At 33.4% G+C, this 115343-nt stretch carries 109 protein-coding genes, 1 other RNA gene, 2 pseudogenes and 2 riboswitches (2 of these 114 running past the window's edge); of the genes and pseudogenes, 49 read left to right on the top strand and 63 right to left on the bottom strand.

Features of this window, described 5'->3' with window-relative positions; all coding sequences use genetic code 11:
* From ACVBED_RS02050 to dnaJ, 5 genes are all read left to right on the top strand, one after another.
* A protein-coding gene (locus ACVBED_RS02050) for an Nramp family divalent metal transporter (RefSeq protein WP_447120915.1) crosses the window boundary here: on the top strand, positions 1-416 show its end. It extends 913 nt beyond the left edge of the window; the window shows 416 of its 1329 coding nt (coding positions 914-1329); the start codon falls outside the window, past its left edge; its stop codon occupies positions 414-416.
* A 53-nt stretch (positions 417-469) separates the two neighbouring features.
* Positions 470-1810 carry a carbohydrate porin gene (locus ACVBED_RS02045; protein ID WP_473094410.1) on the top strand — a complete coding sequence of 447 codons (1341 nt, stop codon included), beginning with the start codon at positions 470-472 and terminating at the stop codon, positions 1808-1810.
* Between the two features lie 978 nt (positions 1811-2788).
* Positions 2789-3478, top strand: a complete 690-nt coding sequence (locus ACVBED_RS02040) for a transporter (RefSeq protein WP_447120912.1) — start codon at positions 2789-2791, stop codon at positions 3476-3478.
* A 179-nt stretch (positions 3479-3657) separates the two neighbouring features.
* Complete coding sequence (locus ACVBED_RS02035; RefSeq protein ID WP_447120911.1) at positions 3658-4206, top strand: nucleotide exchange factor GrpE; 549 nt, start codon at positions 3658-3660, stop codon at positions 4204-4206.
* 47 nt (positions 4207-4253) lie between these two features.
* The gene (gene dnaJ / locus ACVBED_RS02030; protein WP_447121151.1) at positions 4254-5372 is read left to right on the top strand and encodes a molecular chaperone DnaJ; all 1119 of its coding nucleotides are present in this window, start codon (positions 4254-4256) and stop codon (positions 5370-5372) included.
* 46 nt (positions 5373-5418) lie between these two features.
* Here the strand turns inward: dnaJ and ACVBED_RS02025 are convergent, their stop codons facing one another.
* Entirely contained in the window at positions 5419-5748 is a 330-nt protein-coding gene (locus ACVBED_RS02025) for a hypothetical protein (RefSeq protein ID WP_447120910.1), read from the bottom strand.
* A 35-nt stretch (positions 5749-5783) separates the two neighbouring features.
* Between ACVBED_RS02025 and ACVBED_RS02020 the strand changes: the two genes are divergently transcribed.
* Complete coding sequence (locus ACVBED_RS02020; protein ID WP_447120909.1) at positions 5784-5966, top strand: DUF5522 domain-containing protein; 183 nt, start codon at positions 5784-5786, stop codon at positions 5964-5966.
* A gap of 33 nt (positions 5967-5999) precedes the next feature.
* On the top strand, positions 6000-6530 hold the full coding sequence (locus ACVBED_RS02015) for a DUF4136 domain-containing protein (RefSeq protein ID WP_447120908.1): 531 nt from the start codon (positions 6000-6002) through the stop codon (positions 6528-6530).
* Between the two features lie 66 nt (positions 6531-6596).
* On the opposite strand, the gene pafA is transcribed toward ACVBED_RS02015, so the two are convergent.
* Entirely contained in the window at positions 6597-8240 is a 1644-nt protein-coding gene (gene pafA, locus ACVBED_RS02010) for an alkaline phosphatase PafA (RefSeq protein WP_447120907.1), read from the bottom strand.
* 140 nt (positions 8241-8380) lie between these two features.
* Between pafA and ACVBED_RS02005 the strand changes: the two genes are divergently transcribed.
* Positions 8381-9244 (top strand): GIY-YIG nuclease family protein, encoded by an 864-nt coding sequence (locus ACVBED_RS02005; RefSeq protein ID WP_447120906.1) that lies wholly within the window; start codon positions 8381-8383, stop codon positions 9242-9244.
* 127 nt (positions 9245-9371) lie between these two features.
* Positions 9372-11594 carry a M28 family metallopeptidase gene (locus ACVBED_RS02000; protein WP_447120904.1) on the top strand — a complete coding sequence of 741 codons (2223 nt, stop codon included), beginning with the start codon at positions 9372-9374 and terminating at the stop codon, positions 11592-11594.
* An 87-nt stretch (positions 11595-11681) separates the two neighbouring features.
* On the opposite strand, the gene ACVBED_RS01995 is transcribed toward ACVBED_RS02000, so the two are convergent.
* Positions 11682-12608: a malate dehydrogenase gene (locus ACVBED_RS01995; RefSeq protein ID WP_447120903.1), complete on the bottom strand. Its 927-nt coding sequence runs from the start codon at positions 12606-12608 to the stop codon at positions 11682-11684.
* A gap of 281 nt (positions 12609-12889) precedes the next feature.
* On the opposite strand from ACVBED_RS01995, the gene epsC reads away from it, so the two are divergent.
* A complete protein-coding gene (epsC, locus tag ACVBED_RS01990) occupies positions 12890-13705 on the top strand; it encodes a serine O-acetyltransferase EpsC (protein ID WP_447120902.1) in 816 nt (271 codons plus the stop codon).
* A gap of 113 nt (positions 13706-13818) precedes the next feature.
* On the top strand, positions 13819-14757 hold the full coding sequence (cysK, locus tag ACVBED_RS01985) for a cysteine synthase A (protein ID WP_447120901.1): 939 nt from the start codon (positions 13819-13821) through the stop codon (positions 14755-14757).
* 45 nt (positions 14758-14802) lie between these two features.
* Here cysK and ACVBED_RS01980 read toward each other — a convergent pair whose 3' ends face one another.
* The 4 genes from ACVBED_RS01980 to ACVBED_RS01965 are packed head-to-tail and all read right to left on the bottom strand — an operon-like array spanning position 14803 to position 19389.
* Positions 14803-15537: a DNA-formamidopyrimidine glycosylase family protein gene (locus ACVBED_RS01980; protein WP_447120900.1), complete on the bottom strand. Its 735-nt coding sequence runs from the start codon at positions 15535-15537 to the stop codon at positions 14803-14805.
* Positions 15538-15581: 44 nt separating this feature from the next.
* Positions 15582-16130: a biliverdin-producing heme oxygenase gene (locus tag ACVBED_RS01975; RefSeq protein WP_447120899.1), complete on the bottom strand. Its 549-nt coding sequence runs from the start codon at positions 16128-16130 to the stop codon at positions 15582-15584.
* A gap of 7 nt (positions 16131-16137) precedes the next feature.
* Entirely contained in the window at positions 16138-18321 is a 2184-nt protein-coding gene (locus ACVBED_RS01970; RefSeq protein ID WP_447120898.1) for an ATP-binding protein, read from the bottom strand.
* Positions 18322-18372: 51 nt separating this feature from the next.
* Positions 18373-19389, bottom strand: a complete 1017-nt coding sequence (locus tag ACVBED_RS01965; RefSeq protein WP_447120897.1) for a nucleoid-associated protein — start codon at positions 19387-19389, stop codon at positions 18373-18375.
* A 173-nt stretch (positions 19390-19562) separates the two neighbouring features.
* Here ACVBED_RS01965 and ACVBED_RS01960 point away from each other — a divergent pair, with 173 nt between their 5' ends.
* Entirely contained in the window at positions 19563-20048 is a 486-nt protein-coding gene (locus ACVBED_RS01960) for a hypothetical protein (RefSeq protein ID WP_447120896.1), read from the top strand.
* 196 nt (positions 20049-20244) lie between these two features.
* On the opposite strand, the gene ACVBED_RS01955 is transcribed toward ACVBED_RS01960, so the two are convergent.
* On the bottom strand, positions 20245-20691 hold the full coding sequence (locus ACVBED_RS01955; protein ID WP_447120895.1) for a hypothetical protein: 447 nt from the start codon (positions 20689-20691) through the stop codon (positions 20245-20247).
* Between the two features lie 187 nt (positions 20692-20878).
* Positions 20879-22774 (bottom strand): molecular chaperone DnaK, encoded by a 1896-nt coding sequence (dnaK, locus tag ACVBED_RS01950; protein WP_447120894.1) that lies wholly within the window; start codon positions 22772-22774, stop codon positions 20879-20881.
* Positions 22775-23065: 291 nt separating this feature from the next.
* On the opposite strand from dnaK, the gene ACVBED_RS01945 reads away from it, so the two are divergent.
* The 4 genes from ACVBED_RS01945 (at position 23066) to ACVBED_RS01930 (ending at position 27568) form a co-directional block, all read left to right on the top strand.
* Positions 23066-23545 carry a c-type cytochrome gene (locus ACVBED_RS01945; RefSeq protein ID WP_447120893.1) on the top strand — a complete coding sequence of 160 codons (480 nt, stop codon included), beginning with the start codon at positions 23066-23068 and terminating at the stop codon, positions 23543-23545.
* 225 nt (positions 23546-23770) lie between these two features.
* Entirely contained in the window at positions 23771-25831 is a 2061-nt protein-coding gene (gene ppk1 / locus ACVBED_RS01940) for a polyphosphate kinase 1 (protein WP_447120892.1), read from the top strand.
* Positions 25828-26715, top strand: coding sequence for a Ppx/GppA phosphatase family protein (locus tag ACVBED_RS01935; protein WP_473094409.1), 888 nt, complete (start codon positions 25828-25830; stop codon positions 26713-26715). Before ppk1 ends, ACVBED_RS01935 begins: the two co-directional genes overlap by 4 nt.
* A 79-nt stretch (positions 26716-26794) precedes the next feature.
* Positions 26795-27568, top strand: a complete 774-nt coding sequence (locus ACVBED_RS01930) for an SGNH/GDSL hydrolase family protein (RefSeq protein ID WP_447120891.1) — start codon at positions 26795-26797, stop codon at positions 27566-27568.
* A gap of 3 nt (positions 27569-27571) precedes the next feature.
* Here ACVBED_RS01930 and ACVBED_RS01925 read toward each other — a convergent pair whose 3' ends face one another.
* Both ACVBED_RS01925 and ACVBED_RS01920 read right to left on the bottom strand, forming a co-directional pair.
* Positions 27572-27820, bottom strand: a complete 249-nt coding sequence (locus tag ACVBED_RS01925; RefSeq protein WP_447120890.1) for a NifU family protein — start codon at positions 27818-27820, stop codon at positions 27572-27574.
* 3 nt (positions 27821-27823) lie between these two features.
* Positions 27824-28927 (bottom strand): Mrp/NBP35 family ATP-binding protein, encoded by a 1104-nt coding sequence (locus ACVBED_RS01920; protein ID WP_447120889.1) that lies wholly within the window; start codon positions 28925-28927, stop codon positions 27824-27826.
* A 115-nt stretch (positions 28928-29042) separates the two neighbouring features.
* Here ACVBED_RS01920 and ACVBED_RS01915 point away from each other — a divergent pair, with 115 nt between their 5' ends.
* Positions 29043-31835 (top strand): GH92 family glycosyl hydrolase, encoded by a 2793-nt coding sequence (locus ACVBED_RS01915; RefSeq protein WP_447120888.1) that lies wholly within the window; start codon positions 29043-29045, stop codon positions 31833-31835.
* A gap of 13 nt (positions 31836-31848) precedes the next feature.
* On the opposite strand, the gene ACVBED_RS01910 is transcribed toward ACVBED_RS01915, so the two are convergent.
* The 4 genes from ACVBED_RS01910 to ACVBED_RS01895 form a co-directional block, all read right to left on the bottom strand.
* Positions 31849-32700, bottom strand: coding sequence for a GLPGLI family protein (locus tag ACVBED_RS01910; protein WP_447120887.1), 852 nt, complete (start codon positions 32698-32700; stop codon positions 31849-31851).
* Positions 32701-32776: 76 nt separating this feature from the next.
* Positions 32777-33637, bottom strand: coding sequence for a GLPGLI family protein (locus ACVBED_RS01905; protein WP_447120886.1), 861 nt, complete (start codon positions 33635-33637; stop codon positions 32777-32779).
* A gap of 32 nt (positions 33638-33669) precedes the next feature.
* Positions 33670-35601 carry a M56 family metallopeptidase gene (locus ACVBED_RS01900; protein WP_447120885.1) on the bottom strand — a complete coding sequence of 644 codons (1932 nt, stop codon included), beginning with the start codon at positions 35599-35601 and terminating at the stop codon, positions 33670-33672.
* Positions 35601-35966: a BlaI/MecI/CopY family transcriptional regulator gene (locus tag ACVBED_RS01895; RefSeq protein ID WP_473094408.1), complete on the bottom strand. Its 366-nt coding sequence runs from the start codon at positions 35964-35966 to the stop codon at positions 35601-35603. The genes ACVBED_RS01900 and ACVBED_RS01895 overlap by 1 nt, the downstream gene beginning before the upstream one ends.
* Before the next feature lie 302 nt (positions 35967-36268).
* Between ACVBED_RS01895 and ACVBED_RS01890 the strand changes: the two genes are divergently transcribed.
* Positions 36269-36877 carry a DUF4142 domain-containing protein gene (locus ACVBED_RS01890; protein WP_447120884.1) on the top strand — a complete coding sequence of 203 codons (609 nt, stop codon included), beginning with the start codon at positions 36269-36271 and terminating at the stop codon, positions 36875-36877.
* Between the two features lie 89 nt (positions 36878-36966).
* Here ACVBED_RS01890 and ACVBED_RS01885 read toward each other — a convergent pair whose 3' ends face one another.
* Positions 36967-38217: a dicarboxylate/amino acid:cation symporter gene (locus ACVBED_RS01885; RefSeq protein WP_447120883.1), complete on the bottom strand. Its 1251-nt coding sequence runs from the start codon at positions 38215-38217 to the stop codon at positions 36967-36969.
* Positions 38218-38407: 190 nt separating this feature from the next.
* Between ACVBED_RS01885 and ACVBED_RS01880 the strand changes: the two genes are divergently transcribed.
* Positions 38408-38887, top strand: a complete 480-nt coding sequence (locus tag ACVBED_RS01880) for a BON domain-containing protein (RefSeq protein WP_447120882.1) — start codon at positions 38408-38410, stop codon at positions 38885-38887.
* A 6-nt stretch (positions 38888-38893) separates the two neighbouring features.
* A pseudogene (locus ACVBED_RS01875) lies at positions 38894-39312 on the top strand (SH3 domain-containing protein).
* A 255-nt stretch (positions 39313-39567) separates the two neighbouring features.
* Here the strand turns inward: ACVBED_RS01875 and speB are convergent.
* A complete protein-coding gene (gene speB / locus ACVBED_RS01870) occupies positions 39568-40422 on the bottom strand; it encodes an agmatinase (protein ID WP_447120881.1) in 855 nt (284 codons plus the stop codon).
* Between the two features lie 76 nt (positions 40423-40498).
* Between speB and ACVBED_RS01865 the strand changes: the two genes are divergently transcribed.
* Complete coding sequence (locus ACVBED_RS01865) at positions 40499-40699, top strand: DUF5808 domain-containing protein (protein WP_447120880.1); 201 nt, start codon at positions 40499-40501, stop codon at positions 40697-40699.
* 193 nt (positions 40700-40892) lie between these two features.
* On the top strand, positions 40893-41552 hold the full coding sequence (locus tag ACVBED_RS01860; protein ID WP_447120879.1) for an HAD family hydrolase: 660 nt from the start codon (positions 40893-40895) through the stop codon (positions 41550-41552).
* 99 nt (positions 41553-41651) lie between these two features.
* Here ACVBED_RS01860 and ACVBED_RS01855 read toward each other — a convergent pair whose 3' ends face one another.
* The 4 genes from ACVBED_RS01855 to lptB all read right to left on the bottom strand — a co-directional run bounded on the left by ACVBED_RS01855 (position 41652) and on the right by lptB (position 45108).
* Entirely contained in the window at positions 41652-43043 is a 1392-nt protein-coding gene (locus tag ACVBED_RS01855) for a type III PLP-dependent enzyme domain-containing protein (RefSeq protein WP_473094407.1), read from the bottom strand.
* A 96-nt stretch (positions 43044-43139) separates the two neighbouring features.
* Positions 43140-43760 (bottom strand): thiamine diphosphokinase, encoded by a 621-nt coding sequence (locus ACVBED_RS01850; protein ID WP_447120878.1) that lies wholly within the window; start codon positions 43758-43760, stop codon positions 43140-43142.
* The gene (locus ACVBED_RS01845) at positions 43750-44319 is read right to left on the bottom strand and encodes a cob(I)yrinic acid a,c-diamide adenosyltransferase (protein ID WP_447120877.1); all 570 of its coding nucleotides are present in this window, start codon (positions 44317-44319) and stop codon (positions 43750-43752) included. Before ACVBED_RS01845 ends, ACVBED_RS01850 begins: the two co-directional genes overlap by 11 nt.
* Before the next feature lie 60 nt (positions 44320-44379).
* Positions 44380-45108 carry an LPS export ABC transporter ATP-binding protein gene (gene lptB / locus ACVBED_RS01840; protein ID WP_447120876.1) on the bottom strand — a complete coding sequence of 243 codons (729 nt, stop codon included), beginning with the start codon at positions 45106-45108 and terminating at the stop codon, positions 44380-44382.
* 271 nt (positions 45109-45379) lie between these two features.
* Here lptB and ACVBED_RS01835 point away from each other — a divergent pair, with 271 nt between their 5' ends.
* On the top strand, positions 45380-46330 hold the full coding sequence (locus ACVBED_RS01835) for an isopenicillin N synthase family dioxygenase (RefSeq protein ID WP_473094406.1): 951 nt from the start codon (positions 45380-45382) through the stop codon (positions 46328-46330).
* Positions 46331-46397: 67 nt separating this feature from the next.
* On the opposite strand, the gene hemB is transcribed toward ACVBED_RS01835, so the two are convergent.
* Positions 46398-47390: a porphobilinogen synthase gene (hemB, locus tag ACVBED_RS01830; RefSeq protein ID WP_447120875.1), complete on the bottom strand. Its 993-nt coding sequence runs from the start codon at positions 47388-47390 to the stop codon at positions 46398-46400.
* A gap of 115 nt (positions 47391-47505) precedes the next feature.
* Here hemB and ACVBED_RS01825 point away from each other — a divergent pair, with 115 nt between their 5' ends.
* Positions 47506-47859, top strand: a complete 354-nt coding sequence (locus tag ACVBED_RS01825) for a T9SS type A sorting domain-containing protein (RefSeq protein WP_473094405.1) — start codon at positions 47506-47508, stop codon at positions 47857-47859.
* A gap of 48 nt (positions 47860-47907) precedes the next feature.
* Here the strand turns inward: ACVBED_RS01825 and deoC are convergent, their stop codons facing one another.
* The 11 genes from deoC to ACVBED_RS01770 all read right to left on the bottom strand — a co-directional run bounded on the left by deoC (position 47908) and on the right by ACVBED_RS01770 (position 61321).
* Positions 47908-48651, bottom strand: coding sequence for a deoxyribose-phosphate aldolase (deoC, locus tag ACVBED_RS01820; protein ID WP_447120873.1), 744 nt, complete (start codon positions 48649-48651; stop codon positions 47908-47910).
* A gap of 2 nt (positions 48652-48653) precedes the next feature.
* Entirely contained in the window at positions 48654-49610 is a 957-nt protein-coding gene (locus ACVBED_RS01815; protein ID WP_447120872.1) for an endonuclease/exonuclease/phosphatase family protein, read from the bottom strand.
* 79 nt (positions 49611-49689) lie between these two features.
* Positions 49690-50364 (bottom strand): tRNA (guanosine(37)-N1)-methyltransferase TrmD, encoded by a 675-nt coding sequence (gene trmD, locus ACVBED_RS01810; RefSeq protein ID WP_447120871.1) that lies wholly within the window; start codon positions 50362-50364, stop codon positions 49690-49692.
* Positions 50361-51620 carry an NAD(P)/FAD-dependent oxidoreductase gene (locus ACVBED_RS01805; RefSeq protein ID WP_447121150.1) on the bottom strand — a complete coding sequence of 420 codons (1260 nt, stop codon included), beginning with the start codon at positions 51618-51620 and terminating at the stop codon, positions 50361-50363. The genes trmD and ACVBED_RS01805 overlap by 4 nt, the downstream gene beginning before the upstream one ends.
* 240 nt (positions 51621-51860) lie before the next feature.
* On the bottom strand, positions 51861-53036 hold the full coding sequence (locus tag ACVBED_RS01800; RefSeq protein ID WP_447120870.1) for an aspartate aminotransferase family protein: 1176 nt from the start codon (positions 53034-53036) through the stop codon (positions 51861-51863).
* Positions 53037-53104: 68 nt separating this feature from the next.
* Positions 53105-54844, bottom strand: a complete 1740-nt coding sequence (locus ACVBED_RS01795) for an OstA-like protein (RefSeq protein WP_473094404.1) — start codon at positions 54842-54844, stop codon at positions 53105-53107.
* A 229-nt stretch (positions 54845-55073) separates the two neighbouring features.
* A complete protein-coding gene (locus ACVBED_RS01790) occupies positions 55074-55553 on the bottom strand; it encodes a Fur family transcriptional regulator (RefSeq protein ID WP_447120869.1) in 480 nt (159 codons plus the stop codon).
* 47 nt (positions 55554-55600) lie between these two features.
* Positions 55601-57589: a KUP/HAK/KT family potassium transporter gene (locus ACVBED_RS01785; protein WP_473094403.1), complete on the bottom strand. Its 1989-nt coding sequence runs from the start codon at positions 57587-57589 to the stop codon at positions 55601-55603.
* Positions 57590-57669: 80 nt separating this feature from the next.
* Positions 57670-58653 carry a pyruvate dehydrogenase complex E1 component subunit beta gene (locus tag ACVBED_RS01780; protein ID WP_473094402.1) on the bottom strand — a complete coding sequence of 328 codons (984 nt, stop codon included), beginning with the start codon at positions 58651-58653 and terminating at the stop codon, positions 57670-57672.
* A gap of 185 nt (positions 58654-58838) precedes the next feature.
* Positions 58839-59258, bottom strand: a complete 420-nt coding sequence (locus ACVBED_RS01775) for a DUF2147 domain-containing protein (RefSeq protein ID WP_447120867.1) — start codon at positions 59256-59258, stop codon at positions 58839-58841.
* Positions 59259-59395: 137 nt separating this feature from the next.
* Entirely contained in the window at positions 59396-61321 is a 1926-nt protein-coding gene (locus ACVBED_RS01770; protein ID WP_447120866.1) for an LTA synthase family protein, read from the bottom strand.
* Between the two features lie 112 nt (positions 61322-61433).
* On the opposite strand from ACVBED_RS01770, the gene ACVBED_RS01765 reads away from it, so the two are divergent.
* Genes ACVBED_RS01765 through ACVBED_RS01745 form a run of 5 tightly spaced genes read left to right on the top strand, consistent with a single transcriptional unit; the run spans position 61434 to position 64497 of the window.
* Complete coding sequence (locus ACVBED_RS01765) at positions 61434-62150, top strand: CDP-alcohol phosphatidyltransferase family protein (protein WP_447120865.1); 717 nt, start codon at positions 61434-61436, stop codon at positions 62148-62150.
* 6 nt (positions 62151-62156) lie between these two features.
* A complete protein-coding gene (locus ACVBED_RS01760) occupies positions 62157-62921 on the top strand; it encodes an exonuclease domain-containing protein (protein ID WP_473094401.1) in 765 nt (254 codons plus the stop codon).
* A gap of 22 nt (positions 62922-62943) precedes the next feature.
* Positions 62944-63375 carry a putative signal transducing protein gene (locus ACVBED_RS01755; protein WP_447120863.1) on the top strand — a complete coding sequence of 144 codons (432 nt, stop codon included), beginning with the start codon at positions 62944-62946 and terminating at the stop codon, positions 63373-63375.
* Between the two features lie 27 nt (positions 63376-63402).
* Positions 63403-64008, top strand: coding sequence for a fumarylacetoacetate hydrolase family protein (locus ACVBED_RS01750; RefSeq protein WP_447120862.1), 606 nt, complete (start codon positions 63403-63405; stop codon positions 64006-64008).
* Positions 64009-64059: 51 nt separating this feature from the next.
* Positions 64060-64497, top strand: a complete 438-nt coding sequence (locus tag ACVBED_RS01745; protein WP_447120861.1) for a universal stress protein — start codon at positions 64060-64062, stop codon at positions 64495-64497.
* A gap of 72 nt (positions 64498-64569) precedes the next feature.
* Here ACVBED_RS01745 and ACVBED_RS01740 read toward each other — a convergent pair whose 3' ends face one another.
* Positions 64570-64803 carry a hypothetical protein gene (locus ACVBED_RS01740; protein ID WP_447120860.1) on the bottom strand — a complete coding sequence of 78 codons (234 nt, stop codon included), beginning with the start codon at positions 64801-64803 and terminating at the stop codon, positions 64570-64572.
* 42 nt (positions 64804-64845) lie between these two features.
* Here ACVBED_RS01740 and ACVBED_RS01735 point away from each other — a divergent pair, with 42 nt between their 5' ends.
* Entirely contained in the window at positions 64846-65751 is a 906-nt protein-coding gene (locus ACVBED_RS01735; protein ID WP_473094400.1) for a DUF6427 family protein, read from the top strand.
* A 12-nt stretch (positions 65752-65763) separates the two neighbouring features.
* Entirely contained in the window at positions 65764-66348 is a 585-nt protein-coding gene (locus ACVBED_RS01730; protein WP_473094399.1) for a DUF3109 family protein, read from the top strand.
* 62 nt (positions 66349-66410) lie between these two features.
* Here the strand turns inward: ACVBED_RS01730 and ACVBED_RS01725 are convergent, their stop codons facing one another.
* Positions 66411-67745 carry a trigger factor gene (locus ACVBED_RS01725; protein ID WP_447120859.1) on the bottom strand — a complete coding sequence of 445 codons (1335 nt, stop codon included), beginning with the start codon at positions 67743-67745 and terminating at the stop codon, positions 66411-66413.
* A 475-nt stretch (positions 67746-68220) separates the two neighbouring features.
* On the opposite strand from ACVBED_RS01725, the gene ssrA reads away from it, so the two are divergent.
* Positions 68221-68618: a transfer-messenger RNA gene (ssrA, locus tag ACVBED_RS01720) on the top strand.
* Positions 68619-68846: 228 nt separating this feature from the next.
* A complete protein-coding gene (locus ACVBED_RS01715) occupies positions 68847-69395 on the top strand; it encodes a hypothetical protein (RefSeq protein WP_447120858.1) in 549 nt (182 codons plus the stop codon).
* A 126-nt stretch (positions 69396-69521) separates the two neighbouring features.
* Here the strand turns inward: ACVBED_RS01715 and ACVBED_RS01710 are convergent, their stop codons facing one another.
* From ACVBED_RS01710 to ACVBED_RS01635, 16 genes are all read right to left on the bottom strand, one after another.
* Positions 69522-70082, bottom strand: coding sequence for a hypothetical protein (locus tag ACVBED_RS01710; RefSeq protein WP_473094398.1), 561 nt, complete (start codon positions 70080-70082; stop codon positions 69522-69524).
* 887 nt (positions 70083-70969) lie between these two features.
* Entirely contained in the window at positions 70970-71206 is a 237-nt protein-coding gene (locus ACVBED_RS01705) for a hypothetical protein (protein ID WP_447120856.1), read from the bottom strand.
* A 77-nt stretch (positions 71207-71283) separates the two neighbouring features.
* Positions 71284-72303 (bottom strand): LLM class flavin-dependent oxidoreductase, encoded by a 1020-nt coding sequence (locus ACVBED_RS01700; RefSeq protein WP_447120855.1) that lies wholly within the window; start codon positions 72301-72303, stop codon positions 71284-71286.
* Positions 72300-73280 carry an ATP-grasp domain-containing protein gene (locus tag ACVBED_RS01695; RefSeq protein WP_473094397.1) on the bottom strand — a complete coding sequence of 327 codons (981 nt, stop codon included), beginning with the start codon at positions 73278-73280 and terminating at the stop codon, positions 72300-72302. The genes ACVBED_RS01700 and ACVBED_RS01695 overlap by 4 nt, the downstream gene beginning before the upstream one ends.
* A 418-nt stretch (positions 73281-73698) precedes the next feature.
* A riboswitch (SAM riboswitch) is annotated at positions 73699-73798 on the bottom strand.
* 399 nt (positions 73799-74197) lie between these two features.
* Complete coding sequence (locus ACVBED_RS01690; protein WP_447120853.1) at positions 74198-74680, bottom strand: DUF305 domain-containing protein; 483 nt, start codon at positions 74678-74680, stop codon at positions 74198-74200.
* Between the two features lie 35 nt (positions 74681-74715).
* A complete protein-coding gene (locus tag ACVBED_RS01685) occupies positions 74716-76008 on the bottom strand; it encodes an efflux RND transporter periplasmic adaptor subunit (protein ID WP_447120852.1) in 1293 nt (430 codons plus the stop codon).
* 6 nt (positions 76009-76014) lie between these two features.
* Positions 76015-77259, bottom strand: coding sequence for a heavy metal-binding domain-containing protein (locus ACVBED_RS01680; RefSeq protein WP_447120851.1), 1245 nt, complete (start codon positions 77257-77259; stop codon positions 76015-76017).
* A gap of 5 nt (positions 77260-77264) precedes the next feature.
* Complete coding sequence (locus tag ACVBED_RS01675) at positions 77265-78530, bottom strand: TolC family protein (protein WP_447120850.1); 1266 nt, start codon at positions 78528-78530, stop codon at positions 77265-77267.
* A gap of 12 nt (positions 78531-78542) precedes the next feature.
* Positions 78543-80492 (bottom strand): efflux RND transporter permease subunit, encoded by a 1950-nt coding sequence (locus ACVBED_RS01670; RefSeq protein ID WP_447120849.1) that lies wholly within the window; start codon positions 80490-80492, stop codon positions 78543-78545.
* Complete coding sequence (locus ACVBED_RS01665; RefSeq protein WP_447120848.1) at positions 80485-81774, bottom strand: efflux RND transporter permease subunit; 1290 nt, start codon at positions 81772-81774, stop codon at positions 80485-80487. Before ACVBED_RS01665 ends, ACVBED_RS01670 begins: the two co-directional genes overlap by 8 nt.
* Positions 81775-81872: 98 nt before the next feature.
* Positions 81873-82325 (bottom strand): heme-binding domain-containing protein, encoded by a 453-nt coding sequence (locus tag ACVBED_RS01660; RefSeq protein ID WP_447120847.1) that lies wholly within the window; start codon positions 82323-82325, stop codon positions 81873-81875.
* Positions 82326-82898, bottom strand: a complete 573-nt coding sequence (locus ACVBED_RS01655; protein ID WP_447120846.1) for a DUF3347 domain-containing protein — start codon at positions 82896-82898, stop codon at positions 82326-82328.
* Between the two features lie 227 nt (positions 82899-83125).
* Complete coding sequence (locus tag ACVBED_RS01650) at positions 83126-83509, bottom strand: DUF3347 domain-containing protein (protein ID WP_447120845.1); 384 nt, start codon at positions 83507-83509, stop codon at positions 83126-83128.
* A gap of 96 nt (positions 83510-83605) precedes the next feature.
* Positions 83606-83983 (bottom strand): HYC_CC_PP family protein, encoded by a 378-nt coding sequence (locus ACVBED_RS01645; RefSeq protein ID WP_473094396.1) that lies wholly within the window; start codon positions 83981-83983, stop codon positions 83606-83608.
* Between the two features lie 81 nt (positions 83984-84064).
* Complete coding sequence (locus ACVBED_RS01640; RefSeq protein WP_447120843.1) at positions 84065-84370, bottom strand: MGMT family protein; 306 nt, start codon at positions 84368-84370, stop codon at positions 84065-84067.
* 338 nt (positions 84371-84708) lie between these two features.
* Complete coding sequence (locus ACVBED_RS01635) at positions 84709-85290, bottom strand: hypothetical protein (protein ID WP_447120842.1); 582 nt, start codon at positions 85288-85290, stop codon at positions 84709-84711.
* Between the two features lie 346 nt (positions 85291-85636).
* Here ACVBED_RS01635 and ACVBED_RS01630 point away from each other — a divergent pair, with 346 nt between their 5' ends.
* From ACVBED_RS01630 to ACVBED_RS01615, 4 genes are all read left to right on the top strand, one after another.
* Positions 85637-86611 (top strand): deoxyhypusine synthase family protein, encoded by a 975-nt coding sequence (locus ACVBED_RS01630; RefSeq protein ID WP_447120841.1) that lies wholly within the window; start codon positions 85637-85639, stop codon positions 86609-86611.
* A 323-nt stretch (positions 86612-86934) separates the two neighbouring features.
* Entirely contained in the window at positions 86935-87174 is a 240-nt protein-coding gene (locus ACVBED_RS01625) for a hypothetical protein (RefSeq protein ID WP_473094395.1), read from the top strand.
* Between the two features lie 70 nt (positions 87175-87244).
* The gene (locus ACVBED_RS01620; RefSeq protein ID WP_447120839.1) at positions 87245-87511 is read left to right on the top strand and encodes a YHS domain-containing protein; all 267 of its coding nucleotides are present in this window, start codon (positions 87245-87247) and stop codon (positions 87509-87511) included.
* Entirely contained in the window at positions 87508-88194 is a 687-nt protein-coding gene (locus tag ACVBED_RS01615) for an SCO family protein (RefSeq protein ID WP_447120838.1), read from the top strand. The genes ACVBED_RS01620 and ACVBED_RS01615 overlap by 4 nt, the downstream gene beginning before the upstream one ends.
* Before the next feature lie 54 nt (positions 88195-88248).
* On the opposite strand, the gene ACVBED_RS01610 is transcribed toward ACVBED_RS01615, so the two are convergent.
* Entirely contained in the window at positions 88249-89004 is a 756-nt protein-coding gene (locus ACVBED_RS01610; RefSeq protein WP_447120837.1) for an RDD family protein, read from the bottom strand.
* 22 nt (positions 89005-89026) lie between these two features.
* Between ACVBED_RS01610 and ACVBED_RS01605 the strand changes: the two genes are divergently transcribed.
* The 7 genes from ACVBED_RS01605 to ACVBED_RS01575 all read left to right on the top strand — a co-directional run bounded on the left by ACVBED_RS01605 (position 89027) and on the right by ACVBED_RS01575 (position 95547).
* Positions 89027-90007, top strand: a complete 981-nt coding sequence (locus tag ACVBED_RS01605; protein ID WP_447120836.1) for a stage II sporulation protein M — start codon at positions 89027-89029, stop codon at positions 90005-90007.
* A complete protein-coding gene (locus tag ACVBED_RS01600; protein WP_447120835.1) occupies positions 89985-90959 on the top strand; it encodes a DUF4013 domain-containing protein in 975 nt (324 codons plus the stop codon). The genes ACVBED_RS01605 and ACVBED_RS01600 overlap by 23 nt, the downstream gene beginning before the upstream one ends.
* Positions 90949-91740, top strand: coding sequence for a DUF4129 domain-containing protein (locus ACVBED_RS01595; protein ID WP_447120834.1), 792 nt, complete (start codon positions 90949-90951; stop codon positions 91738-91740). Before ACVBED_RS01600 ends, ACVBED_RS01595 begins: the two co-directional genes overlap by 11 nt.
* Complete coding sequence (locus ACVBED_RS01590; protein WP_447120833.1) at positions 91740-92912, top strand: DUF4350 domain-containing protein; 1173 nt, start codon at positions 91740-91742, stop codon at positions 92910-92912. Before ACVBED_RS01595 ends, ACVBED_RS01590 begins: the two co-directional genes overlap by 1 nt.
* Before the next feature lie 33 nt (positions 92913-92945).
* Positions 92946-93950, top strand: a complete 1005-nt coding sequence (locus tag ACVBED_RS01585; RefSeq protein ID WP_447120832.1) for an AAA family ATPase — start codon at positions 92946-92948, stop codon at positions 93948-93950.
* Positions 93951-93987: 37 nt separating this feature from the next.
* Positions 93988-94098 (top strand): four helix bundle protein, encoded by a 111-nt coding sequence (locus ACVBED_RS01580; RefSeq protein WP_447120831.1) that lies wholly within the window; start codon positions 93988-93990, stop codon positions 94096-94098.
* A gap of 126 nt (positions 94099-94224) precedes the next feature.
* Entirely contained in the window at positions 94225-95547 is a 1323-nt protein-coding gene (locus ACVBED_RS01575) for a DUF58 domain-containing protein (RefSeq protein ID WP_447120830.1), read from the top strand.
* Between the two features lie 34 nt (positions 95548-95581).
* Here ACVBED_RS01575 and ACVBED_RS01570 read toward each other — a convergent pair whose 3' ends face one another.
* Both ACVBED_RS01570 and ACVBED_RS01565 read right to left on the bottom strand, forming a co-directional pair.
* Complete coding sequence (locus ACVBED_RS01570) at positions 95582-95767, bottom strand: hypothetical protein (protein WP_447120829.1); 186 nt, start codon at positions 95765-95767, stop codon at positions 95582-95584.
* Positions 95768-95882: 115 nt separating this feature from the next.
* Complete coding sequence (locus ACVBED_RS01565; protein WP_447120828.1) at positions 95883-98540, bottom strand: MGH1-like glycoside hydrolase domain-containing protein; 2658 nt, start codon at positions 98538-98540, stop codon at positions 95883-95885.
* Positions 98541-98995: 455 nt separating this feature from the next.
* Positions 98996-99102, top strand: a riboswitch (SAM riboswitch).
* A 62-nt stretch (positions 99103-99164) separates the two neighbouring features.
* Between ACVBED_RS01565 and ACVBED_RS01560 the strand changes: the two genes are divergently transcribed.
* From ACVBED_RS01560 to metF, 3 genes are all read left to right on the top strand, one after another.
* Positions 99165-100175, top strand: a complete 1011-nt coding sequence (locus tag ACVBED_RS01560; RefSeq protein ID WP_447120827.1) for a homocysteine S-methyltransferase family protein — start codon at positions 99165-99167, stop codon at positions 100173-100175.
* A gap of 78 nt (positions 100176-100253) precedes the next feature.
* A complete protein-coding gene (metH, locus tag ACVBED_RS01555; RefSeq protein ID WP_447120826.1) occupies positions 100254-102911 on the top strand; it encodes a methionine synthase in 2658 nt (885 codons plus the stop codon).
* A gap of 58 nt (positions 102912-102969) precedes the next feature.
* A complete protein-coding gene (gene metF, locus ACVBED_RS01550) occupies positions 102970-103926 on the top strand; it encodes a methylenetetrahydrofolate reductase [NAD(P)H] (protein ID WP_447120825.1) in 957 nt (318 codons plus the stop codon).
* A 4-nt stretch (positions 103927-103930) separates the two neighbouring features.
* On the opposite strand, the gene ACVBED_RS01545 is transcribed toward metF, so the two are convergent.
* The 6 genes from ACVBED_RS01545 to ACVBED_RS01520 all read right to left on the bottom strand — a co-directional run bounded on the left by ACVBED_RS01545 (position 103931) and on the right by ACVBED_RS01520 (position 110497).
* Complete coding sequence (locus tag ACVBED_RS01545; protein ID WP_473094394.1) at positions 103931-104419, bottom strand: hypothetical protein; 489 nt, start codon at positions 104417-104419, stop codon at positions 103931-103933.
* Between the two features lie 317 nt (positions 104420-104736).
* Positions 104737-107685, bottom strand: a complete 2949-nt coding sequence (locus ACVBED_RS01540) for a DUF5686 family protein (protein WP_473094393.1) — start codon at positions 107683-107685, stop codon at positions 104737-104739.
* 244 nt (positions 107686-107929) lie between these two features.
* Entirely contained in the window at positions 107930-108370 is a 441-nt protein-coding gene (locus ACVBED_RS01535) for a DUF2147 domain-containing protein (protein ID WP_447120820.1), read from the bottom strand.
* Positions 108371-108378: 8 nt separating this feature from the next.
* On the bottom strand, positions 108379-109137 hold the full coding sequence (locus tag ACVBED_RS01530) for a phosphatase PAP2 family protein (protein WP_473094392.1): 759 nt from the start codon (positions 109135-109137) through the stop codon (positions 108379-108381).
* Positions 109138-109200: 63 nt separating this feature from the next.
* The gene (locus ACVBED_RS01525; RefSeq protein ID WP_447120818.1) at positions 109201-109644 is read right to left on the bottom strand and encodes a PepSY-like domain-containing protein; all 444 of its coding nucleotides are present in this window, start codon (positions 109642-109644) and stop codon (positions 109201-109203) included.
* A 157-nt stretch (positions 109645-109801) separates the two neighbouring features.
* Positions 109802-110497, bottom strand: coding sequence for a VIT1/CCC1 transporter family protein (locus tag ACVBED_RS01520; protein ID WP_447120817.1), 696 nt, complete (start codon positions 110495-110497; stop codon positions 109802-109804).
* A 254-nt stretch (positions 110498-110751) separates the two neighbouring features.
* On the opposite strand from ACVBED_RS01520, the gene ACVBED_RS01515 reads away from it, so the two are divergent.
* Together ACVBED_RS01515 and ACVBED_RS01510 are read left to right on the top strand one after the other, a co-directional pair.
* Positions 110752-110892 (top strand): hypothetical protein, encoded by a 141-nt coding sequence (locus ACVBED_RS01515; protein ID WP_447120816.1) that lies wholly within the window; start codon positions 110752-110754, stop codon positions 110890-110892.
* Between the two features lie 6 nt (positions 110893-110898).
* Positions 110899-111324: pseudogene (locus ACVBED_RS01510) on the top strand (DUF1989 domain-containing protein).
* Between the two features lie 106 nt (positions 111325-111430).
* On the opposite strand, the gene ACVBED_RS01505 reads toward ACVBED_RS01510, so the two are convergent.
* The 3 genes from ACVBED_RS01505 to ACVBED_RS01495 form a co-directional block, all read right to left on the bottom strand.
* Positions 111431-112435 (bottom strand): YncE family protein, encoded by a 1005-nt coding sequence (locus ACVBED_RS01505; protein ID WP_447120815.1) that lies wholly within the window; start codon positions 112433-112435, stop codon positions 111431-111433.
* Between the two features lie 86 nt (positions 112436-112521).
* On the bottom strand, positions 112522-112947 hold the full coding sequence (locus ACVBED_RS01500; RefSeq protein WP_447120814.1) for a YkvA family protein: 426 nt from the start codon (positions 112945-112947) through the stop codon (positions 112522-112524).
* Between the two features lie 58 nt (positions 112948-113005).
* A protein-coding gene (locus ACVBED_RS01495; protein ID WP_473094391.1) for an efflux RND transporter permease subunit crosses the window boundary here: on the bottom strand, positions 113006-115343 show its 3' portion. 719 nt of this gene lie beyond the right edge of the window; the window shows 2338 of its 3057 coding nt (coding positions 720-3057); the start codon falls outside the window, past its right edge; the stop codon is at positions 113006-113008.

Below are 115343 nucleotides of genomic sequence, written 5' to 3'. Positions count from 1 at the left end.
TGGGGACAAGCGTGGCAAGTGTTTTCTTTGCAATTGCACTTTTGGCTTCCGGACAAAATTCAACTTTAACGGGAACCTTAGCCGGACAAATTGTAATGGAAGGTTTCCTAAATATTAAATTAAAACCTTATCTTCGGCGATTAATTACCAGATTAATTGCCATTGTTCCTGCTTTAATAATTGCAATACTTTATGGTGAAAAAGGAACCACAGATTTATTAGTTTTGAGCCAAGTAATCCTCTCTATGCAACTTAGTTTTGCCGTAATCCCTTTAGTAATGTTTACCAATTCTAAAGCTAAAATGGGGGAATTTGCCAATAAAACTTTTCTGAAAATCATTGTTTGGTTTGTAACCGTCGTGATTTTAGTATTAAATCTTTACCTTTTATATACCACGATTTTCCCAACGTCATAAAGAACATTCTTTAAGTATTTAATCATAATTGTAACAATTAAATCTAAAAATAAATGAAAAATCATTTTGCATTTTGCATCTTATATGGATTATTCAGCCAAAATAGTTTTGCACAAACAAAAGACAGTTTAAAACAGGACAATTGGACAAACCATTTTCAATTAACGTTTATTTCGCAAAAACATGCCGGCTTTAAAGCAGCCTACAGTGGTGAAAAAAGTTTGGCTAATAATGTAGAACCAAGTGCCTCAAGCCTTACAGCGACGTTGTTTTTAGGTAGAAAGTTGTGGAAAGGCGCGACGTTTTACTTTAATCCCGAAATTTCAGGGGGGAAAGGTTTAAGTTTTGCAAGCGGCGTAGCAGGTGCGTTAAATGGCGAAACCTATCGCGTAGGCGCAGTAGAGCCCGCTGTATTTATTGCCCGCGCATATTTTCAACAAAATATTGAGCTGGGAAATACGACTTATGAGGAAGTGGCAGACGACGCAAACCAAGTAAAAGATAGAGTACCCACAAGCCGCATTACCATTAGCGCAGGTAAATTCTCAATCGCTGATTTTTACGATAATAACGCATACTGCAAAGACCCCCGCAGTCAATTTTTCAATTGGGCGCTCTGGGCAGACGGCGCATGGGACTATCCAGCCAATACAAGGGGTTATACGGAAGGGATCGTTGTTGAATTATTCAAACCCAAATGGTCAATCCGTTTGTCAACCGTGGCGGAGCCTAGTGTAGCCAATTTTAATACGTTGGAATACAGCACCAAAGCCCATTCCGAAACGTTTGAATACGAACATAAAATTTCAATCAACAAGCGGCCGGGGACTATCCACTTTTTGGTGAGCAGCACCCACAACAGAGCACCTTCTTATGCCGATGGCTTGGAAGCCCTTTCAAATAATGACCACTTTACGCTTGATGTAATTCGAGGTAATGTAAAAAACAACCAATTTGGTGGCAGCAAGTACGCACTTGGTTTAAATGTAGAACAGGAACTCAGTAATGACATTGGCCTTTTTAGCAGGATCGGTTGGAACGATGGCAAATACGTATCTTGGGCTTTTACTGAAATTGACCGCACACTTAGCATTGGCTTCTCCATAAAAGGCAACAAATGGAATCGGTCTAAAGACGTTTTCGGCATTGCAACTGTCATCAACGGAATCTCACCAGGTCACCAAGCCTTTTTAAAAGCAGGGGGCTACGGATTTATCATTGGAGATGGCAACCTCAACTATGGGTATGAAAATATAATAGAGACCTATTACAACGCCCATCTTTCAAAACACTTGTGGCTCACCGCCGACTATCAGTTCGTAGGCAACCCCGGCTATAATAAAGACAGGGGACCAGTAAATGTATTTGGCGTCAGGGGGCATATTGAATTGTAGGCGTTATCACCCCACTGGACAAACCCCGTTGCGCAAAGTCTCGCAGCCCTCGCTGCCGCACGAATCCTTTCGTGTGGTCATCCCTAAAAAGAAAAAAAATAATTATACTTTTACTATAAAAAAAATTAATTAACGGATTACGAGACGAAGAAAATCTTATTTTATCTCTTTTAAATATAGAAAACCTACTAAAAAATGACCTATAATCTACCGATTTCTAAGTTGCTGTTCTTTCAAAAACCAGCGGAAATAAGTAGAAAGAATTTTTAAAAAGAGGCTTTCTTCTATTCTCTATCCTTTTTTTCACGCCCACATCAATTTTAAAGCACAAACGAAAACTGAGGTCAGTCATCTAAATAAATTGTACAGCGGAACGTGGGTCAATAAAAAAAATAACCGGTATTTAAGATTTTTTTACGATGACGGCGTTAAATATATTGCCGTTAATGATTGGACAGGAGGCAAAGATCCTAACAAAAATGAAAGTCTTGACACACAAGGCCTTTATAATAAGGTGATAAACTGATACTGCATGCCGATAATTCTAATCTTCGCGCACCTTATTGCGAAATAGAAATCCTTAATAAAAATTGATTTATAAATGTAATAGTTCTGTAATCTTCCCCAAAAAACCGGATGATTTAAAAACATAGTTTTTAAATTTGGGATAGATATGAAAAACGGCAGATTTACAGAAGTTAAGATCATTAAGATTTTGTCTGAACAGCAACAAGGAAAAACGGTGAATGAGATTTGCAAATAAAACATTTTTAAAAGTGATCGTATTGTTTGTTACTGTCATCATTTTAGTCCTAAATCTTTACCTTTTATACACTACCATTTTCCCGAAGGAATAAAATAACTTTTCTCTACTTATTAACTTTAAACACAACAAAATGATTAAAAAAAAATTATTTTTCACTATTACTATGTCAAATTTTCACCTCCGTAAAAGCGCAGGAAGAATCCACTATTCAGATGGATAGGCCTGACCAAACTGAAACCCCTTACACTGTTCCCCATCATTATTTACAATTTGAAAGCGGTTTTACTTATGAACGTTTAAATTTTAGTGGAAGCTCTTTTCAACTTCCAACTCTTTTAACGAAATATGGAATTAGTGAAAATACAGAATTACGATTAATTACAGAACTTAATTTTAATCAAAGTACTGACGCCAAACGTTTTAGATTTCAACCTATTACCATAGGTTTTAAAAAAGCATTGATAGCGGAAAAAGGACTTATTCCCAAAATTTCATTTATCGGTCACATATTTTTGTTTTCTAAAAACGATGAGTCGCAAGGAGGCGTTGTTCCTTCATTTAAATTTGAATTAGAAAATAAACTCTCAGAAAATTTCACGTTGGGATATAATCTTGGAATGGAATGGGATAATAATCTTAAGGAAAATTATATTTATACTGTTACTTTTGCCAAATCTATTACATCAAAAATTGATATCTATATTGAGGCTTACGGCACCATAAGTCCAGTTTTCACCGCTGATAATAGGATTGATGGTGGCATCGGATATTTAATTACAAACGATTCTGCGGCACATATTTCTACGGGAAAAGGCCTATCTAAATTATCATCAGATTGGTATATTTCGCTTGGATATTCTATTAGACTAAATTTAAAGAAAATGAAACATGCAGATATGTAAACTAATCTTGATCGTAATTATATTTTTAATGTTCGTAACCCGCCGGAGCAATTTCAATGGGATATTTTTTGTTTAATTAACAGCAAAATTTTATTTAGTTAAAAACATACTTCTGCCTAAATGTCCAATTCTGTCTTTTGGCAAAAATTTTGCGAAAGATGCTTTATAAAATTATGAAAATGGGAGAACACAAAGATATAACCGAAGAAAACATTAATCCGGAAGAAAATTTAAAAGATCAAACTGAAGATCAACCCACGGAAAATGTTGAAAATCTGACAATAGAAAAATCTGCAGAAGAATTATTGGCAGAAGAAAAAGACCGTTATATCCGTCTTTTTGCAGAGTTTGAAAATTACAAGAAAAGAACAGTAAAAGAGCGCAATGAATTTTTTCAGTATGCACATCAGGAAATGATGATATCAATGCTTTCGATCTTGGATGATTTCGAAAGAGCCTTGAAAGAAATTTCTAAAAATGGCAATGAGGCAGATTTAAAAGGTGTTGAATTAATTTATCAAAAACTTAAAAGCAGATTAACTGAGAAAGGTTTAAAACCAATAGAAGTAAATGCAGGTGATATTTTTAATGTTGATCTGCACGAAGCTATCACCAGTATTCCATCGCCGACGCCCGAATTAAAAGGAAAAATTGTAGATGTTATAGAAACTGGTTATCAATTGCATGACAAAGTGATCAGATTTGCAAAAGTAGTAACCGGACAATAAAAAATTTTAAATAAAATTAGAATTTTTTAAAAATAAGATTTATGACAATGACCAAAAGAGATTATTACGAAATTTTAGAGATCACAAAATCCGCATCTCCAGAAGAAATTAAAAAAGCCTACCGAAAAATGGCAATAAAATTTCACCCAGATAAAAATCCGGGAGATGCCACATCAGAGGAAAAATTTAAAGAAGCTGCGGAGGCTTATGAAGTCTTAAGTGACGGAAATAAAAAAGCGCGGTACGATCAATACGGTCACGCAGGAATGAGTGGCAACGCTGGTTACGGCGGAGGCGGTTTCGGCGGAGGTATGAATATGGATGATATTTTCAGTCAGTTTGGAGATATTTTTGGTGGTCATTTTGGCGGTGGCGGACAAGGAAGACAGCAACAACAACAAGTGCGCGGATCTAATTTACGTGTCAGAATAAAATTGAATTTAGAAGAAATTCTAAACGGTACGCAAAAAACGATCAAGGTTAAGAAAATGAAGTTTGCTAAAGGCGCAACTTCCAAAACCTGTCCAACTTGCAATGGCGCGGGAGCGCAAATAAAGGTAATGAATACGATGTTTGGGCAAATGCAAACGCAGCAAACATGTAGCACTTGCCAAGGAATTGGTAAAGTTGCCGATAAAATTCCAACTGGCGCAAATGCACAAGGTTTAATAAAAGAAGATGAAGAAGTTACAATCAATATTCCTGCAGGTGCAAGAGAAGGCGTTCAGCTAAGTGTTCGTGGGAAAGGAAACGACGCGCCTTTTGGCGGAATGGCAGGAGATTTATTAGTTGTTGTAGAAGAAGAAATAGACAAATCTATCAAACGCGAAGGTGATAATCTTCACCAGGAATTATATATTTCCTTTGCGGAAGCGGCTTTAGGAACTTCACAAGAAGTGAATACAGTTGGAAGTAAAGTGAAAATTAAAATAGATGCGGGAACGCAATCAGGAAAAATTTTAAGGTTGGCTGGTAAAGGTCTACCAAGCATCGAAGGCTACGGAAAAGGAGATATGTTTATTCACATTAATGTTTGGACGCCTCAAAATTTAAATCCTTCTCAAAAGGAATTTTTTGAACTTCAAATCGAAAATGGTGAAATGATGGCAGAACCTTCCGGAAAAGAAAAAACCTTTTTTGACAAAGTAAGAGATCTATTTAATTAAGTTTAAATCATCTTCAAAATATCAGAGACTTTTTTAAGTCTCTTTTTTATTTTAGATATTTAGTAAAATTCCAAAGTTTTCTGGATTTTAGATAATTTAAATTGTGCTCGTTGCTATAAGCTTCCCTTTCAAAACTAATATTTTGATAGGCCAAATAGGGACTTCTAAACTTGATAAGCAAATAATAATATTCTAAAACGTACCAAAAATAAAAGAAAATAATGATCATTTCTGCCTGCTGACGCAAATGTATTTTTTCGTGATTTAGCAATACTTTATTGTTTTTATCGTGAGTATTTTTTAAAACGATAAATGGAAACAGTGCGATGCCGTTTATTTTCGTATTTTTGAGTAAGAAATTACAAACTAAAATCATATCGCAAATATAAAAATGATTTCAGGATTTAACTTATGATACAAAAAGAAATCAAAGAGAACGAGGACTATTACTATAATGAAGACGGCTACAAGGTTTTTACGGAAAAACACCATCTAAAACGGGGTTATTGCTGCAAAAACGGTTGTAAACACTGCCCTTTTGGTTATAATAAGAAAACGGATTCTTTTAAAAAAGCAGAAGTCAAAAAAATTTAAAATAATTTATTCTAATATAAAAATATTCTAATCATGCAAAAAAAATATTATATCTGGTTGTTAGCAATCAGTTTGGGATTAACATCATGCAGCCCATTTCAAGTAAAGTCCGATTATTCTGCAACTACTAATTTTAGTAATTACAAAACTTACAAATTAAGAATTGATGATCTTAATCTAAATGACATTGACAAAGACCGCGTTCTAAATGAAGTTTCAAAGCAATTACAAATGAAAGGTTTTAAAGTTTCAGAAAGCCCTGATTTAATTGTAAATTTAAAAGCAAACCACAAACAAATCAATGATATCCAAGGCGGCAGTCCTTATGGAATGTATGGTGGTTTTGGTTACGGAGGTTTTGGTTTTGGTATGAGCCGTACTTTCAGCAGCAATTACAATCAAGGCTCTTTGGTTATTGATTTAATTGATGCAAAATCTCAAAAATTAGTTTGGCAAGGAATCGGAAAAGGCATTTCTGTTGATTCACCGAGAGTTAAACAAAAACAAATTCCAGAAATTGTAGCCGAAATAATGGCAAATTATCCGCCGAATATGAAAAAATAATTTCTTCAATATATTTAAAAAGACCGATTTCGCAATCGGTCTTTTTTTGTTGTTAACTTTTAGAAATTATTTCCCTAAAACCTCAATAATCGGATTTCCAATATTTCCACTTGGGAATTGAATATGTAAAAGTGAACAAATCGTCGGCGCAATATCCGTCATATTATAGTCCTTATTGCTTTCACCTTTTTGTATTCCCCAACCCATAAATAAAAGTGGAATGTGAGAATCATAGGAATTCCACGCACCGTGCGTTGTTCCTAATTTTGAATAACTTGGCAACCAAGAATCGTGGTAAATGATTTGAATATCACCACTTCTTTGCCAGTTATAACCATTCACTATTCTTGTTTTGATAGGTTCTGGAATTGAAGACTGCGCTACTTTTTTCATATCAACGGCAAACAAAATACTTTTGTCTTTATTTAAAGAATTAATTAAAAAATCTTTCACTTGGTTTTCCTCTAACTTATTGTCTACCATTAATTTATCATCTAAATAAATTTGACTATTAGTTACTGAAATGATTAATTTTTCGACGCCAAATTTATCTTTTAAAATTTTATTGTAATCTTTTTTAGCCGTTTCGCCATAGAAACCTGTCGGCATTTTATGTTCTTCCATAAAACCTTCAGAATGAGCACCGCCATGATCTGCTGTTAAGAAAACAGTATAATTCCCAACGCCAACAGTTTTATCTAAATAGTTGAAAAACTCACCTAAATCCCGGTCTAATCTGAGATAAACATCCTCAACTTCTACCGCATTTGGACCAAATTTATGTCCCACGTAATCTGTAGAAGCGAGATTAACCGCTAAAAAATCCGTAATCGCGTCGGCACCTAAACTTTCACCTTTTATGGCGGCTTCGGCGACTTTTAAAGTTAAAGTATTACCAAATGGTGAATTTCTGATTTCATCTTTTTTAAGTTGATAATCTTTTGCAAAATTACTGTATGGAAATGTCGGCGTTTTTGCACTTCCTAAAAGTCCTTCCCAAGGCGAATTATCTGGAGAACTTTCAGTGTATTCTGAAATCGGCAATAATGTATTCCAGCCATTTTTCACTAAATTATCTGGTACTTTTTCCGCATTAAAATCATTCATCCATTTTGGCAATGCATCCATATAATAAGAACTCGTCACAAAATTTCCCGTAGAATCATCAAACCAATAAGCGCCTGTTGGGTTGTGACCAGCAGGCAATATCGACGCGCGGTCTTTTAAAGAAACACCGATTACTTTCCCCTGAAAATTAGTAGCTAGCCTCAACTGATCCGTCATTGTGGTAGACCAAAGATTTTTCGGAGATTGGCTGCCGACTTCTATATTTGCAGTTCCCACTGGTTTTACAGAATCATCGGAGGTACAATAAACACTTTTCCCAAGCGATTTGTCATACCAGTCATTTCCGGGAATTCCATTGATCGCGGGAACTGAACCCGTGTAAATGGAACTGTGACCAACCGCCGTGTAAGTAGGAATATAATTAATATGTAAATTATTTACTACAAAACCTTGATTCAGCAATCTTTTAAACCCATCATTTTGATATTTTTCATAATACCGGTAGAGATAATCCCACCGCATTTGGTCCACAACCAAACCAATCACCAGTTTCGGTCTTTGTAAGGTGGAAGAATTATTTTTTTGCGCAAATAAACCGGTTGAACAAATTGCAAGCGCAATGAGAGTGAATTTTTTAAACATTTTACGTAAGTTAAAGTTTCTGGTAAATTTAAGGGAAATGATTGAGAGAAATAATGCAACTTGTATTAATTAATAAAAAAATTTTGTTAATCATTTTTTAATACTTTGGTAGTTCAAAGATTTTAAATAACAAACTAAAAATGAGACCTCAAACTATTCAAATTTTCCTGCCTGATGGAAATCCTTCAAGTATTAAAATCGCAGACTTAACAAATAGACTGATCTTTGCAACGCTAATTCCACGAAAAAAATTAATTGAAAGTGGCGAAAGAAATGAAATTAGAAAGTATGGAATGTATTTTCTTTTTGGGATTAATGAAGAAAAATCAAAACCTATCGCATATATTGGCGAGACAGATGATTGTTTTGAAAGAATCAAAACCCATAACAGAAACAAAGAATTTTGGAATTATGCTATTGCAATCACTTCAAAATCAGATGTTTTTACCAAATCTCACGTAAAATTTTTAGAATATATTTCAGTAAAAACGGCAAAAGAAATTAATCGCTACGATTTAGAGAATCAAACTGTTCCAACGAAAGAATATATTTCTGAAAGTATGGAGGCTGATCTTTTAGATAATTTTGATACAGTAAAAGTTCTTTTGTCCACATTAGGATTTCCAATTTTTGAAGAAATACGTGATGTAAACAAGCAACAGAAAGAAATTCTTTATTGTAAAGGGAAAAATGCAAATGCCCAAGGCGAATTAATTGATGATGGTTTTGTAGTATTTAAAGATTCCATCGCAAATCCCCAGGAAACAAATACGGCGGGAGATTGGGTAAAAAGTCTTAGAAAAAAGTTAATTGGTGATAAAATTATGATTCAAGAAAACGAAACTTTTTATTTTACCGAAGATTTTGTTTTCAACTCGCCGAGCGCGGCGGCGGCTGTAGTTTTGGGCAGAAGCGCAAACGGATGGCACGAATGGAAAAATGCTGATAAAAAAACTATTGACCAAATTTATAGAATAGAAAATATTGATGAAATTCAGAAATGAAAAATAACTCATATTTCAATACCTGAAAAAAAGTAATTAAAACTACCTTCCAACTATTGCGAATATTTTTAGTAATTTTATTAAATATTTCTAAATCAATATTTTAAAAAACCTAATAACTCCCAAAATGATTAAAAAACTCTCTCCGATTTTAATTGTCTTTTTATTTCAAATTTCATTTTCGCAAACCAAAAAAATAATTGGCTTTAGTGACAATAATACTACAAAGCAATTATCTTTAGAATCTTCATTTGATAAAAATCTGAGCGCAGAGAATATTGGCGCTACCATAAAAAAACTTTCTGATAAACCACATCACATTGGTTCCCCCGGAAGTAAAGAAAATGCTGAATATATTCTGGCACTATACAAAAAATGGGGATGGGACGCGCAGATCGAAACCTTTCATGTGTTATTTCCAACACCAAAAACAAGGGTTTTAGAAATGACCTCCCCCACTTCTTATACCGCACTTCTGAAAGAACCCGCTTTAAACGAAGATCCTTCAAGCGGACAATCCGGACAATTGCCAACCTATAATGCGTTTAGCGCAGATGGAGATGTCACCGCAGAATTGGTTTTTGTAAATTACGGTTTGCCAGATGATTATAAAATTTTGGATGAGATGGGAATCTCTGTAAAAGGAAAAATTGTCATTGCGAAATATGGCCACAGTTGGCGCGGAACCAAACCAAAAGTAGCACAGGAACACGGCGCAATCGGCTGCATCATTTACAGTGATCCTATGGACGATGGTTATTTTGCTGGCGATGTTTATCCAAAAGGGCCTTTCAGAAATGAATATGGTGTACAAAGAGGTTCTATTATGGATATGGTAATCTATCCCGGTGATCCTTTAACGCCCGGAGTTGGCGCCACAGAAGATGCCAAAAGAATAGACCGATTAGACGCACCAAATATTTTAAAAATACCCGTTTTACCTATAAGTTATCACGATGCAAAACCATTGTTAGAAGCGCTTGACGGACCGAACGTTCCAAATAATTGGCAAGGTGGACTTCCATTTGCTTATCACATTGGTGCAGGAAAAACAAAAGTGCATTTGAAATTGGCTTTTAACTGGGATATTGTTCCTTGTTACGATGTCATCGCAAAAATAAAAGGCACAAAATATCCGGATGAATGGATTATAAGAGGAAATCACCAAGATGCATGGGTTAACGGTGCAAACGACCCCATAAGTGGACAAGCAGCACTTTTGGAAGAAGCAAAATCAATAGGTGAAATGCTAAAAACGGGCTGGAGACCAGATCGGACGATAGTTTATTGTGCTTGGGATGGAGAGGAACCAGGTTTAATGGGTTCTACTGAATGGGTGGAAACGCATCAAAAAGAATTGCAGCAAAAAGCGGTCGTTTATATTAATTCTGATGGCAACGGACGTGGATTCTTAGGCGCCGAAGGCTCCCATGCTTTAGAACCATTAATTGATGAAATCGCAAAACAAGTGATTGATCCGCAAACTAAAGTTAGTGTTTTTGCCAGACAAAAAGCGCATCGTGTATTAAATGCTAACGGAGCAGAAGCAAAGAAAAAAATATTGGACGAAAATGAACTAAAATTAGACGCCCTAGGTTCCGGTTCAGATTATTCTTCCTTTATACAGCACGCGGGAGTACCTTCATTAAATATTGGTTATGGCGGTGAAGATTCTGGCGGCGAATACCATTCAATTTATGATTCGTACAGTCTCTACGAAAAATTTAAAGATCCTGGTTTTCAATATGGGGTCGCACTTTCGCAAACTGCCGGAAGAGCAGTATTAAGAATGGCGCAAGCAGATGTACTTCCGTTTGATTTCACGCATTTATATAAGACAATCGACGGATATTCCGAAGAATTACAAAGTCTTCTGAAAAGCTCGAGAGAAAGTACAAAGGTTGAAAATCAAATAATTCAATCAAATACCTTTGCGGTAGGACAAGATCCAACAAAAAAATTAGTGCTTCCAACTGCAAAACCAGAAGTGCCTTATCTGGATTTTTCGCCTTTACAAAATGCCTTAGAAGATTTAAAAACAAGTACAGATAATTTGAAAGTTGCTTTTCAAAATAAAATAAATACTAACAGTTCCGATGCCGCTTTTAACCAATCACTTTATCAGGCAGAACAACAATTACTTTCTGATACCGGTTTGCCAAGACGTCCTTGGTATAAACACACCATTTATGCACCCGGATTTTATACTGGTTATGGAGTAAAAACAATGCCTGGAATTCGTGAAGCGATTGAGCAGAGAAGATGGAGTGAAGCCCAAGAACAGGTTATGGTTGACGCAAAATCCATTAAAAAACTAGCGGATTATTTAAAAGCGACAGAATTAAAATAGATTTGCTTTAAAGTAATTTTTATAAAAAAAACGTCCCAACTTTATGTCGGGACGTTTTTGTATTTAAGGTAATTTTAGATTATTTTCTTAAAATCCTAAATCACCATTTACTTCTCTAACTGCTTTTGCAGCGGTTGCAAATTTTTCTTTTTCAGAATCTGTAAGCGAAATAGTTACGATTTTTTCAATGCCATCTTTTCCGATAATACATGGAACGCCCAAACAAATATCGCTTTCACCATACTCACCGTTCAACATTACAGAACATGGGATCATTTTTTTCTGATCACAAACAATAGATTGTACCAAAACTGAAACTGCCGCACCCGGAGCGTACCAAGCGGATGTCCCTAGTAATTTTGTTAAAGTTGCACCACCTACTTTAGTGGCTTCCGCTAAATTATTTTGAGTTTCTTCATCTAAAAATTCTGAAATAGAAACGCCGTTTCTAGTTGCTTTCGATAGAAGTGGTAACATTCCTGAATCACTGTGAGCGGCGATAACCATTCCATCAACATCAGAAATTGGACAATTTAAAGCTTCAGCTAACCTGTATTTGAAACGTGCCGAATCTAATGCACCGCCCATACCAATAATGTGATTTTTTGGTAAGCCCGAAGATTTATGTACTAAATACGCCATTGTATCCATCGGGTTAGAAACCACAATAATGATCACATCTGGTGAATGTTTAACCAAATTTTGTGTCACTTCTTTTACAATTCCAGCATTAATTCCTATCAATTCTTCACGTGTCATTCCTGGCTTACGTGGAATTCCTGAAGTGATCACCGCAACTTTGGAACCCGCCGTTTTAGAATAATCACCAGTTGTACCAGTAATTTTGGTATCAAAACCATTTAGAGACGCCGTTTGCATCAGATCCATTGCTTTTCCTTCGGCAAATCCTTCTTTAATATCGACAAGAACAACTTCCGAACAGAAATTTTTCATTGCGATATATTCTGCACAACTTGCGCCTACTGCTCCAGCGCCAACTACGGTAACTTTCATATTATAATATTTATTGTTTTTAATGAAAATATAGAAACTTGCGATTTCATATCTATTTTTTTTATCAGGAAAATGAAAACTAGTTCTTCACGTAATTTTTATTCTAATAATTATGATAAAATCCAAATCTACGAAATGTTAAAGTTTTGCGCAATTTTGTACTTATTAAAGTTTTATTAAATATCATAAATTAAATCAATCATGGTCATTTTAATTTGTTAACTCAGGTCAATGAATTTAGCAAAAATCAATACTATCTTTGTTGTAAATTTAAATAAAAGATGGGCTTCGCAAAACATTTGCACCAAGGATATTCTACTAGAAAATATGACATCGACAAAAAGAAAATAGAAGATTTTATCGATCGATTTTTCCGATTTATATTTTTCTTAGAGTACCAAAGATGCTCTGATCTCAGTACTATTGAGTCAAGATTAAATGAGTTTAAAAATGAGTTTAATGGCCTTTTATTTTCAGTCACAGAAGTAGAAGACCTTCTCAAAACCGACCGATTTTTTGAAAGTTTTCCAAAGATTTATCAAACTTTAGAAAATGATGCGCAAGCCATCGCAGATCACGATCCTGCCGCAAAAAGTAAGGAAGAAGTAATGTTTTCTTACCCGGGATTTTTTGCCATTGCGATTTATAGATTTTCGCACGAGCTGTATAAAAGTGGAATTCCTTTAATTCCAAGAATCTGGACAGAATTTGCTCACAGCAAGACTGGAATCGACATTAATCCTGGCGCAGAGATTGGGGAACATTTCTTTATAGATCACGGCACAGGAATTGTCATTGGAGAAACGACGATTATTGGAAATAACGTTAAGATTTATCAGGGTGTGACTTTAGGTGCCCATTCTGTTGCCAAAAATTTACAAAATGTAAAACGGCATCCAACAATCGAAGACGGCGTCGTCATTTATGCAAATGCAACTATTTTAGGTGGTGACACAGTAATTGGTAAAAACGCCTTGATTGGCGGAAATGTTTGGATCACGGAAAGCGTCGCTGCAAATTCAGTCGTGTTTCACAAAGGTCAAGTCACGGTAAAAAATAAATTTCCTACGCACGAGCCTATCGTTTTTAGTATTTAAAAAAAACTATCAAATAAGAACTATATTTTATGAAATCGCCAGTAATAAATTTTGCACAATAACAGATGCAAATAGACGATTCCGTATAGTAATAAAAATAAAAAAATTTACATATGAAATTAAATAATATATTAGAAGCCATCGGAAATACACCAGTTGTAAAACTGAATAAAATTTTCCCCAAAAACATAGAAGTTTGGATGAAACTAGAAAAACAAAATCCAGGTGGAAGTTTAAAAGACAGAATCGCTTTAGCGATGATTGAAAAAGCAGAAAAAGAAGGCAAAATAAATAAAGACACTTTAATTATTGAACCCACTTCGGGAAATACTGGTGTCGGTTTAGCCATGGTTTGTGCAGTAAAAGGTTACAAATTAGTACTGGTAATGCCAGAAAGCATGAGCGTTGAACGCCGAAAATTAATGAGTTCCTATGGCGCCCAATTCGTATTGACACCGAAAGAAGCCGGAACCTCTGGCGCGATAAAAAAAGCGATTGAAATGGGAAATGAGATTCAAAACTCTTGGATTCCACAACAATTTGAAAATCCCGCAAATTTTGAAATTCATGCAAAAACAACCGCTCTTGAAATTCTTAATGATTTTCCTGACGGCATTGATTATTACATTACAGGCGTTGGCACCGGCGGACACATCACAGGCGTAGCCGAAGTTTTGAAAAAGAAATTTCCGAATATGCAAACTTTTGCTGTAGAACCAGCAGACTCACCCGTAATTTCTGGCGGTGCGCCTGGACATCATCCCTTGCAAGGAATTGGCGCAGGTTTCGTCCCAAAAAATTTACACACCAATATTCTTGATGGAACAATTTTAGTAGAAAAAACTGAAGCGTTTGCTTTTACTAAAAGATTAGCAGCTGAGGAAGGAATTTTAGCTGGGATCTCTACTGGCGCATCTCTTGCAGCAATTAACAAGAAATTAGCTGATATTCCTGAAGGTTCAACAGTTTTGACTTTCAACTATGATACGGGCGAAAGATACTGGTCTGTGGATGGACTTTTCGGAGAAAACGTTTATCACGAGAACAAATAGAACTTCTATTAAACATTTAAAATCCCGCTTATAAACGGGATTTTTTTATTCGTATAATTTCTGACATTTTTTGCACCAGTAAGTCTTGCGTTTTACTTTTCCCATCACTTCGATTTCTAAATCGATATCGTGAACTGGACAAACTTTTTTACCATAAATCAAAGTACCAGTTTTAACCGCATTTGTAGTCATTTGATTTAAAAATTCTTCGCCGTAAAGCGCCGAAATCTCTACTAAATCCTTTAATTTTTTAGTTGGAATTTTTTCGATAATACTATTTGGATGAATTTTCGACCGGTACAAAACCTCGACCCGAATGATATTTCCGACACCCGTGAAAATACTTTGATCCATTAAAACATCCCCGATCATTTTATCAGAGAAGTTTTTTTCTAAAGTTTTAAGAACAAAATTTTTATCAAATTCTGGTTTTAAAATATCAGTTTTAAAATTAAAAAAATCTTTCGGTTTTCCCTCGTATAATTTAGTTCGCGTGACGTAGAAATTCACTTCATCACCATTAAAATGCAATGCAAAACTGGCATTCACTTTTTTTCGTTCGTCAATGAGCATACTTCCAAAAAGTCCAAAATGTGCCGTAACAAAGAAATCTTTAAAAACAAAAATCAGATTTTTACCAAATGTTTCAATATTTTCTAATTTAATATTCTCAATTTTCGATTTATCCATTTCGCCATAACCAGATGCTTCCGTGACTTGTTTACCCACAAATTTCTGCAATTTTGTGCTTAGGAATTTTATGGTTGGCCCTTCTGGCATTTGCTGAATTTTTTAAAATTAAGTGATGAAATTTATTTTAAATTTTAATGATCTAATAAAAATTGATAGGCAATTTTTGCACCTTTTATAAAACCTTCATGTTCGGAATCTATTGCCTTTTCTTCTAAAACTTCTTTAAACAATTTCCACAAAAAGCCCGTTTCATCGCCGTAGCAACCAAAGTAATTAAAGGTCATTTTACTAAAATTTGAATTTTTCGAGAGATTTTTCGCAATTATGTTTCCACCTAAAGTTGCGCCTTCCATTACGTATAATATTCCGAAAGCTTCTGCCTCTTTTTTTATTAAAATTGGAAACTGCTTAACCGAGATTTTTATTTCTAAAAGAGAAATATCTTTTTCAATAAAATCCAATTTTCTTCTTTTATTTAACTGAAGTTTTTTAGCAGTTTCGGTGGAAAATTGAGCGAAAACTTCTTCTTCAAAATGATTCAAAAAATTATAATTTTGATTAATAATATAGCGGTAGTCATTTAAATCAAAACTACGGTCCATTATTTTTTTAGACAATAATTTTTCTTCTACAAGATCGTGTAATTTTTTTGTGTGTTCTTTTAAAAGAGTAGAAATCATTAATTTGTTACGGTTTTTTAAATTTTAAGATAAAAGTTGTGCCTTTATCTGGAACACTTTCGTATGAAATATCACCGCCGATACGTTGCATTATTCGATTAACAATCGACAGACCTACTCCGTTTCCTTTATAGGATTTTGCATTATCAAGCCGGCTAAAAACTTTGAACATCTTTCCTTTTTCATCGTTTTGAATACCAATTCCATTATCTGAAATTTTATATATGACATCATCACCGATAATCTCACCACTAATTTCTACAAAAGGATTTTCCTGTTTTGCAGAATATTTTACAGCATTGGTAATTACATTTAAAAAAATCTGGTAAAGCATCGTCTTATCTGCAAAAACTGCGGGGCAATCCTTCAATAAAATTTGCGTTTTATCCGCTCCAAAGGTGATTTTAGCATCGCTGCTTATTTTTTGAATTAAAGTTTTTGTAGGTATTTCTTTTAGCTCAATTTCCTGCGTTTTCGACTTGCTCAGCTGAAGAACATTTCTCATCATCTCAGCCATACCGTCTATTTCGGAGATAATTCCATTTACTCTTAAATGAAGATTTTCATTATCTCTATTTTTCACTAAGATCATTTGTGCATTAAGTTTCATCACAGTGAGTGGCGTTCCTAAATCGTGAGAAACTGTGTAAGAAAAACTATCCAGTTCTTCATTAACAATTTTTAGCTCGTCAACCAATTCTTTAACTTTAGCAAACTGATTATGCGAAGCTTCTAAAATAATTTCCACTACTTTCCTCATAGCAAGTTTATCATTTACTTGCCAGGGCGCGGATTTACCTTTAACGCTTTGTGTGTAAGCCGCAAAAGATTTTCTCGGAGAAATCACCATTTTCTCTATACCATTTTCTTCTATTGGTTCAAACTTTTTTTCGGGATTTCCAGCCCAAAGAATTTCTTTATCGAGCTCCTTTCGAAACCACAATATCAATTCTTTTTTTGATTTGTCTAAATACACCGCCCCCATTCCAGCCGCATGCTGTATATTTGGAAAATACACATTTCTAAATTCATTACTTGAAAAGAAATTTTCATCCAATTCATTTTGCACCCAATTTCCTATCTTTAAAATATCTTCATCGCAAGGCGTGTCTCCAAAAGTTTTAATCTTGTTTCGGATGACAATTGCAATTCCATCCGCGTTCGGATACTTGCAGATTTCTTCAATATTATCGTAAAGCGCTAAATCTAAATTCTCAAATTTCAGAAATTTTTGCATAAGCAAGGCATTCTTTTTATCAAGTTCTAAGCTAAGTTGTAAGTTTTGTTTTGCCTGAAATGCTGTATAAGTATTTGCAGCGATTATGGTGAAAACTTCGGCTCTGATCCTGCTTTCAAAATCAATATGTTTTGGTAAAATATTTTGACATGTAACTAATCCCCAAAGTTGTTCATTAATAATAATAGATGTACTGAAACTTGATGTACATCCAGAATTTTTCAAATATTGAGTGTGGACCGGCGACATTGCACGCAGACTGCAATATGTTAGATCTATTTTTTCCTCAGAATTACTCAAAATGGCAACATTTTTTGCGTCTGCGTTGCTTAAAATTCTTTTTCGCTTTTTAAGATATAATTCTCTGGCTTGTCTTGGGATATCTGTCTCAGGATAGTGCAAATGAAGATAACTTTCGATATCTGCCTTTTTATTTTCAGCAACCACTATTCCACTGCCGTCTTCTAAAAATTGATAAACCATCATTCGGTCGTAATTTACAGAATCCCTGCAAGCACTTAGTAAATTAATCCAAATATCATTTTCATGTTTTGCATTATTAATATTTTCATACTTGCGGGTAAGATATTTTTTTTCACCTGCACTTTTAATTTCTTTCTCAAATTGCAGGAAAATAGTATCACCTGAACGAAAGGTGGTAAAATGATAGATACCATTTTCTAAAGTAATTTTGTCAATAGAAATTTCTGCTTCCAACTGCATATTCTTATCTAAATTTATAAAACTTTCAGCCGAAATAAGTTCTGAAAAAACACTAGGAAAATCCGTTATCTTCTTTCCAAAAATTGCAGTATCAAACTGAAAAATTTCGGAGATATTTTCACTCAGAAATTTAATTTTTTTAGTTACAGAGTCTAATCCCAGCAAAAATCCAAAACTTTGAATATATCCGGGAATATGAATCTGCTCATCATGACAGGCGACAAAATCCATAGAAAATTATAATGGTAAGATACTCAAAGGTAATATTTTATTTGTAAAAAATTATTTTTCTTCTTCAAAATAAAGCATATAAAATTTTCCATTCTCATCTTGTCCTTGCTGAATCATTTTTCGATCACCATGAACATAAATGCTGAAATTTTTATCGAGTTTAATAATACTTTTAAAATAACGCTGGTTTTTCTTTACCGCAGTTTGATTAATGGGAAATTCTTCCGAAATGGAAACCTGCATCTCCTGTTCATAATCACTTTTAAAATTAGAAAAACTTTCAATTACGTTTTCATCTTTAAGAACCTCTTTGGTAAATTCTTCATAATCAAAGGTTTCTTTTTCCTTAAAAAAATTGATTGATTTTGTTAAAAAATCGGCTTGATCAGGTTTATTGACATCAAATTCCTGCGGCAATTGTTTGATCACAAAATCTTTGAAAACCGACAAAGTTTCCTGCGTATGAAAATATTCATCGTCCCGTTGTTTTACTTTAAGAAAATCTTCAAACCAGTAATATTGATCACCGTTTTTGTTATTATCAACCACAGAAATCGCAAAACCAGATTCTTTATCAGTATTATAAATTAAGCAGCCTTTATCTAATTTGGCTAAAGAAATTCCATAATCTTTTTCGATTTCGTAATTTTCATCTTTCGGTAATATTTTAAGAAAAGGATTTTTATTTTCGGTCTTAAAAATCCCGATGGAATCAATTTGATTTCCTTCTTCCGTCACGCCACCTTCAAAGTAAACCACAAATAATTCACCGCCCTGAACGCGCGGATTATCACTGATCTCGTACAAATGTTTGGCGATATTTTCAGTTTCAAACCTGAACTTGTCTTTGTCTTCAAAAATCTCTGCAACCGAAGAATAAACCGGATTTAAAGATAAATACGAATCGCTGTAAAACTGAAACTGTTCTTCAGATTTAAAAGCATTCAGGAAATAATCGGTCAACAATTCCTTCATATCTTCATCGATCTGAAGTTCTTCTTCCGAAAGAAAAAGGTTTTCCTGATTGATTTTATTCCCGACTTTATGAACTATAATTTTTGAGAGCATTTTGAAAATTTATTGTAGGCAAAGATATTTTTAAATGGTTGAAGCAGGAAATTTTTAAAGAAAAATAAAAAATTGTATTTAAATTTTAATGCCAACTATTATTTTAAGAGATTGAAACTGACCATTAATATTCTGTGGCACTTCCTTTGGTTAGTATACAGAAAATCAGTATTATGAAAAAATATTTTAAAATAGTATTAGGAGCATCGTTTGCTTTTCTGTTAGCCTCATGTGCAGCAACAGACCCATACGCAGGAAATAATTATCCAAATTCAGGTAACAATTATCCAAATTCAGGAGTTTACAGAACTGGCGACGGAACTATTTATAGACAAGGCGATATTTACAGAGATGGAAATGGTAATGTTTATCAAAACGGTAGAGTAATTCGCACCGGTGATATTTACGGTAGCCCAGGAGTTTTACAGAGAAGCGGTAATTCTACGGCTCAGCAAAGGAATCTTCCGCCTGGACAAGCCAAAAAAATGTATGGCGGCAGAGCGACAGATTATGCAAGAGGTCAGCAGAAAAAAAGAAATCGTTGGAATAACGGCGATAATAATGACGGAAACTATAATCAAGGAGATAACAATGATGGTGAAAATAATGGCAAACGTCATAAAAACAAAAACCAGCACGAGAATGACGATAATGATTAATCGTTAAGAAGGTTTTTAGAATAATTAAAGTGGAATTTCCGATTTGGAGTTCCGCTTTTTTTATTGAATTAGTTATAGTCTCCGATTTTTAAATTTTAAAAACAAAATTATAAATTCCCCAAGTTTTCGCTCGGTGAATTTTTCGACACGGATTGCAAACTTCTGCTCTATATCTTTTGATGTCATGGTAATTTTTCTAGTAGAAGTAGTTTTTCTGATTGGCTAATTTATTTAGAATTTTAAGAAGTTTCTTAAATTCTTTTGTGTAATCATCCGCAGATTCCACAATAAATTCATTATTTATTTTTGTAAGTTTTGGACAGGCATTACTTCCAAAAGATACTTTGCTGGTTTTTCTCTTATTGTATCTAATTTCTAATTCCCATACGGTTCCATCGCAAATACCAGCGTTGTAATATCTCTTATCCCACTTCGAAATTTGAATTTCATTTAATACATCAATAAGTTCATATTTCAAGTCCTCAAAAATAGTATCATTGGGATCAGGCAAAATATTAAGATGATCTACTTGTGACTTTGATATTTCAAATGAATTATCTTTAATTCTTATCTGATTATAGCCGTCAAAATGGCCACCAATATTGAAAAGAAAGTATTCTAATGTTTTTATTTTTACTGCCATATTATCAAAGATACAAAAAGTGTTAATTAGAAAAAAAATTGCTTTAAATCTCATTTTAGATAAGAATAAATTGTGAAATATTGAAATATTGAAATATTGAAAACATAACTTTTTTACTATTAAATTAAAACAAAAAAATTCCCCAAGCTTTCACCCAGGGAATTTTTATTTCTAAGATTTTAAAGTCTTATTTCACTTCTTCAAAATCAGCATCCTGAACATCTTCTGTTCCAGAATTTCCTTCAGGATTTCCTTTTGCTTGTTCAGCACCCGGTTGTCCTTGCCCTTGAGCATACATTTCTTCTGTCGCCGCCATCCACGCTGCATCTAATGCTTCGGTTTTGGTTTTGATAGATTCTACGTCTTTGGTTTCATAAGCCGCTTTTAATTCTGTATGTGCAGTTTCGATTGTTGCTTTTTTATCTGCAGAAAGTTTTTCACCAAACTCTTTCAGTTGTTTTTCTGTTTGGAAAATCAATCCGTCTGCTTTATTTAAAACTTCTACTTCTTCTTTTTTCTTAGCATCACCTGCCGCATTTTCCTGCGCTTCCTTTTTCATTCTTTCAATTTCTTCTTCGGATAAACCTGAAGAAGCTTGAATTTTAATGGTTTGCTCTTTTCCTGTTCCTTTATCTTTCGCAGAAACATTTAGAATTCCATTTGCATCAATGTCAAAAGTCACTTCAATCTGGGGAACACCTCTTTGTGCTGGTGGAATATCTGTAAGATCAAAACGTCCGATTTCTTTATTATCATTAAACATCGGTCTTTCACCTTGTCCAACTCTAATAGAAACTGCTGGTTGATTATCACTTGCAGTGGAAAAAGTTTCAGATTTTTTAGTAGGAATAGTAGTATTGGCGTCGATTAACTTAGTGAAAACTGAACCCATAGTTTCAATTCCTAAAGATAATGGTGTAACGTCTAATAATAAAACGTCTTTCACATCACCTGTTAAAACACCGCCTTGAATCGCTGCACCTAATGCAACAACCTCATCTGGATTTACGCCTTTTGAAGGTTTTTTACCAAAGAATTTTTCTACTTCTTCCTGAATAATTGGGATTCTTGTAGAACCACCAACCAAAATAACTTCATCAATATCGGTAATTTTTAATCCTGCATCAGATAATGCTTTTTTACAAGGATCCATAGAACGTTTCACTAAATCTGAAGCCAATTGCTCAAATTTTGCTTTAGTTAATGTTTTTACCATGTGTTTCGGACCTGAAGCAGTCGCAGTAATATATGGTAAATTAATTTCCGTTTGTGCAGAAGATGATAATTCAATTTTTGCTTTTTCAGCCGCCTCTTTCAATCGCTGAAGTGCGATAGGATCTTTTTTCAATTCTACACCTTCTTCTTTATGAAATTCATCAGCCATCCAGTTGATAATTACATCATCAAAATCATCACCACCCAGATGCGTATCTCCATTTGTAGATAATACTTCAAATACGCCATCACCTAAATCAAGGATAGAAATATCAAAAGTACCACCACCTAAATCGTAAACTGCAATTTTTTGATCTTTATGAGTTTTATCCAAACCATAAGCCAAAGCTGCTGCTGTAGGCTCATTAATGATTCTTTCAACAGTTAAACCTGCAATTTCACCGGCTTCTTTAGTCGCCTGTCTTTGTGCATCATTAAAATAAGCAGGAACCGTGATTACTGCTCTCGTTACTTCTTGACCTAAATAATCTTCCGCCGTTTTTTTCATTTTTTGCAAGATCATTGCAGAAATTTCTTGTGGCGAATATTCTCTTTCGTCTATTTTTACTTTTACAGTATCATTTGCACCTTTTACAACTTTATACGGCACTCTTGAAACTTCGGTTGCATCATCTGTAAAGTGCGTCCCGATAAATCTTTTAATGGAATAAACCGTTTTTGTTGGGTTGGTTACGGCTTGTCTTTTTGCAGGATCACCCACTTTTCTTTCACCATCTTCTACAAAACCAACAATAGATGGCGTTGTTCTTTTACCTTCAGCATTAGGAATTACAACAGGATCTTTTCCCTCCATTACGGCGACACAAGAGTTTGTTGTACCTAAATCAATTCCAATTATTTTACTCATATTCTTATTTTTTATATTGAATGTTCTATTATTTCGTACGATGCCCAATTCTCAATTTTTATACCACAGATAGTTTTGTGACATTTTGACATATTCAAAATGAGAAGACTTTTTAAAACAAATGAGATAAACTGCTTTATAAAAATTAAAATCCTCAGAAATCATCTACAATTTTTTACGAAATTAAAATATAATTATGGCGATTTTAAGCCTATTGTGATGATGTTATACTTGTAAATAAATCTATCTTTGAGGGAAGAAAATAATAATTATTAAATAAATTTAAAATAAATGATCAAGATTAAATCGCTGTTATTTTTAACTTTTTCAGCACTACTTCTATCATGTAGTGGCGATAAAAAGACGAACCAAACGACAGATTCAATACAAGGAAACGCTTCGACGAAAAATGCGCTAGTAGAAAATTATGATCCAAACATTGGTCTTGGAAAATATAAAAATATTGATGTTTCAAACTTTAATTCAAAAATAGCGGAAGAAGGAAAAACAGTCTTTGAAACCAATTGTAGTTCTTGTCACAATCTCACGGATGAAAAATTAGTTGGTCCAGGTTTAAAAGGTATTACAAAAAATCATACCGCTTCTTGGATTATGAATTTTATCTCTAATCCCGATGCGATGCTTGAAGTAGATCCTGAATTAAAAAAACAACTGGCATTGTACGGTATGAGAATGCCCTATCAAAATTTAGATGATTCTCAAACGCGTGCTGTTTACGAATATTTAAGAAAAAACGATGGCGCTAAATAATTTTATTTTACTCAGAAAATTGAAGAAAACCTTATAGAAGGTATCAAATCAATATTTTAATAGTGAGATAAAAATACTTCACCTTTATTTATGTACTTTCTTCACAGATCCCGATCTATAGAAAATCAAATTTACGGCGTGTTAAATATTACGAAAATATTAATACTTTGTTTTTTACCGTAAATCTCTTAATATTATTGTTAATTTTGAGTTTAATTCTTAATTATGCCCCACCAATTTAATGCCAGAGATATTACTTGGCTCGCCTTTAATGAGCGTGTTTTGCAAGAAGCGATGGACGAAAGCGTGCCGCTACATCTTCGCATTCGTTTTTTAGGAATATTTTCTAATAATTTAGACGAGTTTTTTCGGGTTAGAGTTGCTGGTTTAAAACGGGCAATGGATTTTAATGAGAAGATTATCTCTGAATCTTTTTTTCAAGCTCCTTCAAAAATTTTAGCTAAAATAAATAATATTGTTTTAGACCAACAGCAAAATTTTAGTAGAACTTGGGAGAAAATTCAAGGAGAAATGGCTTCGCAGAAGATTTTTATTAAAGATTCAAAAAACTTAACAGTACTACAAAAAGAATTTATTACCACTTATTTTGATGAAGATGTAGAGTCAAATGTGATCCCAACAATACTTTATGAAAATTCGCAAATGCCCTATTTAAGGGACAAAAGCTTGTATTTGGGAGTTGCAATGAAGAAGAATTTCCAAAAAAATTCTGAGAATTTCGCCATTATAGAAATTCCGTCCCGAGCGCTCGGAAGATTTGTAATTTTGCCAACAGAAAATGATCAGAAAAACGTCATGCTTTTAGAAGATGTTATTATTTATAATCTTCCACATATTTTTTCCTATTTCGAGTTTGATGAATTTTCTGCGCACGCTTTTAAAGTGACAAAAGACGCAGAATTTGATCTTGATAATGATATAAAAACGACACTTGCAGCAAAAATTGAAAAAGGAATTAAAAATCGGCGGAAAGGTAAACCAACGCGTTTGGTTTTCGACCGTGAAATGGATAAAGATCTACTAGAGTTTTTAATTAAAAGATTAAATTTAACCAAAAAAGACAGTATAATTCCGGGAGATAAAATTCATAATTTTAAACATTTTATGGATTTTCCTAATATATTTGAAAATGAGGAAATACCGGTAGAAAGGACTTCATTTTTACATCCAAAATTTAAGAAAAAGAGAGTAATGGATGTACTTTTAAAAGAAGATGTGCTTCTTAGTTTTCCTTACCACAGTTTTGTTCCTGTGATCGATTTGTTGCGAGAGGCGGCAATGGATCCTGATGTGAAATCAATCGCAATTACGGGTTACAGATTAGCAAGTAATTCAAAAATAATAAATGCCTTGATAAATGCTTCGCGAAATGGTAAAGAAGTGACGGCGATGATTGAACTGCGCGCAAGATTTGATGAAGAGGCCAATCTATTTTGGAAGGAAAGATTGGAGTTAGAAGGCGTAAAAGTTTTAGTGGGAATTCCAGATAAAAAAGTGCACGCAAAACTCTGCGTCATCAAAAAAAGATCTCAAAATAAAACGCTGCAATTTGGCTTTGTTTCTACAGGGAATTTTAATGAAAAAACAGCAAAAATTTATGGTGATCATTTATTAATGACTTCTAACCGGAGAATAATGGCAGACATCAACAAAGTTTTTAATTTGCTTAATAAACCAAAACAAAACCCAGAAGTTGCCTTAAGAAGTTGCCAAGAATTATTAGTTTGTCCCAACTTCATGCGAAACACTTTTTTAGAAAAAATTGATGTTGAAATAAGTGAGGCGAAAAACGGTAGAAAAGCAGAAATTATAATTAAAGTAAATTCCTTAAGTGACCGAGAATTAATTACAAAATTATACGCTGCGGCAGCAACTGGTGTCGTCTTAAAAATGATCGTTCGGGGCATTTATTGCGCAGTAAACCAGGATTATTTTAAAGAAAAAATTAATGCTGTTTCTATTGTTGATGAATATCTAGAACACGCAAGAGTTATCTATTTTTATAACAGAGGAAATGAAGATATGTATATTTCCTCCGCAGATTTTATGACGCGGAATTTAGATTATAGAATAGAAGCTGCCGTAAAAATTACGCAGAAAAATCTTAAAAAAGAATTGAAAGATATTTTGGAAATCCAACTAAAAGATAATGTAAAGGCCCGGATTTTAGATAATAAACTGAAAAATAATTATAAAAAAAACGACGAGCCTGATTTCAGATCACAGATAGAAACATACCACTATTTAAAAAGTAAAACATTATGAGAATAGCAGCGATTGATATTGGAAGTAATGCCGCAAGATTGCTGATAAATGAAGTTATTCAAGATGGAAAAAAACCTCCTGAATTTGTAAAATTAAATTTATTAAGAATTCCTTTGCGTTTAGGAATAGACGTTTTTTCCACAGGCAAAATTGGCGAAGAGCGGGAAGAAATGACCTTAAAAACTATGGTTATTTTCAGTGACTTAATGAAAATATATAAAGTTGAACATTACAGAGCATGCGCTACGAGTGCAATGCGAGATGCAAAAAATGGACAGGATATCTTAACAAAAGTAAAAAATGAAAGTGGTATTTCTATAGAAATCATCAGCGGTGACGAAGAAGCTTCATTAGTTTTTGAAAACCACAGCGCGGAAATTTTAGATCAAACCTCATCCTATTTATACATTGATGTTGGAGGCGGTTCTACAGAATTAACTTTCTTTGAAAATGGTAAAATGGTTTTTGAAAAATCATTTAATATTGGCACGATCCGTCTGCTAAACGGTTTAGTCACCAAAGAAATGTGGAAAGAAATGGAAGATTCTATTCATGATAACATTGTGAGTGAAAAATCTGTAAGTGCAATTGGCTCAGGTGGAAATATTAATAAAATTTTCTCAATGAGTAAAACCAAAGATGGAAAACCAATGGCAACTTCTTACCTCAAAAAACATTATACTGAACTAAACGATTTGAGCATGAAAGAGCGCATGAAAAAATATAATTTTCGGGAAGACCGTGCTGATGTTATTGTTCCGGCTTTAAAAATATTTAATAATGTGATGCATTGGGCAAAGATTAACAAAATATTTGTGCCACGAATTTCTGTTGCGGACGGTTTAATCAAAAGCATTTATTCTGAAATCACCGAAAAAAATTAATTTAAAATCTATTTTATACATATCAGTTTATTAAATTTATTTCTAAACATTTTTTACTTTTGATTTATATTAAGACTAAATGTTCAATCTTCAAAAAATAAAAGTTTATTTACCGATCATTCCGGAACTACCAGGACTTTATTTTGAAAGTAAAATCATCCGGAAAGCTTTACCAGAAATGAAAAATGCACCTGATCTGGAAGGTGAAATCTTAATTGGAAAAGATGAATTTTTGAATGTTCTTTTCATCGGCGAAAGCACTATTTCTGGCGTTGGTGTAAGAAGCAATTCCGAAGGTTTTAGCGGCGCACTTTCAAAAATTTTAGCAGAAAAATTAAAGAAAAATGTAAAGTGGAAAGTTTTTGCTAAAAGTGGTTTTAACGTAAAGAAAATTACAACAGAAATTATTCCCGGAATCCCTAAGCAAAATATTGATTTTATTTTCGTCGGAATTGGTGGTAACGATGCATTTGAACTCACGCATCCTGAAAATTTTAAAGAAAATACAGAAGAATTAATAAATAGTTTGAAGCAAAAATTTCCTAAAACACCCTTGGTTTTTATTAATTTTCCGGCAGTTGAAGATTTTCCTGCATTAACGCCAAAACTAAAAAAATTAATGATAAAATGGGTTAACAGTCTGCGGGAACAAATGATTAAAGTTGCTGAAAAAGAAAACTCAGTTTATTTTGACCCGGAAATAATCACTTTCAGCAGTTGGAAAAATAAATTAAATCTAAAATTAGAATTAGAAGAACTTTTTAGCGACGGCATTCATCCCTCAAAAATATCCTACCAACTTTGGGCAGAAATAGTCGCGGAATTTATTTTTAAAAAAGAAATAATTATTTAAAAATTAAGCTATGCTAACAACTTCAATGATTTCTGGTGCAAATTCTTTTATTTTTTTTTCTACACCCAATTTCATGGTAGAAAGACTCATTGAGCATTGCACACAATTTCCCAAAAGCTTTACTGTAACTACATTATTTTCCACATTCACTAACTCAATATCTCCGCCATCTTTATTTAAAAAAGGACGAATATTTTCTAAAGCACTTAAAACTTTGGTTACTAAATCTGTATAAACTTTTTCTTGGGGCATTTTCTATTTTTTTGGGGAACAACCGGCCATTGTGGTAATTTTTACCGCTTCTGTTTTTGGAAGATTTGTATTTCTTTCTACCAAACTTTCAATCATTTTTTGCGCAGTCGTTTTAAAAATGTCTGCTAAAATTGAACCCTCCTGCAAAGCCGCTGGTCTTCCAATATCACCAGATTCTCTTAGGCTTTGAACCAGTGGAATTTCGCCCAATATGGGAATATCCATATCCTGTGCTAAATATTGTGCGCCTTGTCGGCCAAAGATATAATATTTACTTTCCGGCAATTCTTCCGGTGTGAAATAGGCCATATTTTCAATCAAACCTAACACAGGAATATTGATGCTTTCCATGGTAAACATACCAATTCCCTTTTTCACATCTGCTAAAGCAACATGCTGCGGCGTACTCACAATAACGGCGCCCGTTACAGGAACTTCCTGAATGATTGACAAATGGATATCGCCAGTTCCAGGCGGAAGATCGATCAATAAAAAATCCAATTCACCCCAATCTGCATCGCGGATCATTTGATTTAAGGCTTTACTTGCCATTGGTCCGCGCCACACAACAGCTTGACCTGCTCCAGAAAAATAACCAATAGAAAGCATTTTCACTCCGTAATTTTCTATCGGTTTCATTAATTCTTTACCATTTACAGTTACTGAAGTTGGTTTTCCACCTTCTGTATCGAGCATTGTAGGTATTGAAGGTCCATAAATGTCAGCATCTAAAACGCCTACTTTAAAACCCATTTGTGCTAAAGTAACTGCTAAATTTGCAGTAACAGTGGATTTCCCAACGCCCCCTTTTCCAGAAGCAACTGCAATTATATTTTGTATCCCCGGAATCTCTTTTCCTTTAATTTGATTTTTTTGAACTTCTGAAGGTTCTGGCGAAGCAATTTTTAATTTAACTTCAATTTCCTCACCAAATTCAGTAGCAAAAGCCTGCTTCATCGCAACTTCCAACTTTTTCTTCTCGTGCATTGCAGGAGAATGTGCGGTCATATCAATGTAAACTTGGTTACCCATAATTTGAAAATTATGGACCAAATCTTCCACTTCGATTTCTTTAAAAAATGCCTGAACCCGTTCTTTAGTTAACATAAAATTGTAAATATTTTAAGGTACAAATTTACTGAATATTTATTTAAATTTAGAATGATTAAAAAGAGATAAAACTTATTAGTCTCATTTATTTATTATATTTAATGAAAAAATAATGCGTCACTTTTTACTTTTTATATTCTCTCTTTTTATAGTAAATCTTTCTGGTCAAGACTATGCTAAAAACGTCAATCCGTTTATTGGAACTGGCGGGCATGGACACACTTTTCCTGGCGCAACGGTTCCTCATGGAATGGTTCAATTGTCACCAGATACTAGAATTGATGACAGTTGGGACGGTTGCTCAGGTTATTATTACAAAGATAAAATCATTTACGGATTTTCTCACACACATCTTAACGGCACTGGCGTTTCGGATTTCGGTGATATTATGGTGATGCCGACTATGGGAATTCCTTCATTTGATAACAAAATTTATTCCTCAGAATTTTCTCACAAAATTGAAAAAGCAACGGCTGGATATTATTCTGTTAAACTTAATAAAAATAATATTGATGTCAGATTAACCGCTTCTACCAGAGTCGGTTTTCAAGAATATACTTTTAATAAAAGCGGACAAGCCAATATTATTTTAGATTTAAATCACCGAGATAAATTACTGGAAGGCGAAGTACGAATTGTTGATGATAAAACTATAGAAATTTTACGTAGAAGTGAAGCATGGGCAAGAAATCAATATGTTTACGCACGTTTGGAATTTAACGTGCCGATGAAAATTAATTTAGCAAAAGCCAATGAAATTAATACTGAAAAATTATACAGAGGAACGGAACTGGCTTTAAGTTTTTCTAAACAGGTAAAAAAAGGTGAGAAAATTTTGGTTAAAGTTTCACTTTCGCCCACAAGTTATGACGGCGCAAATCTCAATATGTCAGAAATAAAAGCTTGGGATTTTAATAAAACTAAACTTGCGGCAGAAAAACTTTGGAACTCAGAACTTTCTAAAATTGAAGTCACATCTGACGATAAAAATAAATTAGTAATTTTTTACACAGCGCTTTATCACACCATGATTCAGCCAAATATCGCACAGGATTTAGATGGGAAATATAGAGGAAGAGATAATAAAATTCACACCGCGGAAGGTTTTGATTATTATACCGTTTTCTCACTTTGGGACACTTTCCGCGCGGCGCATCCACTTTATACTTTGATTGATAAAAAACGAACTTCAGATTACATCAATACGTTCATTAAACAATATGAGCAAGGCGGAAGGTTACCGGTTTGGGAATTAGCAAGTAATGAAACCGATTGTATGATTGGATATCACTCAGTTTCTGTGATTGCAGATGCTATGAAAGACGGTATAAAAGGTTTTGATTATGAAAAAGCATTTGAAGCGAGCAAATCTTCAGCAATGCGTGATGTTTTGGGTTTAAAAGCCTACAAACAAAATGGATTTATCTCCGTAGATGACGACAGCGAAAGTGTTTCTAAAACTTTGGAATATGCTTATGACGATTGGTGTATTGCACAAATGGCTGAAATTTTAAATAAAAAAGAAGATTATGATTATTTTATGAAACGATCCCAAAACTGGAAAAATCTTTTTAATTATAAAACGGGTTTCATACAGCCAAAGAAAAATGGAGGCTGGCAAAAACCTTTTGATCCAAAAGAAGTGACAAATAATTATACAGAAGCAAATGCATGGCAATATACTTTTTTTGTGCCGCAAGATATTCCGGGAATGATAAAAGCGTTTGGCGGAAAAGAAAAATTTGAAGCAAAATTAGACGAAATGTTTAACAGCGAGAGTAAAACTACAGGTCGCGAACAAGCCGACGTGACGGGATTAATCGGTCAATATGCACACGGAAATGAACCGAGTCATCATATGGCGTATCTTTATAATTACATCGGAAAACCTAAAAAAACGGCTGAAAAAGTAAAATTTATTTTAGACAATTTTTATAAAAATTCTCCAGACGGATTAATCGGAAATGAAGATTGCGGACAAATGAGCGCGTGGTACGTTCTGAGTTCGATTGGTTTATATAAAGTTACGCCCGGAAGCAACACCTGGGAAACCACAAAACCTTACTTTAAAAATATTAAAATAAAAATTGACGGTAAAAAAGCGGAAAATATTTCGCAAGTTATTGCTACTTTAAATAATTCTACCAAAAAATCTGAAGTTAAAAATGATTATCCTTTAATTATTACGGTTCCAATTATTGAGGCAGAAAATAAATCTTTTCAAGATAAAATGAAAATTGAAATAACGTCTCAAAATCCAAATGATGAAATTTATTATCTTGAATTGTTAAAAAATCATGATTACTCAACAGAGAAGTTAAGGTATATTAAATATACTGAACCTTTGCATATTGAAGAAAGCGTCACAATTAGTGCTTACGTGGAAATAAACAAAAAGATTAGCAATATAGTTTCTGCTCAATTCTTCAAAAAACCGAATAATTACAGCATTTCAATTAAGTCAAAATTTAATTCACAATATGCTGCAGGCGGCGCAGATGGTTTAATAGATGGAATTTATGGCGATACAAACTGGAAAAAAGGCGAATGGCAAGGTTATCAATCTCAAGATTTTGAAGCCATTATTGATTTAAAAGAAACCAAAAAAATCAACCAAATTTCTGCAGATTTCCTGCAAGATTCCCGCTCTTGGATTTTAATGCCTACAAAAATTGACTATTTCGTTTCAAACAACAACAAAGATTATTTATTAATGAAAACTATTTCTAGCGACATTGATCCAAAAAATAATGACGTAATCACAAAAAAATATACCGCTGAAATCTCACCAATAGAAGCCAGATATGTAAAAATTAAAGCCTACAATTTCGGAAAATTACCAGAATGGCACCAGGGTTTTGGTGGCGATGCCTTTATTTTTATTGACGAAATTGAAGTCAAATAAATTGAATTTTATTCTATTTCAGCAAATCTAACTCTAATAAATTATTGTTTTTATGTTTTCTCTCTTCAGCGGTTTTCTCTACACTTCTAATCATTTCCAACATAGAAATATCTTTCCCGTCAGAATCTTTCATTTCTAACATAATACCATTTGAATATAATAATTTTAGGCTTTTTGCGGGATCATTCCTGTCTTCTATAAATAATTTTTTATATTGGTTTTGGTTGATTAGAATTCCTTTTTCAGTTTGCAAAAGGTCAGAATCTACCTCTATTTCTTCTTTAAATTTAGCCGTAGATCTAAGTTCAAAAACATGAGAATTTGAAATATCTGAAATTTTGACTATTAAACCAGGTAAACCAGAAAATTTATATGGTCCATCTTGAAAGGGAATTTCGGTAGAAAACCAGGCAATCCATTTTCTCCCAAACATTTCTGTGGTTGCTTTTTGCGTTTCCCAATTGCCAATTTTTTGTTTCTCTGGTAATATTTTCCAATTTATTTTTCTTTCATCCGAAACTTTATAAATATCAATACCATTTCTAGTTATTAAAAAAGTTCTATCATTTGGATATCTTTTTAAAATTTTTAAAAATACGTTTCCAGAACTATTTGCGAATAAATTTCTATTTATCGGTCTTGAATTAGCTTCTTTTATTAAGGCTGCATTTATTGAATCTGCAATATAGACTTGTCTGCTATAAAACTTCGAACCCTCTTTTGTAATATCCAAATACATCAATTCCTTATTTACATTTTCTCTGTTGGTAGAATCTGTGATGAATTTGTATTCATAAGCAAAACGCTGGTTTTGCGCAGAAAATAAAGTAATAATAAAAAGAAAAAAAAGTGAGAATTTTTTCATGGAAATGTTTTTTGTGAATATAAAAAAATTGCTAAAGGTTTTAGTCTTTGTCAAAATAATATTTAATAATTACATTTTATTTAAGCAAATCTAACTCTAATAAATTATTGTTTTTAAGATTATTTTCTTTAGCGTTTTTCTCTTTATTTCTAATCATTTCTGAGGTAGAAATTTCTTTACCTGAAGCATCTTTAAATTGTAAAGTTGCGCCATTCCCCTGCAATTGTCTTAGAAATTTCGCAGGATCATTCCGCTCACTTGTGAAGAGTTTTTGATATTTTTTTTGATTAATTTCAATCGCCTTATCACCGCCATAAAAATCTGATATATTTTCAGTTTCTTGTTTAAATTTTGTTACCGCTTTTAACTCAAAATTATGCGTATTCGATTTATCTGAAATTTTAACGATCAATCCCGGTAAACCATGGAATTTATAAGGCCCATCCTGCAATGGAATTTCTGTGGTAAACCAGGCGATCCATCGTCTACCAAACATTTCGGTGCTTGCTTTTTGCGCCATAAATTCACCAATTTTTTCTTTCTCTGGTGAAATTTTCCAAATAATTTTTCTATCATCTAAAACTTTGTAAGCGTCCATTCCGCTTCTGGTGATGAAATAGGTTTTGTATTCTGGATAAGTTTTAAAAACTTTATAGCGTATTTTTCCACCGCCAAATGACATTTTTGAATTAACATCCATCCTTCCCGTAGCTTGTATTTGCTTTTCATAATAAGCATTCATAGTAGAATCTGCAACGTAAACTTCTCTGCTATAAAACTTCGAACCCTCTTTTGTAATATCCAAATACATCAATTCCTTATTTACATTTTCTCTGTTGGTAGAATCTGTGATGAATTTGTATTCATAAGCAAAACGTTGGTTTTGTGCCAGAGCGAAATTGGCGATCAGAATTAATAGAAGTGTCAGTTTTTTCATAGTTTTTTAAGTTTCGTATTTAATAAAAGTAATTATTTTGTTCTAATACTTATTTCATTAAAAGATTTACCATTTTCGGTATTTTTATTAATATTCCGGGTTTTGATAGAATCTTTGTTTAATTTAAATAATTCATTTTGTGTTGCGGCTTTTCCATTAATGTAGATTCTATCAAACTGCGTTGGTATAAATTCAAGAGGTGAATCCTTGGTGACGATATAAATGCTTCCGCCATTTTTTTGTCCAGGATTTTTTGTCACGTTAATGGCTTTAATATCTTTTGGAAGAATTTTTTTGAAAGTTGGGGCATCTATCAATTTTCCATCAAGATAATAATTAATAGTTTTATCCTGTGAAAGAGTTTTTTGCCGCACGACTACTTTTACAACTCCAGGATTATATTGATTAAGAATTGTACTTGAATTTGGGGTTTCTGTCGCCACAGTTTTGCTCAAAACATTAGTTTCTGCTTTTACCTTATCACTTTCAGATTTATATTTATCCGGATTGATTTTCACTTCATAACTTTGTCCATCAGGAAAAGTTCTTCTAATTTTTAATTCTGTTAATTTGTCATTTTTTCCAAATTTATCTTTTAATGATGTTCTAAGTTTTTCTAATTTATCTAAATCTTTCTCAAAATCTTTATCGTTATTATTTACAGTTACCGAATTTATATTTCCCAAGTCATTTTGCGAGTTTTTTCTAAGGGCTAATATTGAATCTCTAATATGATTTTTAAACTCCGGAGAATTATAATATTCGTTTGCTTTTTTCATCTTCGGAAACTTAGAAATATTGTCAATATTAAATTCGTTTGGTAATGTTTTGGAATGTCTATCATTAAAAGAAAAGACGTTTTCTGTATTTAATTTATTAAAATTATAAAACTTCAAGAACACTGCTTTCGTTACCTTTTTCCCTTTAATTTTGAAAATATCTTTATCAGTAGAATTTTTAAGATTTTCATCGAGCGGAAAAGTAGATGTCGCTGAACCATAATCCTTTATCTCAACTAAATTTGCATTGACCTCATTCTTAATCGTATCTTTCTTTATTTCCGAAACCGCTTTTTCAATCACTTCATTAGTTTGTTTAATTTCGCGGTTTTTCGCATTTACCAAATAAGCAAAAGCCAAAAGGAAAATAACGGGAAGTGCGGAAATTTTACGTAAATAACTGAATTTTGTATGTGATTTTTTAAGCATAATGATTCTTTTTTTTAGGTTAGAACTAAGAAACGGACTTGTCGCAGGCAAAGAAGTTCCCACAAAATGGCTTGCTAAAAGCATCTGCGCAAATGCTTTTGTGTTGCTTTGTTTTACGGTTTTTTTGTCGGCGAGATATTCGTGGATGAGAATTATTTCTTTTTTAATTAAATAGAAAACGGGATTAAACCAAAATATGGAATTCACCGACGTTATAATTATTTTGTCCCAAGTGTGTTTTTGTTCGATGTGAACCATTTCGTGCTTCAAAATTTGTCGGCCCAGATCGGATTGCAATTCGATAGAATCTTTCCAGAACAGATTTCTGAAAAATGAAAACGGCGCGTCTTCTAAAGGTGTTTCGTAGAAATTAATACCTTCAAATTCTGTTTTTGGAAATTGACTTTTTAATCTTTGAATTTTTATTAAACCAAACAAAAATTTTAGAATAAAAAAAACAGAAACCAATCCAAAAGCCGTAAAAATAAATGGATAAATATTGAAATCATTTTGTACAAAATTTTGTGGTTGAACAGTTTTAAGATTTTTTAGCAATAAAAATAAATCCGGATTTACTTCAATGGTGAAATAATCAATTTTTATTAAGGGCAAAAAGATGCTCAAAAATAAAATTGAAAGTAAATAAAAGCGGTTATAATGGTGAAAAGTTTTGTCTTTTAAAAACACAAAATAATACCCGAACATCACACCGGAACACAAAATCATTTTCCCGAAATAAAGTATTAAAGTTTCCATTAGTCTTTGTTTTTAAGTTCGTTAAGTAACAATTCTAAATCTTCTACGCTCATTTCATTTTTCTCTATTAAAAATGAAACGGCATTTTTATAAGAACCTTCAAAATAATTGGTGACCAAATTTTTCATACTTTTTCCACCGTATTTTTCCAGAGAAATCAACGGAAAATATTGGTGTTGTCTCCCGAAAACTTTATAATCCACAAAATCTTTGTCTTTGAGAAGTTTCAGAATTGTTGAAACGGTATTTGTGTGCGGTTTTGGTTCCGGAAAAAGTTCAAGAATATCTTTCAGAAAGGCTTTCTGCAAATCCCAAAGGTATTGCATCACTTGTTCTTCTGCCTTTGTCAATTGTTGAATTTTCATATCACTATTTATTTAGTGATACAAATATAGAATTAATTTTTATTTTACAACTATTTTTTTAGTGATAAAACATAACTCACTTATATTGAACAACTATATTATAAAATAACTCGAAAATAAAAATATTTAGACAAATATCACTTTATATTTAGTTAAACACTTTTTTAACGTATCATATTTTGAAAAAACACTATTAAAATAAAATGATTACATACTAAATTATATTTTGGCAAAATGTTTGCAACGGTAAGTTAGTAATAATCACTATTATATAATTTTTAATAACATTTTAAATCATTATTATGAAAAATTCGATTTTAACAATCTTAGCTGTTGCCTCTTTAGTAGCGTGTAAGAAAAAAGAAAGCACCGTTGTTACGGGATCTACTGACAGCACATCTATGTCAGCACCTATGGATTCTACTATGATGCCTAAGGATTCATCAGCAATGTCTAGCAACTCTGCAAACATGAAACCTCTTAGTAGCCAAGATAAAATGTTTGTTGACGCTGCTGCAAAAGGTGGAATGATGGAAGTAATGCTGGGAAATATTGCAGAAACAAATGCGTCAAACCAGAAAGTGAAAGATTTAGGAAAAATGATGGTAACTGACCATACAAAAGCAAACGACGCATTGAAAAGCTGGGCAATGAACGCTAAATATACTTTACCAACAGCATTAGATGCCGATCAACAAAAAATGGTGGATGGTTTAAAAATGAAAAAAGGCGCTGAATTTGACAAAACGTACACAGATATAATGGTTTCTGATCATAAAAAAGATATTGCCGAATTTAAAAAAGAAGCAATGGACGGAACAGGCGATGTGAAAGCATTTGCTTCAACCACAGTTCCAACATTAGAAATGCATTTAACGAAAGCTGAAGATGCGATGAAAGCTGTAAAATAGTTTTAAAGCTTTCATAAATTTTAAATCCTGTTGAAAAGTGGGATTTTTTATTTTCAAAGTTTATAATGAATTTTTAAATTTAATGAACATTACATATCACCGCCATGACTTTCCAATTGTCCTTCCCATTTTGAAACAGCAGAAGTTGCTAAAGCATTTCCTAAAACATTAGTCATACTTCTTCCCATATCGCAGAAATGGTCTATTGGCAAAATTAAAGCTATTCCTTCCGGCGGAATTCCGAACATAGTACATGTCGCAACTATAATCACCAGACTCGCACGCGGAACACCTGCAATTCCTTTTGATGTTAACATTAAAACTAAAAGCATGGTTATTTGCTGACCGATCGTCATATCAATACCATAAATCTGCGCTATAAAAATTGACGCAAAAGTCATATACATCATACTTCCGTCTAAATTAAAGGAATAACCAAGCGGCAATATAAAAGATACAATTCTATTATTACAGCCAAATCTTTCTAATTCTTCCACTAATTTTGGGAAAACAGCTTCCGAACTGGTAGTAGAAAAGGCGATTAATAATGGTGCTTTTATCCGTCGCAATAATTCAAATAGACGATTACCTAAAATTAAATAACCTACAATGCATAACACCAACCACAAAATCGCCAAGGCGAAGAAAAAATCTCTTAGATAAATAGCATAAACTTCAAAAATCTTAAAACCATTAGTAGCGACTACTGCTGCAATTGCACCTAAGACGCCAAGTGGTGCAAACCACATAATGTACCCCACCATTTTCAAGATAGCGTGGGCACAGATATCCAGCGCTTTCACAATTGGTTTTGTATATTCCTCACCCATATTTGCCAAAGCAATCCCGAACATGACGGAGAAAACGACAATTTGCAGAACTTCGTTTTTAGAAAAAGCTTCAAATAAACTTTTAGGTATAATATGATTAACAAAATCTTCCATAGAAAAACCTTTACTTGAGTTCACAAGTTCTGCTGCGGAAGATGCATCCTGAATGGGAAGTTGCGTTACATGACCTGGCTCTAACCAATTGACCAGAATTAAACCTATAAAAAGTGAAACTAAAGATGCTGTAATAAACCACAACATTGCCTTTATCCCTACTCTACCAATCATTTTAATATCGCTCATTTTCGCAATTCCCACTACCAAAGTGGTGAAAACTAAGGGCGCTATGATCATCTGAACTAATCTTATGAAAACGGTTCCTAATAATTTTATTTTATTTGAAAATTCTGGCGCATTATCTGGATATTTTAAGTTAACGATCCCGCCCATGATTACACCTAAAATTAAGGCGATGATAATGGCAAAAAATAGTTTGTTTTGACCTCTCATAAATTAAGATTTTACTGACAATTTTCACAAAGATATTTTTTTTAATCTAATTATTATTTATAAGTGGGAACTAAGGAGTAAATAAGGTAAACATTTTTAAGAAAACATTATAATTTAGTAATCTTCAGATAATTTATTTTAACATATATTTGATTTGTATTTAAATTAATTTTAAAAAATAAATTCAATTATGAAAAAAATAATCGCAATGGCTGCCCTAGCCCTAACAGTCTCTTTTGCAAGTACATCTTGTAAGAAAAAAATAAGTGATGTAGATTTACAAACGTCTGCAACCACTATTGTTACAGCTAATCCTAGCGCAACTGTAGAAGTAAAAGACGGTGTAGCTCATTTAAGTGGAACTTTCGCAGATCAAGCCACCAAAGACCAAATGATAGCTTCTCTTAAAGCGATCCCAGGAATCAAAGATGTGATGGATATGTCAACTATTGCACCTTCCGCACCGGCTGTCGCTATTAACACAGTTGATCCTGCTAACATGCAAAAAGTAACTGACGTATTGAAAGATTTCCCAAGTGCAAAAGCAGAAGTGATAAATGGTGAACTAACAATTACCGGAACTGTATCAGCTTCACAAGCAAAAAAAATAACGGAATCAGTAGACGCTTTAAAAGTTGGAAAAGTACATTATAATTATACTGTTAAATAAAACCAGCTGCGCACATTACAAGATAAATATGCCGGCGTTATTAGTGCCGCTCAGGGGGCAGGAATTTCAGATTTAAAAGTAACTGAGCAAGACGGAATATTATATGTTGCAGGAAATGCAACAAATAGCGCTGCTAAAGATATTGTATGGAATGCGTTGGGAACAATAGATCCAAATTATTTTGCATCAGATATTAATGTGGACGTACAGGTTGCAGGTCTTGACGCAGGCGTCATACTAACAGTGAATACAGACAGTTCTAACTTAAATATACGCCAAGAAGCTTCTACAGATGCCGACATTGTTGGTAAAGCGGCAAAAGGAGAAACTGTAACTTTAGTGAACAAACCTCTTCTGAATGGTGGAAAGTAAAAACTGCCGATGGTGAAGAAGGCTATACTTACGATAGATATCTTCAAGCTTAGACATCTTCAAAATTTTTAATTAGAATCCCGGAAATTTATTTTCGGGGTTTTTATTTAGGGCCATCCCAATAAAATTATTTCCTTCGCTTACTCAGTCAATACATTTTATCGGCACCGCGCTATCCGCTCTATCTTTATCTTCATCGCGGCTTTCGCCGCCTCAGAAGAAAAAGGATGCCGCTTCAATCGCTTGTCCAGTTTATCGCTAAAATAAAATTTATGATAAAAATCTAATCGATGAATTAGACTAAAAACTTAATCTTTCGAAATATGATAATAAGCCAACATTTTATAATACAGTTTCGCAGCAAGAAAAGCGCTCGGTTTTGGCATCGCAGAATCCATGAGTTCTACAATATCAAAAGCCACCACATTGCATTTTTCAAACACTTTTTTTAATAATTCTAAAGTGGGATACCATTGCAAACCGCCTGGTTCAGGAGTTCCGGTGGAAGGACAAATAGATGGATCAAAAGCATCTAAATCAATTGTAATATAAACATTTCCAGAAACTTTTTCTAAAACATCATCGATCCAATCTGCTTTTTTTGCAATTTCGTGTGCCCAAAAACACTGTTCTTTATTCACGTATTGTATTTCTTCAACATCACAAGACCGAATCCCAACTTGCACCAAATTGTGTTTTTGACTCGCTTCAAAAACGGCACATGCATGATTAGAGGTGGAACCATGAAAATCTGGACGCAGATCCGTGTGCGCATCCAATTGCAAAATAGTTAGGTTTTCAAATTTTTCACCAACTGCTCTAATGGAACCGATTGAAACGGAATGTTCACCACCAAATAATGTAAATAGTTTGCCCTCATTTTCTAAAAGTGATTTAGTTTTTTGGTAAACTGCTTCAGTCATTGCTTCAGGTGAAGATTTTTCAGAGATTTCGCCAGCTAAAAAAACGCCTTCTAAATAAGGTTCAGTTGAAGTTTCTATGTCGTATAATTCCATATTTTCTGAGGCATCCAAAAATAATTTTGGTCCTTTATCCGCGCCTTTTCCCCAAGTGGAAGTTCCATCATACGGAACGGTAACGAGTATTACTTTTGAGTTTTCAAGGGTGGCGTTTTCTTCTGGAATTCCGGCGTAAGTTTGCATAATTGGTTTAAATTTTAGATTTTCAAAGATACTTAAATTGTAATTTTATTTCTAAATTTGATTAAACATTTACGCAATGGAAAATGGGGATGATTCAAACTGGAAATGGGGCTGTTTTTATTACAACCCGGAAGATAAACGGCTATTTCCGCCTAAAAGAGATCCTGCCTTTGGCTGGACGATAAACTTTGCAAGTATAAAATCAATCATTGCATTTGCAATTATGCTCACTTTTTTTGGATTTATTTTTTACATGATTGAAACCCATCAAAAATAAAAACAAACCCCAACATAGCCCCGATTGAAACGACATCCTTTTTTTGCGCGAGCGAAGCGAGCGCTAAAAAAGATAAAGTGGAAAGCGGGACCGACTTTAAAAGAAGCTAGAACTTTGTTGCTCTTAAAAATAAGTATTCCAGCAAAAACCTTAATCAGTAGCGGCGATTTCATAGATTTGCAAAAAAAATTGAATGCCATTAAAAGCAGTTTTATTTGATATGGACGGCGTAATTGTAGATACAGAACCACTTCACAGGAAAGCCTATTTCAAAACATTTGATGATCTCGGAATTAAAGTTTCTGAAGAATTGTACACCACATTTACGGGCGCGTCTACAGAAAAAGTTTCTAATATACTGATCAAAAAATATAAATTACAAATTACATTTGAAGATTTGGCGATCATAAAAAGAAAATATTTTAAAGATTTTTTTTATAATGATGCAGATTTCAATTTACTTCCGGGGGTAAAAAACTTGATCGAAAATTATTTTGAAAATAATGTAAAGCTTGTTCTAGCGTCTTCTTCCAGTATGACGACGATTGATATGGTTTTTGAAAAATTTAATTTAGACCGCTATTTTTTAGGAAAAATAAGTGGCGCTGAACTCAAAGAATCTAAACCTCATCCTGAAATATTTTTAAAAGCAGCGAAGTATGCAGATGAATCAAAACAAAATTGTATGGTTATCGAGGATTCCACGAATGGCATCTTAGCAGCTTTTTCAGCACAAATTTTTTGTACTGCTTATAAAAGTGAACATTCCGCAGCGCAAAATTATGAAAAAGCCAATCTGGTAATTTCTGATTTTTCGCAAATTGAGTTTGAAAAAGTATCAAGATATTTTTAAAATCACTTCGTTTTTAAAAGTAAATAAGAAATCTGTAAATAATTGATTAACTTTTTATTCTAAAGAATACTTCATTCTTGGAAATGAAAAATTAATTTTCTAATAACCCAAGATCTTTAAGACATCTTCCGCTTTTTGCTCTTCGCGGAATACTTTGTAAGTGAAATTACCTTCTTCGTCTTTATCGATTAAAATATGTTTTGGTTGTGGCATCAAACAATGGTGAACGCCGCCATAACCGCCGATAGTTTCCTGATAAGCACCCGTGTTGAAAAAGCCAATATAAAGCGGTTTCGTATCCGAAAAAACAGGTAAATAAATCGCGTTTGTATGTTGCTCAGAATTGTAATAATCATCAGAATCACAGGTCAGTCCGCCTAAGAAAACGCGTTCGTAAGTATCTTCCCAGCGATTTAAAGGTAACATAATAAATTTACGGGAAATTGCCCAAGTATCTGGCAAAGTGGTCATAAAAGAAGAATTAATCATATTCCATTTTTCACGATCATTTTGACGTTTTTGTGAAATAATTTTATACAAATGTCCGCCACTTTCACCAACGGTAAAACTGCCAAATTCCGTATAGATATTTGGTTCTTCAACCCCTTCTTCTTCACAGAATTTTTTTATTTGAGACACGATTTCATTTACCATATATTGGTAATCGTACTCAAAATTAAGCGACGTTTTTATGGGAAAACCACCACCAATATTGAGAGAGTCAACTTCTGGTGCAATTTTTTTCAAACGTGCATATACGCGTAAACATTTGTATAATTCATTCCAATAATAGGCCGTGTCTTTGATTCCGGTATTGATGAAGAAGTGTAACATTTTAAGCCTTGCATTCGGATGTTCCGCGATTTTTTGACTGTAATAAGGAATAATATCTTTATAGCCTATTCCTAATCTGGACGTATAAAATTCAAATTTTGGCTCTTCTTCTGCTGCAATTCTAATCCCGATATTAAAATTGCAATCAATGCTTTCTGTAAGTTTATCGAGTTCACGGTAATTATCTAATATCGGCGTAATGTTTTCAAAACCATTGTTGATCAAATCTGAGATTTTCGCCAAATAATCATCGGTTTTAAAACCATTGCAAATTACTTCTACGTCCTTTCCGTACTTGCCTTTATCGTAAAGTGACTTTACAATATCCATATCATAAGCGGAAGAAGTTTCGAGCGAAATATCATTTTTCAGCGCTTCTTCTACAACAAATGCAAACTGCGACGACTTTGTACAATAACAGTATTTATAATCTTTTTTATAATTATTCTTTTCAATTGCTTCTTTAAACCAGCCTTTTGCACGTTGAATATTAGTTGAAATTTTCGGTAAATAATTAAATTTCAGCGGCGTACCAAACTTTTCAACCACTTCCATTAAAGGAATATCATGAAATTTTAAACTATTTTCGTCCACATTGAATTCTTCTGTGGGAAAATATAAAGTTTGATCGATGAGTTCTGAATATTTAATTTTCATTTTTTGAGGACAGATTTTTTATTAATTAAGAGGATACAAAAATCGCGAAAAAAGTTGATTTTATATTTTAAAATATGGAAAAATTAAGAAACATGATTAATGATGTAAAAAAATAATTAATTCTCCTTCTTCAAAATTAATTTCAACTTGTTCTTCTATTGCTCGATTTCTAGTTCCAATACGGTTTTGAATATTTAAGTTTTCCTTATCTAAAGACCATTCTAAACCAATTGTAGTCACACTTTTACTTTCCGGAAATGGATATAGCGAGATCATTCTATCCTTTACATGGTCTAAAATTAAATGTTTTGGCGAAAAAAAGTAAGTTGAAAATTCATCATAAAAAGTGATTTTTAATCTTTCTTTAAATAAATACGCCACACTAAGATTTCCTAAAAAATGATCCATTTCACCGCCACTTCCACCATAAACGTGAACTTTTCCAATTCCTCTTTCTTTTAAAATTTCTAAAGCTTTCTGAAAATCGGTTTTATTCTGATCTGGCGTATAAATAAATTTTTCATCGTAAACGGTTTCATCTTTTCCAGAATGAGAATCAAAATCACCGGAAATAAAATTTAATTTTCCAGGTGGAAAATTCATTTCTTTTAAATAATGAAAAGCGCCATCAGTACAAGCAATAAAATCATAACCTGAAATGTCAGGTAATTTTTTTGGAGGAATTCCGTTGATGAAAAGAAGCGCTTTATCTGTCATTCGGATTCCAAAATTCTTCTGTTTCGTTGTTTAATTTTGAAACGAAACGCGACAAAACGAACAAATAATCTGATAATCTATTAAGGTATTTTATTAATTCTGGCCGCATCTCTTCAGACTCATTTAAAAAAACCAGACTTCTTTCAGCTCTTCTACAAACCGTTCTGGCCACATGAAAAGCTGTGGCGCCGCTTCCACCGCCAGGAAGAATGAAATATTGTAAGGGTTCCAGTTTTTCTTCCATTTTGTCCATCCAGTGTTCTAAATCTTCAATTTCATTCTCAGAAATCACTAAAGTTAATCTGGAATTTCCGTTTGCTAAAGTCAGTTTGTCGGCAGGCGTGGCTGCTTCTGAACCGACCGTAAAAAGATTAAATTGTATTTTTTTTAACTGATTTAGAATATTTTCATCTGAGATTTGCGCTTTTGCCACACCAATAAAACTATTCAGTTCATCAATGTTTCCATAGCTTTCTACTCTTGATGAAGATTTAGAAACACGTGTTCCGCCATAAAGTGCAGTTTCTCCGCTGTCGCCAGTTTTTGTATATATTTTCATAGACTGATTTTAAAAATGTAAAGTCGTTTAATTATACTATTTATAAGTTTAAGTGTGAAATTAAATTTTCTCAAATCTAAAGTTTTCACCTAAATAAGCTTGTCGCACATCTGGATCATTTGCCAAATCCTCGGGCAAACCTTCTTTTAAGATTTTACCTTCAAACATAATATAGGTTTTGTTGGTAATCGCTAAAGTCTGTTGCACATTGTGATCCGTGATAAGAATTCCAATGTTTTTCTCAACCAAAGAGCGCACAATTTTCTGAATATCTTCTACGGCAATTGGATCAACACCTGCAAAAGGTTCATCCAGTAAAATAAAATTTGGGCTTGTCGCCAAACATCTTGCAATCTCCGTTCTTCTTCTTTCACCTCCAGAAAGTAAATCCCCGCGGTTTTTTCTAACATGTTCTAAAGAAAATTCTTCAATTAATTCATCGGTTTTATGTTGTTGCTCTTTTTTGGATAAATTGGTCAGTTCTAAAACGCCCAAAATATTATCTTCTACAGATAATTTCCGAAAAATAGAAGCTTCCTGGGCTAAATAACCAATGCCATTTTGAGCGCGACGGTACATGGCATCTTTTGTAATATTTTTATTATCTAAAAAAACATTGCCCGAAGTTGGTTTTACTAAACCCACGATCATATAGAAGGAAGTTGTTTTTCCCGCACCATTCGGGCCAAGAAGTCCTACAATTTCACCTTGTTTCACTTCCACAGAAACGCCTTTCACTACTTTTTTGGAACCGTATTCTTTAATTAAATTTTCACCGCGTAAAATCATAGAGACAAAGATAATATTTTTTATAAGTCTAATTTCTACCTATAATTTCATTTAACGAAAAATTAAGAGAAATGAAAGATAAAATTCTTAGATTTGTGAGTATGACTTTTTAAAAAATAAGTTTGAAAATCATGACACTTTGCAGCCCGACTTGAGTGGAACTCCTTTTGTGAGGCGGAAGCCGAGTAAAAGAGTGAGAACGGAAGGCGGAAAATGCTGCCCAAACAGACAATAAAAACAATCAACTAAAATAACATAAAACTAAAAAATTATGGACAAGATCCCCAGCGTAGACCTTAGAGATTTTCTTTCGGAAGATCCTAAACGCAAACAGAAATTCGTAAATGAAATAGGTAAAGCCTACGAAGATATTGGTTTTGTGGCTCTGAAAGGGCATTTTCTAGATGAAAAATTAGTAGAAAATCTTTATAGTGAAGTAAAAGAATTTTTTAGTCTTCCTGTAGAAACGAAAGAAAAATATGAAATTCCCGAAATTGGTGGACAAAGAGGTTACATCAGTTTTGGAAAAGAACATGCTAAAGGCAGATCTACAGGCGATCTAAAAGAATTCTGGCATTTTGGTCAATATGTAGATAAAGATTCGAAATGGGCGGCAGAATATCCTGATAATGTAGAAGTTGCAGAATTACCAAAATTTAATGGTGTAGGAAAAGAAACTTATCAGATGCTAGAAAAAACTGGTGTTTATGTGTTAAGAGCTTTGGCTTTATATATTGGTTTGGACGAGTTTTATTTTGACAAATTCGCTAAAGAAGGCAATTCTATTTTGAGACCGATCCATTATCCGCCAATTACAAGTGAGCCAAAAGATGCGGTAAGAGCTGCGGCGCACGGCGACATCAATTTAATTACGCTTTTGATGGGCGCTCAGGGAAAAGGTCTGCAGGTGAAAAATCACAAAGATGAATGGATCGATGCTATTGCCCAACCAGATGAATTGATGATCAACGTTGGCGATATGCTTTCCAGATTAACGAATAATAAATTAAAATCGACGATTCACCAGGTTGTAAATCCGCCGCGGGAAATGTGGGGAAAATCCAGATATTCGGTGCCCTTTTTTATGCATCCAGTAAGTGATATGCCTTTAAATTGTTTGCCAGAATGCATAGACGAGGATCACCCGAAATTGTATGAAGATATTACGGCGGGGGAATATCTGAACGAGAGATTGGTAGAATTGGGTTTGAAAAAGAAATAATTGAGATATTATAAACAAAAAAAAAGACGAATTAATTTTCGTCTTTTTTTGTGATATTTTTTAAAATTTAAGATTGTAATAATATCGCTGCTTCTTTTGCGGCATAGGTAAAAATCATATCTGCGCCAGCTCTTTTTATACAAGTCAAACTTTCAATAATTGCTTTATCATTATCCAGCCACCCGTTTTGCGCGGCCGCTTTTAGCATGGCATATTCGCCACTTACATTATAAACGGCGATGGGCAAATCTATGGCTTCACGAACTTTTGCAACGATATCTAAATAAGGCATTCCCGGTTTTATCATAATAATATCGGCACCTTCTGCAACATCTTTGTAAACCTCATCCAAGGCTTCACGGGAATTGTGAAAATCCATCTGATAGGTTTTTTTATCTTTTGGAATATCTTGGTTATCAACTGGCGCACTGTTTAAAGCACTTCTGAACGGACCATAAAAGGAACTCGCATATTTTGCCGCATAACTTAAAATCCCAACATCCGTAAAATTATTTTCTTCTAAAGCAGTTCTTATCGCCAAAACTCTGCCGTCCATCATATCACTTGGCGCCAATATATCTGCACCAGCTTCTGCTAAAGATAAAGACATCTTGACTAAAGCGTCGTTTGTAGAATCGTTATCAATTTTTCCATTATTTATAATTCCGTCATGTCCAAAAATAGAAAATGGATCTAAAGCAATATCAGGCATAATTATCATTTCTGGCACAGCATCTTTTATTGCTTTAATGGTATTTTGCATTAACCCATTTGGGTTCCAAGCTTCTTTTCCAGTGTTATCCTTGAGGTTTTCGGAGACTTTCATGTAAAGATTTACGGCTTTCACGCCTAAGGAAAAAAGCGCTTTACATTCTTCAACTGTTAGATCTAAACTTCGGCGAAAAATTCCCGGCATCGTTGCAATCGCTTCCTTTTTACCATTACCTTCCATCACGAAAATGGGCATTACGAAATCATTTGTAGTAAGAACTGTTTCCTGTACCAAGCTTCTAATTGCTGCTGAAACGCGTAATCTTCTATTTCTGGAATAAATAATCATCTTTGGAATACTTTTTGAAAATAATATACAAATTTACCGATACTTTATTAAAAAACTATTGCTAAATAAGTTTTAAATTATATATTTGTCATACTATTCTATTTATAGATCGCTAATGGGAAAAACTCTACTTTTAATTATATTTTTCGGCACAATTACTTTCAGCATTCAAATGAATGCTCAACAAAGCGCAAGAGATATTTCTACATCTTCACCCAAAAGTGATGACGGGGTTCTAGAAGCTTATCCAAATCCAGCAAAAGATTTTATTATTTTAAAATCCAAAGACACCAGTTTAAAAATTAAAGCTGTTACTTTTTACAGTATCTTAGGTGTTCAAGTTGCACAGTTTAATGTCAATATGAATTCAGGTCAAATAAATTTAGATAAACTAAGACCCGGAAAATATCTTATGAAATACATTATGAGTGACGAAACACAAAAGGTTACTCAAATAATAAAACAGTAAAAAAGGCTTCATTTCGAAGCCTTTTTTTATCTGATTATTTTTATTTCTTTAATAATTTCCATCTGCTACATTCCTTTTTAATAATGATTTTGCAGCGGAAGTTCCAATTCTTTTCACGCCCACATTAATCATTTTTTCCGCATCTTCACGCGTTTTAACTCCACCTGCTGCTTTTATTGGAAGTCCGTTTGAATTGTCTATCATCAACTTTATACCTTCAAAAGTAGCGCCGTTTGGTTTTCCATTTTCTGTTTTGTAGAAACCTGTTGAAGATTTTATAAAGATATTTTGTAATTGATTTTCTTCAAAATTTTCTTTTGCCCAAGCTGATATTTTTTGACAAACGTCTTTAATTTGAGAATCATTTAGCGCTGCAATTTCAATGATCCATTTTGCGACTTTGTTATTTTTTAAAGCCAATGAAGTACAATTTATAAATTCACTTTTCACTACATCTATTTCACCTTTTTTAAAACTTTCATAATTGATTACAAAATCCAATTCGTCTGCGCCATCTGCAATAGCTTTTTCCGCTTCTACTAATTTTTCACTTTCGGAAAAAGTACCTTCCGGAAAGCCAATCACGGTTCCCAATCTTACTTTGGCGCCTTTGGAATCTAAATAGTTTCTAATATACTTCACGAAATCTGGCCGAAACATAACCGCAAAAATTTCATTTTCGATTGCTTCATCAGTTAAATTTTTAAGAATTGAAAGTGTCTCTTCAGAAGTAATATTTGCTTGTTCGGGCGTTTTTAGATAAGTAGAATCTAAATATTTTTGTAATTGCATATTTATTTTTCGTTATTTTTAAGTTTAATTAAAACCGGATAATGGTCACTATAACCTCCCAAATACCGCGTTCCTGCATAAGTTCGAAAAGGTCTTCCCTGAAATTTCCGATCCCAACTGCTGAGTTTTAAATTATTAAAGACGATCGCTTCATCGAATTTTATAGAATAATTATTTGTGAAAAATTCTCCACTTAATAGAATTTGATCAAATAATAGACCGTCGGAATTGTGAAAGGTAGAAAATTGTTTATTAATAAAAAGTTTTGAGAAGGGATTATTTAAAACCTGCTTTTCACCATTTGATATAAAATCATTTATTAAATCGTCTGTTGCATTTTCATTAAAATCTCCCAAAACAATAACTGCGTCAGAATTTTCTTTTTTTTCAGTGATAATTTTTTCCTTGATCTCATTTAAAATATACCGTCGCTTCGGCTCATTAATATCTTTTTCTCTTTGTGATGGTAAATGAACGACATAAATATCGATTATTTTATCCAGTATTTTAACCTTGCAAAACAAAACATCACGTGTTGTATCAAAACTTGAAGATCCCGGATTTTCGAATTCAAAAATAAAACTAATGGGTTCTGCGTACAAAATTTCACATTTTTCAGCATCATACAAAAGCGCCACATCAACACCGCGTTCGTCCATAGACTCATAATGGATAAATTTATATTTATTTTTAAAAACTGGTTGTGAAATGATATCTTTTAAAACAGAATCAGTGGATATTTCCGCAAGACCAATTAATGCTGGTAAAGTTTGATAATCTTCTTGCACTAATTCTAAGACCTCCGCTATTTTTTTGATTTTATCGCCATATCTTTTTTGATCCCAATTTCGCAAACCTGAATTTGTTGGGTTTAAAATATGTGTCGACGTTTCGTCTGGTGGAAAAAGATTTTCCACATTGTAAAACATCAGCAATAAATATTGGTTAGTATTATTCATTAAATATAGGATTATATTTCGTGAAGAAATTACAGTTTAATAAAGCAGATTTCCGTTTTTAAATATCTAAAAAAGATAGTTATTCAAATAAATCCGGACGTTTATTTTTGGTAATTTCTACCGCTTGATCGTGCCGCCATTCTTCTATTTTTGCTAAATTGCCACTTAATAAAATTACCGGAACTGCTAAATCTTTATAAACTTCGGGTCGGGTGAAAATCGGCGGTGATAATAAATTATCCTGAAAACTGTCTGTTAAAGCAGATTGCTCATCACCAATCACTCCCGGAATTAATCTAATGATAGAATCCGCCAAAACACAAGCTGCTAATTCGCCACCCGTTAAAACATAATCTCCAATGGAGATTTCTTTGGTAATGTGAAGCTCCCGCACACGTTGATCGATGCCTTTATAATGCCCACAAAGAAAAATTAAATTTTTTTTAATAGAAAGTGTATTTGCAGTTTTTTGATTTAAAGTTTCACCGTCAGGTGTGAGGTAAATAATTTCATCATATTCCCGTTCACTTTTCAACTTAGAAATACACTTATCAATAGGTTCAATCATCATCACCATTCCCGCGCCGCCGCCGTAAGGTGCATCATCAATTTGCTTATACTTCGTTGATGAAAAATCCCGTAATTGATGAAAATAAATTTCTACCAAACCCTTCTCTTGCGCTCTTTTTAAAATCGATGCTTGAAAAGGACTTTCCATCAACTCGGGTAAAACAGTAATTATATCAATTCTCATTGTTCGGTACCATCATGTTTTTTGGGGATTATTATTAATCTTAAAGAAGAATCTTTATTAAAATAACTCCACATCCAGTTTAAAAATATGGCGATTTTATTTTTCACACTTAAGATGAGCATCAGATGCAAAAACATCCACAAATACCACGCTAGTAATCCTTGGAAGTTGAATTTTGGTAAGTCAACTACTGCGCGATGTTTACCGACTGTTGCCATTGAACCTAAATCGTTATATTCATATTCTTTCCATTTTTCACCCTCTTTTTTCAGAAAATTTACAGCAAGATTTTTGGCTTGATGTATGGCGACATTGGCAACTTGTGGATGCCCTATTGGATATTTTGGCGTTTCCATGTAAGCAATATCTCCAATGGCATAAATATTTTCAAAACCCTCTAACCTATTAAATCGATCGACAATGTACCGGTTGTGCACCAATTTATTTTCTTGAAAACCGTCCAGAACATTTCCTGTAACACCAGCTGCCCAAATGACAGTATTCGAAGGAATTACTTTACCGCTTTTCATGTAAATTTTATCACCATCATAATCGGTCACAAATTCACCTTTCATATAATGGACGCCAAATTCCTTTAAATATTCTTCAGATTTTTGTTGCGCCTCCACACTCATACTTGCTAAAGGAAACTCAGTGGCGCTGATAAGAATGATTTTTAAATCTTCGAAATTCATGTGGGGATAATCACGTGGCAGAATTTCTTTTTTCATTTCTGAAAATGCACCTGCTAATTCTACGCCCGTCGGTCCGCTGCCAACAATTACGATATTCCAATTACCATCGTCGGTTCGTTTTTTTTCTATAATTAATTTTTCGAAAGTGAGCAAAACGTGGTTTCTAATGCTTATCGCTTGCTGCGTATCTTTCATGCCGAAAGTTAAATCTGCCATTTTATCATTTCCGAAAAAATTAGTTTTACAACCGGTTGCAATAACTAATTTATCATAATTAAATGTGGCATCTTCGCAGACAATTTTATTTTCTTCAGGAATAACTTCTAAAACTTCCGTCATTCGAAACTGAATATTTCGGGACTTTTGAAAAATTTTCCGGAAAGGAAAAGATATATTTGATGGCTCAATGCGACCACAAGCCACTTGATAAAAAAGCGGCTGAAACATGTGATGATTTACTTTATCAATCATCATCACTTTTTGACCAGTCTTATTGTTGAGTTTACGGGCAAATTGCAAACCGGCAAATCCTCCCCCTACAACTATTATTTTTTCACGCATCATCTTGCTTTTCTTTGCGCAAATTTACTATATTTTAAAGGATTTAACATTTTATATAGAATATAAACCTATAAATCTTTACCCATAAAAGTCATAAAAGTTTACCTAGAAAATAATGAAAAAGTTTTCAAAATAAAAATTTATAGATTTTTAAAAGTTTTATATTTTTTTGTTTGACTCAATTCTTGAAATTTATTTTATAACTTTTTGTAGTTAATTTTTTTTAGAATTTCAATGAAATTAAATTTCGTCCAGAACCTTTAATATAATTGAGCAACCCTCTTTTATTTCGTCTAAACTTAAATTTAATGGTGGTGAGATCCGTAAAAATTCATTGCGATAGAGTTGCCAAAAAACAATCAAACCATTTTCCATACAGCGTTTTGCCACTTCTAACGTAAATTCTGGCGTGCCGAGATTTACGGCCAGCATCAAACCTTTCCCATTAATATTTTGAATTTTTGGATGAACTAAAAGACTTCTGAAAAGCCTTTCTTTACCAGCAATTTCTGCCATTAAATTACTTTCTAAAACGCCTTTTAAGGTTGCTAAACTTGCAGCGGCAATCAAAGGGTTTCCACCAAAAGTGGTGATGTGACCAAGTTTTGGTGAGTGTGATAAACTTTCCATAATTTCCTGGCTGCTCATAAAAGCACCAACTGGAACGCCGCCCCCCATGCCTTTTCCCATCACTAAAATATCGGGAACCATGTCGTAATGTTCGAACGCAAATAATTTTCCGGTTCTACCAAAACCTGGCTGAATTTCATCTAAAATTAAAAGTGCGCCAACTTGTTCGCATCTATTTTTTAATTTTTTTAAATAATTTTCATCGGGTAAAAGAAATCCTGCTGCACCTTGAATGGTTTCTAAAATGACGCAAGCCGTTTTTTCCGTAATTTTTTCTAAATCTTTTTCTTCATTAAAATTAATAAAATCTACCAATGGTAAAAGTGGACGGAATTCTCTTTTGTGATATTCATTTCCGGAAACTGATAAAGCGCCGTGCGTGTTTCCGTGATAAGCATTGTGAAAGGATACAATTTCTTCTCTGCCAGTAAATCTTTTAGCTAATTTTAAAGCGCCGTCAATGGCTTCTGCACCAGAATTGACGAGATAAGTGACTTCTAAAGATTCCGGCGTTGATTCTGCCAAAAGTTTACAGAGTTCCACAGGATTTTCCTGTGCATATTCACCATATACCATCACATGCAAATATTTTTCCGCCTGATTTTTTATCGCAGAAACAATTGCTGGATAAGAATGCCCTAAAGTATTAGCAGAAACACCAGCAACGAAATCTAAATATTTTTTGCCGTTTTTACCATAAATATAACTTCCTTCAGCACGTTCCACTTCAAAACCTGCTGCAAATTGGGTTGTTTTTGCTTGATATTTGAAGAAATCGTTTTGCATTGAATACTATTTTAGATTTTAGAAAAAATTAAATTTTGATTATTTTTAAGAGGGTAGATAAAGAAATTTTAACGGCGTTCACGCTTTATGACTTTTGGTTTATTTTTTTCTTCAATTTTTTTACGCACTTCTTCAGCTTTCTGATATATAGAATCGTCTGAAGTGTACACTTTTTCAGGATAATTGGGCGAATCTTCAAAAATATCCTGCCATTTTAAAAGCCGATCTTTTGTATTCCAATTAAAATCGGGGAAAAATCGTTGCTTTTTGGAAATTTTACTCATAGGATATATATCTGAATTAGCGCCAATATTACAGGAAATGATCTGAATTTTCTGATCCGTAAAATCTGCTTCAATAGTTCCACAAGTGGAAAGCGCCACCCCAATTCTTTCAAGAATTCCGGTCTTTTTGTTATCGTCATCGGCATAAGTTATGGCTTGAGCGTTACCAATTACTTTTGCCAATTTCACTTGATTTTCTTTGTAATAAACATTAATTAATTTACCTTTTATTTGGTTAAATTCGTCTTTTAAATTAAGAGAATCTGCCTTGCTTATAGCAAATGCATTCCCAATTACTTTTAAAGAATCAATGTATTCTTTTTTAGTATCAAAAAAGACGTCAATTTTATCGCCTGTGACTTGCTTTGCACCACTCCAAAGAATGGGCGCACCGTTTAAATGCATGACGCCATCGGTTTCATTAAAACTTAAAGAATCTGCTCTGGCTTGTGCATTAGATTTAAAAAATCGGGCTTTTTTGTAAGCACGGAGAAAGCTTTTTTTAACCAAAGAAGAATCTGCTTTTTGATACGTCAATATTTTCTGCGCGGAAAAATAAAGGGAATCATTCTGCATAACTTTTACTGCATATGGTTTTTCCATAACCATTGCAGAATCCTTGAACTGGTAAATTTCCCCGTAACCACCTTTGATGTAGCGATTCTCTTTTGGGTCATCTAATGTTACATTTCCCTTTGAAGTGCCATAACCTGTATTTTGATTAAAGTACATTTTATCTCCCGTCAGGATTTTACCGTTATAATAAATTTTAGAGTTTTTATTCAGGTACACTTCCTTTTGAGTCATTTTATACGTTCCGTTTTCTGTATAAATTCTATTGGAAGGATTTTGCTTATTGGTAATTGTTGTTGGACCGGAAAATACGGCGGTATTTGTGTTTTGATCTTGCTTTATTTTGTTGCCTTGTACCGTATATTCTGCATTATCAATTTTAACATTTCCCACAAAATCAATGAATTTAGTATTTAAATCATAGGTTGCAGAATTAGTATACATGTTATTTTGCCCATCTGTTATGTTACCGCCCGTGTTAAAATAAGCAAGATTTGTGATCCTGTCATAATACAAAGTTTCCGTTCTAATAGTCTGTTTGGGATCGGTAAGAACTACATTTTTGCGGGCAATCCCTCGTTGCGTATTTCCATCATATTCCATTTCGCCAGAAGTAATTCTATTGCCATCGGAAGTGACTAAAACGACATTTCCAATAGCTTTTACGAAATTATCTTCTTTATAAAAAATAACTTTGTCCGCAGTTAAAATCGAACCTTGATTACTGATCTGAACATTTCCGTAGAAAAATTGATTGCCTTCATATTGTAAGGGATCTTTTTGAAAACCATCAGAATGAATTATTTTAATTTTTTCTGCGGGAGGTTCTTTCGGATCTACAGTTTTGTTGAAGAATGGATCTTTAGGCGTGGTTAGTTTCGGATTGATGAGATCTACCTGTGCAAAAACACTGATATTAATTAAAAGAAAAAGGAAAAGGAATTTTTTCATTCTGGTAGTGGAAATGTAGCTATTTTTCAGAGAATCTTTTGCAACCCGAATTGAGTGGAAAACCTTTTTTTGCATTTGAAAAAAAAGGTTGATTCAATTATTTCATTATTTTTATTTAATTCATAGAAACTCATTCTGCGTATTGCCAAAAGAAGACGAAACAACTGCCGAAAAAATTATGCTAAAAATTCAAAGTAATAAATTACTTTAATTAAAACGACATTAAAATTTAATTGGGTTTTTTGTAGCCATAAAAATAGAGGGAATGGGTGTCAATTTTTACACTGAAAACTTCTTCTATGGAATCTTTAATGCTCTGAATTCTTGGATCACAAAACTCAATTATTTCTTCTATTTCTTTATCTGACCCGTTTTTATAGACTACTAAATGATCATGCTGCTTGTCAAAATAAGATTTTTCATAGGAAGAAGACGTTAAAGTTTTTTCCCCGAACTGATGTTTCCTTACCAAACCAGCATCCAAAAAAATCTCGATAGTATTGTAAATTGTGGCTTTGCTGACATGGTATTTTTTCTGCATCATTAATAAATACAGATCATCCACATTAAAATGGTGCTCTAAATCATAAATTTCATCTAAAATAGTATAACGTTCAGGAGTGTTTCTAAAACCTTTCTCCTGCAAATACTGCTTTAAAACCTCTCTTGTAATCTTGTGATTATTTTCCTTTTGAGTGTTGTTCATCATAATAATCCTCAAATTTACTGAATTATTTAATAATAAATAGCTGAAAGCTAGGAATCAAAACGCTTAAAATCGGTCTGAATAATTTTTTTTCGGTTGTCATTGTGATCTAAAATCGGCGCGGATTCTACCACCACATTATGTGAAGAAACCCCGTAAGATTTGAAATCTGTGCTTCCAATATACTTAACAAAGTTATAGAGATTTAAAATAATTTTTTCTCTAATCGTGAGCAGATATTCATTGATATAAACGTTATCGATGATCACATATTTTAAATCTGGTGGGATATTGTGATTCCGCAACGATGGATGTGGACTGCGTGACGGAAGCGTTTCATCTGCCATTAAGTCTTTTAAAACCTGCTGGAAATAGTCATTAATTCTACGGTCTACTTTGAAGCCAAGAAGGAAATTAACTTTATAAATTGTCCCCGGTAAAATTTCGTCCACAGTGTATTTAAAAGTAAAAGGATCTTCTTGGTTTATAATATTTAATATAAAATAGTGATCAGCTCTCTTTGGTTGCGTGCGAATGATAGAATAAATAATTTTAGATTCTACTTCGTTTTCTTTTTTTGCTCTACTGAAGAACGCTAAATTAGTGGCATATTTTGGAATGGATTCATCCAACTTCATGTCCTGAATGGTAGAAACATAATTTTTGAGATTGACAAATTTTATAAATTTCGTTTTAATCATTCGTCCATTATACCATGCGTACATGCAGACTCCGATAAAGCCAGCTAAAACAACGGTAATCCAGCCACCTTCAAAAAATTTAATGACATTAGCACTGAAAAAACCCACTTCTATCAGTAAATAAACCAATCCGAAAATTAAGACTAAAAACTTGTTTATCCGCTTTTTAAGCAACCAGAAAACAAGTAAAACGGTAGTCATTAACATCGTAATTGTAATTGACAAGCCATAAGCAGCTTCCATCTTGCCTGATTCCTGAAAATGCAAAACTACGATTAAACATAAAAACAAAAGTCCCCAGTTTACCTTCGGAATATACATTTGACCTTTGACACCGGAAGGATAATCGATCTCCTGATTTGGCCACAAATTAAGCGACATTGCCTCAGAAAAAATTGTGAAAGAGCCAGTTATTAATGCCTGACTTGCAATAATTGCGGCGGCTGTTGCAATTACAATTCCCGGGATCAACATCCATTCCGGCATCACACCAAAAAAAGGATTTATTCCACCGCTGTGAACGGCATCATAGTTTTTCAGCACCCAAGCTCCCTGTCCCAGATAATTTAAAATCAACATGATCTTCACAAAGACCCAACTCACTCTAATATTTTTCGCACCACAATGTCCGAGATCCGAATAAAGAGCTTCCGCACCTGTTGTACATAAGAAGACAGCTCCCAAAATAACAATTGCACTTGGCGAATGGGCAATTAATTTATAGGCATAATATGGATTAAACGATCGTAAAATACTGAAATCATCAATTAAATGTGATAAGCCTAACCCGCCCAAAACAAGGAACCAGACGACCATTACAGGTCCAAAAAATTTACCAATAAAATTAGTTCCAAATTGCTGAAACGTAAATATGACAAATAAAATAGCGCAGGTTATTAATACGACTGGCGTGTGCGGATTGTAAATTTTCAAACCTTCAATAGCAGAAATTACTGTTAAGGAAGGAGTTATGACTCCATCAGCAATAAGAGCGGAGGCACCTATAATTGCAATGATGTAGAGCCATCCTTTTTTAAGATTTTTAACTAAGGAAAAAAGTGCCATAATTCCGCCTTCGCCCTTATTATCAGCGCGAAGTGCTATCATCACATATTTGACAGTTGTCTGAAGCGTTAAAGTCCAGATAATACAGGAAAGTGCACCTTCGATGTATTCATCAAATGGCATATTTCCACCATCTGTGCGTGCATTTACAATGGCTTTCATCACATACAGTGGTGAAGTCCCGATATCTCCGAAAACAATTCCGAGGGAAACTAAAATACCAAGTGTGGTAAGTTTTTTGGTGTCTAAATGACGTGACAAATCTTGAGACATACTTTATAAAAATATCTGCAAATGTAAAGTAAAAAATAATAAATTTTCAAAAAAAAACTCCCTAAATGGGAGTTTAAATTTTAAGCTTTTAAGTATAAAGCATTCTTAATTTCTTCTTTTACTTTTTCTAATTTTGGAAACCATTCTTCAAACAGCGCTGCCGAATAAGGAGCAGGCGCATCGGGCGTGGTTATTCTTTTAATTGGTGCATCCAAATAGTCAAATGCTTTTTGCTGTACCATATATGTAATTTCAGATGCAACAGAACCAAATGGCCATGCTTCTTCCAAAATCACCAATCTATTTGTCTTTTTTACAGATTCTAAAATGCAGTCATAATCTAAAGGACGAACGGTTCGTAAATCTATAACTTCTACAGAAATCCCTTCTTTTTCTAAATCGTTGGCTGCTTGTAAAGCCAGTTTCATAATTTTACCAAAAGAAACTAAAGTCACATCTTTTCCTTCTTTTTTAATATCTGCTTTTCCGATTGGAATATAATATTCTTCTTCTGGAATTTCCATCTTATCACCATACATCTGTTCAGATTCCATAAAAATAACTGGATCATTGTCTTGTATAGCAGATTTTAACAAACCTTTTGCATCGTAACAATTAGAAGGAACAACTACTTTTAAGCCAGGAATGTTAGCAAACCAACTTTCCAAGGCTTGAGAATGCGTTGCACCTAATTGACCAGCAGAAGCCGTCGGACCACGAAAAACGATGGGGATATTCCATTGACCACCTGTCATCTGGCGCATTTTTGCCGCATTATTTATTATTTGATCAATACCTACGATACAAAAATTGAAGGTCATATATTCTACAATTGGTCTACAACCATTCATAGCAGCTCCTATTGAAATACCGGTAAATCCAAGTTCAGCGATAGGTGTATCAATCACACGCTTTGCACCAAATTCCGTCAACATTCCTTTTGAGGCCTTGTAAGCACCATTATAATCTGCCACTTCTTCGCCCATTAGAAAAACGGATTCATCTTTGCGCATTTCCTCGCTCATCGCCTGGCAAATTACTTCCCGAAAAGTATATTCTTTCATATATAGTTATTGTTTTATGGATAGGTGGAATCGTTTAGCAGCGCTTGTATAAATAAGAAAATCCTGTTTTTGACGATTTCATTTAATCTTTATTAAGGCTACAAAATTAACGAAAATTTTAGAATTATTAAACACAAAAAAAGCATCTCTTTTGAAATGCCTTTAATGTTTTAAAATAATTGCTTTTAATCTGCTTTCGTCCAGGTTTGCGTTCTACCTATTAATGAAAAACCAATATATCCTCTTACATTCAGTTTATCACCACTTCTGGAAATGGTGCACTTGTATGTTTTGCCATTTTTAGGATCAGTAATAGTTCCACCATCAAAATCACTATCGTCTTTAGACAAACCACGAATGATTTCTAAACCCAGAATTGGTTTGTTTTTACGGTCATCCTTGCAATTGATACAATTGTTATTTTCAGGTTTCATCAATAATTGAACTACTTTTCCATAATATTTACCGTCTGATTTTTTATAAATCTCTACTATAGATTTAGCTTTTCCCGTCTCATCATCAATTGTTTTCCACTTACCTTCAATTTGGGCATACGAAATAGCACTGTACAATAAGGCAACTGTTGCAAATAATATTTTTTTCATTTTAATATATTTAAGTTTTAGTTTTGATAAAAGTAATTAAAAAAATTCAAACACCAAATTTTTAATTAATTACCACATACTTTACAAATCCAATACCAGTTTTAGCCAAATAAAACCTGTATCAAAATATAATATCCTCAATTTAATTTTCTATTAATTACCCGATTCATATAATCCTGATACCAAGCTTTTGATAAAAGTTTTCCTTTTTCAATTTCGGCATTTTCCTCGGTATTAATAACGTTTTTATCTAGTGCTTTATCTTCTAAATGGTAGATTCCTGTAAAGTTTTTACCGTCAAAAAGATAAATATAATTTCCGATCATAAATTGCTCTAATGTTCCATTAGAATTCACGATAATCGGCGCTTCATTTTTATCAGACACCAAACTTCTTCCCCAACTTCTAAATTGTTTATTATAACCCATTAAATCTACCAACGTAGGATAAATATCAATCTGCTGCGCAAGTTGCGTCATTTCACCATGTAATTTGTATTTGGGATTTGGCGAATAAAATAAAATAGGAATTGAAAAACGGTTCATTGCTTTTTGATATTCTGGATAGTAGATTTGGTTCGTATGATCCGCTACAAAAACAAAGATGGTATTGTTGTACCAAGGCATTTTTTTAGCGGTTTCAAAGAATTTTTTCAAAGAATAATCAGTATAGCCAATAGGTTCATCAATTTCTAAAGGTCCTTTTTTAAATTTTCCTTTATATTTCTGTGGTACTTTAAAAGGATCATGAGACGACACTGAAAAGAGAGTTGCCATAAAAGGTGATCTTTTAGTATTTAAAGTTTTAGCATAATATTGAAAAAATGGCTCGTCCCAAATACCCCAAATACCATCAAAATCAGCGTCATTATTATATTCAGTTTTTCCGTAATAATGTTTAAAGCCTAAAATATTTCCAAAGCCTAAAAATCCCATTGAACCATTTGCCGCACCATGAAAAAACGAAGTATCATAACCCATTTCATTAGAAACGGAAACCAAGCTTTGAATTTTTTGATTAGAATACGGCGAGCTTGTAAAAGCATCTGTCAAACTTGGAATCCCTGCTAATACTGAGCTCATTGCATGAATAGATTGTCTACCATTGGCAAAAGCATTAGTTGCAATTAAACTTTGCGTGGCCAAACTATCAAAAAATGGCGTGTACGAAATGAAATTTTTAATTTTCGTATTTCTGTTAAATCCACCAGAATATTCTTTAGCAAAACTTTCTAGAATGAAAATAACAACGTTTGGTTTGGGCTCTACAATTCCCCGATCATAGGTTTTGTACGTCTTAATATTTTCGTTTATAAATTTTTGATCAACGTAATAAACTTCTTTAAAGTTATTGGTGGCAATGGTTCTGAAAAAAGAAAAAACACTGTTCAGAACAAAATTTGCCTGCACCGGATTTGTCACATGTCTGTTAGCATCAACCAAATTAATTGGTCGGGTAGAATGTTTAAAATCGCCACGAATTCCACCAACTACTAAAGTCGCTACAATTCCTAAAGTGATAATTGACGAACCAAAATAGAGCCACTTATTTTGAGATTTTTGCTCTAAAATTCTTACTTTTTTATAAAGGAAAATCCATAAAAACATTAAACCAACAAACCAAATAAGCACAAATGGATGGTCAACAATTGAATGAAAAAAAACCTTTCCCAAATTATCTTCATGTTTTGACACATCTACTGCGGCAGAAGTTAAGCGAGATTGTGAGAATCTGTAATAAATAAAATCTCCGAAATTTAAAGAATATGCAAGTCCGTTTGTTATAAAGTAGAGGTAAAAAAGAAAAGATTGATACTGTTTTTTAGTATTAATTAAAATTGGGATTAAACTCAATAAAATAAAGAGCGCATTAACGTAGAAAATGGCCGTCGTATCAAAAGCAAAACCGTGGTAAGAAAGGTTAAAATAATCTGAAACCGAATCAATTTTAACTAAATCTTTATTAAAAAACCAAAATAAAAACCTTGCTATCTGGTAGAAAAAAAACGCTAAGAATATTCGATAAACTAGCGTAAAAATCTCTTGCAGTCTAATGTTTTTCATAGGAATATTTCAAAATATAACTGCAATATTACGATAAATTCACATTTTAATTTTGATATTTTTTGAATGAAATAAGTAAAGTGAATTTTAATAAAAACCTTACTTTTGTTTTATGAACTTTTTTAAAAATAATTTAGCCAATATTTTTACACTCGGAAATCTTTTTTCGGGCACAATTGGCGTCATTAATTTAGTTGAAGGAAATTATAAGATCACAGCACTTTGCATTCTCATCTCTTTAATTTTAGATTTTTTTGATGGTTTCATCGCACGTGCTTTAAAATCAAATTCAAATTTGGGCGCGCAACTGGATTCCTTAGCAGATATGGTCAGTTTCGGCGTTTTGCCGGGAATCGTCATGTATAAATCATTAGAACCTTTCGGAAATCAATTATTTGGAATTAATTTATTTTTTGAACTCAAATATTTTGGGCTCTTAATTACGATTTTTTCATGCTTAAGACTTGCTATTTTTAATCTAGATGAAGATCAGAAATATTACTTTAAAGGTTTAAATACGCCTGCAAATACCATTTTAATTTTCGGCTTGTATTATGCGTTTCGCGACCAGAGAACTTTTAATTTTATATTTGACAACGCTGCTATTTTAATCCTTTTAAGCGTGATTTCTGCGTGGATTTTAGTTAGTCCAATAAAGATGATCGCTATGAAATTTAAATCAATGAAATGGCAGGATAATATCCCAAAAATAACTTTGATTATCGGCAGTATTTTAATATTAATAAGCTTAAAAACTATCGGAATTCCTTTGGTAATTTTATATTATCTTTTAGTTTCACTGTTATTTAGAAAAGAATTATCAAAATAAAAAAAAATGAATTTAAAACTACATAAACCGCTTTGTATTTTCGATCTTGAAACGACGGGAACCAATATTTCTAAAGATAGAATTGTTGAGATCTGTATCTTAAAAGTGAATCCCGACGCTTCCCGAGAAAGTAAAACCTGGCGCGTAAATCCAGAAATGCCAATTCCGAAAGAAACTTCTGAAATTCATGGTATTTATAATGACGATGTAAAAGATGCGCCTATTTTCAAAGAAATAGCGCCAAAAATAATGGCAATGATTTCCGGAACAGATTTAGGTGGCTTTAATTCTAACAGATTTGATGTGCCACTTTTAGCAGAAGAATTACTGAGAGCAGAAATAGATTTTGATTTGAGCAAATTTAAATTAGTTGATGCACAGACGATTTTCCACAAAATGGAACCACGAACTTTAACTGCGGCTTATAAATTTTACTGTCAAAAACCATTGGAAAACGCACATTCAGCCGAAGCGGATGTTTTGGCAACATTTGAAGTTTTGGATGCTCAAGTTGGTCATTATGAAGGAATTCCCAGTGATGTAAATGGATTAAGTGAATTATCTTTTCATAAAAAATTTGCTGATTTAGCCGGAATGCTTCACTTTGATGAAAATGAGAACGAGATTTTTGCTTTCGGGAAATATAAAGGTCAAAAAGTGAAAGAAGTATTTCAAAAAGATTTAGGTTATTACACCTGGATTCAAAATGCAGATTTCCCACTTTACACTAAAAAAGTCTTAACAGCAATACAACTAAAGAGTAAGTTTTAAAAATTAATTTTAAATAAAAAATATGTCATCTCTCGTTAAATTTAAATATTACCAAAACAGCATTGAAGCCAACCGCGATAAGCAGATTTTAGCAGACAATGGTGTTATAAGTTTTATTGCAAACGAACAAACCATTCAGTCAGATTGGCTTTTATCAAACGCTTTGGGCGGCATTCAACTTCAGGTTTTTGATAATGACAAAGAAAAAGCAACTAAAATTTTAAAAGATTTTTTAGATAACGAACACGTAGAATTGGAAGTTGAACACACGATTTCTGATCCCGAATTTGATCTGGTTTGTCCAAAATGTGGTTCAAATCATTTATACCGAAATGATAATCCTGGTAAATTATTTGGTTTTGCAATGCCACTTTTAAATTTCGGTTCAAATAAAAATACCGAAACGTATAATTGTTACTATTGTGGAAATCAATTTGAAGTTGAAAGCAAATAAAAAAAATTAATCTCATATCTATTTTAAATGAAAATACTTTGCATCGGCAGAAATTATTCGGAACACGCAAAAGAATTGGGAAATGAAGTGCCAACAGAACCTGTTATTTTTATGAAACCCGACACAGCAGTTTTAAAGGGAAACAACTTTTATCTTCCAGAATTTTCACAAGATATTCATTATGAATTAGAAGTGGTTTTAAAAATTTCGAAGGGTGGAAAATATATTTCTGAAGAAAATGCACCAAACTATTACAGCGAAATTGGTTTAGGAATTGATTTTACTGCAAGAGACTTACAAAGTAAATTAAAGGAAAAAGGTTTGCCGTGGGAACTTTCAAAAGGTTTTGATGGTTCTGCAGTCATTTCAAACTTTTATCAAAAAGAGAATTTTGATTTAAAAAACTTAAACTTTTCTTTGCTTAAAAATAAGCAGGAAGTACAAAATGGAAACACGTCGCTGATGATTTTTAGTCCAGAAAAAATCATTGCTTTTGTCTCAAAATATTTTACCTTAAAAGTGGGTGATTTAATTTTTACAGGCACTCCAAAAGGTGTGGGAAAAGTTACCGAAAATGACGTTTTAGAAGGGTTTTTGGAAGATGAAAAATTATTTGACATTAGAATTCAGTGATTTACTGCTAAATTTTATAGTTGTAACTTTATTGGAACAAAAGAAAATAACATGATGAATATTGTATTACCTGTAGATTTTAGCGATGCTACAGAAAAACTAACAAATGGCGCCGTAAAATTTGCTAAAGAAATGAATGCTAAAATTTGCTTAATTCATGTAGCGCCTACCGACATCGGTTTTGCTATCGGTGATATGGGATTTCAATATTTCCCTGAAGTAGAAGAGAATGAAGTGAAACATGAATTGATTCAATTAGATAATCTAGAGAAAAAGATTATTGCACAAGGCGTTGAATGTGAACATTTAATGAGGCAGGGTCTTTCCGGTGATATTATTTTAGATTATGCTAAAGATAAAAATGCAGAATATATCGTGATGGGTTCTCACGGACGAAGCAACATGTACGACGTTTTTGTAGGAAGTCTTACGAAAGAACTAACACGTAAATCACAAATTCCAGTTTTGGTAATTCCAATCCACGACTAAAAATTTTACAGATGATCAAAAAAAACCGCCCTGACATAAATTTCGGGACGGTTTTTTTTATAAATCAATTATTTATTTTTTCTTATTGTATATTTCTGGATCGTAATATGGATGTTTCCCGTAAGTGGAATTGATGTATTCTTTATCCTTATTTGCACCTAGTTGTGCGAATAAAACATAGCACCAATAGCAGAAAAATCCAAATGCCACGACGAATAAAATCCAATTTACAACGTTTGACGCAAAATCAAAAAAACCAAAACTCCATTTGAAAACGCTACTTAAGAATAACCAGAAAGATGTCATTTTTTTTCTATTTTAAATTAACTTTGCACAAATTTATAAAAAATGTTTAGATTACTTTCTAAAGAAAGCAATATATTTTCTATCCCAGTTTATTTAGTATTTTTAATTTTGATACTTTCAGCATTTAATGCACTGAATATTAGCGATTTAAATATCACTTCGCTTGTCATTACATTTATAGGATTTTCGTTAGGTTATTTTGTTTTTAATCAGATTAAACTTAATTACCAAAGACATCTACCCCTTTTCCTTTATACATCTTTTATTTTTGCGTTTTATCCGGGAGATCTAGATGTTGGCATTGCAGTTTCCCTATTTACAAACTCTTTTTTATTACTTTTTCTGACGAGTACAGATGATGAAGTCCGAAAAGATTCCTACGTTTTAATAGGCGCTATTTTAACATTAAATTTCATTTTCTTACCGACTACCTGGCCCATGACTTTCTTTGTGATTTTGCACATTTTTGCCACTTCGAAAAGAATTGGTTTAGATTTATTTAAAATCTTGATGGGTGGTTTTTTGATAGTTATAAGCTATTTCGGATTAATGTATTTAATTGGATATAAGAGTTGGGACGCTAATTATTTCCCTTTTGGTGGCTTCAAATTTACAACCGATTTTTATCCACTCTACTTACTTACGCCAATTGCGTTGCTTGTTATTTTCTCGATTTTAGACCACTTTAATAATTTTAATAAAAAAAATCCTTCCAGCCGCTTTAAATATGGATTTATTCTTATTTTTACTTTAGCTCAGTTAATTACTGTATTTCTTTACATGGGGAAGAATAACGAATATTTATTATTCTTAGCCTTACCATTTAGTATAATTTTAGCCCGATATTTAAAATTTTTACCAAAGTACTGGATGCGGGAAACGGGAATTTGGGTAGTAATTTTTTCAGCTATATTATTCAAAATTGGGACTTATTTCAAATTTTCTTAAACTTCAACTTTAATGATTCAAATAGAAGATAAACTTATTTCGGAAGACCTTTTCACCGAAGAATTTGTTTGCAACCTCAGCAAATGCAAAGGCGCCTGTTGCGTAGAAGGTGATGTGGGCGCGCCGTTAGAAAAGCATGAAACAGAAATATTAGAAAAAATTCTGTCAAAAGTGAAACCCTATTTGCGACCAGAGGGTGTGAAAGCTTTGGAAGAACAAGGTGCTTGGACTTTAGACCCAAATGATAGCGATTTTGTAACGCCGATGATTGAAGGAAAAGAGTGTGCGTATGTAATTTTTGACGAAAAAGGCGTCACAAAATGTGGCATTGAGAAAGCCTACGAAGATGGGGCAGTGGATTGGCAAAAGCCTATTTCCTGCCATTTATATCCAATCCGTGCAAATCAATATTCTACTTTTGTAGCGCTAAATTACCACGAATGGGAAATTTGTAACGATGCTTGTACTTTAGGAAAAGAATTACAGGTTCCCGTTTACAGATTCTTAAAAACACCATTAATTCGAAAATATGGCGAAGCATTTTATGCCACTTTGTGTGAAGCTGCAGACGAGTGGAAAAAAGTATATGGCAAATAAATTTTCATAAAACAAAAAAGCCGCTGGAATTCAGCGGCTTTTTTAATATTTTGAAGAAGGAATTATTTTTTTAATTCTTCTAAAAATTCATCGTGAGAAATTTTACTTTCTTTTTTAGTTGCTTTTTCTAAGATGACATCTTTTAACTTCGCCATCGCCACTTCACCAGAAATCTGGCGCACTTGCTCTTCGTTTTTAAGCATTTCCACAGCGTATTTTTGAACTTCTTCATCCGGCAAACCATGCATGCCGTACATCGCTAATTGATTTCTCACCAGCTGTTCTGCCTGCATTAACAAGTCGTTGTAATCTAATTTTATATCATTATCATTCATCAGTTTACCTTCGATGATCTGATACTTCAATTGATTCTTCTCTTGCTCTAAAGCTTGCTTTGCCTGATCTTCGGTTTGGATTTGCTCGTTAGAAAATAACAACCATTTTACTAAAAATGCTTCAGGAAGTTTGACGTCTTCTTTCTCCGTAATTTGCTCTAAAACTTTATTGACGTAATGAACATCGGCATTTTGTTGAAAATATTCATCCAACTCAGTTTTCACTTTGTCTTTTAATTCTTCTTCGCTTTTAATGTTCCCTTCACCGTAAACTTTATCAAACATTTCCTGATCAAGTTCTGCTAATTTTAAATTATAAAATTCTTTAGCCGTAACTTCTACTTCATTGTGGTGTAAATGTTCTATTTCTTCTTTAGAAAAACCTAATTCTTTTGCTAAATCTTCTTTTGCAATTAAATCTTCTTTAGATACTTTTATAGAATCATCAATTTTTAAAGATTTTACCAAAGCAAATGCTCCTTTTTGGTCTTTATTGATATTGATATTTTTCGGTGCGTGGTTATGCTCGCCTTCCGCCTCACCTTCTATGACTTGTTTTATTTCAAGTGCAGCGTAAGTATCTGCACCTAATTTTTCCTGATCTTCTTTTTCAGCAAAACGCTTCTGCATATTTTCTATGCTTTGTCCGATTTCCTTTTCGCCCGCTTCTACTTTGTAATAAGGCGCTTCATATTTCGCTAAATCAATTTTGAAATTTGGCTCGTAACCAACTTCAAAAGTAACAGTTAATTGCTCCGCGTTTGGATCTAATTCATCCACTGGCTGAGGAATTGGCTGGCCAATTAACTTCAAATTATTCTCACTCACATAATTGTTCAAACCTTCAGAAACTTGTTTGTTGATTTCTTCAAACGCAATTCCCGCTTCATATTGCTTTCTAACCATGCTCAATGGCACTTTTCCTTTTCTAAAACCTGGAACTTGCGCCGTTTTCGCGTAATTCATCAGTTGTTTATCTACTTTTTCTTTATAGTCAGATTTATCTAAAGTCACTGTAAGTAAAGCACTTACATCATCATGATTGGTTGCTGTAACGTTCATTTAATTCAAATTTTTAGGTTGCAAAAGTAAGAAATTTTAATTTAATTTTCGCATTTACAAGCAATTGAAGTTAATTTTTATTACATTTTTATAATTATTTGGGCAGACATTTCCGTCTTCCGCTCTCAATCCTTTACAGTTTTGCGCGCGCCTGCGGCGCGCGCAAAACTGTAAAGGATTGAGAGCGGAAGACGGGCTGCAAAGTTTGCGTGAAATTTTCATTTAGTTTTAATAAGAAACTATCATTAAGAAAGGAATATGAACTTCCAAAAATTATCTGCGATACTTTTCTAATTAAAAATAAATCTGCAGCCCGACTTGAGTGGAAATCCTTTTTTGTGGCGCAAAGCGACGCAAAAAAGATTGGGAACGGAAGGCGGAAATGTCTGCCCAAAAAAAATAAAATAAATTTCAACAGATTGCTTCACTTTGCTCGCAATGACAAAAAAGTGTAACTTTGCCGTTCTTACAAATTGGGGTTGACTGGTTTCGACAGCAGGATCGATGGGTAAGTAAGCATGCAGAGAACCGTAGCGCGATCTCTTTAATCCCTTGCTACAAAACTTTAACTGGCAACCAAGAGTTCGCTCTTGCAGCATAATCTGAATAAAGTAGGATTTTGCGCTTTCCCGAAGATAGTACGGAAGCAAGATGTCTCGCAAATGCTCCGTTCTGCGGCGTTTGATTTTGAGGCATAGCAATGCAGAAATAGGTCTTGAGAATCTTTGGTTCAAGAATGAAAACTTCAGAAGATAAGTTAGGATTTGGGTGTCTGTGCTCTGATTTTAATCGAAAATTAATTGCAGAATAAGCATGTAGAAGTCTTATGTATTGCCTGTTTGGACGAGGGTTCGAATCCCTCCAACTCCACAGAAATCCCTGTAATCAATTGATTTACAGGGGTTTTTATTTTTGGGTGCTAAGTTAGGTGCTAATTATCAAGGTTTTTAATTTTGCTTTATTTAAAAACTTTTTTATGAAATATTTTCCTTTTATAAAATTAAAAATCGGAAAATAAGTCTAAAATATAATTATTAAAGTTCATTTTTTTTTGATCGAAAAAAGATTAATGAATGGTTGCTGAAAATCACCATACATCAAATGATAATATCCACACACTCAAAGGCATGGATACAGGAGTATCTCTGGGAGTACCAGGAGTTTTTCCAAAAAGTGATGGTTCCGGAAAAATCTATTTTTATCTTCGATGTTCCCTCGATAATCCATTGGCATAAAGAACCATCTAACTATGATACTGACGAGGGCATACACTACAGGCTTTGCACTGAGTTGCTCGAAAATTATAAAACATTGCGATCACGGGAAGAACCGATTTCCAATGAGGGAATGGGATTAATGTTGAGCGGATTCTTCTACAGGGCCTGCGTGATATTCCTCTATGCCGCCCTCCGATACCGTCCAAACCAGATCAACATCCGCATCCTCTGGAAACTTTGCCAGCACGCTGACCCCAACGTAAAGAACCTTGACTACCTTATCCAAAAACTGCCGTTCGATTTCTTCGAGTTCCTTAATCCCTCCAAAAATCTTTTTAAAAATGCATTCTACCTTGACGAAGAACTTCTTGTCGTCCTCGATGAACTGGCGCAGGGTTTCCTTGACATCGTGGATAAGCAGTTTGAAAATTAATAAAAAACCAACTCCTGAAAGTTGGCTTTTTTATTTTACTGTGGCACGAGCGGGACGCTAGCGCCAGCAGGGGTCGCGAGACGCTCGCGCCAGCAAGGGGGATCGATATCCGCGACATCGGGTTTATTAATAATCTCCAGCATACCAATCCTTGTAAATTTTATTTTTGATCGTAAATTTTTCGGTCCAAAAAGTATTTTTAATATTATCAACATTGGGAACATATGCAACAAATTCTTTTGCATTGGGGAAAAATATTATGCATTTACCAATGTTAAAATCGCTTACAATAGTTTTAACTTTTAACTTTTTAAATATTTTATTTAATTCAATTGATTTATTATAGGCAAATTTCACGGCATATTCATTGTCTATATTATTTTTTTTAGCGTATTCGTAAACATCGAATTTTTTATTTGTAACCTTTTCTATGCATTTTAGATCAGGGCTACATTTAAAATAGATAAAATTAGGTAGTAAAAAAAACTTATTTTCTTTCTCCATTACATAATCGGGATAGATGTATTCATTGCCATTTCTCAATCTGGCATCAATTTTTACACCCCAAAATACTTCAAAATGATTATTTCTAATCAAATCAACTTGCTTTTTATATAAGTTTTTATTATTTGTACAAGAAAAATGAAATAAAAACAACAATGGTAAAATATTTAAACCTTTTTTCATATTACTATAATTATCGGAATTACTCCTTATGACCATTGTCCATCATATCATTTAATTGTTTTTGTTCATTTACAGAAGGGGGTCCATTTGGATAATAATAACCCGCTGTTATCGCTGCTTGATCACCCGGTGAGTCAAGAATAACCCGATGGCGCGGATTTGCAATCCGTGACCAACATTATTCCATTAAATATATTAGTTTTCCCATCCCATAAAAACAACTTCCACATTGAGCGCGCTTTCTAAATCTGCATAATTTCTTGCGCTACTAAAATAGTAATTTTCCGGCTCGGTTCAACGACTCCCCACCTCCCGATGTCGGGCATATACATTCTTGCGCCGTAGTCGTACATTCCTGTTTCCTGTAATTCCTTGCCGTTGTAATATCCCCGCTCAACTTTTTCAGATCTGCCTACTCAAGGTTTTTCTCGTGCGAGGCTTTTCACTGTGAACTTCTGCGCTTGCCCGCTTGTCAAAGATAAAAATTTTTTCAATTGAAAAATAAAATCTAAAGATTTCTTTAATAAAAATGTAGCGGCATTATAAACACAGAAAACCAACTCCTGAAAGTTGGTTTGCTTATTTACTGCTCACGGATTGCAAATCCGCGAGATCGATATCCGCGTCATCGGGAATTTTTATTTTCATTTAGGAAGTAAGACCGAAAATAAATCAAAGTTTCCTTGTCTGATTTTGGTTCCTTTAATTTGTAGGTAAAATTCATAGGTGCTAATTTAGGTGCTACTTATTCTATATTTAGACATAAAAAAAACATATATCTACTTATGCAAATATATGTAAAATATTGATACATAGTAAGTTTATGTAAAATTGTCTATATCGAAATACAATAGGTTCATTTCCCTCCAACTCCACAAAGTATGCAATCAGGCACTTTTAATTAAGTGCCTTTTTTTGTACTCAATTGTCCACTGAAAAAGACTCCATCTGTCGCCAAAAGTTTTCACTTTTTTTATTTGGTCATTTCCCATCTCGATTAATATTTGCTGATCTTCTGGCATCGCTTCTTTATCCTCGACGTAAAGTGATACAAGTATAAAGTCCTCTTGAAGTACTGGCAAAATGTCTTTATCATAAAGAGCGGAAAAAATAAAACAGCTCATAAAACCACATTTTATAGAACGAAAAAGGCTGCCTTTAATGAAAAGCAGCCTTATAGGATGTTATTAAAAAATGGTTTTTAAGCCATTTCTGAGATTATTGCTTCTGAAAAACGTTGCATCTCCTCCAGTTGTGGACTAGCCTGTAACAAGAAAAAATCTACTCCTGCCTTTTCAAATTCATGAATTCTGTCCTGAACTTGGGAAACAGATCCCGTAAGGCCGGCGCGAAGTCCTCTATTTGAAACCGAATAATCCTGCAAAGAAAGCTTGCTTTCTAGTTGCGTATTTTCAACCCATTGCTGATAATTTTTGTAACCGGCGGAAGAAGCTTTCACATTCGAAATCCTTTCAATTTCCCGCTTGGCTTCCTGCTCATTGTTTCGTACAATGGAATAAGCAGCTACTCCAAATTTCATGGGTTCTAGGCCTAATTTTTCCCGACGTTGCTTCATGTCATCTATACGTTTTTTAATTCCTTCGGGAGAATCGCCATGCATTACATAACCATCGCATTGAGTACTGATCATAGTTTTAGCTGCTTCAGACTCTCCACCCGCATATAAAAAAGGTTTTTTAGAAGGTTTTGGCTGCAAAATATTATCCTGCACTTGGTAATAATCCCCCTGAAAAGAAACATGATCTTCTTTCCAAAGGCGGCTGATCACTTCTATCCATTCGCTGGTGCGCGCATAACGATTGTCATGTTCATCAAATTCAATTCCGTACTTATCTGCTTCGGCTTTCCACCAAGAAGCAACCACGTTAAGAGAAATTCTGTCATTGCTGATGTGTTCCAGATTTGCTACCGCCTTAGCCAACAAAGCAGGATTGTGGTACGTAGGCCTTACTGCCACCATAATCTCTAGTTCCTTGGTAACCGCTGCCAATGCCGCTGCAGTAGACCAAGCATCAAGAGAAGGAGCTTCTTCTCCTTTTATATCATTTAAATATAATTCTGCGATAAGGGAAATGCTGTAACCCCAGTCTTCACTCTTTTGAGCCAGTTCCTTAATGTAATCCCAGGAAATGGTCATATTCTCATCTTCTACATTTCTTAACCATCCTCCAAAAACGGGTAACCAGTATCCAAATTTCATAATGCTTGTTTTAATTTTAAATTTGCTGTTTTTTCTATAAAATCCACTAATTTTTTATGTGGGTCAAAACCTATAACATTTATTGCATCTGCAACAAAATTTGAAAGTGCATTAATGTCATAGTAATATAGTTGTCCATCCCTGTCATCTATGATGTATTCTATTCCACCAACGTCAATTCCTGCGGCTTGAATAATTTTTTCAATAGCGTTAATAATTTCGTTTGAAGGTGTATATGCCTCTACTTTAAGTCCGTTCTTTGGAGCGTCAAGCGCACAAGCATTTCTTGACAATTCCTGTCCCGTTGTTGTCTGGCAAATATCTGCAGGACAAAGATTAAAAGTATCACCTGAGGTGTATACTTTTATACCATATAAATATTTTCCATCAAGCGTTTCCACCCGGTGAATATTTCCATTCCTTGCCGGAATAAACTCTTGTACAAGCGCAGTGAAATCCAATCCCAGTTCAATAGATTCATCAGCAACAGCCTTTTTGAGTTCTTCCTCGGTGTTATAACGAGTTATTCCTGCACCACTTCCACCTATATTCGCTTTTACGACAATTGGAAAGCGTAAGTCCTTTGATGCAGCCAAGGCTTGTGAAGCATTGTTAATTACCACAGATTTAGGAAAAGGCAGGCCTAAAGACTCTAAGAGGCTAAGTTGTAAAGCTTTAGAAATTTCATATCTCCAGGCTTTTGATCCGTTAATAACTCTTACTCCTTTGCTTTCCAAAGACGCTAATAGTCCTGTTGTATAGAAAATTGCCTGCGTATTGTTTCTTAGATATGCAGATGGACTCATGCGATTAAAGAAAACGCTGAAAGGGAATTCTTTTTCTGATATATTGAAATGGTGTTCTGCCGCGCCATATTCTATTACCGGAAGCTCCCTATTTTCAAGTTCTTTAAATAATGGACGAAACCAGTCTGGATGTTCGTAGTAAACGGCGATTGCCTGTTCTTTGTTATTCATATTCACGATGTTAATTTTTACTTAGTAATTAAAATATTTATTTAGTTGATAATTTTTATAGAACCTTACTTAATCAACAATAAACCTTTACAATTCTATAACTATTTTACTTTTGACTCTCCAATCCCCAATGTTTAGTAAAAACAAATTATTAAAGGGTGATGAATTGTTACAAAAACAATCGTGTTATTTAATTAGTAGCTCTAATAGAGTACTTATATTTATTGTGAAAAGAATAGGGTTGGAAATACAGCTTGTAAATTCCTATTGATAGCCTGATTATCGAATAAGAGGCAATTAAGTTTTATCTACAACAACCGCAACAATTCTTGGTTGTTGAGTTATTAGTAGAAAGAGCGTGAAGCTCAAAAAAGATGGTATTTAAAATAAGAAAAGAATTCTTCATTGTTTCAATTGTTTTTTATATTCTCCAAAAACGGATCAGGAATTAGCACCTTGACTTCAGTCTGGTTGCTAGCGCATCAAAGAGCCTGTCTCTCAACGCTTCTTTATAAATCAATTTTAATTGACTTGATGGTACAAAATTAATTATTTTTTTGTAAAAAACAATTCTTTTGGCAATTTTTTTTATGATTATATGGAACAAAGACGGGGATTTGCAGATATAATATTTTTACCATTATCTTCTAAATATTATCTATACGAACGTAAATTGACCATTATCAAAATAAAGTTAATTTTACTTTATTTTCAATTGGTTGACACAAAGTGAAGATTTACATTATAACCATCTGATTTATAGATATATTTTGTAGTTCCTCCACCTCCACTTTTATAAAAATATTTAGCCTCATTTTAATTCATTAGTAGTTTATACAGTGTAAAATAAGAAAGTTCAATAACTTTTTATTTTGAGGAACATTGCGATGAGAAGAAAGACAAAATATTAATTATTTTCATTTTTCTTTCTCTAATCGCTTTATCATTACTTTCATTTCAAGAATTTCTTTTCTTTGAGCCGTGATAATGCTGTTTGCTAACTTTTTTACTTCCGGATCTTTAATGTCTGCTCTTTCACTTGTTAAAATAGCAATTGAATGGTGCGGAATCATGGCCTTCATCCATAAAACATCGCCGATTATCGGACTTTGCGTACGAACCAAACCTAATGCAGCAAAAAATAAACCTATACTTCCAACGATTATTCCAATATTTTTCTGCTTATTTTGATACATTTTGCGCATAAATAAAAACATGATTACAGCCATTGCTGAGATTCCAAGACAACTCATATAAAATCTCGTCAGACTGAAATAAACGTGATCCAGTTCATAAATATTAAGATACATTGTAACGTACATCGCCAAAAAAGACGCACAAAGCATCAAAATAAACGTTGTGTAACTGTTGCTTTTTGAGTGTTGGGTAGAATTTTCCATGTTACAGTAATTTTATGTTTGTAGTTTATTTAATCTTACATTTTCATGCCAGCCATTGGATCTGCGCCATGCTGAAATATATACTCACTATTCAATAAATATGCCCCACTTGTTACTACGACATCTGCGGCGGTCAATCCAGAAATTATTTCAATTACATTATTTTGAGCAACACCAATTTTTACCATTCTTATTTCATAAACACCATCTTTAATTTTAACCCAAACTGTTGCGCCTTTGCTATCTCTCAGCACCGCTTCTTGAGGAAGCATAAAAGCCTTCCGTGCTTTGTTGCTAACAGTAATATAAGCAGACATCCCAGGATGCAACTGATTTTTAATATTGGGAATGGTAACCCGCACTAAATTTATTCTACTATTTGGATCAATTTCTGGGTTGATGAAATCAATTGTTCCGTTGACGGTTTCATTTAAATCAGGAATTTGTACCGTCACATTCTGGTTCAGGCTTATTGAAGACATTTGCGTGGTGTAAACCTGCGCTTCTGCCCAAAGTGTAGAAAGATTTGCTAACTGCAATACCGGCTGACCTTCCATTACAAAACCGCCTTCATTCACATTGATTGTCGTAATATAACCGGCATCTGTGCTGTAAAACATCGTTTGAGTAGAAGTTTGCTTACTGTTTGCAAGAATTTTAACTTGTGCTTCGGACATGCCCCAAAGTAATAATTTGGTTTTTGAGCTTTCAATTACCGAATCATAATTAATCAAAGAATTACCCAATGTTTGTTTTTGCTGGATTGCATTAAGATATTCCTGTTTCGCATTATTAAGTTTTTCACTATAAATACTGTATATTTTCTCACCCTTTGCTACGTAATCGCCAATATTTTTAAAATAAAGCCGGTCAATTCTTCCGTCAACTCTGGCACTTAAGGAATAAAGTTTATCTTGGTTAAAATTTAAAGTGCCCGTCAATACCATTGTATTACTGACATTATTTTGCCCAATACTGTCCGTGTGAATATTACCTAATTTAATCTGCTCCGGACTTAACTGAATTTGCATCGCATTACCAGCGTTTTTATTTGCTTTCGAAACAGAAATCAATTTCATATTACAAATAGGACAATCCCCTGGATGGTCTTCATGAATTTGGGGATGCATACTGCACGTGTAATAGACATCTTTTTTTTGAGCGGTCGCTAATTCAGTTTTCTTTTTCGTGCATGATGTTGTAAAAGTGCCGATAAGAAAAAACGCGCCAATGAGCATTAGTAAAAATGACCACTTGAAGTGAATTTGCCGAAGCGAGACCAAAGTTGAATTAACTTCTAAATCTATATTAAAATTATTTTTTTGCATGCTTTTTTATTTTGATCCTGTCTGAATAAAACCTTCACTGTCGATGAGGTAATGTGCATTGGCTGCGACACTGTCTGTAACCTCCAAACCCATAAGAATTTCTACTTTATTATCTGCCCGAATACCAGTTGATATTTTATGCGCCCGGAAACCAGCGGGCGATTTAATAAATGCAACATCATTTCTACCCAAACTTAACACCGCTGCCTGTTGTAACCAAGTCCGCATTTTACTGTTTGTTAATATTTTTGCTGTTACCTGGCTCCCGATAATGAGCGCATTCGTATTGCGTAAATACACTCTCGCCGTCAGTGTTTTGCTGTTTGCACGAAAGAAAGGTTCAATAAAATCTACGGTTCCTTGTAGTTTTAGTGAAGGGTCAGTTTCGGGAATTATCTCCACGGCATCACCTTTATTGATTATTGATTGTTGATTGGGGAATATCTGCAGTGCTACCCAAGCTCTATTATTATTCATAATCATAAAAAGCGTTTGCCCTTTATTGACGTACATTCCTTCTTTTATGGCCAATTCCTGAGTAACAGCGCTGTTTTGCATGCCATTATTTTGATTGGCATTATTCATTGCAGCGTCATAAACTTGCCCACTGTATTTACTGTAAATACTGACTTTGTACAATGGTTTTTTAGTAGCTATTATTTTATTTAATTCAGAACTTCCCATTCCGAGTAATAATAGTTTTTGCTTTGCCGCAGTTATAAACGAGGTATTTTGTGCATCATTTCGAAGCAGGAAAATTAAATTTTCCTGAGCTGTCAATAATTCGGGTGAATAAATTTCTGCTATCTTCTGCCCAATTTTTACTTTTTGAAAGCGGTAACGCACATATAATTTTTCAATTCTGCCAGAAACATTTGCCGAGATAGAACCCGTTGCACGCGTATCGGCTTCAATAGTTCCATAAACATTTACCGGAATTTTAATATTTTCTCTCACCGGCGTTATTACTGGAAGTGATGCGACTACAAACTCATTAGTTGGTTTAAGAAGTGACCCTAATTCAATGTTTTTTACTGAAACTGCTTTTGCATTTTTTTTAATAAGTTTCATATTGCAAATAGGACAGTTTCCGGGATGGTCTTCTAAAATTTGCGGATGCATAGAGCAAGTATATAATTCTTTTGCTGCAGAAGTTATTTTTCCGATTTTATTACCTGAACCGTCACAAGAGATCATTAATGAAAAAATCCCGACGAGCATGATTATGTATATCCAAAATGTTTTCTTCATTCCATTTATTTTATTTCTAATAATTTTTCTAAATCTACCTGCATACTTAAAAGTTGCTGGAGTTGGGTAAAGTATTCCAGTTGCGTACTGTTTAATGTTTCCCAGGCATCGTAAAGTTCAAATAAATCTTCAGTATTTTGCCGATAGGCCAATAGATTACTTTGATAATTTTTTTTGAGTGCTGAAAGAATATTGTCTTTAAATAAATCAACCTGCTTTTGTTTTGCTTGGATGTCCTGCTGCATTTTATATCCCGCGCCAGTATACTCATTTGCCATCGAGGCTTTTTCTTCTGTCAAAGCCTGAGCCTGAAGTTCAAGACTTTCAATATTGGCTTTGTTCGCTCTGGTTGACCACGGCATAGGGATTGTCACCATTCCCATCAAGCTAAAAAGCATTGGTGCATTGTCGAAACGAAACATATGAGAATATTGCACGCCAAACTCTGGCTTCATACTTTGTCTTTCAATATCCTGCTTCAGATGGGCCAGCTGAATCTTCTCATCTAAAGCTTTTATATCACTTCTATTTTTGTAAAATAAATTATTATCAAATAGCATCGAAGAATAATCTTTAACTACATAAGTGGTATCAACCGAAAATTCTGCAAGTTTATCACGGTTCATCAATGTATTTAATCTTATCTTTTTTTGTTTAATTTCATTTTCTAATTCTACACGCTGGTTTTCAATTTTTCCAAGAGATGCTTTTGCCTTATAATAAGCACTTAATTTCCCTAAGCCATTTTTATATCGCGTTTCTGCATCAGTGATCATAAATTTTAAAAGTTTTTGATTTTCTGAAAGAACGGATAGTTTTTTTTTAGTAACGATCCACTCGTAATAATTGGTTTTTACTGCTGCATATAGATCGTTTAAAGCGGCTTCTTTGTCTTGTTTTGTAACAGAAGACATGCCTTTCATGTAATTTTCATTAGCATCATTAAATTTTTTATTAGGAAAAGATTGCTGCGCAGTAACCATAAAACTTCCAAGTCCATTTTGCATTTTCTGACCGTTTTCACCATTATTTCCCGCCCAAAGTGAAGTGTTATAAGGTGTCATAAAAAACCCTGTAGAAACCTGCGGCGCCATCCAGTTTCGTGCACCTTTCGACGCAGCGTCTAAGGACTTTATCTGGCTGTCATACATTTTTAATGAAGGATAAGACTGCTCTACATTATTTAAAATTTCGGGCAGCGTTAAAGTTTGTGCTGATACAGAAGTGTGTATCAATAAAAAAGGCAATATAAAAACGAGATAATATTTCATAATTTATTTGTTTTAATGTTCAATATCGGTGACTTCTATTTTGCCAAATTTCTTCAATTCATACTCTTTGTTCATTAAGAAAATAAGAGGCGTTACAAGAAGAATATAAATGGCTGAAGTAATCACACCACCAACCATCGGCAAAACAATTGGTTTCATTACATCGCTACCCACGCCGTTGCTCCATAAAATAGGAACCAAAGCAAAAAGGGAAACACTTACCGTCATAATTTTTGGGCGCAGTCTCTTTGCAGCGCCTCTGATGGTATATTCTTTTAAATCATCTTTGCTAATAGTTTCTCTGGAATTGCCTTTTATTGCGATCAGTTGCTGCATTGCATCGTTTAAATAAATTACCATCACAATGTTGGTCTCTACGGCAAGACCGAATAATGCGATAAACCCAACTGCAACTGCGACAGATAAATTGACACCCCAAAAATAAATCATAAAAGCACCGCCAATAAGTGCAAAAGGCAAGGAAATTAAACTTAATAAGGCTTCTCTCGCGGATTTGAAAGCGAAATACATACTTATGAAAATAATGAGCAGTACAAATGGCATTATCAATTTTAAAGTTCTTTCACTACGGATAAGATTTTCATATTGACCACTCCATTCCAGGAAAAATCCTTTTGGCATTTTTCCTATGGCACCGTTTAATTTTTTCTGCGCTTCCTGTACGGTACTTCCTAAATCTCTTCCCCGAACATTAAATAAAACAGTTCCCCTCAATAAAGCATTTTCTGAATTTATCATTGGCGGACCTTCTGTAATTTTTATATCAGCGAGCGCATCCAGTGGCACGGGTCCAAAATTCATCGTTTGCACCTGAAGGCGTTTTAATGCGTCAATATTATTTCTGTAATCCTGTCCAAACCTTGCGTTTACAGAAAAACGCTGTCTGCCTTCTACAGTAGTGGTAATTTGTGCGCCGCCTAAAGCACTTTCAATTACCGCATTCACATCATCCACAGATAAATTATACCGCGCAATTTCTTCACGATTCAGATTGATATCAATGTATTTTCCACCTGTTACAGGTTCTACATATAAATCTTTTATCCCTGGAATGCCTTTTAATTCATTTTTAACTACTTGTGAAAATGCGTAAATACCATCTAAGTTTTGGCCATAAACTTTTACGCCTACATCGGTTCTAATACCTGTGGACAGCATATTAATACGATTGATAATTGGTTGCGTCCAGCCATTTGTGACACCCGGAATTTGTAGTTTACTATTAAGTTCATTAATGATGCTGTCTTTGGTTATTCCTTTTCTCCATTCACTTTTTGGTTTCAACATCACAATAGTTTCAATCATGCTGATCGGTGAATTATCAGTTGCCGTATTTGCCCGTCCGGCTTTGCCTAAAACGTTCATTACTTCAGGCTGTGAAGCAATAATTTTATCTTGAACCTGCAAAATTCTTTTAACCTCAGCATTAGAAACATCGGGTAAAGTAACCGGCATAAATAGAATGCTACCTTCGTCAAGCGGCGGCATAAATTCTGAGCCTAAACTCATCACCATTGGAATGCTGATGCCAAGCGCAAGGAGCATTACAGCAATTGTGGTTTTTCTCCATTTAATACAAGCCCGTATCATTGGCTCATATGCTTTTTCCAAAAAACGATTGATAGGATTTTTGTTTTCAGGGCGAAATCTTCCTTTCATAAAAAAAGAAATCAGCACCGGCGCCAAGGTTACGACCAAGATCGCATCCATAATCATAATGAACGTTTTGGTGTAAGCGAGTGGATGAAACAGTTTGCCTTCTTGCCCAGTTAATAAAAACACAGGTAAAAATGAGGTAATTATGATAATTGTTGAAAAAAATACACCGCGCGAAACTTGTTTACAGGCACGCTCGATGATATTCATTCTTTCTTTCTCTGGAATTTTATAATAATCACTTCCCTTCCACCACTTTTTAGTTGTCTTATTTTCTTTATTCATTAGGATTATTTGATGAATGATTATTTTGATACTCAGATAAATTACGGTAAGCATTTTCACTCATGATAATGCCATTATCCACGATAATTCCTATGGCTAAAGCGACCCCGGTTAAGGACATAATATTTGAAGAAAGCCCGAAAGCATTTAATAAAATAAAACTCGCCGCAATGGTGATCGGTATTTGAATGATGATACTTAAAGCGCTGCGCCAATGCAATAAAAATACGATCACAATGATGCATACAATACTTATTTCTTCTATCAATTTATTTTTGATATTATCAATTGCGGCTTCAATTAAATGGCTTCGGTCATAGTCAATTTTAAATGTAACACCCGCAGGCAGTCCTTTTTGTACATCAGCCATTTTTTTCTTTAATGCTTTAATGACGTTATCCGCATTTTCGCCAGAACGCATGATCACAATACCGCCCACGGCTTCACCTTCACCATTCGAATCAAAAATACCTAAACGAATATTTCCGCCCATTTGAACGGTTCCTATATCTTTTACCCGAACAGGAATACCGTTCTTACTGGAAAGTGCTATATTTTCTATATCATTAATATTCTTTATATAACCTAAACCCCGGATGATGTAACCCATTCCTGCCATATCCAACTTTCTACCGCCCACATCATTATTATTAGACCTTACTTTGGTCATTACATCCATCATAGAGAGATTATAGAATTGAAGTTTTACCGGATCAACAACCAATTGGTATTGTTTTTCAAAACCACCAAAAGAGGCAACCTCAGCAACACCAGGAACAGTTTGCAGCGCTAATTTTACATACCAGTCCTGCAAGGCGCGCTGTTCGCCTAAATCTAGTTTAGGTGCATCCAAATGGTACCAAAAAATTTGACCAACTCCTGTTCCATCTGGACCAAGTGAAGGCGTTACGCCTTGCGGTAATAAGCGTTGTGCATAGTTTAGTTTTTCTAAAACCCTGGTCCGAGCCCAATATAGATCAACATCATCCTCAAAAACAATGTACACAAAACTCATCCCGAACATGGAAGTACCACGGATGTCTTTTACCTTGGGAACACCCTGCAGATTGCTCACCAAAGGGTAAGTAACTTGGTCTTCCATGATTTGCGGACTTTGTCCTTGCCATTCTGTAAATACAATGACTTGATTTTCACTCAAATCAGGAATAGCATCAACAGGATTTCGCTGGATATTATAAATTCCCCAACCAAATAGCACAATTGCAAGTCCTAAAACAATGTACCTGTTCCGAAGCGAGATTTCGATTAATTTATTTACCATTTTAAAATTTGATCAATATTGCTTTTCCATTGCGCATTAGCAAAGCAAAAAATGGTAGTACTGGTATCCTCACTTTTAAATTTTTCATTTTATTTTTTTTACAAACTATTTTTTTTTTGAGTCATCCATTTAATCATTTCTTGTTTTTCAGCCGGTGAAAATTTTGCGTTTATATGGATAACAGTGTAAGAACTCAAAGGCATTTCACCATCATTAATTTGGTTAATAATAAATTTTAATTTGCTTTGTTTCTTTCGATCAGAATATTTCCCCCAGTCATTAAAATTCAATTCTTCTTTTCCATCTATTATATGATTTTCCATAAACTTTGCAACTGGCTGAATTTTACTGTACCAGGGATAATAGGTGTTATTACTATGACAATCATAGCAGGATATCAGCAACTTATTTTTAATTTTTGCCGGAACATTATTTACCAAAATAAAGTCACTTTTAAAAGTTTTTTGGCTTTTATTTAGATGACTTGGTATAAATTGTATTCCAATGAATGCGATCAATAAAAGCGTTGCTATGATCTTGAAAATTTTCATTTAGTTCAGCTCCTTTTCCATACTGCCACAAGTCATCATTTTACTTCCTAAGTACGGATTTTTAATTTCTTTGCTTGCACTTAACCAGTTGCTTCCGCCGTCATACATTGGGCAAGACATTTGATATATTTTACCTTCTACTCCGGTAATTGCGATCATATCAGTAATATCTTTGGTTAATAATTTAAAATGTTCCCGTTGATGATCAATTTCACTTTTGCTAATATGCTCAGCATTCTCTTTTGCATCAGTGATGATATCTTTTAAATCTTTTTGTTGTGACGCAGTGTATTTACTCAAATCACAACTACTCAAAGATGCCTCCATTGCTAATCCTGCTTTTGCTGCACCGTCTTTATTAGTTGCCACCAATGCATCTTTAAGCGTCATATAATCTGTAACAACCTGTTTCGTACTAGTCGTTTGTGAATTAGTTACTGCCGTTTTTCCAGACTTTATCGTGGTGCTATTCATTGCGGTTTCTTTAGAAGATTTATTGTCTTTGCAAGAAAACGCGGTTAGACTTAATAGAACTGTTGTTACAATTGTTACGGTCATTTTTAGATCTGTCATTTTTTTAAAATTTAATTATTAATATTATTTTATTATTTTATTTAAAATTTGATTGATGGGGCACTACCTGAATTTTTACCTTAAGGAAGTGGATTAATAAAGTTGAAAAACGAAAATATTCGGAAAAGCATCATACTTCTTGTGAGAGATATTCTTGGTTTTTAAACCACTGCAAACTCTGGAATTAAGGTTAGCAAGTAAGGCGTTAAAAAACGAAAACTTGCTACTTAACCATTTGCCATCGGGCAATAAATCACGAATACTGGTTTATCATCCAACTTAAATTTGTTGCGTAAGGCACTCAAATTTTCAGATAAATGGCCGAATTTTTCTCTTTGCGTTTCTATGCTCCGGCTTTCTGCAATTTGTAAAGCGTCTTTTCTAAGTTCGTTAATATTTGCTTTAGAAATAACCTTAAAGTCAATCATAGAAGCAGATTTTATAAATTGATCGGCAGCTTTTGAAGCATCATCTGAGTTGTCGGAAACTAGTGCGTTTTTAATATTTAAGTAGCTTTCAAATACTTTTGAAACTGAAGCATCACTTTTTTGAGCTGAGAAATTTAGGATAGAAAATACCGTTAAGAAAGCGATAAAAATTAATTTTTTCATTTTATTAATTTTAGATTTTTTTAAAATAGAAGTAGTCCAAAGATAATTTGGACACAGTTGATCTTCATTCTTCAAAAGAAAAATGACGTTTCTATTCTAAATTCTAAAATTACAGTTGGTAACAAATAACGCGACACGCTGTTTATCAGGCGGTGCGTTCATGTGAACTGAGAAATAATTTTGCTTTAAGACCGGCGTCAAAAATTCAGCAAAATAAACTTTGGGAAGGATTGCTACGATTAGTGAATCGCCTACAAATGACATATCTGCTTTCTGTGCAACGTCCGTTTTTAAAATCTTTATTTGATGCTTACAGCAATCTTTCTCTTTTTTAGTACCGCAAAAATCACATGATTTTTTGGAAGTGCCAGAAAAAATTGAAATTTTATTCAAGCAAGAATTAACGTCATAGACCATTCCGGAAGAAAATCCGAAATAGAAAACAGTTAACATTATTGCGAGAATTTTTTTCAATTTGCTTATATTGAATACAAATATAAGTAATTAAACCATAAAAATTCGTATTTTTCAATCATATGGCTCATAAACTAAATTTTAAATTTCCTCCAAAGGATTCCAAAATATTTTTCTGAAATTTTGAATCTTATTGCCTTCCACCGAAATACCTTCCTCATTTAATTTTTCGGTAAATTTTTTCAAACAATCTGCGGTGATAAAACCGGAAGCATTACAAACGCGGTGCGCCGGAAAATCTTCCTCATAATTGCCCAAAGCATTTCCCACGTGGCGCGAATGATTGGGAAAACCGACCGCTTTGGCGATCGCGCCGTAAGAAGTGACTCTTCCTTTTGGAATTAATTTTATGACCTCAAAAACCTGTTCTTTAAAAAGTGGATCCATATTTAAATGTAGAGTTTTTTATTTTTTTACCACACGATGCAATCTTGCGGGAGCAAGGGAATTTCATTTTTTGGCAAGTTATTTTGTGAAAATCGATGTCGCGGATTTGCAATCCGTGATTATGATCTAAAAGTTATTTTCATATTTAAAATAAGGTCTTATTTCTTTAATGAATTTACTGTTTCTAATTTCTCTGCTATTTTTATTTTATGGTAACGGGTTGCAAATCCGCGACATCGGAATCGTTTACTGCATTAAAGTTGTCGATTTTAGAATAGTAATCGGCATTAATTTTTTCTTTTTGATAGTAAGAAAAAGCTAATAATAGAACTTTATGGTCACGGATTGCAAATCCGCGACATCGGAATTTTCTTTTCTTCGTCGTATTTATGATGTGGATATGTTTCAATTCCAGTGACACAGGTCTCTGGTAAAAGAGGTAAAAATGCTGTTCCTTTTTCTGATATTAGTTGAATGCCTCCAGTACAATAATATTTAATAATTTCTATAAACCGATCAGTATCATTTTTCTGATTAATCATTGTCGAATTAAAAATATTGATTTCATTTTGAACTAATTTTCTCTTTTGAGATTTAATGAAAAAATAATTTAAAATTAAAAGACCTAAAAGTATTAATGAAATTTTCCAATTAAAAAATAAAACTATTAAACTGATAACAAGTAAAACAGCGTTTAGGAATGTGAAAATTCTCGTTTTTTCAAATAAGTTTATCTCTCTCGCTTGAGCAAGCCTTTTAACATCGGGATTAGTTCTAATCTTATGTTGAGAAATTAACTCTTCAAATTCATTCCAATAATTACAAAAACTTATACACGTTTTAATAACTGGCTCTGTTAAATTTTCTCCAAAATTCTTCTTCAGAATTTCTAAAATTTCAATGTTTCGCTTTATATCCATAGTTTTATTTATAGTTTCTCCAACTTGTATATATGTTTAACAAAACTGTACAAATACACCCAGAATTGGACAGATATCGATAAGGTTGTTAATCTTTATTAATAAATCAAATATAATAAAAGAGATTTAATAAAAAAAACGGGAAACCGTAATGAGATAAATTATTTCTTCCCGTCCAAAGAAAAACGACCCAAAATTCTAGCCGCGATAAAAGCGGCATCCTTTTTCTTCCCGATTTAAATCGGGAAGAAAAAGATATAGCGGATAGCGTGTACAATCTTCGAAGAAGCGAAAACCGTCTTGCTCCCAAAAATTTAAAATATTATCTTTGTTAAAATTTAAAACAATGAGCAAACCGATCACGGAATTTATAGAAAAATATTACTTGCACTTCAACTCTGCGGCTTTGGTGGACGCCTCAAAAGGTTATGTGGCGCACTTGAAAGACGGCGGAAAAATGATGATTACTTTGGCGGGCGCAATGTCAACCGCAGAAATAGGGAAAATTTTAGCAGAAATGATCCGTCAGGATAAAGTGGATATTATTTCCTGCACCGGCGCAAATTTGGAAGAGGATTTAATGAATTTAGTGGCGCATTCGCATTATGAAAGAGTGCCGCATTACAGAGATTTGACGGCGCAGGATGAATGGAATTTATTGGAAAGAGGTTTGAACCGTGTGACTGATACCTGTATTCCGGAAGAGGAAGCATTTAGACGTTTGCAAAAACACATCGTGGAAATCTGGAAAGATGCAGAAGCGAAAGGCGACCGTTTTTTTCCACACGAATATATGTATAAAATGCTTTTATCAGGTGTTTTGGAACAATATTATGAAATCCCAAAAGAGAATTCCTGGATGTTGGCGGCGGCGGAAAAAAATCTGCCAATCGTTGTTCCAGGCTGGGAAGATTCTACCATGGGAAATATTTTTTCCAGTTATTGTATCAAAGGTGAACTACAACCTTCCACGGTGAAATCTGGGATTGAATATATGATGTATTTGGCAGATTGGTATCCGAAAAATTCTGGCGGAAAAGGTGTTGGTTTTTTCCAAGTTGGTGGTGGCATTGCGGGCGATTTCCCGATTTGCGTTGTTCCAATGTTGTATCAGGATATGGAAATGACTGATATTCCATTTTGGTCTTATTTCTGTCAGATCTCAGATTCTACGACGTCTTACGGCTCTTATTCGGGTGCCGTTCCGAACGAAAAAATTACCTGGGGAAAACTGGATATTCACACTCCGAAATATATTGTAGAAAGTGATGCAACGATTTGTGCGCCGCTGATGTTTTCTTATATTTTGGAAAATTCTTAATTAAGAGCCAAGATTTTAGAGCCAAGAATCAAGATTTAAATCAAATACCTTTAACCCTTTCAGTCTTAAAAGACTGAAAGGGTTTTTGATTCCAGAAAAACGCATTTTTTTTAAATATGAAAAATGTCAAGTTTATTTACAAAGCACTTTAAAAAGAAGTATGTAAATTTGAAATTAATTAAATTGATCTTCTGAAATTAATTCTTTCCATATTTATTCTTTTAACGATCGCATTTCGTCCCATTTTGCCTTTGGTAGATTATGTCGTAAATTATAATTTCATCGTCAAACATCTTTGCGAAAATCGCGGAAAACCTGAAATGATGTGTAACGGTAAATGCTATCTGACGAAAGAACTTTTAAAAACCACAGATAATTCTTTAAAATCTGGAATCGTAAAAATCAACACGTTTGGATTTACAGACGTTTTTATTGTTACTGAAAAATTTAGTTTTGGAAATATTTTTGAATTTAACTCTGAAAAATCCCGATCTCAGACTTTAAAAGTTGGTGATTATAACTTCAATCCTTTTTCGAAAATTTTTCATCCACCGCTGGTTTAATTGAAACTTATTTTACGCTTATCAATTATTTAAGCGTTTCAATTAATTTTCTAAATTAAAAATTCATTCTATGAAATTATATTCTATAATGGTGCTTTTTGCCATACCTCTTCTTTCCTGCACGCAGAAAGACCTTCAAGTAAAACATGTCGTTACTGCAACACCAGTTGACAATTTAAAAAATGTAAAAGTCGTAAATACAGAAGATCCTGTATGCAAAATGCCTACAGCAGATTTTTTAAAGTTCACCTCAAACTACAAAGGCAAAACTTACGGCTTTTGTAGTCTTTCATGTAAAACTAAATTTATTAAAAATCCCGAAAAATATTTACAATGACAGACGACAATATCAAATCAAAATCTAAACTGAAAATAATCATACCGATTGCCGTAATTGTCCTTTTAATTGCGGGTATTTGGACAGGTTTGAATTATTATAATTCTCAACTTAAAATAGTGATGAAAGTGCCGCATTTTGAATTAACAGATCAGAACAGCAAAAAAATTACAGATAAAGATATGCTTGGAAAAGTTTATTTAGTTGAGTTTTTTTACAGCACTTGTCCGACGATTTGTCCTGTTATGAATTCAAATATGAAATATATTGATAAAACCATAAATAACCCAAATTTTGGGATAATTTCTATAAGTATCGATCCCACTCACGATACACCGGAAGTTCTAAAAAACCACGCAAGAATGATTGGCGCCACATCTAAAAACTGGCATTTTCTCACTGGCGACCGAACTTACATCAGCAAATTAGCAGACCAATTTAATATTTATGTCGGTAAAGAATCTGACAATGCAGAAAGTTTGAACCATAGCGGAATGATTGCTTTAGTCAATAAAGAAGGAACTATCGTGTGCCGGACTAAAGAGGATGAACACAGAATGCCGATTGTTTATTATTCAGGCTTAAATTATTCTGATTCAGATGGAACCGAAGCTAAATTAACCGGAGAATACCATCCAGACCGGGAACTATTGATTGAAGATATTCAAAAATTGTTGAAATAATTTAGCAAAAATTAAAAGGCTTTCAAATTGAGAGCCTTTTTTCTTCTCAACAATTTACTTTACTTCCTGTCCCGTATAGAAATTATAATCTTTAATAATGACTTGAATAAATTGCCTTTCGGTAAAATCGCGTGGGTCAATCTGTATTTTTAAAATATCTTTTATTTTATTTGAAAGTTGAGTCATTAGTTGACGGTCATCAATTTTCATGGCTTTCTGGAAATTTTCTTTAATGATTCGCATGTCATTATCAGACAAGGAAATAACAGTCGGGAAAGTCGGAATGTAATTTTCTTTTAAATTTTCTAAAATAGTATTAGAGATATTCACTTTATTTTTTAAAGTAATCACGCTGCAACCAGAAACCATATCGCCTAATCTTTGGTTATTTTTAGAAACAATGACACTTACTAAACCAATGACACCAGAATTCGACCAAATATCAACCAAACGGAAAAACCAGCGCATCAGATAATCACTGAAACTCGCCTGATAACCGTCAATTTTTACCACTTTAATACCGAGTAGTTTTTTGCCAAATGTCTGCCCTTCCATTAAACTTTCAAAAAGCAAAGTATAAATTATAGTCGGGAACAATAAAATGATCATAATGGTGGCGGAAGACCAATTATCTAAACTTGATAAAAAAACACCAAGGTCTAAAATATGATAAAAAATATATAAAACAGAAATTCCATAAATAACCTTAATTGCCATATCTATGAAAAATGCTGCAATTCTTTCGCCTACACTCGCCGTAGAGAAATTTATATTCACATTTTGAGAAGTGTTGATTGCAATTTGAGACATATTTTATATTTTAGCAGAAGATATGAGAGAGGTTGCTTTTATAAAACAAAATAAAGAAAAATGGTTGGGAATTGAGCAAATCATCAGTGGAAAAATTAAAAAAAATCCAGATGATCTTGCATCTCTTTATATCAATCTTGTAAATGATCTTTCATTTGCGCAAACTTATTACCCAAAAAGTAAAGTGACGGTTTATATTAATCATCTTTCTTCCCAAATCTTTCAGCAAATTTATAAAACGAAACGCATTGAGAAAAATCGATTTTTTTATTTTTTTAAAACTGAGGTACCGCTTTTAGTTTATCAATATCGCCGTTATATGCTTTATGCTTTTGTGTTTTTTACACTTTTTACTGCGATAGGATTTATTTCTACTTTTTATGATAAAGATTTTCCGCGCTCACTTTTGGGCGATGAATATGTCAATATGACCATTGAAAATATTAAGAAAGGAAATGCAGTTGGTGTTTATGCAAGTGGTTCAAATTGGGGAACGGCTTTTTCGATAATTTTTAATAATTTAATGGTTGGTGCAAAACTTTATATTTGGGGCATTTTCGGCGGCGTTGGAAGTTTATATGCTTTGCTTCAAAATTCGATAATGCTTGGTGCGTTTCAATATTTTTTTAAAGCGCAAGGTGCTTTGGTTGATAGTGCGCGAGGCATTTGGTTACATGGCGTTTTTGAAATTTTTAGTATGGTAATAGAAACAATGGCGGGATTAATTTTAGGCGCCTCTATTTTATTTCCAAAAACTTTAAGCCGGTTTAATTCCTTTAAAATAGGTTTTAAAGACAGTTTTAAAATTTTTCTTTCTACTGTTCCTTTTACCATTGTTGCAGGATTAATCGAAGGTTTTGTTACCAGATACGCATTGAAAATGCCCGTTTTTTTAAACCTACTAATAATTTTCGGAACGCTTTCTATCATTGTCTTCTACTATTTTATATACTCAAGAATTAGACATAAAAAACTTACTTATGCTTCAATTTTACCAGAATAGGGATTTCGGTCAACTCGTAAGTGATACTTTTCAATTTTTCAAAGACCATGGAAAAAATTATTTTAAAAATTATTTGGCGCTAAATGGTACTTTATTGTTGCTTTTAGTGGCGCTGTATGTTGTCGGTTACAAGAGTATTTTTGCTCAAATGTTCTCGGGAAATGTCAATGGACAATCTTACTATTTTGAACAATATTTTCAGGAAAATGTTGGAATAATGGTCGTTTTTGGCTTATTATTTTTGTTTCTTGGTTTAGCTTGTATTTTTTTAATTTATACTTTCCCGGTACTTTATTTAAAACGTTTGGCTGAAACTAGCGATCAAAACATTAGTACTAATCAACTTTTGGGCGATTTAAAAACACACTTATGGAAATTTGTGAAATTTGTTTTTGGAATGTTTTTCATTATGTTACCAATTACAGCAATTTTAATGACCGTCTCTGTTTTTCTAATGTTTATTATCATTGGATTTTTCCTCATTCTTTTGCTCTTCCCAACTTTAGCGAATATTGTTAATTTTACGCTTTTTCATTATTTTAATACCAATAATGGTTTCTTCGCATCACTTCGATATGGTTTCAAAGCACAATTTTCATATTCAAATAATCGGTTAAAAACGCCTTTCTGGAAATATTGGGCATCATCAATAGTTATATATTTAATCGTTCAAGTGGTTTCAAGTATTATTCTTTTTATACCAACAGTCATTATGGGTGTTTCGGTTTTTACGGTCCCGTCAGATAATCCACATGCAGCGATGAGTCAGTTTTTTAATGGCGGTTTGGGAATTTTATTTTTTGTTTTCTACGCCATTTCTATTTTATTTACTTTCGTTTTAATGAACTTAAATTACATCAATTCAGGACTAATGTATTACGACAGCAGATTAGACCTCCACAGAAATGAAGATTTCGCAGAAATTGAAAGCATTGGTACTAATGAAATTTAAATACCTATTCCTACTGCTTTTTATTTTGAGTTCCAGTATTTCGGCGCAGGAAGGTACTTTGCCGATTCCCGTGAAAAAAGTTTTAGATACTTTAAATAATCCGAAAGAAAATATGCTACCAGCAGATTCAATTTTAAAAAAAAATTACGAAACAAAGAACACAATTTATCAGAAAAATTTTTCACCAAATTTTCATAAAAAATATACCAGTAAAGCGTTCGATTATGAAGTTTTAAAACCGCACGAATCTTTGTGGGAAAGAATTAAAAGAAATATAACTAGAATTCTTCGTAAAATTTTCGGTGATTTAGATCCATTGACGGCAAACCGATACACATTTAATGTCTTGCGAATTTTAGGTATTGTTACTTTGGCTTTTTTACTTTATTATTTAGTTAAATATTTAAATTCTAAAAACGGTAGTTTCTTTTTTGGTAGGAAAAATAAAAATCTCGCACCAATTTCTAGCGAGATTCATGAAAATATCCACGAGATTAATCTCCCTGAATTAATAATGAAATATGAGTTAATTAAAGATTTCCGTTCCGCGATCAGATATCGGTTTCTGTACGTTTTAAAGACACTTTCAGATAAAAATAAAATCACTTGGATGCCCGAAAAAACTAACCAAGATTACATTTCAGAACTAAAAGAAGAAACGTCGAAAAAGCAATTTTTAGATTTAACATATATTTTTGATTACGTTTGGTATGGCGAGTTTTCACTCTCACAAAGTGATTATGATTACTACAAAGAAAAATTTCAAAATACCCGATTTTAATGAGTAAAACTTTTAAAACATACGGTATCTTATTTCTGGTAATTGCAATTTTATTGGCCATTTTACAACTTAATAAAAAGGAAATTATTGATTGGCGGAAGAACTTTGATACAGCAGAAAAAAGTCCTTTCGGTTTGTATGTTTTTAATAAAGAAGTCAATGAACTTTTAAATAATCAAGTTTCAAAATCTAATAAATCGCCTTACGCTTTTTATAGTCAGAACAACAAAATGGCAGCACATAATATTTTGATCATTAATCAAGATTTAAATAAAATGGCTGGAGACAAAATTTTAGCGCAAGTCAATGATGGTTCAGATGCGTTAGTTTTTAGTGAAAACTTTCCAAAATATTTTCAGTCTCAATTGCAATTTTTGACCACAAATCTAAATGATAGCGATAAAAATATCTTAAAATTAACGGATATTAAATATAAAAATGACAGTCTCGTTATAGATAAATTTCCAACTGTAAATGGTTTTTATTACTTAAAACAGACACATGACATTTTAGGTAAATCTGATTATTATAAAAGTGAATTAGCAGCCAATTTTATAAAAATAAATTACGGGAAAGGACATGTATATTTGCATACAGAGCCTCTAATTTTAACGAATTATTATTTACTTAAACCGCAGAATAAAAAATACGTTGAAGATGTTTTCTCTTATTTACCCAGCAGAAAAACCATTTGGTTCATCGAAGCAAAATCGTCAGAATCGCCGCAGAAATCGTCACCGCTGAGTTTTATTTTGGCAAATCCGGCTTTAAGATACGCCTGGTATTTACTTTTAGTAGGTTTACTTTTATTTGTTATTTTTAATGTAAAGCGTAAGCAAAGAATTATTCCAGTTATTGAACCTTTAAAGAATACCTCAGTAGAATTTGTGAAAAGTATTGGAAACCTTTATCTTCAGGAAGGCGATTTTCATGATATGATGGCGAAGAAATCCCAGTATTTTTTGCACCGTGTTCGCTTAGATTTAATGATTGACACACAAGATTTAAATGAAATTTTTGCCCAAAAACTTCACTTAAAAACTGGTAAAAATTTAGATAAAATAAATGAGGCTTTAGTTTTAATTAAAAAAAGTGAAGATCCCTATTCCTCAGTTATGAAAGAAGATCTACTTGCTTTAAATCGAATTTTAGATGAAATTTTGCCTCAATAATAACTATTAATTTTATAATAAAAATCCAGAAATATGGAAAACGAAAATATAGAACAAGAAAATATAAATCCGCAGTTTGAATCCCGTCTTGATATGATGCAATTAAGAGAAAACATACAATCGGTAAAAGACGAAATCGCAAAAGTAATTGTGGGCCAAGAAAAAATGATTGAGCATCTTTTGGCTGCTTTACTTTCCAATGGACACGTTTTAATAGAAGGTGTTCCTGGCGTTGCAAAAACAATTACGGCAAAACTTTTGGCCAAAACAATTGCCGTAGATTTTAGCAGAATTCAGTTTACGCCAGATTTAATGCCATCGGATATTTTGGGTACTTCTATTTTTAATATTAAAAACTCTGAGTTTGAATTTAAAAAAGGACCGATTTTTTCAAATTTTGTTTTGATTGATGAAATTAATCGTTCGCCCGCGAAAACGCAGGCCGCACTTTTTGAAGTGATGGAAGAGCGACAAATCACGATGGATGGAAAAGAATATAAAATGGAAGAGCCATTTTTGGTTGTTGCCACACAAAATCCAATTGAACATGAAGGAACTTACCGACTTCCTGAAGCGCAACTCGACCGGTTTTTATTTAAAATTGATGTGGGTTATCCAGATTTGGCGCAAGAAATACAAATTATAAAAAACGAACATATAAATAAATTAGATGATAAAACTACGCTTGTAAATCCTATAATTTCTGCACACCAACTTTATAATTACCAGCAGTTGGTAAAAGAAATTTTGGTTGAACCTCAACTTTTAGAATATATTGCGAAAATAATTGTGAATACCAGAGAAAACCAATTTTTATATTTAGGTGCGTCACCTCGTGCAAGTTTGGCTCTATTAAAGGCTTCCAAAGCATTTGCCGCACTTCGCGGAAGAGATTTTGTAACGCCAGAAGATATTAAAGATTCTTCTTTTGCTGTTCTCAGACACAGAGTAATGGTCGCGCCAGAACGTGAAATGGAAGGTTTAACAGCCGATGAAATTATTAGACAAATTTTGGAAAGTATGGAAATACCAAGGTAGGTTGCAGGTTTAAGTTTTTAGGTAATAGAAATTAATTATGGGAAATTTTAAAGAATTATTAGTTTGGCAAAAATCGATAGAATTTGTAACTGAAATCTATGAAATTACTGCGAAATTTCCTTCTAAAGAAAAATTTGGATTTTATTAAAGATGAAAATTTTACAGAATTTTCATTGAAAATATCAGAATTATTAAAAATGCTAAATGGCTTAATTAACTATCTAAAAACTTTGTCCTAAAACTACAACCTAAAATCTACCAACTACGACCTTTCATGAAAAACCTTTATATCAATAACCAATTTTTTTTCGCGCTTTTTGGCGTCGGATTTCTCTATGTTTTAGGATTTTTCTTTCCCATTTTTTTGATTTTAGCACACCTGGTTTTAGCCCTTATTTTTATTGCGTTTCTTGTTGATTCTTTATTTTTATTTAATTCTAACAATGATATTTTTGCGCTTAGAATTTTACCTGAAAAATTATCTAATGGCGATGAAAATGAAGTAAAATTAGAAGTAAAAAATAACTACAGGTTTAAAATTAAGGTAAAAATAATCGATGAAATCCCTTATCAATTTCAAATTAGAGATTTTCTAATTGTGAAAGAAATTGAATCAAAACACAATATTTTATTAAATTATTTTCTTACGCCGAAAGAACGGGGCGAATATAATTTTGGAAATCTAAATATTTACGCACAAACAAAATTAGGCTTTGTTTCCCGGCGTTTTACATTTCAAAATAATGACATTTTGCCAAGTTATCCGTCATTTATCCATCTCCGGAAATATGAAATAATGGCTCTGCAAAATGAGTTTCTTTTGGGCGGAATTAAAAAAATCCGGAAACTCGGTCATACCATGGAATTTGAGCAAATCAAAGAATATGTTCCGGGTGATGATATTAGAACGGTGAATTGGAAAGCCACAGGTAAGCGAAATCAGTTGATGATTAACCAATTTCAGGATGAAAAATCTCAACGGGTATATATGATAATTGACAAAGGAAGAACGATGCAAATGCCTTTCAATGGTTTAAGTTTGCTCGATTATTCGATTAACGCAACGATGGCTTTGAGTCATATTATTTTAAAAAAATCGGATCGCGCCGGAATGATGACTTTTTCTAAAAAAACGGAAAATAAAGTCGCTGCAGAAAATAAAAGCGAACAATTGCGTAAGATCTCTGAAGCGCTTTACAATATCCAAACTAATTTCTACGAGACGGATTTCAGCCGATTGTACCAAGATTTAAAATTTAGCATTACCCAAAGAAGTTTGCTTTTGCTCTTCACCAATTTTGAAACTTTAGATGCCGTAAATCGTCAAATGAAATATTTGCGCGGCATTGCAAAAAACCATATTTTGGTAGTTGTCTTTTTTAAAAATTCAGAATTACAACAATTGATGCACAATAATCCTGAAAATATGCAGGAAATTTATGATGAAATTATCGCAGAAAAATTTGAGTTTGAAAAGAAACTGATTATTCAGGAACTAAGAAAATTTGGAATTTACAGCATTTATACCGCGCCAGAAAATCTAAACATTGAAGTGATCAATAAATATTTGGAGATTAAAGCGAGAGGGATTTTGTAGGGAAATCAGTTATAAAGTTTAGAGAAATTTGTTTTTACATTGATGGCGGCGGAGATGGTGCCGGTGAATATTTTCCCATTTGTTCTTTTGTACCAATAATTTTTACATTTCCATCAATGTACAGAATATTCATTTTTAAGTTTGGATTTTTAGTTATATCAATTTCCGCAATTTGATTTCCTTTAATTATAAATTGAATGAGTTTGCTATTATTAGACAAATTAATTTTTTTTAATTTATTAATATCGGCAGATAAATACATTAAATGTATGAACTCTCTTAAATATATTTGCTTTATTTTTATTAATTCTGATAATATTTTTGAATAATGTTAATTAATTCTCAATTTCATCATTTAGAAACAATTCTTTATTTAAACCGCTTAAAAGATTTCTCGGTTGAAGCATTTTTGTAACGGTAGAAGTCCAGCCGGTCTGGTGTGACGCGCCTAAACCTTTTCCGGTATCGCCATTAAAATATTCATTAAATAATATTAAATCTTTAAAATATGGATCCTGGTTGAATTTTTCCACGCCGCCATTAAATGGCCGATTTCCGTTCTCATCTTTTAGAAATAAACTGCAAAGTCTTTGACTTAATTTCTCGGAAATTTCATTTAAATTAAAATAATCTTCACTGTGCGTGGGAAATTCTACCTGAATATTGTTCCCATAATAATAATGAAATCTCTGTAAACTTTCAACAATTAAAAAATTAATAGGGAACCAAATCGGGCCGCGCCAGTTGCTGTTGCCACCAAACATAGAGCTTTCACTTTCTGCAGGTGTATAATGGACAACATATTCTCGATCTTGCGCAGAGAAAACGAAGGGATTTTTCTCATAAATTTTAGACATGGCTCGAATACCATAATCACCCAAAAATTCTTGTTCGCAGAGCATTCTGTGTAAAACTTTTGTTAATCTTGTTTTTCGTAAAATACTCATTAAGTGCTTTTTACCCTGACCTTCCACTTCCCAATGCGACACTAATTTCGTGAGTTCTGGCTTATTCCGCAATACCCAATCCATCCGTTCTTTAAATTTCGGCAGACGCTCAATCATTTCGTGATCAATTACTTCCACCGCAAACATCGGGATTAAGCCCACAATACTTCGAAGCTTTAAGGAAATACTTTCGCCATTTGAGAGCTGCAAAACATCATAGAAAAAACCATCTTCTTCGTTCCAAAGACCATTTTTTCCATCGCCGATATGTTCCATTGCATCCGCAATATAAAGATAATGCTCAAAAAATTTAATGGCCATATCTTCATAAACGTCGTTGTACATAGCCAATTCCATTGCGATACGCATCATATTTAACGAATACATCGCCATCCAACTCGTGCCATCCGCTTGGTCCAGATGTTCACCATCTTTCATATCCATATTCCGGTCAAATGCACCGATATTATCTAAACCTAAAAAGCCACCGCCAAATAAATTATTACCTTTCAAATCTTTTCGATTCACCCACCAGGTAAAATTCAGTAGTAATTTTTGAAAAACACTTTCTAGAAATTTAATATCTGCCTTTCCGTTAATACTTTCATCAATTTTAAAAACCCGGAAAACTGACCACGCGTGAACTGGTGGATTGACGTCGCTCAGATTCCATTCATAAGCGGGCATTTGTCCATTTGGATGCATGTACCATTCTTTGGTCAAAAGTGCTAACTGACTTTTAGCAAAACCTGCGTCAATCACACTAAATGAAACACAATGAAATGCCAAATCCCAGGTTGCATACCACGGATATTCCCATTTATCAGGCATAGAAATGATGTCTTTATTATGAAGATGCATCCATTCTGTATTCCGTACGAATTTGTCAAAATTTCTGGGTGCTTCTAAATTTGGATCACCTTTTAGCCATTTCGCAACATTATAATGGTAGAATTGTTTATTCCAGAGAAGTCCTGCAAAAGCCTGTCTCTGAACGTTTTGTTCATCTTTATCGGGAATGTTTCTTTGTAGATTTTCGTAGAAATAATTGGCTTCTTCTTTTCTAATTTCAAATATTTCATCAAAATCATAAAACGCGTCATTCATTTCATGGGGCGAAAGTCTAAAATCAAAAGTTTTTGATTCACCCGCAGCAATTTCTGTATCAATGTGAAAACTTGCTTTGGTGCCAAAATTTTCTGGGTTTACAGTATCGTTTCCGTCAGTGATAAAATCATTTATTCCGTCTTTAAAATAGCCTGATGTTGGAGCTGTATTATAAATTTTAGCAATATTCGTTTCATTTTCGCAAAAAAGTGCTTCAGTTTCAGAATTTCTTGCGTAAAACTTTTTTATAGAAATACTGTCGTGCAAGATATCAATAACCCCGTTTCTTGCTTTTTTTAGTTCTGGTTTGTAATCATTGTATCCCCAAACCCAATTATTTCTGAACCAAACTGTTGGTAAAATTACTAATGGCGCAGAATTTTCACTTCGATTATGAGCCGTAACCCGGATAAAAATATCATCCGGATCAACTTTACAATATTCTATAAAAATATCAAAATATTCATTTTTATTGAATATTCCAGTATCAATTAATTCAAATTCTGGTTCAGTTTTACTTCGGCGTTCATTTTCTTCAACCAATTCTTCATAGGGAAAACGGTTGATTGGGTATTTATAAACCATCTTCATATAACTGTGAGATGGCGTATTATCCAGATAATAAAATAATTCTTTTACGTCTTCACCGTGATTTCCCTGATAATTAGAAACACCAAAAAAACGCTCTTTGACCATTTTATCTTTCTTATTCCAAAATGAAAAGGCAAAACAAAGCAGTTGTTTGGAATCGCTTAAACCTGCAATTCCCTCTTCCGCCCAGCGGAAAACTTTACTTTCTGCTTCATCATGGCTGGTAGACTCCCAGGCATTGCCATCATGGCTGTAATCTTCACGCACATTTCCCCATTGTCGGTTACTTACATATGGCCCCCATTGCCGCCATTGCTCATTTTTTAATCTTTCGTTTTCAATTTTCATATATTTTCCTTAAGATTAAATTTATTTTATTATTAATTACGATATTTCTTTTAGCAGCTATTTCACTTTGTAGAATATCTCTTTTACATCTTATCAGACCAGCTATTTTCGTCCTCCCCTACTAATTTTCTTAAAGCTATTGCGATAGAAAGTAATATACTTCTTCGAAATTTTTGCAATCGTAATTGCAACAAAAGGATTTCAGTTCAGGTCGGGCTACGACTGTTTAACTATTTAAAATTCAAAAATAGTTTGAATTTTCATTTGCAAAATTAATGATTTTTAAATGAATTGAAATATTCAAATCTGTCATACAGCCGCTTTAATTAATCATTTTGAGTGATTAATCCTATTAAGTTTCTTTAAATTTTATTGAAAAACTTTGAAGTATTTCATCAGTTTTCTAATTATTACTCATTATCTTTGTAGCCGAATTGTTCTTTTAAATATTGAAAATGTTATCCAGAAAGGTGGAGGGACTAGACCCTACGAAACCTTGGCAACCTCTCTTTTGAGAAAAGGTGCTACATTCTATTCCGGTTTTTCCGGATGAAGATAACTAATAAATTTTTCTACCTTTCTTCGGTAGCATTTTCAAATTTTTATTTATAACTAAAATTGAAAATGAATTCACAACATATACTTCGCGCCGAACTTTCCAAACGCATCCTAATTTTAGATGGCGCTATGGGAACTATGCTTCAGCGTTATAATTTTACGGAAGCAGATTACCGAGGCGAACGCTTTAAAGATTGGGAATTTTCTTTAAAAGGTAATAATGATTTATTGACTTTAACACAACCAGAAGCCATTTCCGAAGTTCACAGGAAATATTTAGCAGCTGGGGCAGACATTATTGAAACCAATACTTTTTCCGGAACTACCATCGCAATGGCTGATTATCATATGGAAGAACTGGTTTATGAACTGAATTTTGAATCTGCAAAAATCGCCAAAAAAGTTTGCCAGGAATTCACTACAAAAAATCCTGATAAACCTCGATTTGTAGCTGGTTCCATCGGACCAACTAACAAAACAGCCAGTCTTTCACCAGACGTCAATGATCCGGGTTTTCGTGCCATTACTTTTGAAGAACTACGAATTGCTTACAAACAGCAAGCAGAAGCCTTACTAGATGGCGGTTCAGATCTACTTTTGGTAGAAACTATTTTTGACACCTTAAATGCAAAAGCCGCACTTTTTGCTATTGACGAAATTCAGGAAGAGCGAAATATTGAGATTCCAATTATGGTTTCAGGAACCATTACAGATGCTTCAGGAAGAACTCTGAGCGGACAAACCGCGGAAGCATTTTTAATTTCGATTTCACATTTAAATTTACTGAGCGTTGGTTTTAATTGTGCTTTAGGTGCCAAACAATTGACGCCTTATTTGGAAAGTTTAGCAAACAATTCAGAATTTTTTATTTCCGCGTATCCAAATGCAGGATTACCAAATGCTTTCGGGCAATATGATGAAAGTCCAGAATTTATGGCCGAACAGATCCGCGAATTTGTAGATAAAAATTTAATTAATATTATCGGCGGTTGCTGTGGAACAACTCCAGAACATATAAAAGCAATTGCAGATCTGGTGAAAGAATATCAACCAAGAAAAATTAATGTAACAATCTAAAAATGTAACAATGTAACTATCATTTGACATAATAATGTCATTGGTAAACGGTTACATTGATAAATTGGAAAATTATTAATGAAATACTTAAAACTCTCAGGTCTCGAACCTTTAATTATAGCAGAAGAATCCAACTTTATTAATGTTGGTGAGAGAACAAATGTTGCAGGTTCAAAGAAGTTCCTTCGATTAATTAAAGAAGAAAAATTTTCTGAAGCACTTGATATTGCAAGAGAACAGGTTGAAAATGGCGCTCAGATTTTAGATGTCAATTTTGATGATGGTTTACTGGACGGTAAATATTGCATGGTTAAATTCTTAAATTTAATCGCTTCGGAACCGGATATTTCCAGAATTCCAATTATGATTGATTCTTCAAAATGGGAAATTTTAGAAGCGGGTTTGCAAGTCGTTCAAGGAAAATGCGTGGTGAATTCCATCAGTTTAAAAGAAGGTGAAAAAGAGTTCATTGACCACGCTAAAAAAATTAAAAGATATGGTGCGGCAGTAATCGTCATGGCTTTTGATGAAAATGGACAAGCCGATAATTACGAACGCAGACTGGAAATTAGCAAAAGAAGTTATAATATTTTGGTTAATGAAGTTCATTTTCCACCCGAAGATATTATTTTCGATTTAAATATTTTTCCTGTAGCAACGGGAATGGATGAACACCGTCAAAACGCAGTAGATTATATAAAAGCCACAAAATGGGTTCGCGAAAATTTACCTTATGTTTCCGTAAGCGGCGGCGTTTCTAATGTCTCTTTTTCATTTAGAGGAAATGACAATGTTCGGGAAGCAATGCATTCCGTTTTCCTTTACCATGCTATAAAAGCGGGTATGAATATGGGAATTGTTAACCCTAGTTTGCTTACAGTTTATGATGATATTCCAAAGGAACTTTTAGATTTGGTGGAAGATGTAATGCTCGACAGAAATGACGACGCAACAGAAAATCTTTTAGATTATTCCGAACGTGTAAAGTCAGTAAAAAAAGATATTGTCGAAGAATTAGAATGGCGTAAAAATCCATTACAGGAAAGAATTACACACGCTTTGGTCAAGGGAACAGATCGCTTCATCATCGAAGATGTTGAAGAAGCAAGATTGCAATCAAAACGTCCTTTAGATGTCATTGAAATTAATTTAATGACGGGAATGGGCGTAGTTGGTGATTTATTCGGTAGCGGGAAAATGTTTTTACCACAAGTTGTAAAATCAGCAAGAGTGATGAAAAAAGCCGTTGCTTATTTGCAGCCTTATATTGAAGCGCTCAAAGATGAAAAAGCAAAACCCAACGGTAAAATTTTAATGGCAACTGTCAAAGGTGATGTTCACGATATAGGAAAAAATATTGTGAGTGTGGTTTTAGGTTGTAATAATTATGAGATCATCGATTTGGGCGTGATGGTTCCGGCAGAAAAAATAATTGCTGCCGCAATCGAACACAACGTTGATGTTATTGGTTTAAGCGGCTTAATTACACCAAGTTTAGATGAAATGGTTCACGTTGCGGACGAACTTCAACGTCAAAATTTAAAGTTTCCATTGTTGATCGGCGGTGCGACAACTTCCAAAGCACACACTTCCGTTAAAATTTTCCCAAAATATGACCAAACAGTTGTTCATGTGAATGATGCTTCTCGGGCAGTTGGCGTTGTAAGTGCGCTGTTGAGCGACAATAATGAAAAATATATTTCAGATTTAAAATTAGATTATGAAGATTTTCGGGAGAAATTTCTAAACCGTCAAATTGAGAAAGAATACTTGAAAATTAAAGATGCTCGCTCTCAAAAGTTTGAAATCGATTGGCGACATGAAACAATTTTAACACCCAACTTCTTAGGAATTAAAATTATAGAAAATCAGGATCTAAAAGAACTTTTACCTTTTATAGACTGGACTCCATTTTTCCAAGCGTGGGAATTGCACGGTAAATTTCCGCAGATTTTGACCGATGAAGTTGTGGGTGAACAAGCCACCGAACTTTTCGGCGAAGCGCAAGAGATGTTGAAGAAAATTATTGATGATAAATTATTTACCGCAAAAGGAATTTTCGGAATTTTTCCTGCCAATTCTAATAATGAAGATGACATTCTAGTTTTTGATGATGATAAAGTTTATAGAAAATTTCACACGCTTCGCCAACAGTTAAAAAAATCGGCTGGCAAAAAATATTCTGCTCTGAGTGATTTTATAGCGCCTAAAGAATCTGGAAAACAAGATTATATTGGCGCATTTTGTGTATGTACCGGTTTTGGAACCGAAGAACTGGCACAAAAATATTACGAAGCCGGCGATGATTATAATGCAATAATTGTAAAAGCTTTAGCAGACAGACTTGCAGAAGCATTTGCAGAATTTTTACATTATAAAGTTCGGACACAATATTGGGGTTACGCAGAAAATGAAGATTTACCAAATGAAGATTTAATTGCCGAAAAATATTCCGGAATTCGCCCTGCACCAGGTTATCCTGCTTGTCCGGATCATTTAGAAAAACCAACGATTTGGGATTTATTAAAAGTAAAAGAAAATATTGGTGTAGAATTGACAGAAAGCATGGCGATGTTTCCAACTGCCGCAGTTTCCGGGTACTATTTTGCCAATCCACAAGCGAAATATTTTGGAGTAGGGAAAATAAAAGAAGATCAATTGGAAGATTATGTGAAACGTAAAAACGTTGATTATGATTACGCAAAACGTTGGTTAAGTCCAAATTTAGCGGATTAATTTATATAAGAAAGCAAAATTTAGATTAAAAAAAACTGCGAAGCAGTGAAATTACTATATGAAAATAACAGACCACATTAACCAATCAAAAGACAAAACCATCTTTTCTTTTGAAATTTTACCGCCTCTAAAAGGTCAAAATATACAGTCTATTTTTGATGCGATCGATCCTTTGATGGAATACGATCCAAAATTTATAGACGTTACATATCACCGCGAAGAATATGAATATATTGAACGAGAAAACGGACTTTTAGAAAAAAGAATCGTAAGAAAACGTCCCGGAACTGTTGGGATTTGTGCCGCAATTCAAAACAAATACCACGTTGACGCCGTTCCGCATATTTTGTGCGGCGGTTTTAGCCGAGAGGACACAGAAAATTTTTTAATTGAAGTAGATTTTTTAGGCATTCAAAATGTGGTCGCTTTACGCGGTGACGCTGTAAAAACTGAAACTTATTTTAAACCGGATAAAAATGGACATGCTTTCGCTAAAGATTTGGTAGAGCAGATAGTTCAAATGAATCAGGGAAAATATTTAGATGAAACTTTAGAAAATTGTTGTGCAACCAATTTTAATATAGGCGTTTCGGGTTATCCGGAAAAACACATGGAGGCAGCGAGTTTTGAGCAGGATTTATACCATTTGAAAAAGAAAATCGAGGCTGGCGCAGATTATATCATCACACAAATGTTTTTTGATAATCAAAAATACTATGAATTCGTCGATAATTGTCGCGGCGCAGGAATTACCGTCCCAATTATTCCAGGGATAAAACCGTTGGTAACTAAAAATCAGTTGAGCCTCATTCCGCACCGTTTCAGTGTGGATCTACCCAACGATTTAGTAATTTCAATTGCAAAATCTAAAGACAATGCCGAAGCCAAAGAAATCGGGATTGAGTGGTGCATCGAGCAAAGCAGAGATCTAATAAAAAATAATGTACCTGTTTTACACTACTATTCTATGGGAAAAAGTGCTAATTTGGAACGTGTTGTAAAAGAAGTTTTTTAAAAATTTAATATGCCGGACAATCCTGCACCGAAATATCTTTTAAAATTACTTCCTGTTTATTCAGTTGTACTTTTACTTCAGAAAATTTCCCATAGAGACAATCACCTGTCTTTTCTTTAAAATCACCTTCTGTTGCTGTAATTTTAACATCTTTACCTGAAAGATGATATTCATTATCGGTAAAATTCAGCAAGTCTAGGGCATAAGTTTTACCGTTGATATTAATCTCGCCAGTATTACTGTGTGTGTCAAAAAAGAACATGGTTCTTTTATCCTGGCTAAAAACCGTTTTCCCTTTTTCTGCAAAGATGTTCAATGGCACAACGGTTAATGGAATACTTGCTGTAACTGAATCTTTTTTAATATTGAGAGAATCTTTTACTGCAGAATTTTGTGTCATCTTCTCATCCTTTTTACAGGAATTTAAACAGAAAAAAAGAACACAGCATAAGCTTAATAATTTCATCGGTAATTTTTTAATTTTTAGAGTCATAATTTTAATCTTTTACAAGAATTAAATAAGTCCAAGGCTTCATTTCAAAACTTGTTTTAACAGCTAAATTACTTTTTTTACATGAGAAAAGATCGGTATAATTTCCTTTAAAATAATTGGTATTTAAATCCACAGAAGCCGTATCATTAGAAAAATTAAAAATCGGCAAGATATCATCACCAGAACTTTCTCTTTAAAGTGAGAAGCACACACAAAGTATTAAAAAGCGCGCAGAAAAAGACGATTTTGTAGAAGAATACTGAAACTATAACTTTAATAGCTACTAAACTTAAAAGCTAAATATCAAGAGATATTAATTAAAAAGATGTTTTAAAGCCAAATCTAATTCCAAATTTCGGGGAATTACGATGCATATTAGAAATATTATTCCAGACAAAATCTATCCGTAAAGGACGAATATTGCCAAAACCTATGTTTTCTAAACCAAAACCATATTCAATATAAGGTTTTTTGGGCACGCTGTATTTAATACTGGAGCGGTTGAGAGCAATAGTGCCGTCAGAAATACTACCAATATAGCTTCGGAATAATAAAACACTGCGTATTTTTGTCAGGTTTAAAATCGGAATATGATTAATAATAAATCCGTTAAAATGGTGGTCTATATTAAATTGAACAAATTGATCAGCCACAAACTGGTAATAGTTGAGTAGTGCAAAAGTGTTGGGTGCATAAAAATAAGTTTGATTGGCAGAGACTCCCGTAGCCAGAGAAAGTGGAACCGCATTGAAAGTTTTTCCTGCAATTACTGTAGAATTCATCACCCCAAATTTGCCTAAATAAATTGGATAGTTATATAAGATGTTAATTTTCTGATATTTAAATTGAGATTCACCAATATCGTTAAACCCGGTTATAAAATTAACTGATAAAGTTGGATTTAACTTGCTTCCTAAATTTTGATCTACGCCAGTTCCAAAAACTTCTCTTTTAGGCGTGTAGTTAATAAAAAAGACGGTGTTAAAATCATTCGTTTTAGTTTCCATTCTTTTAGTTTCGGGGTTAAAAAACGCCAGAGAAAACTTCTTTGGCGCGCCACTTTCTATGATGCTATAGTTTGCCATTGCCCCAACTTCAAGATTTTTATATGGTTCCAGTGAAATTTTAAAGCTTGTCCGTTGTATTTTAGATAAATAAAAATTTTTACCCCTAGAAAATATAGCTTTAGATTCATTCTGCGCATCCGGTAATATACGGCTTCCAACAAAAGTTGTGATTCCGGCCTGCTGATAGTCATTTAAATAAGCGGCATCAATTGTAATACGGTTCGACTTTGCAAGTAAGTATCTGCCTTCTAAACCGTAGCTGATATTTTTATTTCTAAAACCATAAGTTGTAAAGCCAGATATTCTAAATCTGTCATTTAAAGTCTGATAAGTTCGGAAACCGACACGAATATTAAATCCCTGAATTTCATTAGTTGCCACCGTACTATAAATATTGCCAATTTGCAACCCTTTAAATGCTGTAAAATAACCTTCAGACAATGTGTAAAGTGCGTTAGTTATACCGGTGATTTTTTTTGCACTACTCGTAAATTCTACAAGTTTCTCAATTCTTTTCGTTTCAGCATCGGCATTTCCTCTAATAAAATTAATATTGTCGGAAGGAGGTTTTTCCTTGCTAACATCAGCATAAAAAGACAATGGCTTTGTTTGATCAAAAGTATAATTGCTGAAGAAATCTTTTTTTATTACAAATAATCCCTTTTCATCTTTTTTACTAAAAATGGTGAAAATACCATTGTAATAATTACTTTCAGGTACGTATTTTTTCTGTGAATTTAAAACATAAGTTTTGTCAAAATCCAAATCTTTTACAAAATTCAGATTCATGTTGTGTGGAGTTTTAAGATGGATTGAAACTAAGGCATAATTTAGCGAAGATATCTGGAAATTCCCTCTGAATGCCAAATCTCTGCCTTCCCGTGGAAAATAATCGATGGAATATATTGTTTCGTTGTTCGCAACTAAACTATCTTTTAAAACGTAATCGTAAGTTGCAAAACCACCTTTTGAAATTGGACTTACAAAATTTTTATTGAGTAAGATAATGTTTTCATCATAAGGGTTAATATTTTTAAAAGCAACCTCTAATCTTTCAAAAAGTTTTAAATCCTGTGGCACGCCAATATCTTTTTTACCCAAAATCTGAACTTTTTCTATGTCTAACTTCGGTGAAGCATAATGGTGCTTAAAAGTCTGCAACAGTTCTACGGGAATATCAAATTTATCCGCCGTTCCAGTTAGAATATTTTCGGCTGCTACAGAATCAAATTTTTTTTTAAATACTTCTTTCGCAAAGTTTTTAGTCATCCCATTTAAACCAATTTCAGTACTGCTAAATTCATCAAATTCATAAAAAGGATTGGGAATATTTTTATTTTCATCTTTTTTTTCCCACACTTTTAGCAAAATCTTATATGCAGGATTTACTTCTTTTTTCAATCTTTTTTTTGCTTTCCCTGAAAGGTGAACCGCTTCAATCAAAATTGAATCTTTCACCATTTTAGTTTGCTTTTTTTGCGCATTTAAATTTTGGGCAGTGAGCAACATCAATATCACGATAGTGCTGTTCAAAGCCGTTTTAGTGGTATTTGCACCTTTATTTTTTTTACGAAAAGGTCTCTTCATCAGCATCAAAAAATTCGCATTGTATTTGGGATTCATGTGCGTATTAATACCATAAACAATTTGTTTCTGGCACAATCTAGATGCAGTATGGAAAATATGGTCCCAGATAGAAAGAATATCGCCATAATTAGTATCGGTATACGGCAGTCTATAATGGTGGTGAATGCTGTGTGAATTTGGTGTCACAAGGATCATAGAAACAAATCTATCGATATGATCCGGCAATTTTAATTTTGAATGTGAAATAAGATTTGAGCTGCTTTCAAATAATTGGAAAACAATAATTATCCAAGGCGAAATTCCTAATAAAAACACACAGAATATAAAAAAACTAACTCTTATGAATGTTTCACCCGGATGTTCCCTAAACGTTGTGCTTATATCAACATCCATATCACTGTGATGAATTTGGTGAAAACGCCATAAACCAGGAATTTTATGCATAAAATAGTGGTAAATGAAATTCGAGAAATCTAAAAGAATTAGTGCGAGAGCATAAAACGCAAATCCATTTTTCTCAATAGGAAGGTGGTAAAGTAAACCCCATGAATTAGTTTCACAATGCCCTGAAACTGACAGTAAAATTACTGACAGACCGATTTGTACGGGCACTACAAGTATTAAGAAACGAGCATTGACGAAACTATGCAAGACTTTATCCTTAGACTTCTGATCCAGAAAAAAATTTTCGAGAAACCAAAAAGTTAAAAGAATAAAGAGAAACAAAAAAATTTGTACTTCAAAAATATGATTCTCTAAGAAATCAGTCATCGTGTTTCAATATTTGTGTTATTTTAATTGTACGGTTAATTTACAAGTGTCAAAAATAAGCGAAATTTAACAAATAATTATGTTTTTAAAATCTTTTAAAATTAATAGTTTTTCCAATCCAGGTAAATTTCCAAAAACCACGGACATAAAGTAATCCGTCCTTTTTTATTTCCGCAAAAGCATCCCAAGTTCTGCCACTTGATGCATCATAAATTTTACCGTTGACCCACCGTTTATCTGCAGCATCATAATTGAGATTTTCTAAAATATCCATTCCAATAATTTTCCTATACCGCAATTTTTCATCAGGATTATTTGTATCCTTTCTGGTATTCATAGGTGTACCACTTCCCAAACGCTCATCAAACCAAAGCACTTTTGCTTTAAAGGAATTGCCCTCATGATAAACGTATACCGCAACAGTTTTATCCGTAGACATCCATTTTCCCAAAATATCATCCTTAGACAGCTGAGCAGATGTATTTAAAAAAATTACTAAGGAAAGAAGTGTAACTGCTTTGTGCATATCAATCTTTAAAAGTTATAAACGTATGCAAATCCACCTGTCTTATTGAAGTAAATTGGTGTTAAGGTAAATTTCCATCCATTTTTCAAAAAAACTTTGTCATATAAAAAATAAGATAATTTTGCTGAAGCAATACCAAATCCTGCACCTGCAACCACGTCTCCGAACCAATGTTTATTATTATACATTCTCAAAACACCAGTTGCAGTTGCAACGGCATAACCGGCGTAACCAATCCAAGGCATATCTTTATACTCCTGTCTTAAAAATTCTGCGGAAGCAAAAGCAATTGCGGTATGACCTGAAGGAAAAGAATTATTTGCAGAAAAATCTGGACGCACTTCTTTCGTTATTGCTTTTAACGGTAGGACAAAAGCACTTGCAATAGCTATGGAACCGGTATAAATTAGTGCAGCATCTTTATAATTATGTTTTCCTTTTACTCCAAAAGCATTAAGTGCAAAAACAGCTGCGCCAGGAACAAATTGTGTGTAATTATCAATACTTGTTTTAAAGTTTGAGTTATTTTTCTGTATATTATTTTTAATACTTTCGTTTAACTTTGGATTATATAACAGGACAAAACCAGTCGTGACAAAAACAGCTGGAATAATAAATTGCTTCACCTCAATTCTGCTTTCCTTTAAACCTAAACTGTCTTTTGCTAAATTATTTTGTGCAAAAGATGTTTCAAAAATCAAAAGAAATAATAAAAATAACGACTTTACAGTTTTCGTTAAGTATTTATTTTGAGTAAGATTTTTCATTAATTTTTTCAGGCAAATTTATAAAAAAAAGGCAATCCAAAAATGAATTGCCTTTAAAATAATTTAGTCTTTTTCAACTTTTAACATTTGGAAAGTTCCGTTCTCATTAAATAACAAATCGCCACTTTTCACTTCGGCCTCATACACAACAGAACCGTCTGATTTAACAATTCTGGCAGCTTCTTTTATTTTTCCATATTTTTTCTGCGCAACGTAGGAGATTACATTTTTAGGTAAATCTGTTACTTTTAAAGAGGTTTCTGTTTCCTGTTTCATTCCGGTTGAACTATAAGTTACAGACATATCTTTATTACCTAATTTAAATTCTGCTTCATAAGTTCCATGCTCATCATCCCATTTAACTTTTTTCACTTGCGGATAATCTTTTTTAAAGGAATTTTTCACAACAACTGGAACTTCACCACTTTTTTTCATTTGGTATTGTGCGGTAAGCGTTCCTGCGCTTAATGCGAAAAGTAAAGACATTACAACTACTGGGTTTTTCATTTTAAAATGTTTTATGTTTTATACTGAATTTGTTTCAATATTTAATACAAAGATGATCGGTTAATCTGTAGAGAATCTGAATTTAAATGGATTAAAAAATATTCATAAAGAAAATCACTAAATACCCTTAAAATCTAGTGGAATTTTTTTATTGTCATCAGCCAACATTTACTCCAAATAGGTGACCAACTAACGCTGTAATTCCCATAGCAATTGTTCCCCAAAAACAGATTCTCACCACTGCAGTCCAAAGGTGGGAGCCGCCAGCTTTTGCGGAAACCGCGCCTAAAATCATAAGGAAAATAATTGAAAATCCATATTGGAAATAAACCATTTCTTTGATTGGTGCATATAGTGAGACGATTAATGGCAAGGTTGCACCAATAGCAAAAGAAGCAAGCGAAGCAAAAGCTGCTTGCAGAGGTTTAGCTTGAGTGATTTCATTAATTCCCAGTTCATCTTTTGCGTGCGCTTCCAAAGCATTTTTTGCAGTTAATTCTTTTGCAACCATCAAAGCAGTTTCAGGTGTGACACCTCTTTTTTCATAAATCTTTGCAAGTTCTTTAAGTTCTAACTCCGGCATTTTTTCCAGTTCATCTTTCTCGCGGAGAAGATCTGATTTTTCTGTATCTTCCTGAGAACTTACTGAAACATATTCTCCCGCCGCCATAGACATTGCTCCAGCCATCATTCCGGCCAAGGCAGCTAAAACTATAGTATTTCTTTCAGGCATAGCAGCGGCAATGCCTATCACAATACTTGTGGTAGAAAGCAATCCATCATTAGCGCCTAAAACCGCTGCACGAAGCCAGCCTACCCGAGTGATATAATGGTTTTCTGAGTGATTTTTCATTTTTTAAATATTTAAATTATAATTAACAGTCTCTAATGATTTGCACTGTTTTTACTTAAAAAGCTATTCCTTCTTATTAATAAAAATTTTACGCTTGCTATTTAAATTTTAAGTTGAAAGAAATAATATCCTGTTTCATTCCAACTGATTTTGTGTAGTGCCCATATCTTATTTTTGTGGAATTTAAAGCAAAAGATAAACCAGTTTGAACTGGAAAATTTAGAACTATCAATCCACTTTTTATTTTTGCAGATTTGGTTAACTACATTGAGAAACAAAAAGGTGCGGCATTTCATTTAAAAAAAGGTAAAATCTTAATTGATCGGCAAGGAATGCAGGTGAGAGAAATGGTTCTTTTTAATAATGATGATCATGCAGAAAAAATTTCTTCATGAAAAACTCTGGATTTTGAAGAACCAATTTTGATAACTGCTGGGAACTTTTTGTGGAGTAATAGGTCCAGAAAAATGATGGATATATTGGAAGATACCAACGGAAGAAATGATTTTCTTTTAGCACCTTGCAGTAAAGAAAGTTTTTAAATCATGCACGATCATAAAGATTATCATCCGAGTTGTTTGGAAAGTCTATCTAAAAATTTATTACCAATGGGAATAAAACAAGATGAGATTCCTACAGCATTTAATATTTTTATGAATGTTCAGTTTGATATCGTAGGAAAACTATCGGTATTACCACCGACTTCGAAGGCTGGAGATTATGTAAAATTTGAAGCACTTATGGATCTACTACCTTGCTTGACCGTATGTTCTGCTGAAAATAGTAATGGTGGCAGTTTTAAATCCATTCAATATCAAATAAATTAATTTTTGATTTAAAACGCGCGTAATATTTTTTAAATTAAACTAAAAAAAATTGTCTTATGTAATATTACAAAAGACAAATCCTTTCTAGTTTTGTATAAATAAAAACTTACTTTCCTATTTCTAAAATATGAAAAGTGTTCTCTTTTAAAGGTAATCTTTTTGCGTTTTTATCTACAGCAATTCCATACTCCGAAGTTGACACATAAATTTTTTGCAGACTTTTATCCAACGCGATCGTTCTGGCACCGGATTCAGTTTTAATATCTGCTAAAGCAATAACATCTTCTTTAGATTTTACTAAATAATTAGAGATCACGCCTGAATAAGTTGATGCAAAAACCATATTGGATTTGGCATCGAAAATAACTCCGTCACAGCCTTTTGCAATGGGTAAAGCAGCAATTATTTTTCCGTTTTCAGAGTTGACAACAACTAAATGTTCTTCACATGAAGTAAATAAAAGATGTGTTTTATTATCAATTGCCAAACCGGTTGGACTTTCATCTTTACCAAGAGAAAAATAATTCAAAACTTTCCCTTCTGCTAAATTGATCTCAGCAATTTTAGATTTGTCTTCTATGTTTACAAAAATTCTTCCCTTATCATCACTCTTTACTTCTTCGGGATTACCGATCAGTTCTATAGTTTTCTCAACTTTTAAATCTTTTGGATTAATAATACTTAAAGAATTGCTACCCGCATTTGCAGCAATAATTTTGCCTGAATAAGCGTCAAACATTATCGCATCTGGTTTTTTTCCAACTTCAATACTTGCTATTTTTTTGTTTGACGTCACATCAAAAACAAAGACAGAATTAGATTTTCCGTTAGTAATATAACCGCGATTTTCTTTGTCAAAAGCGATTCCGTGAACGCCTTCTTGATTTTCGATAATCCCTTCTGACTTAGAGGTTACAGGATTTACTATATTAACCTGGGTGGAATGGCTGACGTAAACAAAATGATTTGTAGGGTTGACCGCCAAATAATCCCAGCCACCATTTCCAGAGACTGGAATTGACTTAAGTACTTTAAAAGTTTCGCTTTTCATCTGTGCTTTAGTCTGAAGTAAAAGACCAGAGATTGCTAATAAGAGCAGTTTTGTTTTCATTTTTTTTGTTTTATTTTTATATTTTTTTGATATTTATAATTTTCAGATAATTTAGCAAGGCAATTGTATCACCTTTGCTTTTAAAATTAGTTTATCACAATATTTATAGTATAATTTAATGTCTTAAAATTAAAATGACTGTATTTAATATATGCAGAATAGATCAAGATAAGCCAAACCAGTATAATAAAAACTGCAAAAATCCAATTATTCTTTTTTAGTACTTCAGGATTTTCTACTGCTTTTTCTCGCACTTCTATCAAAACATTTTGCGGAATAAGTTTAATAGAAAGCATGATTAAAATTGGTACAATTAGAAGATCATCCAGAAATCCTAAAACTGGAATAAAGTCAGGAATCAAATCAATCGGACTCAACAAATAACCCGCTGTCAATCCGATAACCAACTTTGCGATAAAAGGGGTGCGATTGTCAGCATAAGCAAGAACTAATATTTGAATTTGTTCTTTGAGTTTTTTTACTTCTTGTTTTAATATTAATATTAAATTCACAATATTTTGTTATCTTTTTTTTAATAATTTTTTTACATTCTTTTCTCTATTTAATTATTTATAATGAAATTCCTGAATTATTATTTTTCTGAGATTTTTCTTTAAAATTTACCTGATTCAGCAGCGTCGGCAAAACCACTAAAAGTAAAGGCAACGCGATAACAAAACCACCTATAACAGCGATCGCCAAAGGTTGGTGCATTTGTGCACCCGTTCCAATCCCCAATGCGAGGGGCATTAATGCAATTATAGCACCTAAAGCAGTCATTAATTTCGGTCGTAATCTTGTACTGATCGCATAAATTAAAGCGTCTTCCTTAGATTTTTTTTCTAAAGTTTCTTCAAACTGCAGATAGGTGAAAATGGCGTTTTCCCCTATAATTCCGACCATCATAATTAGACCGGTGTAACTTCCAACATTTAGAGGGGTGTGTGTTAAAAATAACAAAATAAAACTTCCGGATATACCCAATATCGAAACCAATAAAATTAGAAAAGCAACTTTCAAATTTCTAAAAAGGAATAAAATAGTAGTAAAAACCAACAGGCTGGAAACAAATAAAATTAATAATAATTCGCTGAAAGATTTTTGTTGTTCCGCATAAGCGCCGCCATAATTGATACTGTAACCTGTTGGAAGCTTGATATTTTTATCAATTTCAGTTTGAATATTTTTGATCGTTCCACCTAGATCGCCATTATCCAAGCGCGCCGTTACAACGCCCATATTTTGCAAATCTTCCCTTTCCACTTCGGCTGAACCTTTTAGAATTGAAACGTTTGCAAATTCCTTCAGAGGTTTTAATTGTCCGTTTGGCAAAGAAATATTGCTGTTTTGAATTTGCTGAAGCGAAGCATTTGACTGGTTATTATACAAAATCCGAATCGGGGTAAATTGATTTTTATCAAAAAGATCACCGACTTTATTTCCGCTTAAAATTGTTTGGGTTTGATATTGAAAATTCTGCGGTGAAATTTGATACTGCGCTAAAATCGAAAAATTAGGTTTGATCTGTATCGATGGACCTGCGATGATGATACCGTCAAAAACATCTGCCGTTCCTGAAACTTTCTCTACAATTTTGGAAATTTGCTGTGAATATTTTTGAATCGTTGGAACATCATCACCAAAAATTTTAATTTCAATTGGTTGTGTGCTACTCATTAAATCACCAAGCATATCACCAATAACTTGTCCAAAATCTACTGTCAAAGGCAAACCTGTCGCTGCAATTTTAGAACGGATTTCATCTGTAACTTGAGCAGTCGTTTGGGTTCGGTCTTTTTTTAAATTAATTAAATAATCGCCGCGATTCGGTTCAGTAATAAAAAATCCCATTTGCGTTCCCGTTCTTCGGCTATAGGCTTCAACTTGTGAATTTGCTTTAATAATCTTTTCTACTTCGCGCAGTTCTCTGTCGGTTTCATGTAGAGAAGTTCCGGGTGGCGAATTGTAATCCACAACAATGCTACCTTCGTCCATATCTGGCAAAAATCCCGTCGCAATATTTGGAATAATTAAAGCCGTAATTATCACTAAAAGCGCCATAAACAAATAAGAAAAAATCGGTTTCCGAATAAAAAATCCTACCCATTTCCTTTCCTTTACTTCCTGGTGAACTTCTTCCTTCTTTTTAGATTTATTTTTAGATAAAAACAAATAAATAACTGGAAGTAAAAGCCAGGTCACAAAAAATGAACTTACCAAAGTAATAATCATCGTGTTCGTCATTACTTTAAAATAAGCGCCTGCAACGCCGCTCATCAGCATAAATGGTAGAAAAATCACGATGGTACTTAATGAAGAACCGACCATTGCTTTTAGCAAATAATTGACGGCTTTTTGAACTAACGTTTTACTATTTTCTTCGGGAAATTCTTCGTGCGTCCGGTGGATTTGCTCAACAATAACAATAGCATCATCTATTATTAATCCGATTGCCGCAGCAATTGCGCCCAAAGTCATAATATTAAAAGTAGCGCCAGTTGCGTACAAAATAACCATTGTCAAACAGATGGTAACCGGAATTGTAATTAAAATAGTTGCACTCGCCTTCCAGGATTTTAAAAATAAAATTGCTACGACAATTGCCAGTAAAAGTCCGATCCAAAGAGCATCAGTCACACTTTTAATAGAACTGTTCACAAAATCAGCCTGTATGTAATATGGTTTGATGACCACATCTTTTGGCAAAGTTTTCTGTAAATCAGCAATTTTGACTTCCATGGCTGCAGAAACATCTACAACGTTTGCGTTTGGCTGTTGAACTACCGCTATAAGAATACTTTCCGTGCCGTTGGCATTTATTTTTATATATTGTTTTGCTTGGTGAATTTCAATTTTTGCTATATCTTTAAAATAAACAACTCTGTTTCCATCATTTTTTAAAACTACG

Source organism: Halpernia sp. GG3 (genome assembly GCF_052976925.2).
This window is presented reverse-complemented; position numbering and strand designations above follow the sequence as displayed.

Excerpts from the sequence above, each read along its gene's own strand:
- ACVBED_RS01835 (WP_473094406.1), top strand. The coding sequence starts at position 45,380 with ATGGACAAGATCCCCAGCGTAGACCTTAGAGATTTTCTTTCGGAAGAT.
- ACVBED_RS01675 (WP_447120850.1), bottom strand. The coding sequence starts at position 78,530 with ATGAAATATTATCTCGTTTTTATATTGCCTTTTTTATTGATACACACT.
- ACVBED_RS02035 (WP_447120911.1), top strand. The coding sequence starts at position 3,658 with ATGGGAGAACACAAAGATATAACCGAAGAAAACATTAATCCGGAAGAA.
- ACVBED_RS01970 (WP_447120898.1), bottom strand. The coding sequence starts at position 18,321 with ATGGATTTTGTCGCCTGTCATGATGAGCAGATTCATATTCCCGGATAT.
- ACVBED_RS01860 (WP_447120879.1), top strand. The coding sequence starts at position 40,893 with ATGCCATTAAAAGCAGTTTTATTTGATATGGACGGCGTAATTGTAGAT.
- ACVBED_RS01770 (WP_447120866.1), bottom strand. The coding sequence starts at position 61,321 with ATGAAAAACATTAGACTGCAAGAGATTTTTACGCTAGTTTATCGAATA.
- ACVBED_RS01755 (WP_447120863.1), top strand. The coding sequence starts at position 62,944 with ATGTCATCTCTCGTTAAATTTAAATATTACCAAAACAGCATTGAAGCC.
- ACVBED_RS01680 (WP_447120851.1), bottom strand. The coding sequence starts at position 77,259 with ATGAAGAAAACATTTTGGATATACATAATCATGCTCGTCGGGATTTTT.
- ACVBED_RS01775 (WP_447120867.1), bottom strand. The coding sequence starts at position 59,258 with ATGAAAAAAATATTATTTGCAACAGTTGCCTTATTGTACAGTGCTATT.
- ACVBED_RS01670 (WP_447120849.1), bottom strand. The coding sequence starts at position 80,492 with ATGAATAAAGAAAATAAGACAACTAAAAAGTGGTGGAAGGGAAGTGAT.
- ACVBED_RS01750 (WP_447120862.1), top strand. The coding sequence starts at position 63,403 with ATGAAAATACTTTGCATCGGCAGAAATTATTCGGAACACGCAAAAGAA.
- ACVBED_RS01685 (WP_447120852.1), bottom strand. The coding sequence starts at position 76,008 with ATGCAAAAAAATAATTTTAATATAGATTTAGAAGTTAATTCAACTTTG.
- ACVBED_RS01865 (WP_447120880.1), top strand. The coding sequence starts at position 40,499 with ATGGAAAATGGGGATGATTCAAACTGGAAATGGGGCTGTTTTTATTAC.
- ACVBED_RS01925 (WP_447120890.1), bottom strand. The coding sequence starts at position 27,820 with ATGCCCCAAGAAAAAGTTTATACAGATTTAGTAACCAAAGTTTTAAGT.
- ACVBED_RS01760 (WP_473094401.1), top strand. The coding sequence starts at position 62,157 with ATGAATTTAAAACTACATAAACCGCTTTGTATTTTCGATCTTGAAACG.
- deoC (WP_447120873.1), bottom strand. The coding sequence starts at position 48,651 with ATGCAATTACAAAAATATTTAGATTCTACTTATCTAAAAACGCCCGAA.
- ACVBED_RS01660 (WP_447120847.1), bottom strand. The coding sequence starts at position 82,325 with ATGAAAATTTTCAAGATCATAGCAACGCTTTTATTGATCGCATTCATT.
- ACVBED_RS01825 (WP_473094405.1), top strand. The coding sequence starts at position 47,506 with ATGGGAAAAACTCTACTTTTAATTATATTTTTCGGCACAATTACTTTC.
- ACVBED_RS01605 (WP_447120836.1), top strand. The coding sequence starts at position 89,027 with ATGAGAGAGGTTGCTTTTATAAAACAAAATAAAGAAAAATGGTTGGGA.
- ACVBED_RS02020 (WP_447120909.1), top strand. The coding sequence starts at position 5,784 with ATGATACAAAAAGAAATCAAAGAGAACGAGGACTATTACTATAATGAA.
- speB (WP_447120881.1), bottom strand. The coding sequence starts at position 40,422 with ATGCAAACTTACGCCGGAATTCCAGAAGAAAACGCCACCCTTGAAAAC.
- ACVBED_RS01905 (WP_447120886.1), bottom strand. The coding sequence starts at position 33,637 with ATGAAAAAACTGACACTTCTATTAATTCTGATCGCCAATTTCGCTCTG.
- ACVBED_RS01715 (WP_447120858.1), top strand. The coding sequence starts at position 68,847 with ATGATAATATCCACACACTCAAAGGCATGGATACAGGAGTATCTCTGG.
- ACVBED_RS01975 (WP_447120899.1), bottom strand. The coding sequence starts at position 16,130 with ATGATTTCTACTCTTTTAAAAGAACACACAAAAAAATTACACGATCTT.
- pafA (WP_447120907.1), bottom strand. The coding sequence starts at position 8,240 with ATGTTTAAAAAATTCACTCTCATTGCGCTTGCAATTTGTTCAACCGGT.
- ACVBED_RS01995 (WP_447120903.1), bottom strand. The coding sequence starts at position 12,608 with ATGAAAGTTACCGTAGTTGGCGCTGGAGCAGTAGGCGCAAGTTGTGCA.
- epsC (WP_447120902.1), top strand. The coding sequence starts at position 12,890 with ATGGGCTTCGCAAAACATTTGCACCAAGGATATTCTACTAGAAAATAT.
- ACVBED_RS01920 (WP_447120889.1), bottom strand. The coding sequence starts at position 28,927 with ATGTTAACTAAAGAACGGGTTCAGGCATTTTTTAAAGAAATCGAAGTG.
- ACVBED_RS01740 (WP_447120860.1), bottom strand. The coding sequence starts at position 64,803 with ATGACATCTTTCTGGTTATTCTTAAGTAGCGTTTTCAAATGGAGTTTT.
- ACVBED_RS01800 (WP_447120870.1), bottom strand. The coding sequence starts at position 53,036 with ATGCAAAACGATTTCTTCAAATATCAAGCAAAAACAACCCAATTTGCA.
- ACVBED_RS02045 (WP_473094410.1), top strand. The coding sequence starts at position 470 with ATGAAAAATCATTTTGCATTTTGCATCTTATATGGATTATTCAGCCAA.
- lptB (WP_447120876.1), bottom strand. The coding sequence starts at position 45,108 with ATGATTTTACGCGGTGAAAATTTAATTAAAGAATACGGTTCCAAAAAA.
- ACVBED_RS01900 (WP_447120885.1), bottom strand. The coding sequence starts at position 35,601 with ATGGAAACTTTAATACTTTATTTCGGGAAAATGATTTTGTGTTCCGGT.
- ACVBED_RS01505 (WP_447120815.1), bottom strand. The coding sequence starts at position 112,435 with ATGAAAACAAAACTGCTCTTATTAGCAATCTCTGGTCTTTTACTTCAG.
- ACVBED_RS01610 (WP_447120837.1), bottom strand. The coding sequence starts at position 89,004 with ATGTCTCAAATTGCAATCAACACTTCTCAAAATGTGAATATAAATTTC.
- ACVBED_RS01700 (WP_447120855.1), bottom strand. The coding sequence starts at position 72,303 with ATGAAATTTGGATACTGGTTACCCGTTTTTGGAGGATGGTTAAGAAAT.
- ACVBED_RS01885 (WP_447120883.1), bottom strand. The coding sequence starts at position 38,217 with ATGAGAGGTCAAAACAAACTATTTTTTGCCATTATCATCGCCTTAATT.
- ACVBED_RS01665 (WP_447120848.1), bottom strand. The coding sequence starts at position 81,774 with ATGGTAAATAAATTAATCGAAATCTCGCTTCGGAACAGGTACATTGTT.
- dnaJ (WP_447121151.1), top strand. The coding sequence starts at position 4,254 with ATGACCAAAAGAGATTATTACGAAATTTTAGAGATCACAAAATCCGCA.
- ACVBED_RS01915 (WP_447120888.1), top strand. The coding sequence starts at position 29,043 with ATGCGTCACTTTTTACTTTTTATATTCTCTCTTTTTATAGTAAATCTT.
- ACVBED_RS01785 (WP_473094403.1), bottom strand. The coding sequence starts at position 57,589 with ATGTCTCAAGATTTGTCACGTCATTTAGACACCAAAAAACTTACCACA.
- ACVBED_RS01535 (WP_447120820.1), bottom strand. The coding sequence starts at position 108,370 with ATGCACAAAGCAGTTACACTTCTTTCCTTAGTAATTTTTTTAAATACA.
- ACVBED_RS01710 (WP_473094398.1), bottom strand. The coding sequence starts at position 70,082 with ATGAAAAAAGGTTTAAATATTTTACCATTGTTGTTTTTATTTCATTTT.
- ACVBED_RS01630 (WP_447120841.1), top strand. The coding sequence starts at position 85,637 with ATGAGCAAACCGATCACGGAATTTATAGAAAAATATTACTTGCACTTC.
- ACVBED_RS01960 (WP_447120896.1), top strand. The coding sequence starts at position 19,563 with ATGAAAAAATATTTTAAAATAGTATTAGGAGCATCGTTTGCTTTTCTG.
- ACVBED_RS02015 (WP_447120908.1), top strand. The coding sequence starts at position 6,000 with ATGCAAAAAAAATATTATATCTGGTTGTTAGCAATCAGTTTGGGATTA.
- ACVBED_RS01930 (WP_447120891.1), top strand. The coding sequence starts at position 26,795 with ATGTTCAATCTTCAAAAAATAAAAGTTTATTTACCGATCATTCCGGAA.
- ACVBED_RS01980 (WP_447120900.1), bottom strand. The coding sequence starts at position 15,537 with ATGCCAGAAGGGCCAACCATAAAATTCCTAAGCACAAAATTGCAGAAA.
- ACVBED_RS01815 (WP_447120872.1), bottom strand. The coding sequence starts at position 49,610 with ATGAATAATACTAACCAATATTTATTGCTGATGTTTTACAATGTGGAA.
- ACVBED_RS01580 (WP_447120831.1), top strand. The coding sequence starts at position 93,988 with ATGGGAAATTTTAAAGAATTATTAGTTTGGCAAAAATCGATAGAATTT.
- ACVBED_RS02040 (WP_447120912.1), top strand. The coding sequence starts at position 2,789 with ATGGATAGGCCTGACCAAACTGAAACCCCTTACACTGTTCCCCATCAT.
- ACVBED_RS01635 (WP_447120842.1), bottom strand. The coding sequence starts at position 85,290 with ATGGATATAAAGCGAAACATTGAAATTTTAGAAATTCTGAAGAAGAAT.
- ACVBED_RS01735 (WP_473094400.1), top strand. The coding sequence starts at position 64,846 with ATGTTTAGATTACTTTCTAAAGAAAGCAATATATTTTCTATCCCAGTT.
- metH (WP_447120826.1), top strand. The coding sequence starts at position 100,254 with ATGAAATACTTAAAACTCTCAGGTCTCGAACCTTTAATTATAGCAGAA.
- ACVBED_RS01790 (WP_447120869.1), bottom strand. The coding sequence starts at position 55,553 with ATGATGAACAACACTCAAAAGGAAAATAATCACAAGATTACAAGAGAG.
- cysK (WP_447120901.1), top strand. The coding sequence starts at position 13,819 with ATGAAATTAAATAATATATTAGAAGCCATCGGAAATACACCAGTTGTA.
- trmD (WP_447120871.1), bottom strand. The coding sequence starts at position 50,364 with ATGAGAATTGATATAATTACTGTTTTACCCGAGTTGATGGAAAGTCCT.
- ACVBED_RS01560 (WP_447120827.1), top strand. The coding sequence starts at position 99,165 with ATGAATTCACAACATATACTTCGCGCCGAACTTTCCAAACGCATCCTA.
- ACVBED_RS01640 (WP_447120843.1), bottom strand. The coding sequence starts at position 84,370 with ATGGATCCACTTTTTAAAGAACAGGTTTTTGAGGTCATAAAATTAATT.
- ACVBED_RS01955 (WP_447120895.1), bottom strand. The coding sequence starts at position 20,691 with ATGGCAGTAAAAATAAAAACATTAGAATACTTTCTTTTCAATATTGGT.
- ACVBED_RS02005 (WP_447120906.1), top strand. The coding sequence starts at position 8,381 with ATGAGACCTCAAACTATTCAAATTTTCCTGCCTGATGGAAATCCTTCA.
- ACVBED_RS02025 (WP_447120910.1), bottom strand. The coding sequence starts at position 5,748 with ATGATTTTAGTTTGTAATTTCTTACTCAAAAATACGAAAATAAACGGC.
- ACVBED_RS01745 (WP_447120861.1), top strand. The coding sequence starts at position 64,060 with ATGATGAATATTGTATTACCTGTAGATTTTAGCGATGCTACAGAAAAA.
- ACVBED_RS01945 (WP_447120893.1), top strand. The coding sequence starts at position 23,066 with ATGATCAAGATTAAATCGCTGTTATTTTTAACTTTTTCAGCACTACTT.
- ACVBED_RS01595 (WP_447120834.1), top strand. The coding sequence starts at position 90,949 with ATGAAATTTAAATACCTATTCCTACTGCTTTTTATTTTGAGTTCCAGT.
- ACVBED_RS01805 (WP_447121150.1), bottom strand. The coding sequence starts at position 51,620 with ATGCGTGAAAAAATAATAGTTGTAGGGGGAGGATTTGCCGGTTTGCAA.
- ACVBED_RS01690 (WP_447120853.1), bottom strand. The coding sequence starts at position 74,680 with ATGGAAAATTCTACCCAACACTCAAAAAGCAACAGTTACACAACGTTT.
- ACVBED_RS01850 (WP_447120878.1), bottom strand. The coding sequence starts at position 43,760 with ATGACAGATAAAGCGCTTCTTTTCATCAACGGAATTCCTCCAAAAAAA.
- ACVBED_RS01795 (WP_473094404.1), bottom strand. The coding sequence starts at position 54,844 with ATGAAAAAATTCCTTTTCCTTTTTCTTTTAATTAATATCAGTGTTTTT.
- ACVBED_RS01590 (WP_447120833.1), top strand. The coding sequence starts at position 91,740 with ATGAGTAAAACTTTTAAAACATACGGTATCTTATTTCTGGTAATTGCA.
- ACVBED_RS01855 (WP_473094407.1), bottom strand. The coding sequence starts at position 43,043 with ATGAAAATTAAATATTCAGAACTCATCGATCAAACTTTATATTTTCCC.
- hemB (WP_447120875.1), bottom strand. The coding sequence starts at position 47,390 with ATGATTATTTATTCCAGAAATAGAAGATTACGCGTTTCAGCAGCAATT.
- ACVBED_RS01890 (WP_447120884.1), top strand. The coding sequence starts at position 36,269 with ATGAAAAATTCGATTTTAACAATCTTAGCTGTTGCCTCTTTAGTAGCG.
- ACVBED_RS01585 (WP_447120832.1), top strand. The coding sequence starts at position 92,946 with ATGGAAAACGAAAATATAGAACAAGAAAATATAAATCCGCAGTTTGAA.
- ACVBED_RS01545 (WP_473094394.1), bottom strand. The coding sequence starts at position 104,419 with ATGACTCTAAAAATTAAAAAATTACCGATGAAATTATTAAGCTTATGC.
- dnaK (WP_447120894.1), bottom strand. The coding sequence starts at position 22,774 with ATGAGTAAAATAATTGGAATTGATTTAGGTACAACAAACTCTTGTGTC.
- ppk1 (WP_447120892.1), top strand. The coding sequence starts at position 23,771 with ATGCCCCACCAATTTAATGCCAGAGATATTACTTGGCTCGCCTTTAAT.
- ACVBED_RS01935 (WP_473094409.1), top strand. The coding sequence starts at position 25,828 with ATGAGAATAGCAGCGATTGATATTGGAAGTAATGCCGCAAGATTGCTG.
- ACVBED_RS02000 (WP_447120904.1), top strand. The coding sequence starts at position 9,372 with ATGATTAAAAAACTCTCTCCGATTTTAATTGTCTTTTTATTTCAAATT.
- ACVBED_RS01600 (WP_447120835.1), top strand. The coding sequence starts at position 89,985 with ATGCTTCAATTTTACCAGAATAGGGATTTCGGTCAACTCGTAAGTGAT.
- ACVBED_RS01565 (WP_447120828.1), bottom strand. The coding sequence starts at position 98,540 with ATGAAAATTGAAAACGAAAGATTAAAAAATGAGCAATGGCGGCAATGG.
- ACVBED_RS01520 (WP_447120817.1), bottom strand. The coding sequence starts at position 110,497 with ATGAAAAATCACTCAGAAAACCATTATATCACTCGGGTAGGCTGGCTT.
- ACVBED_RS01620 (WP_447120839.1), top strand. The coding sequence starts at position 87,245 with ATGAAATTATATTCTATAATGGTGCTTTTTGCCATACCTCTTCTTTCC.
- ACVBED_RS01765 (WP_447120865.1), top strand. The coding sequence starts at position 61,434 with ATGAACTTTTTTAAAAATAATTTAGCCAATATTTTTACACTCGGAAAT.
- ACVBED_RS01695 (WP_473094397.1), bottom strand. The coding sequence starts at position 73,280 with ATGAATAACAAAGAACAGGCAATCGCCGTTTACTACGAACATCCAGAC.
- ACVBED_RS01780 (WP_473094402.1), bottom strand. The coding sequence starts at position 58,653 with ATGAAAGAATATACTTTTCGGGAAGTAATTTGCCAGGCGATGAGCGAG.
- metF (WP_447120825.1), top strand. The coding sequence starts at position 102,970 with ATGAAAATAACAGACCACATTAACCAATCAAAAGACAAAACCATCTTT.
- ACVBED_RS01525 (WP_447120818.1), bottom strand. The coding sequence starts at position 109,644 with ATGAAAAACCCAGTAGTTGTAATGTCTTTACTTTTCGCATTAAGCGCA.
- ACVBED_RS01730 (WP_473094399.1), top strand. The coding sequence starts at position 65,764 with ATGATTCAAATAGAAGATAAACTTATTTCGGAAGACCTTTTCACCGAA.
- ACVBED_RS01625 (WP_473094395.1), top strand. The coding sequence starts at position 86,935 with ATGTGTAACGGTAAATGCTATCTGACGAAAGAACTTTTAAAAACCACA.
- ACVBED_RS01575 (WP_447120830.1), top strand. The coding sequence starts at position 94,225 with ATGAAAAACCTTTATATCAATAACCAATTTTTTTTCGCGCTTTTTGGC.
- ACVBED_RS01530 (WP_473094392.1), bottom strand. The coding sequence starts at position 109,137 with ATGAAAAATCTTACTCAAAATAAATACTTAACGAAAACTGTAAAGTCG.
- ACVBED_RS01895 (WP_473094408.1), bottom strand. The coding sequence starts at position 35,966 with ATGAAAATTCAACAATTGACAAAGGCAGAAGAACAAGTGATGCAATAC.
- ACVBED_RS01650 (WP_447120845.1), bottom strand. The coding sequence starts at position 83,509 with ATGAAAAAATTAATTTTTATCGCTTTCTTAACGGTATTTTCTATCCTA.
- ACVBED_RS01880 (WP_447120882.1), top strand. The coding sequence starts at position 38,408 with ATGAAAAAAATAATCGCAATGGCTGCCCTAGCCCTAACAGTCTCTTTT.
- ACVBED_RS01615 (WP_447120838.1), top strand. The coding sequence starts at position 87,508 with ATGACAGACGACAATATCAAATCAAAATCTAAACTGAAAATAATCATA.
- ACVBED_RS01705 (WP_447120856.1), bottom strand. The coding sequence starts at position 71,206 with ATGAGCTGTTTTATTTTTTCCGCTCTTTATGATAAAGACATTTTGCCA.
- ACVBED_RS01965 (WP_447120897.1), bottom strand. The coding sequence starts at position 19,389 with ATGCTCTCAAAAATTATAGTTCATAAAGTCGGGAATAAAATCAATCAG.
- ACVBED_RS01910 (WP_447120887.1), bottom strand. The coding sequence starts at position 32,700 with ATGAAAAAATTCTCACTTTTTTTTCTTTTTATTATTACTTTATTTTCT.
- ACVBED_RS01655 (WP_447120846.1), bottom strand. The coding sequence starts at position 82,898 with ATGACAGATCTAAAAATGACCGTAACAATTGTAACAACAGTTCTATTA.
- ACVBED_RS01725 (WP_447120859.1), bottom strand. The coding sequence starts at position 67,745 with ATGAACGTTACAGCAACCAATCATGATGATGTAAGTGCTTTACTTACA.
- ACVBED_RS01845 (WP_447120877.1), bottom strand. The coding sequence starts at position 44,319 with ATGAAAATATATACAAAAACTGGCGACAGCGGAGAAACTGCACTTTAT.